The sequence below is a fragment of the Streptomyces sp. NPDC006339 genome (genome assembly GCF_040612775.1).
Lineage (GTDB): Bacteria > Actinomycetota > Actinomycetes > Streptomycetales > Streptomycetaceae > Streptomyces.
Map to the genome: position 1 here is coordinate 1 of NZ_JBEXQW010000003.1, position 114,602 is coordinate 114,602.

The window sequence follows — 114,602 nt, forward strand, 5'->3', positions numbered from 1 at the left end:
CGAGCGGTGGATGCGCTCGTACGACTCGGTGATGACGGCCTTGACGCCGAGGAGGGCCGTGCCCTTGGCCGCCCAGTCGCGGGACGAGCCGGAGCCGTACTCCTTGCCGCCCAGGATGACCAGCGGGACGCCGGCGGCCTGGTAGTTCTGCGAGGCGTCGTAGATGAAGGAGACCGGGCCGCCCTCCTGCGTGAAGTCGCGGGTGTAGCCGCCCTCGGTGCCCGGCGCGATCTGGTTGCGCAGGCGGATGTTGGCGAAGGTGCCGCGGATCATGACCTCGTGGTTGCCTCGGCGCGAGCCGTAGGAGTTGAAGTCACGACGCTCCACACCGTGCTCGGTGAGGTACTTGCCGGCGGGGGTGTCGGCCTTGATGGCACCGGCCGGGGAGATGTGGTCGGTGGTGACCGAGTCGCCGAGCTTCGCGAGCACGCGGGCGCCCGTGATGTCGGTGACCGGGGTGGTCTCCATCGTCATGCCCTCGAAGTACGGGGGCTTGCGGACGTAGGTGGACTCGGGGTCCCACTCGAAGGTGTTGCCGGTCGGGATCGACAGCGCCTGCCACTGGGCGTCGCCCGCGAAGACGTCGCTGTAGGACTTGGAGAACATGTCCTCGCCGATGGCGTTGGCGACGACGTCGTTGACCTCGGCCTCGGAGGGCCAGATGTCGGCCAGGTAGACCGGCTTGCCGTCCTGGTCCGTGCCGAGGGCGTCCTTGGTGATGTCCACCTTCATGGAGCCCGCGATGGCGTAGGCGACGACCAGCGGCGGGGAGGCCAGGTAGTTCATCTTGACGTCGGGGTTGATGCGGCCCTCGAAGTTCCGGTTGCCGGAGAGGACCGAGGTGACCGCGAGGTCGTGCTCGTTGACGGCCTTGGAGACCTCCTCCGGCAGCGGGCCGGAGTTGCCGATGCAGGTGGTGCAGCCGTAGCCGACGAGGTTGAAGCCGACCTTGTCGAGGTACGGGGTCAGGCCCGCCTTGTCGAAGTAGTCGGTGACGACCTTCGAGCCCGGGGCGAGGGTGGTCTTGACCCACGGCTTACGGGTCAGGCCCTTCTCCACGGCCTTCTTCGCGACGAGCGCGGCGGCGACCATGACGTACGGGTTCGAGGTGTTGGTGCAGGAGGTGATGGCCGCGACCGTCACCGCACCGTGGTCGAGCTCGTAGGTCGAGCCGTCGGGGGCGGTCACCTGGACCGGCTTCGACGGGGCGCCGTTGGGGTGGTTGGCCGGGGCGTCGGAGGCCGGGAAGGACTCCTTGCCCGCCTCGTCCACGTCGTCCACGTAGTTGCGGACGTCCTGGGCGAACTGCGCGGCGGCGTTGGCGAGGACGATGCGGTCCTGCGGGCGCTTCGGGCCGGCGATGGAGGGGACGACCGTGGAGAGGTCGAGCTCCAGCTTCTCGGAGAAGTCGGGCTCGGCGGCCGGGTCGAGCCAGAGGCCCTGCTCCTTGGCGTACGCCTCGACGAGCGCGACCTGCTGCTCGGAGCGGCCGGTGAGCTTGAGGTAGTTCAGGGTCTCGCCGTCGATCGGGAAGATCGCGGCGGTGGAGCCGAACTCCGGCGACATGTTGCCGATGGTGGCGCGGTTGGCGAGCGAGGTGGCGGCGACGCCCTCACCGTAGAACTCGACGAACTTGCCGACGACGCCGTGCTTGCGCAGCATCTCGGTGATCGTGAGGACCAGGTCGGTGGCGGTGGTGCCGGTGGGCAGCTCGCCGGTCAGCTTGAAGCCGACGACGCGCGGGATCAGCATGGAGACCGGCTGGCCGAGCATGGCGGCCTCGGCCTCGATGCCGCCGACGCCCCAGCCGAGGACGCCGAGGCCGTTCACCATGGTGGTGTGCGAGTCGGTGCCGACGAGGGTGTCGGGGTACGCCTGGCCGTTGCGGACCATGACCGTGCGGGCCAGGTGCTCGATGTTCACCTGGTGCACAATGCCGGTGCCGGGCGGGACGACCTTGAAGTCGTCGAAGGCGGTCTGGCCCCAGCGCAGGAACTGGTAGCGCTCCTTGTTGCGGCCGTACTCCAGCTCGACGTTCTGCGCGAACGCGTCGTTGGTGCCGAACTTGTCGGCGATGACGGAGTGGTCGATGACCATCTCGGCCGGGGAGAGCGGGTTGATCTTCGCCGGGTCGCCGCCGAGCGCCGCGACGGCCTCGCGCATGGTGGCGAGGTCGACGACACAGGGGACACCGGTGAAGTCCTGCATGATCACGCGCGCGGGCGTGAACTGGATCTCCTGGCTGGGCTGGGCCTGGGAGTCCCAGTTGCCGAGGGCCCGGATGTGGTCGGCGGTGATGTTCGCGCCGTCCTCGGTGCGGAGCAGGTTCTCCAGCAGAACCTTAAGGCTGTAGGGGAGCCGGGCCGAGCCCTCCACCTTGTCCAGGCGGAAGATCTCGTACGACTCGTCGCCCACGCGCAGCGTGCTGCGGGCGTCGAAGCTGTTCGCCGACACGACAGTCTCCTTCATATATGTGCGCGTTCCACCACATCCTGCCGCCACGTACACGTCGTCGATCCGCTAAGGTAAGGCTAAGTTAGGTAACCCTTACCGTGTGGCGGCAGCGGTGCGCCTCGGCAGATATCTCGATGTCGAGATAACTCTAGTACATCACCGGCGGTCGGTCATGCCCCGCCATGCGCGACGCCGGTCACGATCGGGCCGCGACCGGGCCTCGGCGGGGCCGACGGGAGCGCCGGCGCGGCCGCCGGGGGCGACGGGGGTGTGCCCGTCGGGGGTGAGGCGGGCGTGCCCGCCGCGGACCACGGGGGCGCGTCCGTCGAGCCGAGGAACGCGGTCAGGGTGGCCGTGAAGCGTTCCGGGTCGTCGAGCCAGGGATAGTGCCCGGCTCCGGGCTGGACGGCGAAGGCGGCCCCGGGGACCTCGGGGAAGAGGCCGGCGAACTCGGCCACCGCGCACGGCGGGCTGTTCAGGTCGTGCTCGCCGGCGAGCAGCAGGATGGGGACGCCGTCGAGGGCGGCGAGCGCCGCGCGGGTGGCGGCCGGAGTGAAGGCCCCCTCGGCGCCGAAGCGCGCGAGGACCTCGGGGGCGGCGGGGCGCCCCTCGGCGTGGTGACGCCGGGTCGCCTCGTCCCAGCGGCCGTAACGGAAGGGGGCGACGGCCTCCCAGCCGGCCCCGGTCCCCGTGCCCGCGTTGATCGCCTCCAGGGCGGTGAAGGCCGCCGGGAACCACGACTCCCCCGCGCGGAGCCGGGCGAGGGCCAGCCGGTCCTCGGCGGCGATGCCGATGCCGACGGCGCGGGTGCCGGGAGTGACGAGGGCGAGCCGGGCCACGCGGTGCGGGTGGCGGGCCGCGTACTGCGTGGCGATGTTCGCGCCCGCCGAGTGCCCGAGGAGATCGATCCGTTCGAGGCCGAGATGCACGCGCAGGGCCTCGACGTCGTCGACGAGACGGTCGCAGCGGTACGTGGCGGGGTCCCGGGGCGCGGCGGAGCGGCCGGTGCCGCGCAGGTCCGGGATCAGCAGGGTGCGGTGCGCGGACAGGCCGCCGAGGTCGCCGAGGTACGCGGAGTCGGCGGGGCCGCCGGGGACACAGAGGAGCGGGGCTCCGGATCCGAGGGCGCGGTGGGCGAGACGGGTGCCGTCGGGGCCGTGGAAGAAGTCCATAACCTGGTTCTACAACCTGGTTATAAGTCCTGTCCAGGGGTGTATAACCGAGGAGTGACAGGTGTGGACCGGGCAGGGATGACCGAGGAACAGGTCGAGCGGATGTTCGCCGGGATGAACGAGGTCATCCGGGCCGGCGAGGAGATGCGCGCCCTGCGCGCCGAGATGGTCCAGGTCTTCGCCGGTCTCGGCTGGACCCAGGAGCGGCTCGCCCGGCTCGCCGGGATGAGCCAGCCCGCCGTCTCCAAGCAGGTGGCCAAGGCCAGGGCGGAGACGGACAGGGCGGCGGACCTCTCGCTCGACCAGCGGGACACCTCCTGGCTCGAAGGGCGCCTGTGGGGCCTGGCCGAGGACATCACGGACCTCCTCGACGAGACCGGGGCCGAACCGGCCCACTGCGCCCGCCTGGTGCACGCGCTCGCCCGTGGCCGGAAACGGTTCACCCCGCGGAACGTGGACGCGCTGCGCCGCCTGGTGGAGGAGGACCTGCGGGCGCACCGTACGGAGTTGGCGCCCCGGCACCAGGAGGCGTACGACCGGATCGCCCGCGGCCTCGACGAGCTCGCCACCAGGGGCGAGGGCGGCGGCGGGACCGGTGGCGGGACGGCGGCCGGGTCGGCGGCGGCGCGTAGGGCGCTCGCCTGCCAGATCCAGCGGGTGCGGCTGCGGGAGGAGGCGTGACACCGCCCCACCCTCCCCGTACGGCCGCGGAGCGATTGCCGCACAGGGGGCGGGGGCGCACGATTGAGCCATGTTCAGCGGCGCGCATGTGATCCTCTACACCCGGGACGCGGAGGCGGACCGCGCCTTCCTCAAGGACGTGGTCGGCTTCGACCACGTCGACGCGGGAGGCGGCTGGCTCATCTTCGGGCTGCCGCCGGCCGAGATCGCGGTGCATCCCACCGACGGGGAGCCCAAGAACGAGGTCTATCTGATGTGCGACGACGTCGCCGAGAGCCTGAAGATGCTGGAGGACCGGGGCGCGGAGGTCTCACGCCCCATCAGCGACCAGGGCTGGGGCCTGGTGTGCGCCGTACGCCTGCCGAGCGGGACCGAACTGCCGCTCTACGAGCCGCGCCACCCCGTGGCCCACGGCTCGTCGCCCCACGCGTCACTCTGATGGCCTACCCCATGGCGAGTCACATCTCATATCTGAGATAACGTGACGCCATGGCAGACGACTACCTCGTACGCATCGGCAAGCTCATCCGTGACGCCCGTCAGCACCGGGGCTGGACCCAGACCCAACTGGCGGACGCGCTCGGTACCAGTCAGAGCGCCGTCAACCGGATCGAGCGCGGAAACCAGAACATCAGCCTTGAGATGATCGCTCGCATCGGCGAAGCGCTGGACAGCGAGATCGTCTCTCTGGGTTACGCCGGCCCCATGCACCTGCGGGTGGTCGGCCGCCGCCGCCTCTCCGGCTCCATCGACGTCAAGACCAGCAAGAACGCCTGTGTCGCGCTGCTGTGCGCCTCGCTTCTCAACAAGGGCCGTACGGTGCTGCGCCGGGTGGCCCGCATCGAGGAGGTCTTCCGCCTCCTGGAGGTGCTCAACTCGATCGGCGTGCGCACCCGTTGGATCAACGAGGGCGTCGACCTGGAGATCGTGCCGCCGGCCGAGCTGGACATGGAGGCCATCGACGCCGAGGCCGCCATCCGGACCCGCTCGATCATCATGTTCCTCGGCCCGCTGCTGCACCGCCTGGACCGCTTCAAGCTGCCGTACGCCGGCGGCTGCGACCTCGGCACCCGCACGATCGAGCCGCACATGATCGCGCTGCGCCGCTTCGGCCTGGACATCACCGCCACCGAGGGCCTCTACCACGCCCAGGTCGAGTCGTCCGTCGTCCCCGACCGCCCGATCGTCCTGACCGAGCGCGGCGACACGGTGACCGAGAACGCCCTGCTGGCCGCCGCCCGCCACGACGGCGTCACCGTCATCCGCAACGCCTCCTCCAACTACATGGTCCAGGACCTGTGCTTCTTCCTGGAGGCCCTGGGCGTACGGGTCGAGGGCATCGGCACCACCACGCTCACCGTGCACGGCATCCGGGACATCGACGTGGACGTCGACTACTCCCCCTCCGAGGACCCGGTCGAGGCGATGAGCCTGCTGGCCGCGGCCGTGGTCACCGAATCCGAACTGACCATCCGCCGGGTGCCGATCGAGTTCATGGAGATCGAGCTCGCGGTCCTGGAGGAGATGGGGCTCGACCACGACCGCTCCCCCGAATACCCGGCCGACAACGGCCGCACCCGCCTGGTCGACCTCACGGTCCGCCCCTCCAAGCTGGAGGCGCCGATCGACAAGATCCACCCGATGCCCTTCCCGGGCCTCAACATCGACAACGTCCCCTTCTTCGCGGCGATCGCGGCCACCGCCCAGGGCAAGACCCTGATCCACGACTGGGTCTACGACAACCGCGCCATCTACCTCACCGACCTCAACCGCCTCGGCGGCCGCCTCCAGCTCCTCGACCCCCACCGCGTCCTGGTCGAGGGCCCCACCCGCTGGCGCGCCGCCGAAATGATGTGCCCCCCGGCCCTCCGCCCGGCCGTGGTCGTCCTCCTGGCGATGATGGCGGCCGAGGGCACGTCGGTGCTGCGCAACGTGTACGTCATCAACCGGGGGTACGAGGACTTGGCGGAGCGGCTGAACTCGGTGGGGGCACAGATCGAGATCTTCCGGGACATCTGACCGGCCCGGTGAGGTGAGGCCCCGTCACCCTGCCTCTCCGGCAGGGTGACGGGGCCTCGGTGTGCGGAGGGATCGTCAGGAGCGCTGCCAGGTCACCGGGACCTTGACCTCGGGGCCGCCGTTGCCGCCGGTGCCGCCGAAGCGGAGGGTGCCGGCGAGGGCGGCGACGGTGTCGTTCCAGCAGGTGATGGCGGTGAGGCGGATCTCGGGCATCTTCAGGGTGGTGCCGTCCACGACCGGGCGGAAGGGCTTGACGGCGGTGGTGTCCAGCTCCAGCTTCGCCGGCCGGGCCGCCGTCCACGCGCCGCCGGTCGTCGCGAAGCGGGTGACGATCTCGTCGTCGGTGCGGATGCCCGTCCGCGGGTCCGTCCACGGGGTGAAGGTGAGCTCGACCAGGGTCGCCTTGTTGCCGCTCGGGAGGGTGCCGGCGGGGACCAGGGCGACGAAGGTGCCGGTGATCGGCTTCGAGTCCGCGGACCAGCAGGGGTGCGCGGTGTACGGGATGGGGCCGGTGCCCGGCTGCGTCGGCGGGGCGGTCGGGGTCGGGCTCGGGGTGGGGTCGCCGCCGCCGGAGGTCTCGCCCGAGGTCGTGCCCTCGCTGACGCCGACGGTGCCGCCGGTGCTCTCGCCGCCCGTGGTGTCACCCCCCGTGGTCTCGCCCGAGGTCGTGCCCTCGCTGACGCCGACCGTGCCGCCCGAGCTCTCGCCGCCCGTGGTGTCGCCGCCCGTGGTCTCGCCGGAGGTCGTGCCGCCGTCCGCCCCGCCGTCCGCCCCGCCGCTCGTCGTGCCGGTCGAGGACTCTCCGGCGGTCGTGCCCACGGTCACGCCGACGGTGTCCCCTCCGTCGGTCGGTTCGGCCGCCGCAGGAGCGGTCGGGCCGAGGTTCCCGGCGAGGCCGGTGCCGGACGTCAGGAACACGGCAGCGGCGGCGGCCGATGCCGCCGCCGCTGCCGTCAGGGATATCCGGCGGGCCCGGTGCTGTCTCGGGTGCTGTCTCACGGTGCCTGCTCTCGCTCGTCTTTCGGGTTCCGTCGAACACTGTCTCGAACGGGAGGCGTTCAAACGGATACGAGCGGTGATCCGGTCCTCAGGCACCCGGCAGCATCCCACCGCCCTTCAGGCGTTCGATGTCGGAGGGGCGGACCTTGATGACGAAGAGGGCGATGAGCGCGGAGACGGCGGCGAAGACGGCGGCCGTGATGAAGCCCGCGGAGACGCCGGAGGTCAGCACCTGGTCGGCGTAGGGCGGCGGGAGTTCGCCGGTCCTCGCGAACTGGGCCTTCTCCAGCGGTCCCGCCTGGGAGAGGAAGGCGGGCACCTGCTTCTCCGCCTCGTTGCGGCTGTAGGTGCCGAAGACCGTGACCAGGATGGACAGTCCCAGCGAACCGCCCACCTGCTGCATGGCGTTGAGCAGACCGGAGGCGGCACCCGACTCGCGCTGCGGGACGTTCGACAGGGCCATGATGGTCAGCGAGACGAAGATGAAGCCCATGCCGAAGCCGAAGACGAGGATCGGCCCGAGGATGCTGCCCGCGTACGTGGAGTGCACATCGGTCAGAGTCAGCCAGGCCAGTCCGAGCGCGGCCAGCACCGAACCCGTCACCATGAAGGGCTTCGGCCCGTACCTGGGCAGCAGGCTGGACGTGAGGCCGGCCGCCACCGCGATGATCGCGCTGACCGGCAGGAACGCGAAGCCCGTCGCCAAGGGGCTGAAGGCCAGCACCTGCTGCACGAAGAGCGTCAGGAAGAAGAACATGCCGAAGATCGCCGCGGCCAGGCACAGCATGATGGCGTAGGTGCCCGAGCGGTTGCGGTCGGCGAACATGTGCAGGGGTGTGATGGGCTGCTGGGAGCGGCGTTCGATCGCGATGAACGCGGCCAGCAGCACGACCGCCGCGGCGAACGAGCCGATCGTGTACGGGTCGCGCCAGCCCTCCTGCGAGGCCCGGATGAACCCGTACACCAGCGCCGCCATGCCGAGCGTCGACGTGAGCGCGCCGGCGAGGTCGAAGTGGCCGGGGTGCCGCTCGGACTCCCGGACGTGCCGGGGGGTGAGGAAGGCGATCAGCAGGGCGATCGGCACGTTGACGAAGAAGATCCAGCGCCAGTCGAGCCATTCGACCAGCATGCCGCCCGCGACCAGGCCGATCGCGCCGCCGCCCGCCGAGACGCCCGCGAACACGCCGAAGGCGCGGTTGCGTTCGGGGCCTTCCTCGAAGGTGCTGGTGATGAGGGACAGCGCGGTCGGGGAGGCGATGGCGCCGCCGACGCCCTGGAGGGCGCGCGCGGCCAGGAGTTGCCACTCGGCCTGCGCCAGCCCGCAGAACAGCGAGGCCAGTCCGAACAGCAGCACGCCGAAGACGAAGACCCGCCGTCGGCCGAGGATGTCGCCGAAGCGGCCCCCCAGGAGCAGCAGGCCGCCGAAGGTCAGCGTGTAGGCGTTGACCACCCACGACAGACTGGTGGTGGAGAAGTCGAGCGCTCTCTGGATGTCCGGGAGCGCGATGTTCACGATGGTGATGTCGAGGACGACCATCAACTGGCAGGAGGCGATCACGAAGAGCGCGATCCCCTTGCCGTCGCCTCCCGTCCGGGGTGCGGCGGTCTTCTGCGGGGTCGTCGGCTTGGGATTGCTCATGGCGCATCGCGCCCTCACCGGAGGGAGCCGTGGGCCGGTCGGTCCACCTTTCGACCCTAAGCCCGCCCTCCGGAGGTGACCAGTTGATCTTCCCGGGCGGGGTCAGTCCAGGACCGCGAACCCGTCCAGTTCGACCAGCGCCTGTTCGTCCCACAGCCGTACGACTCCGACGACCGCCATCGCCGGATAGTCACGGCCCGCCAACCGGCGCCAGATGCGGCCGAGTTCGTGGGCGTGGTGGCGGTAGTCGGCGACGTCCGTGGCGTAGACGGTGACGCGCGCGAGGTCGGCGGGCGAGCCGCCGGCGTGGCGCAGCGCGGCCAGGAGGTTGGCGAGGGCCGTCTCGAACTGCTCGGGCAGGCTCTCCCCCGTCACCTTCCCGTCCCGGTCGAGGCTGGTCTGACCGGCGAGGAAGACGAGCCGGGTGCCGGTGGCGGTGACGGCGTGGCTGAACCCGGTGGGCGGGGAGAGTTCTGCGGGGTTGTGCCGGTGCAGGCTCATGTCGCGGCTCCTGAGGTGACGCCCGGGGTGGCTCCGGAGGTGACGGCCGAGGTGGCTGCGGACGGGGGCGGGGGCGCGGGCGCGGGTTCGGCGGGGGTCGGGGGCGCGGGCGCGGGCGCGGAGGGCGCCGGGGGCGTGGACGGGGATTCGGCGGGCTGCCCGGCCCGCCGCCGCCCCTTGTAGAGCTCCTTCGCGATGATCGTGCGTTGCACCTCCGTCGCCCCCTCGTAGATACGGGGTGCCCGCACCTCCCGGTAGAGGTGTTCCAGCAGGTGGCCGCGCTGGAGGGCGCGGGCACCGTGCAGTTGGACGGCGGCGTCGACGACGTACTGCGCGGTCTCGGTGGCGAACAGTTTCGCCATGGCGGCCCGGCGCGGTACGTCCGGGTCGCCGCGGTCGTACGCCTCGGCCGCCGCGTAGACGAGGAGCCGGGCCGCCTCGGTGCGGGTGGCCATCTCGGCGACCTGGTGGGCGACGGCCTGGAGGTCGGCGAGGACGCCGCCGAAGGCGGGGCGCGCGGCGGTGTGGGCGAGGGTGGCGTCGAGCGCGGCCTGTGCCATGCCGACGGCGAAGGCGCCGACGCTGGGCCGGAAGAGGTTGAGGGTGTTCATGGCGACCCGGAAGCCCTGTCCCGGCTCGCCGAGCACGTCGTCGGGACCGACCGGAACCCCGTCGAAGACGAGGCTCCCGAGGGCGTGCGGGGCGAGCATGTCGAGGGCCTCCCCCGAAAGGCCCTCCCGCCCGGCCGGGACGAGGAAGGCGGTGACGCCCCGGGCACCGGAACGGCCCGCTCCGCCACCGGCCGCCCCCGTGCGGGCCTCGCCACCGCCACCGGCCTCGCCACCGCCACCGGCACCGCCACCGCCACCGGCACCGCCACCGCCCGCCGCATCACGCGCGCCGCCACCACCAGCCCCCGCCCCACCACGGCCGCCCCCGGCACCACCAGGTCCGTCCGCCTCCCCCGTCCGGGCGAACACCGTCATCACGTCCGCCTCGGGCGCGTTCGAGATCCAGCGCTTCTCGCCGTACAGGCGCCACCCGCCCGTCGCCGGGTCCGGGACGGCCTCCAGGGACAGGGCGGCGGCGTCGGAGCCCGCGCCGGGTTCGGAGAGGGCGAAGGCGGCCACCGCGCGGCCCGCGACGACCTCGGGGAGCCAGCGGGCGCGCTGCTCGGGCGTGCCGAAGGCGGCGACGGGGTGGGCCCCGAGGCCCTGGAGGGCGAGCGCGGTCTCGGCCTCCGTACAGGCGTGGGCGAGGGACTCGCGCATCAGGCACAGGTCGAGCGCGCCGGACTCAAAGAGGCGGGCCAGCAGGCCGTGCTCGCCGAGAGCGGCGACCAGGGGACGGTTGACGCGGCCCGGCGGGCCCTTGTCGGCGAGCGGGCGCAGGTGGTCGGCGGCGAGCTCCCGCAGCCGTGCGCACCAGGCGGTCTGTTCCGGATCGAGCGAGAATGCGGCCATCTGCGGCGGCCCTCTCTGGCGCCCCGCGGGCGCCGACGGTGGCTTCTATCGCGAACCGTTGACTGTCGTCACCATCACGATACGCTCGTTTGGCGACGCTCGACCCCGGCTCGACCCCACCGCGACGGTTCTCGACCGTCCCAGTCCGACGGTCCTCGACGATCCCACCCGACAGGGGGACGGACGTATGGAGCTGACACCCTCGGCCCATCTGGACACCTTCGCCCGCGACCATCTGCCGCCGCCGGACCAGTGGCCCCGGCTTCTCTTCGACCTGCCCTCCCTCGCCTACCCCGACCGGCTCAACTGCGGGGCCGAGCTGCTCGACCGCACGGTGGAACGGTTCGGCGCCGACCGCCCGGTGTTCCGTGACGGCGAGGGCGAGGTCTGGACGTACGGGGAGCTGCGCGAGCGCGTCGACCGGATCGCCCATGTCCTCGACACCGACCTCGGCGTCCGCCCCGGCAACCGGGTGCTGCTGCGCGGCCCCACCACCCCCTGGCTCGCCGCCTGCTGGCTCGCCGTGATGAAGGCCGGCGCGGTCGCCGTCACCGTCCTCGCGCAGCAGCGGGCGCGGGAGCTTGCCGTGATGGGCGAGATGGCCCGGTGCAGCCACGCCCTGTGCGACGTGCGCGCCCTCGACGAGCTGGAGAAGGCCGACGTGCCGGGGCTGCGCATCACCCCGTACGGCGGTGATGGGCCCGACGACCTGCTCAGCCTGGCCGCCGGCAAGCCGGACCGGTACGAGGCGGTGCCGACCGCCGCCGACGACGTGGCGCTGATCGCCTTCACCTCCGGCACCACCGGGCGCCCCAAGGGCTGTATGCACTTCCACCGGGACGTGCTGGCCGTGGCCGACACCTTCTCGGCGCACGTCCTGCGCCCGGAGCCGGACGACGTCTTCGCCGGTTCCCCGCCGCTCGGCTTCACCTTCGGCCTGGGCGGGCTGGTCGTCTTCCCGCTGCGGGCCGGGGCGTCCGCGGTCCTCCTGGAACAGGCGGGTCCGCAGCAGTTGCTCGCCGCGATCGAGCGGCACCGGGTGTCGGTGCTCTTCACCGCGCCGACCGCCTACCGGGTGATGCTGGAGGAGCTCGAGTCCCCCCAGCACGACAGCCGGCCCGGCCACGGCCCCGACCTCGGCTCGCTGCGCCGCTGCGTCTCGGCGGGCGAGCACCTTCCCGAGGCGACCTGGGAGGCATGGCACAAGCGCACCGGCCTGAAGCTGATCAACGGCATCGGGGCGACCGAACTGTTGCACATCTTCATCTCCGCCGCCGACGGCGAGATCCGGCCGGGCGCCACCGGCCGGCCGGTCCCCGGCTGGCAGGCGCGCGTCGTCGGCCGCGACGGGACGGGACTCGTCGAGGTCCCGGACGGCGAGGAGGGACTGCTCGCGGTCCGCGGCCCGGTCGGCTGCCGCTATCTGGCGGACCCGCGCCAGACGGACTACGTGCACGACGGCTGGAACCTCACCGGTGACACGTACGTCCGCGAACCCGACGGCTACTTCCGTTACGTCGCCCGCGCCGACGACATGATCATCTCGGCCGGCTACAACATCGCGGGCCCCCAGGTGGAGGAGGCGCTGCTGGCCCACCCGGACGTCGTCGAGGCGGCGGTGGTCGGCCGGCCCGACGAGCTGCGCGGCCAGATCGTGGTGGCCTACGCGGTGGTACGGGACGGAGTGCCGCGCGACCCCGGGACGGCGACGGCGCTGCGGTCCTTCGTCCGCGCCCGGCTCGCCCCGTACAAGGCGCCCCGCGAGATCGTCTTCCTGGACGCGCTGCCGCGCACGGCGACGGGGAAGCTCCAGCGGTTCCGGCTGCGGGACGCCGAGGCCGGACCTCCCCCGACGGCGTCCGGCGGCCTAAAGTGATCACGTGGCCGAGCAGCACACCCCTCGTTCCCTGATCGTCTCCCTGTACGGCGCGTACGGTCGGGCGCCGGACGGCGCGCCGCTTCCGGTGGCGGAGCTGATCCGGCTGCTCGGCGTGTTCGGCGTGGACGCGCCCTCCGTGCGCTCGTCCGTGTCCCGGCTGAAGCGCCGCGGGCTGCTGCTGCCCCGGCGCACGGCGGACGGCGCCGCGGGCTACGCGCTGTCGGACGACGCGCGGATGCTGCTCGACGACGGCGACCGCCGGATCTACGGCCGTACGCAGCCCGCCCTGTCGGACGGCTGGGTGCTCGCCGTCTTCTCGGTCCCGGAGGCCGAGCGCCACAAGCGCCACCTGCTGCGCTCGCGCCTGGCCCGGCTCGGTTTCGGCACGGCCGCGCCGGGCGTCTGGATCGCCCCGGCCCGCCTCCACGAGGAGACCCGCCACACCCTGGAGCGGCTGGAGCTGTCCTCGTACGTGGACCTGTTCCGCGGCGACCACCTGGGCTTCGCGCCCACGGCGGAGGCGGTGGCCCGCTGGTGGGACCTGCCGTCGATCGCCAAGCTGCACGAGGAGTTCCTGGACGCCCACGAGCCGGTGCTGCGCGCCTGGCCGGCCGGGCCCGGCACGCCCGAGGACGCCTACCGCGCGTATCTGCTCGCCCTCGACTCCTGGCGCCGGCTGCCGTACGCGGACCCGGTGCTGCCCCTGGAGCTGCTGCCGGAGAACTGGCCGGGCACGCGCTCGGCGGAGGTCTTCGCGGCGTTGCACGAGCTGCTGTACGCGCGGGGGGCGGAGTTCGTGGACCCGTACGGGACCGGCGGCCGTCCCGCCGCCTCGTGAGCGCCCCCGCGGTCTCCCGGTGGCAGCGGCTGTCCTGGTGGGCGACGCTGCCGGTGAGCCTCGGCGTCGCGTACGGCGCGAGCGCGCTGACCGCCCGGGCCCGCGCCTTCTGCGACGCGGCCTGGGAGCCGCCGCACCGGCTGGTCCACCTCGGCGAGCTGGTCCTGCTGGCGGGCGGCACGGTGACGGCCGCGCTGCTCGCCGCGGTGGCCGCCCGCCGGGTGACCGCCGGAGCCTCCCGCCCGGTCCGCGCCTCCGCCCAACTGGCCTCGGTGCTCGTGGTGTTGGGTCTGCTCGCGTGGTGGTACGTGAGCGCGCGGGCGACCCCGGGCGGCTATCCGGGCGACTCCGGGCTCTGCCCGGCGAGCAATGTGCCGCCGTGGTGGCCGGGCTGGCTGCCGTCCTGACGCCCGGGCCACGGGTTCACCCCGGGCCGCCGCCCTCCCGTCAGGCGTCCTTCCTGCCGGTCGGCGGGCGGCGGCTGCCGGCCCGGTAGGGCGCGGGCCAGGGGGCGGCGGGGCCCCGGTAGCCCTGTTCGGCGGCGGCGTGCAGGGTCCAGTGGGGGTCGTAGAGGTGGGGGCGGGCCAGGGCGCAGAGGTCGGCGCGGCCCGCGAGCAGCAGGGAGTTGACGTCGTCCCAGGAGGAGATGGCGCCCACCGCGATCACGGGCACGCCGAGGGCCGCGCGGATGCGGTCGGCGTAGGGCGTCTGGTAGGAGCGGCCGAACTCGGGGCGCTCGTCGGGCACGACCTGGCCGGTGGAGACGTCGAGGGCGTCGGCGCCGTGGGCGGCGAAGGCGCGGGCGATCTCGACGGCGTCGTCGGCGGTGGTGCCGCCCTCGGCCCAGTCGGTGGCGGAGATGCGGACGGTCATGGGCCGGTCGGCGGGCCACACCTCCCGTATCGCGTCGAAGACTTCGAGGGGGTAGCGCAGCCGGCCGGCGAGGTCGCCGCCGTAGGCGTCGGTGCGGTGGTTGGTCAGCGGGGAGAGGAAGCCGGAGAGCAGATAGCCATGGGCGCAGTGGAGTTCGAGCAGGTCGAATCCGGCCCGGGCGGCCCGGCGCGCGGCGGCGGTGAACTGCTCGCGTACGGCGGTGAGTCCGGCCCGGTCGAGGGCGTGCGGGACCTGGTTGACGCCGGGGCGGTAGGGCAGTGGTGAGGCGGCGACGAGCGGCCAGTTGCCGGCCGGCAGCGGCTCGTCGATGCCCTCCCACATGAGGCGGGTGGAGCCCTTGCGCCCGGAGTGGCCGAGCTGGACGCCGATCGCGGTGCCGGGGGCCTGGGCGTGGACGAAGTCGGTGATCCGGGTCCAGGCCGCCTGCTGGGTGTCGTTCCACAGGCCGGTGCAGCCGGGGGTGATCCGGCCCTGGGGGCTGACGCAGACCATCTCGGTCATGACCAGGCCGGCGCCGCCGAGCGCGCGGGCGCCGAGGTGGACGAGGTGGAAGTCGCCGGGGACGCCGTCCTCGGCGACGTACAGGTCCATGGGCGAGACGACGACCCGGTTGCGCAGGGTGAGGCCGCCGAGCCGGAAGGGGGTGAACATGGGCGGGGTGCCGGGCGGGCAGCCGAACTCGGCCTCGACGGCGGCGGTGAAGCCGGGGTCGCGCAGCCGCAGGTTGTCGTGGGTGACGCGGCGGCTGCGGGTGAGCAGGTTGAAGGCGAACTGGCGCGGGGGGCGGTCGAGTTGGCCGGCGAGTTCCTCGAACCAGCGCAGGCTGGCGGCGGCGGCCCGCTGGGTGGACTCGACGACGGGGCGGCGCTCGGCCTCGTAGGCGGTGAGCGCTTCGGCGAGGGTGGGGTGCGCGTCGACGTGGGCGGCGAGGGCGACGGCGTCCTCGACGGCGAGCTTGGTGCCGGAGCCGATGGAGAAGTGCGCGGTGTGGGCGGCGTCGCCGAGGAGGACGACGTTGTCGTGCGACCAGCGGGCGTTGACGACGGTACGGAAGGCGGTCCAGGCGGAGTTGTTGGAGCGCAGGGCGCGGCCGTGCAGCGCCTCCGCGAAGATCTTGGCGCAGCGGGCGGCGGACTCGGCCTCGTCGAGTTCGTCGAACCCGGCGGCCCGCCAGACCTCTTCGCGCATCTCGACGATGACGGTGGAGGAGCCTGCGGGGACGCCCTGCCGGGAGGGGCGGGCCGAGGGCGGGTGGGGCTCGGCGGCGGTGTGGGCGTAGGGGTAGGCGTGCAGTTGCATCACGCCGTACTCGGTCTCGGCGATCTCGAAGCGGAAGGCGTCGAGGGCGAAGTCGGTCGCAAGCCAGATGTAGCGGCAGCGGTGGGTGGTGAGCGTGGGCCGGAAGACCTCGGCGTGCGCCTCCCGGGTGCGGCTGTGCACGCCGTCGGCGGCGACAACGAGGTCGTGGGAGGCGGCGAGTTCGGCGGCGGGCGGGGCCTCGGCGCGGAAGCGGAGCCGTACGCCGAGGTCGGCGCAGCGCTCGTGCAGGACCTCCAGGAGCCGGCGGCGGCCGAGGGCGGCGAAGCCGTGGCCGGTGGAGGTGAGCAGCCGGCCGCGGTGGACGATGTGGACGTCGTCCCAGTGGACGAGTTCGCGGCGGAGCGCGGTGTGGACGACCGGGTCGGCGTCCTCGATGCCGCCGAGGGTCTCGTCGGACAGGACGACGCCGAAGCCGAAGGTGTCGGTGGGCGCGTTGCGCTCCCAGACGGTGACCTCGCGCTCGGGGTCGCCCCGCTTGAGGAGGGCCGCGGCGTAGAGCCCGCCGGGGCCGCCGCCGATGACGGCGATCCGCAGCGGCCGGCGGGCCGGTGCCGGGGGCCGCACGGTCACCGCCCCCGCCATTTCGCGGGGCGCTTCTCGGTGAAGGCGGCGTGGAACTCGGCGTAGTCCTCGCCGTGCATGAGGAGGGCCTGGGTGGCGGCGTCCATCTCGACGGAGGCGGCCAGCGGCATGTCGAGCTCGGCGGTGAGCAGGGCCTTGGTCTGGGCGTGCGCGAGGGCGGGCCCTTCGGCCAGCCGGCGGGCGAGGGCGGCGGCCCGCGTGCCGGCGGCGCCCTCCTCGGTGAGCTCGCTGATCAGTCCGATGCGCTCCGCCTCCGCGGCGCCGACCGGGTCGCCCAGCATCAGCAGCCGGGTGGCGTGGCCGAGGCCGACGACGCGGGGCAGCAGATAGGCGGCGCCCATGTCGCCGCCGGAGAGCCCGACCCGGGTGAAGAGGAAGGCGAAGCGGGCGGTGGGGTCGGCGACCCGGAAGTCCGCGGCGAGGGCCAGGACCGCGCCGGCGCCGGCGGCGACGCCGTGGACGGCGGCGATCACCGGGAACGGGCATTCGCGCAGGGCCCGGACGGTCTGGCCGGTCATCCGGTTGAAGTCGAGGAGCTGGGCGGTGTCCATCGACAGGGTGGCGCCGATGATCTCGTCGACGTCGCCGCCCGAGCAGAAGCCGCGCCCCTCGCCGCCGAGGACGAGCGCGCGCACGGCCCGTTCCCTGGACAGCTCGGCGAGCAGGTCGCGCAGGTCGGCGTAGGCGCCGAAGGTGAGGGCGTTCAGCTTCTCGGGGCGGGCGAGCGTGATCGTGGCGACTCCGTCGTCGACGGTGAGGCGCAGGTGCCGCCAGCGTTCGGTGCGGGTCGCGGAGCCGGTGAAGGGGCTCATCCGGGAGGACCTCCCTGTTGCGTGCACGTACGGGTACGGCATCACCACGAGGAGCGTATCACTCACCTGTGACTGTCGTCACGAGTACGCGATACGGGTTGCCGGGCCGCCGCGCATGGCAGGGCGGCCCGGGTTCAGCGGACCGGCGGTGCCGGTGAGGCGGGGGCGGGGGTGGGGGCGGGCTCCGGCGCGAGGGCGGGGGCGGTTTCCGGCTGGGCGTCCGGATCGGCGTCCAGCTCGGCGTCCGGGTGGGCGCCCTCCGCTCCGAGGCGCGAGTTGCGGCGCCCGTAGAACGTGTAGACGAGCGCCCCCACGGCCAGGAAGACGGCGAACTGCAGCCAGGTCGTCCAGCCGGTGCCCCAGATCAGGTAGAGGCAGAACCCGACGCCGAGCAGCGGGCTGAGCGGATAGAGCGGTACGCGGAAGGAGCGCGGCAGCTCCGGGTCGCGCCGGCGCAGGGCGATCACGGCGATGTTCACCACGGCCATGACGGCGAGCGTGCCGATCGTGGTCAGGCCGACGACGGCGTCCAGCGACGAGAACGCGGCCGGGACCGCGAAGACGGCGGCCACGATCCAGGTGTTGGCCACCGGCGTGGCGCTCTTCGGCGAGACCCGCTCGAAGACCCCGGGCACGAGCCCGTCGCGGGACATCGACAGGAGGATGCGGGTCTGCCCGTACATCACGGCGAGCACGACCGACGCGATCGCGACGACGGCGCCGAAGGCGATGATGCCGCCGCCGACGGCCGAGCCGGTCACCTGGTCGACGACGAGCGAGAGCGCGGCCGGCTGGTCGGCCACCGCGTCGCCGCCGAGCGCGCCGATCGCGGACAGCGCGACGGCGCCGTAGAGCAGGGTGGCCACGCCGATGCAGATGAGGATGGCGAGCGGGATGGTGCGCCGCGGGTTCTTCACCTCCTCGCCGGCGGTGGTGATGGCGTCGAAGCCGATGTACGAGAAGAAGGCGACGGAGGCGCCCGCGGTGACGCCCGCGACACCGTGGTCGGCGAACGGCGACAGGTTGCCGTCCCGGAACGCGCTGAAGCCGATGGCGCAGAAGACGACCAGGATCCCGAGCTTGAGCACCGCCATGGCGGCGGTCGCGCGGGCGCTCTCGCGCACCCCGCGTACGAGGAGGGCGGCGGCGAGCAGGATGACGACCACGGCGGGCAGGTTCACCACGCCGCCGTCGGCGGGACCGGCGGAGAGCGCGGCGGGCAGCCGCCATCCGACGAGGCTGTCGAGGAGCTCGTTCAGATACTGGCTCCAGCCGACCGCGACGGCGGACACGGACACGCCGTACTCCAGGAGCAGGCACCACCCGACCAGGAAGGCGACGCGCTCGCCGAGGCTCGCGTAGGCGAAGGAGTACGAGGAGCCGGAGACCGGGATCGCGCTGCCCAGCTCCGCGAAGGAGAAGGCGGTGAAGACGCAGGTGACCGCGGCGAGGACGAAGGAGAGCACCACGGCGGGGCCCGCCTCGGCGACGCTGTCGGAGAGCCCGACGAAGATGCCGGTGCCGACGATCGCGCCGATGCCGAAACACACGAGCTGGAAGAGGCCCATGGTGCGCTTGAGGCCGTGGCCTTCGAGGTCGGCGCCGGACTCGGCGATCAGCCGTTGCGGGGACTTGATCCGCGGGGCGGACGGGGACATGCGGAAGCTCGTCTCTGGTCGTGCATGCGAGAGGGGGGCCCGGGCGCGCGGAACGCACACCCGAACCCCCCTGAATCAGCCGATCGTAAGCCGCACCCCGCATATTCACCCAATCGGGCGTATCGCTATCGCGAGGAGGGGGTCGGGGCGGGGTCGGGAGCGGGACCGGGAACGGGACCGGGGGCGGGGGCGCTCCGGTGAGGGGTGGCGGTCCGGTGAGGGGTGGCGTACCGCGCGAACTCCCAGGGGTCGTGCGCGGAGAAGACCTCCACCCGGTCACCGTGGTCGCGGATCAGCTCGCGCAACCGGGCCTGGGTGCCGAGCCGCAGGTCGCGGTGGACCTCGGAGCGGGTCTGGACGAGGTCGAGGACCGGGTGCGGCTCCTTCGCGTCCTCCAGTTCGCGGTGGTAGTAGTACGCGTCGCCGCAGTGCAGGAGCCACCGGTCACCGTCACGCACGGCGACCCCGGTGTGGCCGGCGGTGTGGCCGCCGAGCGGGACCAGGCGGAAGTCGTCCGGCAGGCCGTACGGCCGTACGGCGGTGAAGCCGAACCAGTCGTCCTCGGCGGGGCTCGCGGAGGCTCCACCGGGGGCACCACCGGAGACATCGGGGGCACCGGGAGCGGCGCTCGTTTCTTGGGGCCCGTAGGTGACCCAGTCCGGGCCGTGCGCCCAGTGGGCGGCCCGGTAGCGGTCGCCGGCGGCATCGGCACGGGCGGCGGCCAGCTCGTCGGCGAGCACGTGCACCCGGGCGCCCGGGAAGTCGGGGAGGCCGCCGCAGTGGTCGACGTCCAGGTGGGTCAGCAGGATGTGGCGCACGTCGGCCGGGTCGTGGCCGAGCCGGGCGATCTGCCGGACGGCCGTCTCCTCCTCGTCGAGCGCGGGCGCGGCCATCGCGATCCAGTCGGCACCGAGGCTCGCCTCCGGATCGCGGACGTCGCCGAGACCGAGGCCGGTCTCGACCAGGACCAGGCCGTGGGCGTCGGTCTCCACGAGCAGACAGTGGTTGACGGCGGGCGCGGGGGTGGGTCCGTCGTAGGTGGCCTCGATGGTCCGGACGGAGCCGCAGTTCAGGTGATGGATCGTCATGACCGCTAGGCTGCGACTTGAACCGCGCTTCAAGTCAAGGAGCGCGCGTCGAGGAGGAGCAGTAGCAGGAGGACGAGGAGGAGGCCGGGATGCCCGAGCGGCGAACGGGGTCGGAGCCGTACCAGGGCGAGGTCGGGACGGGCGGGGCCGGGACAGGCGCCGCCGGGACGGACGAGACCAGGATGGGCGGCACCGGGACGGACGGAACCGGAGCGGGCGGCGCCGGGACGGGCGAGGCCGGGACAGACGAGACCAGGATGGACGAGCCGCTCCTCGACATCGGGGAGGTCGCACGGCGGTCCGGCCTCGCGCCCTCGGCGCTGCGCTTCTACGAGAAGAAGGGCCTGGTCGAGGCCGCCGGCCGCCACGGGCTGCGGCGCGCGTACCGCCCGGACGTACTGGAACGCCTGGCGCTGATCACCTGCGCGCGCGGCGCCGGGCTCTCGATCGCCGAGATCCACCGCTTCCTGGTGGCGCGGCCGTCCGACGCGGACCTGCGCGCCGGCATGACCGCACGGGCCGACGACCTCGACGCGCAGATCGACCGCCTCACCCGGCTGCGCGACAGCATGCGGCACGCGGCCGTGTGCACCCACGAACCGATCGTCGACTGCCCCGACTTCAAGCGGGCCGTCGGCGGCGTGCCGACGGCCACACCCAGACCGACATCGACATGAGCGGCGATCAGGCGACGGGGTCACCCAGGGTCGCGACCATGACCGCCTTGATCGTGTGCATGCGGTTCTCGGCCTCGTCGAAGACGACCGAGTGCGGCGACTCGAAGACCTCGTCGGAGACCTCCAGCTCGGTGAGCCCGTGCTGGGCGTGGATCTCGCGGCCGACCGCGGTGCCGAGGTCGTGGAAGGCCGGCAGGCAGTGCAGGAACTTCACGTCCGGGTTGCCGGTGGCCCGGAGGACGTCCATCGTCACCGCGTACGGCGCGAGGGCGGCGATCCGCTCGTCCCAGACCTCCTTGGGCTCGCCCATCGACACCCACACGTCCGTGGCGACGAAGTCCGCGCCCCGCACGCCCTCGGCGACGTCCTCGGTGAGGGTGATCGTCGCGCCGCTCGTCTCGGCGAGCCGGTGCGCCTCGGCGACGACGGCCTCGACCGGCCAGTACGCCTTCGGGGCCACGATCCGGACGTCCATGCCGAGCAGGGCGCCGGTGATCAGGTAGGAGTTGCCCATGTTGAAGCGGGCGTCGCCGAGGTAGGCGAAGGTCATCCCGTCGAGCGGCTTGTCGCAGTGCTCGGTCATGGTGAGCACGTCGGCGAGCATCTGGGTGGGGTGCCAGTCGTCGGTGAGCCCGTTGAAGACCGGCACGCCGGCGAAGGCGGCCAGTTCCTCGACGGCGGCCTGACTGTCACCCCGGTACTCGATGGCGTCGAACATCCGGCCGAGCACGCGTGCGGTGTCCTTGACGGACTCCTTGTGCCCCATCTGGGAGCCGGCGGGGTCGAGGTAGGTCGTGGAGGCGCCCTGGTCGGCGGCGGCGACCTCGAAGGCGCAGCGGGTGCGGGTCGAGGTCTTCTCGAAGATCAGGGCGATGTTCCGGCCCCGCAGCCGCCGTACCTCCGCGCCGGCCTTCTTGGCCGCCTTGAGCTCGGCGGCGAGCGCGATCAGGCCGCGGAACTCCTCGGCGGTGAAATCCAGCTCCTTGAGGAAGTGGCGGCCGATGAGGTCGGTGGCCATGGGCCCTCCTGGGTTACGGTCGGGTCGGGACGGGACGGGACGACGGACAGGGCCCCGCGAACAGGGGGCTTTGGAAGTCTATACGTAATCCAGCATTCTTATACAGCCCCTCCCTGTCCACCGCCCGGCGTCAGACCACCTCCCTCCGGCCTCGGACCGTCTCCGTCCGGCCTCGGACCGTCTCCCTCCGGCCTCGGACCGCCTCGTCCGGGGTCACACCGCGTCCCGCTCCACCGGGCAGCTCATGCAGCGCGGGCCACCCCTCCCCCGCCCCAGCTCGCTCCCGGGGATCTCGATCACCTCGATGCCCTGCTTGCGCAGATGCGTGTTCGTGGTGACGTTCCGCTCGTACGCGACGACCACCCCCGGCTCCACGGCGAGCACGTTGCAGCCGTCGTCCCACTGCTCCCGCTCCGCCGCGTGGACGTCCTGGGTGGCGGTCAGCACCCGGATGTCCTGGAGGCCGAGGGCCGCGGCGATCGCGCTGTGCATCTGCTCCGGCGGGTGGTCGGTCACCCGCAGGGACTGGCCCTCGTCGCCGGGTTCGATCGTGTACGAGCGGAGCATGCCGAGCCCCGCGTACTGGGTGAAGGTGTCCTGGTCCACCATCGTCATCACCGTGTCCAGGTGCATGAACGCCCGGCGCTTCGGCATGTCGAGCGCGATGATCGTACGGGCGGAACCGGCCGCGAACATGCCGCGGGCCAGCATCTCCACGGCCTGCGGGGTGGTGCGCTCGCTCATGCCGATGAGCACGGCGCCGTTGCCGATCACGAGGACGTCCCCGCCCTCGATCGTCGACGGGTAGTCGGACTGCCCCTCCGACCAGTGGTGGAAGGCGCCCGCCTGGGAGCCGGTGAAGAGCGGGTGGTGCTTGTAGATCGCCTCGAAGTGGACGGTCTCGCGCTGCCGGGCCGGCCAGCGCATCGCGTTGATCGACACCCCGTCGTAGATCCAGGCGGAGGTGTCCCGGGTGAAGAGATGGTTCGGCAGCGGGCCGAGGACGAACTCGTCCAGGTCCAGAGCGTGGAAGCGGACCGAGGTCGGCTCGCGGTGGGACGCGAGGAACTCCCGCTTCGTCATCCCGCCGACCAGCGCCTCCACCAGGGCGGCGGCGTCGAGCGAGTCGAACGCGGCGCGCAGGTGGTCGGCGGCGAGCGGACCGTACTCCTTCTCGCGGAAGACCCGGTCCAGCACCATCGCCCGCGCCGCCGGCACCTCCATGGCCTCGCGCAGGAGGTCCCCGAAGAGGTGGACCTCGACACCCCGGTCCCGCAGGACGTCCGCGAACCCGTCGTGCTCCTGGCGGGCCCGGCGCACCCACAGCACGTCGTCGAAGAGGAGGGCGTCCTTGTTGGACGGGGTGAGCCGCTTCAGCTCCAGATCGGGCCGGTGCAGGATGACGCGGCGAAGCCGCCCGGTCTCGGAATCGACATGGAATCCCATGCGCCCATCCTGGCGGAGCGACGCGGCTCGCGCGTGGTACTCGCACCGGGTATTCGCGCCGGACGGCGCGAGGCCGCTGCCCGTCAGGCCGTATCGAGCCCAGCGCACCCCGGCCGCGCACCCCGGCCCGCGCTCACCGGTCGGCGCTCACCGATCGGCGCTCACCGGTCGGCGCGCGGGGCCGCCCCCTCGTCCCGTCGGACGAAGGGTGGCCCGCGCGCCCTCTCGGCCCCGTGGGCCACCTCGGCCCAGCGCGCCACCCCGGACCCCGCCGGCCCCCGGGGCCGTCACAGCCGGGGGTCGACCGGCTCCGACTCCAGGGCGAGGACCGCGAACACGGCCTCGTGGACCCGCCACAACGGCTCCCCCGCCGCCAGCCGGTCGAGCGCCTCGAGGCCGAGCGCGTACTCCCGCAGCGCCAGCGACCGCTTGTGGCCGAGGAACCGGCCCCGCAGCCGCTCCAGGTTGTCCGGGCGGGTGTACTCGGGGCCGTAGATGATCCGCAGGTACTCCCGGCCGCGCACCTTCACGCCCGGCTGGACGGGGCGGCCGCGGCCGTCCCGGACCAGGGCCGCGAGCGGCTTGACGACCATGCCCTCGCCGCCCGCCGCGGTCAGCTCCAGCCACCAGTCGACTCCGGCCCGTACGGACGCCTCGTCGGCGGGGTCGACCACCAGCCGCCGGGTGACCTGGAGCAGCCCCGTCGGATCGTGCTCGACCAGCCGGTCCAGCCAGGCCAACTGCTCGTCGTGCGGTACGGCGGCCAGCGAGCGGCCGTGCGCCGCGAGCACCTGGAACGGCGCGAACCGCACGCCCTCCAGCCCCTCGGTGGTCCAGCAGTAGCGCCGGTAGGCGTCGGTGAAGGCCGCCGCGTCCGCCGCCCGCTCCCGCTGCCGGCCGAGGAGCCCGTCGAGCCCCGGCACGCCCCGCGCGACCGCCTGTTCGAGCGCCCCCAGAGCGCTGGGGAACACCGCGCGGGCGGCCGCTCCGACCGCCGCGTACTGCGAGCGCAGCAGACCGGTCGACTTGAGCGACCACGGCATCAGCTCGCCGTCGAGCAGCAGCCAGTCCGTGCCGAGCTCCTCCCACAGCCCGGCGGCGTCGATCGCCGCCCGCAGCCGTGCCAGGACCCGCTCGGTGGTCTCCCGGTCGTCGAAGAACGGGCGCCCGGTGCGGGTGTACAGGGCGCCGGTCACCCCGGCACCGGCACCGGCACCGGCACCGGTCTCGGTCTCGGTCTCGGGAATGCCGAATCGTTCCGCCACCACCCCCGCGTCCCGGCAGAGCAGCGCCACGGCCCGCGAACCCATGTGCTTCTCCTCGCACACGACCCGCTCGACCCCGTCGGCCGCGTACTGCGCGAACGCCTCGGCCGGGTGCTCCAGATAGCCCTCCACCTTCGAGGTCGCCGTCGGCGCCATCGTCGGCGGGAGGTAGGCGAGCAGTCGCGGATCGATCGCGAACCGGCTCATGACCTCGAGCGCCGCCGCCGCGTTCTCCTCGCGCACCGCCAGATTGCCCATCAGACGGGTCTCGACGACCCGCCGTCCGTGCACGTCGGCGAGATCGAGCGGGCGGCCCTGGTGCCCGCCCGGCGCCTCGGGCGCGAGGGGCCGGGCCGGCTCGTACCAGACCCGCTCGGCCGGTACGTCGACGAGCTCGCGCTCCGGCCAGCGCAGCGCGGTCATCTTCCCGCCGAACACCGCACCGGTGTCGAGGCAGATGGTGTTGTTGATCCAGGACGTGGTCGGCACCGGCGTGTGTCCGTAGACCACGGTCGCCCGGCCCCGGTAGTCCTCCGCCCACGGATAGCGCACCGGCAGCCCGAACTCGTCGGTCTCACCGGTCGTGTCCCCGTACAGCGCGTGCGAACGCACCCGTCCCGAGGTCCGGCCGTGGTACTTCTCCGGCAGACCGGCGTGACAGACCACCAGCCGGCCCTCGTCGAGCACATAGTGGCTGACCAGACCGTCGATGAACTCCGTCACCTGGGCGCGGAACTCCTCCGGCTCGCGCTCCAGTTGCTCGATCGTCTCGGCGAGACCGTGGGTCTGCTGCACCTTGCGGCCGCGCAGCCAGCGCCCCAGCTTGTTCTCGTGGTTGCCGGGCACGCACAGCGCGTCCCCGGCCGCCACCATGCTCATGACACGACGCAGCACTCCCGGACTGTCCGGCCCCCGGTCGACCAGGTCACCGACGAAGACGGCCGTGCGGCCCTCCGGGTGGTGCCCGTCGACGTAACCCAGCTTGCCGAGCAGCGTCTCCAGCTCGGAACGGCAGCCGTGGATGTCACCGATGATGTCGAAGGGGCCGGTGAGGTGGCGCAGGTCGTTGTACCGCTTCTCCAGGACGACCTCGGCCGCCTCCACCTCCGCCACTCCGCGCAGCACGTGCACCTTGCGGAAGCCCTCGCGCTCCAGGCCGCGCAGCGAGCTGCGCAGCTCGCGGCGGTGCCGCTGGATGACGTGGCGGGGCAGGTGGGCCCGGTCGGGCCGGGCCGCGTTGCGCTCGGCGCACACGTCCTCGGGCAGGTCGAGGACGATCGCGATGGGCAGCACGTCGTGCTCGCGGGCGAGCTGGACCAGCCCGCGGCGCGCCTCGCGCTGCACGCTGGTGGCGTCGACGACGGTCAGCCGGCCGGCGGCGAGCCGCTTGCCCACGATGTAGTGGAGGACGTCGAAGGCGTCCTTGCTGGCGCTCTGGTCGTTCTCGTCGTCGGCGACGAGCCCGCGGCAGAAGTCCGAGGAGACGATCTCGGTCGGCTTGAAGTGCCGCCGCGCGAAGGTGGACTTGCCGGACCCGGTCGCGCCGATCAGGACCACGAGGGAGAGGTCGGTGACGGGCAGCGTGCGGACGGGATTCCGGCCCGCCTCGGTGCGGTCGGTGCTGTCGGTGGTCTCGATGGTGCCGGTCATGCCGCGTCCTCCTTCGGGGTCTCGTCGGTACGGGCCTTGTCGGTACGGGACCGGTCGGCGGCGGTCCGGTCGGCGCCGGCCTTGTCTGCCCTGGCCTTGTATGCCCCGGTCTCGTCGGTACGGGTGAAGACGGCCATCTGCGTGGGCGGGCCGACCTCGGGGTCGTCCGGGCCGACGGGGCTGAACGCCACCCCGTAGCCGTACCGTCCGGCCAGGTCCGCGGCCCACGCCCGGAACTCCTCGCGGTTCCATTCGAAGCGGTGGTCGTGGTGCCGGACACGACCGGCCGGCAGCGACTCCCAGCGCACGTTGTACTCGACGTTCGGCGTCGTCACCACGACCGTCCGGGGCCGGGCCGAACCGAACACCGCGTACTCCAGCGCGGGCAGCCTCGGCAGGTCCAGATGCTCGATGACCTCGCTGAGCACGGCCGCGTCGTAGCCGGTCAGCCGCTTGTCGGTGTACGTGAGCGAGCCCTGGAGCAGGCTCACCCGGGCGGCCTGCCGCTCGCCCATGCGATCCAGCCGCAGCCGGCGGGCGGCCACCGACAGGGCACGGGCCGACACGTCGACGCCGACGATCTCGGTGAACCGCACGTCCTTGAGCAGTGCCTGCACCAACTGGCCCTGGCCGCAGCCGAGATCGAGCACCCGCGCCGCGTCGGCGGCGCGCAGCGCGGCGAGGATCGCCTCACGGCGCTGCTCGGCGAGCGGGACGGGCCGCTCCTCGGTGTCGGTCGTCTCGTCGACCGCGTTGTCGACGTCCTCGACGTCGAGCCCGTCCGCCTCGGCGAGCCGCACCAGCTCCAGACGCTCCGTCGCCTCGCGGGTCAGGCCCCAGCGGCGGGACAGATAGCGGCTGGTGATCAGCTTCTGCTCGGGGTGGTCGGCGAGCCAACCGTCACCGGCCCGCAGCAGCTTGTCGACCTCGTCCGGCGCGACCCAGTAGTGCTTGGCGTCGTCGAGCACCGGCAGCAGGACATAGAGCTGGTTGAGCGCGTCGGCGAGCCGCAGTTCGCCCTCCAGGACGAGCCGCACGTAGCGCGAGTCGCCCCACGCGGGGAACTCCGGGTCGAGCGCGACCGGTTCCGCCACCACGCTCGCCCAGCCCAGCGGGCCGAACAGCCGCCCCACCAGCTCCGCCCCGCCGCGCGCGGGCAGCACGGGGACCTCGATCCGCAGCGGCATCGCGGCGGCGGCCCGCTCGGGCATCGCCGCGCACGATCCCTGCAGCGCGCTCTTGAACACCCGGGCGAGCGCGACGGCGAGGAGCGAGGAGGCCGCGTAGGGCCGGTCGTTCACATACTGCGCGAGCGCCGCGTCCGGCGCCCCGCCGCGCCCCTTCCCCTTGCCCCGCCGCACGAGCGCCACGGGGTCCACCTCGAACAGCAGCGCGGCCGTGCACCGCTCCGCGCTCGCCTCGGGATAGAGGACATGCGCGGTGCCGTGCGAAGTCGAGAACGCCTGCGCCCTACCGGGATGCTTGTGCAGCAGAAAGCCCAGGTCGGTGGCGGGTTTCTCGGCATTGCCGGTGGTGCTGATCGTCAGGAACATGCGCTCCAGCATGACCTCCGCGCCGCCGCCCGTACAACGCATTTCAACGGCACCGCTCCCGCCTCTGCCAGCCCTGGGCCCCGTCCGACGGGTCGCGTGAGCTAGTCAGGGTGCTGTGGCCTAGTGTTCGCTGCCGAACGAAGGGGGTCGCTTGTCACGCGATACGGCCGAAGCAGCGGCGGGGATGAAGGGCATCACGTTTCCTGCCTGGCATGGAAAACACTACGTGACCCTGGCTGAGCTGCTGGTCCGCCTCGGCAGCTACGGCCTGGACCTGACGTGGCGCGTCACGTTCGACGAGATCGTCGATCCTCGCTGTGTCGAGATGGAGAGACTGTCTGCCGGCGCGGGCATGGACACGTTGACTCTCTTGTCCCTGACGACCCCCTTCCTCCAGCTCATCGACGCCGAAGCACGCGGGTTCGCCGAGGACAGGGTGGTGGTCGTCCTGACCGAATTCGACAGCTCGTGGTGGGACGTCAGGGTTGCCGACGAGGGCGTGCTCAGCGAACTTCGCCGCCACTATCCGCGTGCAACGGACCTCTGAGCGCGGCGTTTCACTCCTGGCGGAGCAACAGGCGGATCGAGACCGCGGTGGCCGTTCCGTGGAGACCCACCCGCGATGCGCGGGCAACTGCGGCTCCAGCGAAGTCTGCTCTTCATCCGAGATATCTCCCCGCGCCCTGTCCCACGGACCGAGTTCCCAGCCGTCGCGTTGCACGACCCACAGGACAGGGCCTGGCCCCCTACGCCTTCAGCGTTCCGGCCAGGGCCGCGATCGCGTCGGGGCCGACGCGGCAGCAGCCGCCGATCAGGCGGGCGCCGGCGGTGCGCCAGGTGGTGGTCGTGGTCGGGGCGAAGGTGGTGCCGCCGTGCCAGCCGCGGGCGGCGGCGTCCCACTGCTCGCCGCTGTTGGGGTAGACGACGACCGGCTTGCCGGTCACCGCGGCGGCGATCTCCGCGGCGGGCCCGGCGTCCGCAGGGTCGCAGCAGTTGACGCCGACCGCGACGACCTGGTCGACGCCCGCGGCGAGCCCGAAGGCGTCCTCCAGGCGCTGCCCGGCCCGGGTGTGCGGGCCGTCGACCGTGTACGAGAGCCAGACCGGCACCCCGCATCCGGCGACGGCCCGCAGCAGCCCTTCGGCCTCGTCGGCGTCGGGCACCGTCTCCAGGGCCAGGACGTCGGGGGCGGCCTCCGCGAGCACCTCGACCCGCGGGCGGTGGAACCGTTCCAGCTCGGCGACCGACAGCCCGTACCGGCCCCGGTACTCGCTGCCGTCCGCGAGCATCGCCCCGTACGGGCCGACGGAGGCCGCGACCCAGATCTCCCGGTCCGACCGCTCGCCCGCCGTCCGGGCGAGCTCGACGCTGCGGGCCAGCAGCCGCGCCGCCTCCGCCCGGTCCGTCCCGCGCCGGGCGAAGCCCTCGAAGGTGGCCTGGTAGCTGGAGGTGATCAGCACCTGGGCACCGGCCCGCGCGTAGGCCGCGTGGGCCGCCTCGATCTGTTCGGGCGCGTCGGCGAGCAGCCGGGCGGACCAGAGGGCGTCGGAGAGGTCGCAGCCCTGCGCCTCCAGTTGGTTGGAGAGCCCGCCGTCGAGGACGAGCACCTCCTCCGCGAGAGCGGCGGCGAGCGTGCGGTCGGGTTTCATCGGGTCACCCCATCTGCGTCTGGACCTGTGCGGAGATCAGCTCCAGGTGGTCCAGATCGTCCAGGTCGAGGACCTGGAGGTAGATCCGGGTGGAGCCCAGTGCACCGTACCTGCCGATCTTGTCCACGACCTCGGCGGGCGATCCCGCCAGCCCGTTGGCCTTGAGCTCGTCCACGTCCCGTCCGATGGCGGCCGCCCGGCGGGCGACCTCCGCGTCGTCTCGTCCCACGCACACCACGAGCGCGTTGGAGTACACCAGCGCGTCGGCCGGCCGCCCGGCCTCCGCCACCGCCTCCCGCACCCGGCCGAACTGCCGCTCGGTCTCCTCCAGCGACGCGAACGGGATGTTGAACTCGTCGGCGAAGCGCGCCGCCAGCCTCGGCGTCCGCTTCGCGCCGTGGCCGCCGACGAGCACCGGGATCCGCTCCTGGGCCGGCTTGGGCAGCGCGGGCGAATCGGCCAACTGGTAGTACCGCCCCTCGTACGAGAACGTCTTGCCGACCTCCGTGCCCCACAGCCCGGTGACGATCTCCAACTGCTCCTCCAGGCGCCCGAACTTCTCCTTGGGGAACGGGATCCCGTACGCCCGGTGCTCCTCCTCGAACCAGCCCGCGCCGAGGCCGAGTTCGATCCGCCCGCCCGACATCCGGTCGACCTGGGCGACCTGGATGGCCAGGACACCGGGCAGCCGGAAGGTGCCGGCCGTCATCAGCGTGCCGAGGCGGATCCGCCGAGTCTCCCGGGCGAGACCGGCCAGGGTGATCCACGCGTCCGTGGGGCCGGGCAGGCCGTCGGCGGATCCCATGCGCAAATAATGGTCAGACCGGAAAAAGGCGTCGAATCCGAGCTCCTCCGTGGCCTTGGCGACCTTGAGCAGGGTGTCGTAGTCCGCCCCTTGCTGGGGTTCCGTGAAGATTCGAAGATCCATGCCTCCATCCTGCACCTTCGGTGCGCGTCAACCGTTGCGTCAGCGGATGATCTCCACCGGCTCGGTCGGGTGAATATCCGCCCTCGCGACGGGCGGCCTGCCGACGGGCCAGTGACCGGCGCCGGTGACCCGTCGTTGGCTCGGGCGGAGCCGGACCGCCCGGCCCGCGCGCCGGCGGCCGCTGCCGGTGCGTCGCTCTTTCTTGTGGCCCTTCCCCCTCCGGAGGGCCCCCGGGCCGAGGAGGCCGCCATGTCCCAGGAAGCCGCGCCGGAGCGGGCCGTGCCCGAGCAGCCCGTCACCCCGGCGCCGCTCGCACCGCCGCCGGTACCGGCCGTGCCCGAGCAGCATCAGGGCGGCGGCGCCCCCAAGGGCCTGCTCCAGCAGATGGAGGAGCTGATGGCGGCTCTCACCGCCGACCTTTCCCAGCTCGACGCCGACCTCCAGTCCTCGGCGGACCGCCAGTCGCCCGCCCCCGCCCGCACGGCGCCGGACCACCCGGGCACGACCCCCTCCTGACACCCCGACCGCCACCCGGCGTCCGGCGTCCGGCGTCCGGCGTCCGGCGTCCGGCGTCCGGCGTCCGGCGTCCGGCGTCCGGCGTCCGGACACAACGATCCTCCGACACCTCTGCCACCGCTCCCGGCGCCGCACACTCGGCATGGTCGGCCCCGGGGGCACTGCCGGTTCCGGGCCGACCCGCTCCGGAACCGGCCCGTACCGCCCTGAGGTCTCAGCGCGGGCCCAGGGTCGGGCCCGCGCGGTCGCGGGCGGGGTCGGGCGGCCGGCCGCGCTCGCGCTCACGCTCTCGTACGGTGAGGCGGCGCAGCATCGCACGCACCCGGTCACCCGCCTCGTCGGCGGCGTCGATCGCCTCGATGCACTGCCAGTAGAGCCCCTCCTCGTCGGTGGCGCAGGCCACGCCGACCAGGGCGATGCCCACCTCGCCGAGGAGCGCGCCGAGCGCGGTCAGCGCCGCGCGCGCGTCGCCCACGGCGGTGAGCTGCACGGCCCGCAGCCCACCGGTGCGCAGGACGGGGTGGTCGACCACGCCCCGCCCGCCGCCTATCTCGCTCAACCCCCGCGCCTCACCCCGGAGCTCCTGCGGACCGCAGAGCGCGAGGTGACTTCCTATGGCCTGGGCGAGGGCCTGGGTCTGCCATGCCTCCGCCACGATGTCCTGTGCCGTGCGGCTCTCGGCCAGCGCATGCCGGCCGGTCGCGACGAGTCGCTCCGCTTCCATCAACGCCGCCCCCGTTCCCGTGATTTACCCGCTCATTCATTCCATTACCCAGCGTGAGACCGGCTGAGCCGCGACACCAGAGGAATTCGGAAATCTGTGGACAGGAAGCTCGATGGGGAAAACTCGATCACTCCGAAGAGTGACGCTCCGTGTTCGCGTCGGCCCGCTCGGGGGCCTCGGACGGGCGTCCGCGCACCGGAAAGCGGAGTTCGTTGCGGTCGATCTTCGCCGCGAGCGCCTTGAGCGGGTCGATGCCCAACACCGCGCAGAACTGGAGGAGATAGGCGAGGACGTCGGCGACCTCGTCCGTGACCCGGTGCGCCTGGTCCGGGTCCGCCATCACCCGTCCCGCTTCCTCGGGCGTCAACCACTGGAAGATCTCGAGGAGTTCGGCCGCCTCGACGCTCAGCGCCGAGGCGAGGTTCTTGGGCGTGTGGTAAGGCTGCCACGCGCGTGCCGCGGCGAAGTCCGCGAGGCGGCGCTGCAGGCCCGCCACGTCAAGTTCTGTCACGCCCCAGGTCTACCACCACCACGTTCGGCACGTGCCGCGCGTTCGCCCCGACCCTCGTGCCCGCCCCGTCCGCCCGGTCCGCCCCGCGCGGCCCGTCCACCCCTCGCGACCCGTCCGCCCCCTCCTCCCCGTCCGGCCCGTCCGGCCAGCCGGGAACGTCCGTCACACCCTCCCCGACCGTCGCGACGAGCCGGAGGTGGCCGGTCGCGCACACCTCCCCCGCCAGCGAAAGCAGGGCCCGCATCTGCCGCTTGTCGAGTCCCCGGTCGAGACCGTCGGCGAGGACGGTGAGCGTCTGCATGGCCTGCGGCACCTCGGTCGCCGGGTCGACCTCGAGCACCCCTGGCCCGGTGAGCAGGACGAGGCCGAGGGCCAGGTAGCGCAGTTCGCCATCGCCCAGCCGGCCCAGCGGTGTCACGGCACCGGCCGCACCAGCAGCACGTTCCAGCACGGCCTGGACCGTGTCGCCCTCCGCCGACTCCCGCAGTCCGAGGCCGGTGACCGGACCTGCGCAGCCCGCGGCGGCGAACGCGGCGAGGCGGGCGTGGCGCCGCGGACACTCCGTGGCCGTGCGGTGCAGCACCTCCGCGAGGTTGCGGCAGTCGCGCCGCAGGCGCCCCTCGCCCACCGGGACCGGTGCCCGCATGTGTCGCGGCTGCGGGTCGCACGGGAAGAGGGAGCGCAGCCCGACGACCACCTGTTCCGCCGCGGCCAGGACGTCCCGCTGCCCCTGGGTCTTCCCGGCGACGCGCAGCGGGAGCAGCGCGGTGGCGAGCAGGTCGTCGGGCAGCGGGGCGCGGGTGACGGGGGTGCTGCCGGCCGTGTGCCATTCGGCCTGCACGGTGCCGCGGCCGGGATCGCGCAGGGCGGTGGCGAGGAGGACGCGGCCCTGGGCGGTGAGGCGTTCGCCCACGATCCGCAGGGAGGGTTCGGCCTGGACGGCGACATCGAGGCGGACCGGCCCCACCGGTCCGTCGACCGTGCACCCGATCCTGAAGCCCCGCCTCCCCTGCGCGTCGGGGCGTGCCCACTCCGGCACGCGGTCCGCGGCGTCGGGCAGTGCCTCGGCGAGCCCGGCACCCGCGCCGAGCGCCGCGAGCACCTCGTACGCGCGCAGGGCGGTGGACTTGCCGCTTCCGCTCGGGCCGCGGAGCAGCGTCACGGGGCCGAGCGGCAGGACGGTGCCGCGATGGGTGCCGAAGGCCGAGAGCCGTAACTCCGTGACGGCGGGCCGGGCGGCCCCCGGCCCGCCGCCGCGCCGGGTGGTGGCGGCGACGGGGGCGGGGCCGGCGGCAGAACCGGGGACACGGCCGGGGGCCGGGATGACGACGGGACGGCGGGGACGTCCCTGCGCGGGGACGATCCCGCCCGCCGGTGCGTACGTACGGCCCCGGGCGGGCGCGCCGGTCGCATCCGGAGCCGCCGTGGGCGCCGTGGCGGAGCTGTGACCGGGGGCCCGGTCCGAGGTGCGGCCGGCGCTCCGGTCAGAGGCGGGGGTGGAGGGGGAGCTGGGGGAACGGTCAGAGGCGCGATCGGGGGTGCGATCGGGGGCGGTGCCGCCGGTGAGGGTCATGACCGGACCGTACGCAGAGGCCCGGACGACGAACCGTTACGGCGGAACGACCTTCCTACGAACGAGGGATCGCGCCCTCGTCGATGTCCTCCGCGCCGCCGTCCTCCGCGCCCTCCACCTCGGTGCCGGCCGGCGCCAGCAGGAAGACGTTGCGGTCGACGCGGTGCATGCCGCTGCCGAGCCCGAAGACGACACCGCTGCTGAAGTCGAGGATGCGCTTGGCGACTTCGGTGTCGGCGCTCGTGAGGTCGAGCAGCACGGGAATCCGGGCGATGAGGTACTCGGCGACCTCGCGGGCATCGGCGAAGACCTGGACGCGCAGCACGACCATGCGGCGCTGCTCGGCGGCCTCGTACTGCTCGGGCATCGTGCGGTGGTCGACCCTGGACGGCCATTCGTCCCGGCCCCGCAGGGGCACGACCTGTGCCAGGCCCTCCCACTGCTCGTCGGTGACGTCGTACCTCTCGTACCTACTCATGCGCCCATCCTCCCGTCCCTCACCCGTTCGGCCCAACACCGACACGAACCGACTCGCCACGACGAGTCGCGACTCGCTCCACCCTGCACGGCGGGCGGGCGCGTCGACGTCGAGGCGACCCGCTAGGTCGAGGGCGAGGGCACCGGAGGCGACGGGAGTCTGCGGCCCCGTCAGCGGCAGTCGTTGAGCCAGTCGCCCGGGATCAGGTCACGGAGGCGGTCGAGGGCTTCCGCCGTCCGGCCTCGGGCTAGGACGGCCGTGCCGTCGTCATCGCGCAGAAGGACGTCCTGCCCCAGGAACCACCGGGTGTCGGCGCCGTCAAGGTAGACCGGGAACGGCAGTCGGACGGAGTGCGCCTTCAACAGTTCGAGACTGTCGCCGTCCGGTGCGAGGAAGTCGCAGAGCTCTTCGTCCGCCTGGAGCGACTCCGACAGGATGATCTCGACGAAGCAAAGGGAAAGACGCTCCAGCCAGTCCTCCCACCGCTCGGCGCTCTTGTCGGCGAGGTCGGCCCGGATGAGCACCGCGGGGTCGTCGTCCTGGAGGCTGTCGAGAAGCATGCCCCAGGATGCGGCTCCCTGGTTCTCGTGACGGAATACCAGGGCCTCCTTGGCTTCATCGACGTACAACTCCGCGGGGCCGAGCAGCACATCGTGGTTGCTGGTGAGATCCTGCCGGCGTCCGAACAGCAGATACGCCTCACGCAGGACCGTCGGCAGCCGGACACCCAGCCTCTCCTCGGCAGCGTCGAGGGTCTCTTTTGTCGTCGGGTCTCTTTTGTTGCGGGTCTATTTTCCGGACGATCGCATCTGTGTCATCTCGGCGAACCACCAGGTGCCCGCCACCGCGCACGCCAGCAGCAATCCGTTCATCGTCGCTCGCGGCCAGGCGGCATCCTCCGCCCAGCGTTCCACGGCAGTCAGCGTCACCCAACTGGTCAGCAGGACGCATGCAACCCGTACCCGTCGATGTTTGAACATGCGTGCCCGGCTACCCGTGACGGTGGCGATCACACCGTGCCGTCGCCGGGCGGTGCCGGTCGGTCCGACATGCGGCGGAGGGCTGGTTGGGGCAGCGTGGGAAGTGGAGTAGAGCAAGCACCCTGACGAGTGACTGAGCGACTCCATTCCGTGGCCGAGACGGCCGCATGGCGGCTCCGGGCACCGGGCCGATCGTGGCGTGCCGGTCGGGGCGGGGGTGGTGGCTCGGTCGTGGCACCAGGGCTTTTCCCTCAGGGAAGAAGCGGTGCGCGGCTCGGATCGGGGTACGCGAGGGGTGCCAGACAACCGATTGCTTCGATTGACCAGGAGGAGCTTTGAGCGACTTCCAGGGCACGAGCCGCCCGGACCAGAGCAGGTCGGCGGCGGTAGCGAAGACGGCACAGGAGAAGGCAAGCGAAGGCGCCGGGCTGGTGGGCGACAAGGCCGCCGAGGTCGCCGGCACCGCGAAGGAACAGGCGGCGGGAGTGGCTCACGAGGCCACTGCCCAGGCGCGTGACCTGGTGGGCGAGCTGCGTGATCAGCTTCAGGGCCAGGCGCAGTCCCAGACGCAGCGCCTGGCCGAGAATGTGCGCCGACTGGCGGACGAACTGCGGGAGATGAGTGAGAGCGGAAAGCCCGATTCCAGCGCCGCGGGCGTGGTGCGGCAGATAGCCGACGGTGGCCATCAGGTGGCTTCGCGTCTGGAGGAGCGGGGGCCGGACGGCCTCGTCAGCGACCTGCAGGACTTCGCTCGGCGCCGGCCGGGTGTGTTCCTGGCGGGGGCCGCGCTCGCGGGCTTCGCCGTGGCGCGGGCCGGCAAGGGAGTGAGTGCGGCCGGCTCGTCCTCCCCGTCCGGTGCAGGTACGGGGAACCGACAGCAGCGGGTTTCCGCGAGCCCGGTCGGTTCGTCTCAGTCGCGGCTGGCGGGTGCCGGAGTCCCGCGGGTGGGGTACGAGGGCGCCTCGGAACCGCCTGGCCCGCCCCAGGCTCCGCCCGTCGCACCCGGCTACGGCCAGGCTCCCGCACCGACGAGGCCGGCTACGGCCACGCCGCCGCCTCCGCCCGCGGACCCGCCGTCCTACCCGGGCGCGGGCCCGCACACGCCGACCCAGGGGAGCTGAGCGGTGACCACCCAATTCTCCGGACGCGTCCGCACGGACGCCCAGCATCCGACGGCCCCGGCCCCGGCCCCGCCGCCGCGGCCCGCCGGGGCGGGCGATCCGTCGATCGGCGATCTGCTCAGCGAGATCAGCTCCGATGTGTCGCAGTTGGTCCGTGATGAGATCGAACTCGCCAAAGCGGAGATCAAGCAGGAGTCGACGAAGGCCGGCAAGGCCGTCGGGATGCTGGGCGGAGCCGGTTACGCCGGTCACCTGGTCCTGCTCCTGGGCAGCCTGACCGTGATCTTCGCCCTCGGCAACGTCATGGACATCGCCTGGGCGGCTCTGATCGTCACCGCCGTGTGGGCGGTGGTCGCCGCGGTGCTGTACACCACCGGCCGCAAACGTCTGCGCGCCGTGAACCTCAAGCCCGAACAGACCATGGAAACCCTGAAGGAGGATGCCCGATGGGCGCGACACCCGATGAGCTGAGGACCGACGTGGAGTACCGGCGCGCTCATCTCGCCCGCAACGTCGACCTCTTGGCGGAGAAGGTGACCCCCCGCAGGGTGGCCCAGCGCAAGGTCGGCGCGGCCCGTCATCGGCTCACCGGCATGAAGGAGCGTGTCATGGGTACGGCCCGCGAAACGACCGGCGGAGTGACGGACACCGCGCACAGTGTCGCGGACTCCGCCAGTCAGGCGGCAGGCAGCATCGCCGAGTCCGCCAAGGAGACGACCGGCCAGGTCGCCGAGACCATTCAGCAGGCGCCCTCCCGGGTCAAGCAGCAGACTCAGGGCAGTCCGCTCGCGGCCGGTCTGATCGCCTTCGGCGCCGGCATGCTGACCGCAGCGCTTCTCCCGACCACCGAGGCGGAGGAACGCGCGGGTCAGCAACTGCGCGAACACTCCGATCAGCTTCTCGAACCGGTGAAGCAGCAGGCCGTCCAGGCAGCGCAGGACATCAAGGAAGAGCTGCGTGAGCCGGCCGCCGAAGCGGTGGAGGCGGTGAAGTCCACGGCACAGGACGCGGCCCAGACCACCAAGGAGCACGCCTCCAGCGCCGGTCAGGACACGGCGCAGGGGCTGCGCGAGGTGGGCCAGGGAGCCACCGATGAGCTGCGCGAGCAGACTCGCCGCCCGGGACAGCCTCCTGCGTGACGCCGTGACGCTCCCCGCCGGCGGCGGATTCGGCGCGGCCTCGACGAGCCACCACAGCTCCGGCCCACCCCTCCCGTTCGGGGTGGGCCGGAGCTGTGGTGTCGGTCAGGAGCCGGAAGGTCAGTAGCCGTAGATCATCTTGTAGGCGACCTCGGGGAGGAACTGCCCGGCCGTGGAACCGGTTCCGACGCCGCAGTTGCCGTCGGATTCGCCGGGGGCCTTGATCCACAGCAGCATCTCGGCGCCGCCGCCCAGCCGGGTGGGCGTGCCGATGCGGCGGCCGGCCGCGTTGCACCACTCGCCGTTGGAGCCGTTGCCGTTGCGGCTGGTGTCGACGACGAACGGCTTGGTGTAGCCGTAGCGGGCCGCCAGTTCGCTGTTGACGGCGTTGCCGTAGGCGGTGTTCTGGGCGGTGGTGTAGTAGTTCGAGACGTTGAGCGAGAAGCCGTGGGCCTGGCGCAGGCCGGCTTCGTGGAGGCGCTGGGCCATCGCCGCCGCGCCGATCCAGCCGGGGTTGCCCGCGTCGAGGTAGACCCAGGTGTTCGGTGCCTGGCGGTTGAACTCGGCGAGGGCGCCGCTGATCATGCCCTGACGCTCGCGGATCTGGGTCTGGTTCAGGCACCCGTAGTCCGCGAGGGCGTCCGGTTCGAGGATGACGACGGCCGGGCGGTCGGCGATTCCGCCGGCGAACTGGGCGATCCAGGTCGCGTAGGCGGACGGGGAGGCGGCGCCGCCTCCGGAGTGTCCGCCGCAGGAGTCGCGGAGATAGATGTTGTACGCCACCAGGAGCGGGAGTTTGTCCGAGCGGTCGGCCGCTCCCACGTACGCACCCGTGGCGGTGCCGATGGTGCCGCTCCAGGCGCCGAACCAGCGGGCCATGGGCGTGTTGGCGAGGGACGCGCTGATCGCGGGGGCCCGGCCGTCGCCGGGGTGGGCGGCGACCCATTGCTTGGCGCCCGAGTTCGGGTCCACGTAGAACCCGCTGGTCATGGTGGTCGGGTCCGCCGCGTGGGCGGACGGCGCGAGGGCGAGCGCCAACGGCAGCGCGAGGACGGCTGCCGCGAGGGCACGGATGCTGCGGCGCATGGCGGTACCTCATTCCTGACGAGGGAGCGCCGCACGCTCTCGTCCCGAGCGGGCGGCGCACTGAGGAGGTGCGGTGGTACGGCACCCTGGGGCGTGGAAGCGCTCCCACTGGAAGCGATCCCAGCACGCCTTCCGGTGTCCTGGGGTGTGGCCGGTATCGTGTGATGCCCTGTACGCCCTGTCAAGTAGCCCCGCCTGACCGGCACTTCACATCCCCGAACGGCACTTCGCATCACCACCGGAAGGCTTTACAGTCTGGGAACTGGAAGCGCTCCCAGCCTTCCCTGCGTTCCGGAGGCGACAGGAGACGCGGTCATGGCCGAAGGCGTGCCCCGCCGGCAGTCGACACTCGACGAGGTGGCCGAACTGGCCGGAGTCTCACGGTCGGTGGCCTCCCGCGCGCTCAACAACGCCCCGCATGTCAGCCGCGCCAAGCGCGAGGCGGTCGAACGGGCCGTCCGCCGGCTCGGTTACGTACCCCATCCGACCGCCCGCGCGCTGGCGACCCGTCAGACGGGCGCGGCCGCTCTGGTCGTCTCGGGAGAGGATCCCTCGATCTTCGCGGATCCGTTCTTCGCCCAGGTGATCGCGGGGGCATCGGCCGCCCTGGACGACGCCGATCTCCACCTCATGCTCTGCCTGGCCGCCTCCGACCGGGGGCGCAGGCGCGTGGAGCGGCTCTTGAGGTCCAGGGGCGCCGACGGGGTGATGCTGATGGCGCTGCGCGAGGACGATCCGCTGGCCCGCATGGCCGAGGAGGCGGAGCTGCCCGTCGTGTTCGGCGGGCGACCGGTCGGCATGGATCCCCGGTGGTACGTGGACGTCGACAACGCCGGCGGAGCGCGCGCGGCGACCGAATACCTGATCGCGGCCGGCCGGACCAGGGTGGCGACGATCTGCGGGCGTCTGGACACCGAAGTCGGTCGAGCCCGGTACCGCGGCTACCGGGACGCCATGCTGGCGGCGGGGCTGGAACCGTACGCCTCGGAGGGCGGCGACTTCACCGAGCCCAGCGGGGCCGCCGCGATGGCCGCGCTCCTCGCGCACCGTCCCGACCTGGACGGGGTGTTCGCCGCCGGTGACAACATGGGGGTCGGGGCGCTGCGCACGCTGCGCGAGGCCGGCCGCCTGGTCCCCTCGGACGTCGCCGTGGTCGGCTTCGACGACGTGGCCGTGTCCCGGATCGCCGACCCGCCGCTCACCACGGTGCACCAGCCCATCGAGGGCCTCGGCCGGGAGATGGCGCGGATGCTCGTCGCGCTCATCGACGGCCAGGACCCCACCCCCCTGATCCTCCCGACGCGCCTGGTCCCCCGCGCCAGCGCCTGACGATCCGCCGACCTCGCCGCCCGCTCCTGCGGGGAGATCCCTCCGCCCCGGGGCGAGAGGCGCCGCCGCGACGCCCTCGCCCTCTCGGCCTCTCCGCCTGGCGTCTCAGGGGGTCTGCTGGGCCACGGCCGAGGCAGGGCGTCCCATCCACCAGTTGCCGGTGGCGTCGGGGTCCGGGCTGGTCCAGAACTCGATGACCGCGTGGGTGAACTCGGCAGGTGACAGGGTGCCGTCGCCGTCGGTGTCGAGGTGGCTGAACGCCTCGGCCGCGCTCTCTTCGGTGAGCTCCGGGAAGTGTCCGCGCTGGAAGGCGAGGAACTCGGCGGGGCTGATCCGGCCGTCCTGGTCGAGGTCCGCGATCTGCAAGTAGGTTTCGGCGATCCTGCCGAGGATGGCCTTGGCGGCCTGGGAGTCCTGGGCGAGCGTACGGGTCGAGGCGACGAACTGGTCCCTCGGGATCCCCTGGCTGCCGGCCGGGACGAACGGCAGGTGCACCTCCCGCCAGATGGCCGTGTAGGCGCCGATGATCCGCTCCGCCTCCGGGGAGTCCTCGGCGTGGCCGAGGGAGGACGCCACCCGGCGGCCCATCTCCACGTGGTCCTCCTCGGTCAGTACACCGTTGCCGTTCACGTCGAGCTGGTCGAAGCCCTGCTCGATCTTCGCTGTCAGGAAGTCCTGATCGGTCATCACCGCTCCTCGCAGGTCCGCACGCTGGGAACAGGACACGGAAGCACCCTGCCACGCGGGGCAACGAGGAACCGACCGGAAGGAAACGGGACCGCAGAAGCCGGGCCCGGGGTGGCTGCGCGGGGCTACCCCCACAGGCCCCGGGCTCGCAGCACGGGCAGGACGCCCTCGCCGAACCAGTACGCCTCCTCCAGGTGCGGGTAGCCGGAGAGCACGAACTCGTCGATGCCGAGGCGGTGGTACTCGGTGATCCGCTCGGCCACCTCGGCGTGGCTGCCGACCAGGGCCGTCCCCGCGCCGCCGCGTACGAGGCCGATCCCGGCCCACAGGTTGGGGTGGATCTCCAGGCCGTCCCGGCCGCCGCCGTGCAGGGCGCGCATGCGCCGCTGCCCTTCGGACTCGCTGCGTGCCAGACCGCTGTGGACGGCGCGTACGGTCTCGTCGTCGAAGCCGTCGAGCAGCCGGCTGGCCTCGGCCCATGCCTGTTCGGAGGTGTCGCGGCTGATGACGTGCAGGCGGATGCCGAAGCGGACACTCCGGCCCTCCTTCTCGGCCAGGGCGCGGATCCAGGCGATCTTCCCGGCGACGGCGTCGGGAGGTTCGCCCCAGGTGAGGTAGACGTCGGCGTGGGCCGCGGCGACCCGGCCGGCGGCAGGCGAGGAGCCGCCGAAGTAGACGGCCGGGCGCGGATCCGGTACGCGGGTCAGCCGAGCGTCCTCGACACGCAGGTGCTCGCCCGTCAGGTTCACGGTACGGCCGTCCCACAGGCCCCGCAGGATGTGCAGGAACTCGTCGGTGCGGGCGTACCGGGCGTCCTTGTCCAGGAAATCGCCGTAGGCGCGCTGTTCGCGGCTCTCGCCGCCCGTGACGACGTTGATCAGCAGCCGTCCTCCGGTCTGCCGCTGGAAGGTGGCGGCCATCTGCGCGGCCAGGGTCGGGGAGACGAAGCCGGGGCGGAAGGCGACGAGGAACTTCAGCCGCTCGGTGTGCCGGCTGACCATCGCGGTCGTCAGCCAGGCGTCCTCGCACCAGGCGCCGGTCGGTGTGAGAACGCCGGTGAAGCCCAGGTCCTCGGCGGCGCGGGCGATCTGGGTGAGGTAGCCGACGGTCGGCGGCCGGTCGCCGCCGGACGCGGTGACCGGGGTGCCGTGGCCACCGCCGACGACGTGCCGGCTGTCGCCGTTGGTGGGCAGGAACCAGTGGAAGGTGAGGCTCACGGGCGCGGCGCTTTCGCTGGGGGGGCGGGGGTGCCGCGGGGGCACGGCAGGACCGGCGTGCTCAGCCGACGGCGGACAGCGGGCCGGTGTGCTCAGCCGACGGCGGACAGCGGGGCCGGTGTGCTCAGCCGACGGCGGACAGCAGGGCCGTACGACCGCCGAGGGCGGCGGAGAACTGGCCTGTGACCTGGGCGAGTCCCTCGGCCGGGCCCGGCGCGACGGTCAGGGTGCCGTCGTCCCCCACGGTGAGGTCCTTGTCGAGCGTGAACCAGCCCTGGACGATGTGCGCGGCGCCCATGGAGCTCAGCACCGGGCGCAGCGCGTAGTCGATGGCCAGGACGTGGGCCGTGCTGCCGCCCGTGGCCAGCGGCAGCACCGTCTTGCCGGCCAGGGCGTACTGCGGGAGCAGGTCGAGCAGTGACTTGAGCAGGCCGGAGTAGGCGGCCTTGTAGACGGGCGTGCCGATCACGACGCCGTCCGCGCGGGCGAAGAGCGCGGTGGCCTCGGTGATCGCCGGGTGGCGCACGTCGGCGCCGAGCAGGGCCTCGGGAGGCAGCGTGCGCACGTCCAGCGGGATCACCTCGTGCCCCTCGGCGGTGAGACGGCGGTCCAGGTGGCGCAGGAGGCGTGCGGTGCGGGAGGTGGCGGAGGGGCTGCCGGAGACGGACAGGACGGTGGCCATGGGCGGACCTTTCGGTGGTGGGCGGGCACGTGCGGAGCGGGCTACGGCTGCCGCCACAGCGTGGTGGGAGCCTCGCGCCGCACGACCGGAGCGATCTCCTCGGCGAAGCGGCGCAGTTGGTCGATCTGCTCGGACGAGGTCAGACCGGAGCTGTCGACGGTGACGGACTGCAGGTCGTGGCGGTACGCCTGGTGGAAGTCGAGGATCTTGTCGATGATCTGCTGCGGGCTGCCGATGAGATGAGGGCCGTCCGCGACGGCCTCTTCGATGGTGCGGAAGGGCGTGTTGTAGCCGGGCCTGCCCTCCAGCCGCGGCCGGTGGGTCTGGCGGACGCGGGCCTCGTAGAAGTCCCTGAAGCGGGAGATCGCCTCCTGGGTGGTGTCGGCGATGAACAGTCCTCCCGATCCCGCACCGACGTGGGCGGTGCGCGGGTCGTGGCCGTATGCCTCGAAGCGTTCGCGGTAGTGCTCGATGAGCCGGGTGTACGCCGCGCGGGGCTGGATGGCGTTGGCGCTGAACAGCGGGTCGCCGTGCCTGGCGGCCAGTTCCGGGGAGTGGAGACTGGTGGCCGAGCCGTGCCAGACGCGCGGCGGGCGGTCTTCGTAGGGCCGGGGGACCGTGGTCGTGTCCGTCAGCGGCGGGCGGAACCTGCCCTGCCAGGTCACCTTCTCCTCGCGCCAGAGCCTGCGCAGCAGCTCGTACTTCTCGGTCTGGTAGTCCCACTGGAGGGCCTCGTCGAGGCCGAAGAGGTCGAAGTGGCCCGCCTCCGCGCCCTTGCCGATGACGAGTTCGAGCCGGCCGCGGGAGAGCTGGTGCAGCGTGGCGTAGTCCTCGGCGACGCGCACCGGGTCCGCGATGGCCAGGACCGTGACGCCGGTGAGCAGCCGGATGCGGGACGTGCGGGCGGCCAGGGCGCCGAGCAGCGCCGTGGGGCTGGACGACAGGAACGCTCCGGCGTGCCGTTCACCGACCGCGTACGCGTCGAAGCCGATCTCCTCGGCGGCGACGCCCGTCTCCACGACCTCCGCCAGCCGGTCCGCGGCGGAGCCGAGTTCGCCGGTCAGCGCGTGGGGGGCGTGGCCGACGATCGTGAGGACCTGGAACTTCATGCGCAACCTCCCTGGTGCCTACGCGTCGGTCTTGGGCAGGCCGGGCGGGTTGATCCGCGACGAGGTCACGGCCTCGTCGGACAGGCCCCACCGCTCGAGGACCTTGCCGTACGTGCCGTTCTCGATGACCTCGTTCAGGGCCTCGGCGAGCGGTTCGGCCAGGCCGTTGTCCTTCTTCGTGGTGGCCGCGATGAGGCCCTGGAGGGTGGCGCCGGCCCCGGAGTAGGTGCCGACGACCTCCGTCCTGCCGGTGGTGGCGGCGTGGTAGGCGGCGGTCGGGTGGGGCCCGAGGTAGAGGTCGATGCGGCCGGACTGGAGGGCGAGGTAGGTGTCGCTGTCGTTCTGGTAGTACGCGATGTCCACCGGCTCGCGGCCGGCCTTCTCGTTCTCCTCGCTCCACTCGACGAGCAGCTTCTCCTGGTTGGTGCCGCTGCTGACGGCGACGGTCCGGCCCGCCACGTCCTCGGGTCCGCGGACCGTGAGACCGCTCCCCTTCTTCGCCTCGAAGCCCAGGTTGTCCTCGCGGTAGGTGGCGAAGTCGTACTTCTCCTTGCGCTCCTCGGTGACGGTGATGTTGCTGAAGCCGACGTCGTACTTGCCGCTGTCGAGGCCGACGAAGATGTTCTCCCAGGAGACGGTGTGGATGTCCGGCTTCAGGCCCAGGACGTCGGCGACGAGGTGGGCGATGTCGGTCTCGACACCGATCACCGTCTTGTTGTCGGTGGCGCGGAAGGTGAGCGGTGCGGCGGAGCCGGAGGAGTCGACGATCTTCAGGGTGCCGCGCTCGCGGATCTTCGCCGGGACCCGGGCGGCGATGGAGTCGACCTTGGCGGTGGTGACGCGGTTCTGGTCCGGGCTGAGGTTGATCTTCGTGATGCCGCCCTGCGCGGCCGCGACCTCGGTCGTACCGCCGTCGGAGGGGTTGGCGCAGGCGGCGAGGAGCAGGGCCGAGGCGAGTCCGAGCGCGGCGGCGACGGCACGGCGGGGAAGCGGGGTGGACACGGTGGTTCTCCTTGCGTGGCGTGACGGTGGGCGGCCGTGCGTCGGGCTGGTCAGAGGACCTTGGAGAGGAAGGCGCGGGTACGTGCGTGCCGCGGGTCGTCCAGGACGGCCGCGGGCGGCCCCTGTTCCACGACGACTCCGGCGTCCATGAACACGACCGTGTCGGCGACCTCGCGGGCGAAGCCGATCTCGTGGGTGACGACGATCATGGTGGTGCCGGTGCGGGCCAGGTCCTTGATGACGTCGAGGACCTCGCCGACGAGTTCCGGGTCGAGTGCCGAGGTGGGCTCGTCGAAGAGCAGCACTTTGGGTTCAAGGGCGAGGGCGCGGGCGATGGCCACGCGCTGCTGCTGGCCGCCGGAGAGCTGCCGCGGGTAGGCGTCGGCCTTGTCGGCGAGGCCGACCCGCGCGAGGAGCCGGCGGGCGGTCTCCTCCGCCTCCTTGCGCGGGCGGCGCAGTGCGGAGACGGGGGCCTCGACCAGGTTGTCCAGCACGGTCAGGTGCGGGAAGAGGTGGAAGTTCTGGAAGACGAACCCGATGTGGGTGCGCTGCCTGAGGACGTCCTTCTCCTTCAGCTCGTACAGTCTGTCGCCGCGGCGCCGGTAGCCGATCAGCTCGCCGTCGACGCTGATCCAGCCCCGGTCGACCTTCTCCAGGTGGTTGACGGTGCGCAGCAGGGTGGACTTGCCGGAGCCGGACGGGCCGAGGATCACGGTGACCTCGCCGGCGCGGACCCGGAGGTCGACGCCGCGCAGCACCTCCAGCGGGCCGAAGCTCTTGTGGACGGCGCGGACGTCCACCATCACGTCGGTGGTCATCGGTTCTCCCCCCGGGACAGGGTGCGGACGAGGCTCCGGGCGCGCCGGAGCGGACGGGGCGGCGGGGTGCGGTCGGCGCCCCGGGCGTAGCGGCGCTCCACGAAGGACTGGGCGACCGAGAGCAGGGTGGTCAGGGCGATGTACCAGGCGGTGGCGACCAGCAGCAGCGGGATCACCCGGCCGTTGCGGCCGTAGACGACCTGGACCTGGTAGAACAGCTCGCCGATCGCCATCACGTAGACCACCGAGGTGCCTTTGAGCAGGCCGACGATCTCGTTGCCGGCGGTGGGCAGGATGGCGCGCATGGCCTGCGGCAGCACGATGCGGCGGATCTGCCGCAGCCGGGGGATGCCGAGTGCCGCCGCGGCTTCGAGCTGTCCGTGGTAGACGGCGAGGACGCCACCGCGGACGATCTCGGCCGCGTACGCGGCCTGATGCAGCGTCAGTCCGATGATCGCGGCACCGATGGTGCCGATGAGGGCGTTGCTGTCGACGGACCAGAACACCGGCCCGAACGGGATGCCGACGCCCAGCTCCTCGTACAGCGCACTGAGGTTGAACCAGAAGACGAGCTGGACGATCATCGGGATGGACCTGAAGATCCAGACGTATCCCCAGGCGACGGTCCTGAGCACCGGGCTGTGCGACAGCCTCATGAAGGCCAGGACGGTGCCCAGCAGGAAGCCCAGAACGGTGGCGTAGGCGGTGAGCTGGAGGGTCACCCCGACGGCCCGGACGATGGTCTCGGACAGCACGTAGGCGCGGAAGACGTGCCATTCCCAGACGGGATTGGTGGCCAGGCCGTGAGCGAACTGGGTGAGCAGCACGATCACGGCGACGGCCGCGGCCCAGCGGGCGTAGTGGCGGGCGGGCACCACCTTGAGGGTGGTCACCGGGTCTTCGGCCGCTCTGGCGGCCGGCGGGACGAGGGTGTCGCTGCTCATGGGTCACCTGTGCTCGGGCGGGTTGATCTTCGACGCGTCGATCGCGGAGTCGGTGGTTCCCCACTTCTTCAGGATCCGGGCGTAGGTGCCGTCCTCGATCAGCCGGTCGACCGCGGCCCGGAAGGCCGGGGTGAGCGGGGAGCCCTTCTTGAAGGCGAAGCCCACGTCGAGCCGGTGGTACTCGCCGAGGAAGACGGTCCGGGCGGCGGGCTGGGATGCCTGGTAGCGCAGGCCGTTGATGGTCGACATCACGACGTCGACGCGGCCCTGCTGGAGCGCGGTGAGGATGGCCCCGTTCTCCGAGTAGACCTTCACCTCGTAGGGCTTGCGGCCGGCCTCGGCGCAGATCCCTTTGCGCGCGGTGAGGGTGGCCTCGAACGTCGTACCGGCGCCCGTGCCGATCGTCAGCCCGCACAGCCGGGTGAGGTCGGTGACCTTCCCGCCGAGCGCCGCATCGCCCTTCCTCACGGCGAAGCCCTGGCCGTCGTTGACGTAGGTGACGAAGTCGATCGTCTTCAGGCGCTCGGTCGTGACTCCGAAGTTGCCGGTGCCGACGTCGTACTTTCCGCTGGCGAGGGCGGGCAGGATCGTCTCGAAGGAGGCGTCCTGGCGTTCCAGTCTCACGCCGAGGACCTTCGCCACCGCGTCGGCGAGGTCGATGTCCTGGCCGGCGGGCGCCTTGTCCGCGCCGTCGGGGTAGTACGCGCCGGGCGGGGTCCCGATCGAGCTGCCGACTCTCAGCGTGCCCGCCTTGCGGACGTCCGGGGGCAGCAGGGCGGCGACGGAGTCCACCTTCCGCACGCCGGCGACCGGGTCGCCGCCCGGTGCGGCGGATCCCTGGGCTCCCGCCGGCGCCGTGCCGTCGGGGCCGCCGGAGCCGCAGGCGGTCAGGGCCAGGAGCGGCAGCAGGGCGAGGGCGGCCATGCCGCGGAGACGGTCTCTGGTCGCGGTTTTCACAGGTCGACGGCCTTTCCTGTACGTGCCGGGGCGGGGAGGTGCTTCTCGAACGGCAACGGTCCGATGGACTCCGGGTCGGCATCGGTGGCGAACAGCGGTGTGTAGCCGGTGGCCAGATACAGGCCGCGGGCCTCCGGCTGGCGCGGGCCGGTGGTGAGGAAGATCCGCCGGTAGCCGCGCGTGGCCGCTTCGCGCTCCAGTTGGGCCACGACCCGCCGGGCGAGGCCGCGGCGGCGGTGCGCGGAGTGCGTCCAGATCCGCTTCAGCTCGGCCGTCGTCGGGTCGTAGCGCCGGAAGGCGCCGCCCGCGACGGCCCGGCCGTGCTCCAGGAGGAGGAGCAGGACTCCCCCGTACGGAGCGGTGAACTCCTCGTCGGGGTAGCGGGCGAGTTCGGCGTGGGCGTCCTTGCCGTAGCGGGTGGTGTACTCGTCGCCGAGCTCACGGAGCAGGGGCTCCACCCGCGGGTCGGAGACCCGGACGTGGACGACCGTCAGCTCGGGGAGCGGCGCCGCGGAGCTCACTCTCCCACCGCCGCGAGGGTCCGGGGCCCGCGTGCCGCCCCCTCGGCGTCGCGCTTGGCGACCTCCTCGCGGACCAGGGGGATCACGTACCGGCCGAAGTCGATCGCGTCGTCCAGCAGGTCGTAGCCGCGGGCGGAGAGGATGTCGACGCCGAGGTCGTAGTAGTCGAGGAGCGCCTGTGCGACCGTCTCGGGGGTTCCGACCAGGGCGTTGGAGTTGCCGGCCCCGCCGGTCGCGGCGGCGGTCGGGGTCCACAGGGCGCGGTCGTAGCGCTCCCCCGCCTCGGCGATGGCGAGCAACCGCTGCGATCCGGTGTTCTGCGGTGCCGCGGCCCCGGTTGCGCCGTCGCGGTGGTGCCGGACGAGCCCGCTCCCGCGCCGCTCCCGGATCGCGCCGACCGTGCGGCGGGCCTTCTCCCAGGCCAGCTCCTCGGTCGGGGCGATGATCGGGCGGAAGGCGACCTGGATGCGCGGCACGTCGGTCCGGCCGGCCGCCCGGGCCGCGTCCTTCACGGCGTCGATCTGCTCGGCCGTCTTCGCCAGGGGCTCTCCCCACAGGCAGTAGATGTCGGCCTCGGCCCCTCCGGCGGCGTACGCGGCGGGTGACGATCCCCCGAACGACACGCCGGGGCGGGGCTGTTGGGCGGGGAAGACGTCGCTGACGAAGTCGTGGAAGCGGAAGTGCTCGCCCTCGTGGTCGAAGGGTTCGCGGGTGGTCCAGATCTTCTTGACGAGCTGGATGTACTCGCGGGTGCGGGCGTACCGCTCGTCCTTGGTGAGCGTGTCGCCCTCGCGGCGCTGCTCGTGGTCGTTGCCGCCGGTGATGAAGTGCACGGTGAGCCGGCCCTCGCTGATCTGGTCGAGGGTGGCGAAGGTCTTCGCGGCGAAGGTCGGGTAGGAGACGTTGGGCCGGTGGGCGAGCAGGATCTGCAGCCGCTCGGTCCGGCTGGCGACGTACGCGGCGGCCGGAGCGGGGTCCGGGGAACCGGAGCCGTAGGCGAACAGCACCCGGTCCCAGCCGTGGTCCTCGTGCGCCCGGGCGAGCCGGAGCGTGTAGTCCTTGTCGAAGGCGGCGCCGGAGCGCGGGGTGGTTTCGGATCCGTCGTTGGTGGCGGCGATGCCGAGGAACTCCACGGGCATGACAGAGGGGCCTTTCGGAAGCGTTGCCGGACGCGGGCAGGGCGAAGCGGCCTGCCGCGAGGGAGAGATGAGGGGCCGTCAGAAGAACGGGGGGCGACGGTGGGTGGCGTGACGACGTCGGGCGTCGGGATCAGTGGAGCCGCGGCAGCGTGCGCGAAGGAGGAACCGGGCCCGCGACGGGGTGACCGAGGGAGGGAAGGGCCGGTCGGGCGGCCCGCTGCCGAGTCAGGCGGGACAGGAGGCGGACCACACCCGACCGAAGTCGATGTGGTCGCGCGAGACCAAGCGCTGCTGGGCGTCCATGCGATTACTTGAGCAGTACATCGTGCGGCTCGTCAACCATCGGCCGTACACCGGGCCGGAGTTCACAGGTTCGCCATACGCGGTTGACAGAGCCGTGAGCCGTCCACCCCTACGATCGACACAGGGCGGGCCCGCTGTGCGCGTGGCCCTCTCCGGCCGCGTTGAGGGACGCGGCGAGCGTGACGGCGACGGCCCCGGCGCACCGTACCCGCGTACGGATGCCACCGGCATGGTCACCCACGCCCACCCCTCCCTCCCCCGGAGCGCCTCACGATGGTCACGCCCGCCGATGTCACGTCCACCGTCACTCCCGCTCAGCGGCCTCCCGCTCAGCAGCCGCCCGCTCAGCAGCCGCCGAAGACCGCCGGCCCGCCCGGCACCGACCTGCCGCGGATCGTGCCGCGCCGGCGCGTGGGGCGCTGGGGCGCCGCCGCCGTGGCGCTGCTGGTCTTCGGCATGGTGCTCAACTCCGTCGTGCGCAACGACGCCTTCCAATGGGAGGTGGTCGGCCGGTACTTCACCACCGCCGCCGTGCTCGACGGACTCCTGCTGACGCTGTGGCTCACCGCCGTGGTGATGGTGCTCGGCTTTCTGCTGGGCGTCCCGCTCGCGGTGATGCGGCTGTCCGACAACGCGGTTCTGGGAGCGCTCGGTTGGGGCTACGTGTGGATCTTCCGGTCCACGCCGCTGCTGGTGCAACTGCTGTTCTGGTTCAACATCGGCGCCCTCTATCCGACGCTCGGTCTCGGCATCCCGTTCGGGCCGCAGTTCCTCACCGTCCAGACGGTGAACCTGCTCGGTCCCACCCTCACCGCCGTCATCGGCCTGACCCTGCACGAGGCCGCCTACGCCGCCGAGGTGGTGCGCGGCGGCATCCTCTCCGTGGACCCGGGCCAGACCGAGGCCGCCCAGGCGCTCGGCCTGAGCCGGCTCCGTACGCTGCGCCGGATCGTCATCCCGCAGGCCATGCGCTCCATCGTCCCCACCGCCGGGAACATGCTGATCGGCACGCTCAAGGGCACCAGCATCGTCAGCGTCCTGGCCGTGCACGACCTGCTGTACTCGGTGCAGTTGGTCTACAACCAGACGTACCAGGTGATCCCCCTGCTGATGGTCGCCACGCTCTGGTACGTCGCGGTGACCTCCGTGCTCGGCGTCGGCCAGTACTACGTGGAGCGGTACTACGCGCGGGGCTCGGCGCGCAGGCTTCCGCCCACGCCGCCGGAGCAACTGCGGGCCCGTCTGGCCGCCCTCCGCCGGCACGCGCGCCGAGCGACCGCCGGCGAGGCCCTGTCCGCTTCCGGCGGTGGCCGGTGAGCGCGAGGCCCGCGGCCGCGCTGGTCGTCGTCGGCGCGGGACCGCGCGCCACCGGGCTGCTGGAACGCATCGCCGCCAACGCCCCCGAGCTGTGGCGGGGCGACAAGGAGCTGCGCATCCATCTCGTCGACCCGCATCCCCCCGGCCCGGGGCGGATCTGGCGGCGCGAGCAGTCCCCGCTGCTGCGGATGAACTCCATGGCCGAGGACGTCACCATGTTCACCGACGAGACGTCCACCCTCGACGGCCCCGTCCGGCCGGGGCCCTCCCTGGCGGGGTGGGCCGCCCAGTTCGCCGACGGGGGCACCCCGCGCTTCGCGCCGTACGCGGAACCGGCCGACCCGCGGGTCCTGGCCGAGCTGCGCACGCTCACGGGGACCGACTTCCCCACCCGGCGGGCCCAGGGCGCCTACCTCGACTGGGTGTTCCGGCGCGTGCTGGCCGAACTCCCGGCGTCGGTCACCGTCGAGTGGCACCGCGCGACCGCCACCGCCGTCACCGGCCGCCCGGACGGCCCCCAGCAGGTGCACCTGGCGGACCGCGCCACGCCGCTGAGCGCGGACCTCGTGGTGCTCGCCCAGGGCCACCTGGCCTCCGAGCCCGGCCCCGCGCACCGGGCCCATGCGGCCTTCGCCCGCCGGCACGGCCTCTTCCATCTCCCGCCGGACTTCTCCGCCGACACCGACCTGTCCGCGCTGCGGCCCGGCGAGCACGTCGTCCTGCGCGGATTCGGTCTCGCCTTCGTCGACCTGATGGTCCTGCTCACCGAGGGCCGGGGCGGCGCCTACCGTACGGAGCCCGACGGCACACTGGTCTACCTCCCCTCCGGCCGCGAGCCGATCCTGCACGTCGGGTCACGGCGCGGCGTGCCGTACCACGCCAAGACCGGCTACCGGCTCCAGGGCCCGCGTCCTCCCCTGCCCCGGCACTTCGGCCCCGAGGCGATCGACGCCCTCGGCGCCGAAGGGCGCCCGCTGGACCTGCGCCGCGACGTGTGGCCCCTCATGGCCAAGGAGATCGGCTTCGGCCACTACCACGAACTGTTCCACGGGCACCCGGAGCGGACGGCGATGCCCTGGGACGCGTTCCTGACCGCGTACGACCGCCTCGACTGGTACGCCGACGCGATGACGGACCTGGTCGCCACCGCGGTCCCCGACCCGGCGGACCGCCTGGATCTCGAGGCCCTCGACCGCCCCCTGAACGGCCTCGCCTTCCCGACGACGGACGCCTTCCAGGCCCATCTGCGGGACCACATCGCCCGGGACGTCGCCCGCCGCGAGGACGCCGGCTTCAGCGCCGACCTCGGGGCCTTCCTCGCGCTGCTCTCGGTCTACGGGCAGGTGCCGCGGCTGGTCGCCACGGGCCGCCTCACGGCCCGCTCGCTCGGCGACGGCCTCGACGGCTGGTGGCACGGCTTCTTCAGCTTCCTCGCCTCCGGCCCGCCCGGCTTCCGGCTGCGCCAGCTCCTCGCCCTCTCCCGTGCGGGGATCGTCCGGTTCCTCGGCGCCGACGTCCGCGTCGACACCGACGAGACCACGGGCACGTTCTCCGCGACGAGCCCCACGGTGCCCGGCCACACGGTCCGTACGACAGCGCTGATCGAGGCGTACCTGCCCGGCCCGGACCTCGACGGCACCGAGGATCCGCTGCTTCGGCACCTCCATCGCGCGGGCGCGCTCGCGGAGGAGGTCGTCACCGACCCGGACCACACCCACCGCTCCGGCCGGTTCACCGTCGCCCCCGCGGACGCCCACATCATCGACCCCGCCCTCGGCGGCCGCCCCCACCCCCGCCGCCTCGCCCTCGGCACCCCCACCGACCACCGCGCCGTCGCCGCCTTCGCCCGCCCCCGCACCGACGCCCCCGCCTTCCGCCAGAACGACACGGTCGCCAGGGCACTGCTACGGGCGCTCGCCGCGAGCCCGACGCCCGACAGGACGGGACGCGGACCGGACGCGGCCCGGATGGAGAACGGCGACGGGGGCGGTCGCCGTCCGACTCGACACCGGGTGGGCTGAGTGCGCCAGGTCAGCGCTCCTTACTTCACCGGCTCCAGGATCGCGACGCACTCCACGTGGTGCGTCATCGGAAAGATGTCGGCTCGAGCGGGTCTCGGAAAAGGCCAGGTCAGAGGCCATTACTCGGCTCGCTGTCCCGCCTGCGGGAGACCAGAGCGTCAAACGAGCGTCATGACGCACGGCGCATCCCTCCTCTCCGGAACGGAACCGGCTGCCACGACCCAACGGCCCCGGCACGGCCCGTTGGCTCGGCAGGCACGCCTGTGGGCTTTCGGGCTGACCGGCCGGCGCACCCGATGAAGCCGTGCCTTCTGCACTCCATCGAGAACGCCAGGGCCTCGCTTCTTCCAGGCTGACGCTGCTCGCGGAGGGACGGGTGGTTTCAAGCGAGCCGAAGGCGTTGGTCCGGGGCGTCTCGGCGCAGAGGGTCGGGGGATTCGTTGATGCGCATCAGCCAGTCGTAGGTGCGTACGTGGATGTGGGAGCGCCGGGCATGCAGTTCCCGGATTTCGGCGGCTGCGTCGTCGTAAGTCTCGCGGGCCATGATGATCAAGCCTGGGACTTCAGCCGTGATACCCGGCAGGCCCAGCCCGTCGGCGTCGCGCGCGGAGCGGGCGTAGTGCAGATTGGTGGACAGCCACCTGCGCCAGTCCTCGATCTGGTCGACCGCGTGCCGCAGGGTGGCTGTCGCCCGCCTATTACCAGGGTTGGTCAGGCGACTGACCGGGCTCTCCAATTCGACCAGCGTCCACCGAACTCCGAGTGAGGTCTGACCGGCGATCATGAAGTCGGCCATGTAGTGGTTGCCGAGCTGGACCTGGGGCCGGATCCAGGTGTCGTGGGTGCCCACTACGGTGCCGGCCAGCAGCGCCGGATGCTTCTCCAAGAGCCGCTGCATCGCGGCCTCGTCGTCCGCTGTCTCCAGTGCGTTGCGCAGTGCCTCGATCGCCGCCGGGGTCGCTGGAAAGTTGATCCGCCAGCGTTCAAGCTGCGCCTCCTGGGCTCGGGTAATCCGAGCCGGGTTGCTCTGAACCGCAGCGGCGTATTCGCGGGCCAGATGGAGCTGATCGAGGTAGCCGTCCTCACCGGGGCGGGTGATGTGGGTGACCCGATGCGGGGCAGTGCCGAGCCCGTGGCCGCCCCGGAAGTGCAGTCGGCCATTGGCTCCGATTGATGAGATCTCGCCGTGCATATCCGGCCCCTTGCGCCGGTCGCGAGCGGTAACAACGTCATCGACCGCAGGCTCTAGCCGACGCAGGGCGGCGGCGGACTCGCGGTCACGGGCGACGCGCAGCCAGGCGTTAAGCACCTCCCGGCACCCGAGCTCGTCCATGTCGGGAACCTCCAGGTCCGTGCGGTTCGCGAGATCGAGGAGGACCTCGTACTCGTCGTCGCCGAAGTCACCGGCGAGCGTGAGTGCCAGAGGCACTCGAAGCAGGACGCGCAGCTCGGCGGCAGCGACCAGCGCGGGTGTGGCCTGTCCTAGGGGAAAGGCCAAGGCGCGGGCGATGGTAATCTGCTCGGCTGTCGGCGCCTTGCACTTAAGTTCGAGGCTCTCGGCCACGACCTGCCACCGTAGCTCGGGCACTTCCCCTCCTTCTGAAACGACGCGCCCACCGTAGCCGCAAGCTGCGACGTGGTGTGGTGGTTCTTCAGTGAGCTTCTTCAGCGTTGCCGCTCCAGGGTGAGGACGGACTTCGGCGATTGACGTCATGCGGTTCGGGCTGCAGCGGGCTCTGCGGAAGATCCGCCAGGACTTCAGGCGGGCGACACCGCGTTCGACCGGTGCCCGTGCCGCAGTCAGGGCCGGGTTGACGGTTTTCGCGGTGGAGGTGAGTTCCTGCAGGGGGCCTGTGTTTGATGCCCGTGGTCAACCAGGGGCCACCGCCCGGTTGGGCAAGATCCGCCAGGATGGTGACGCCCTGGCGCTCGCAGATGCGGATGATCCGGTGGGTGCGGGCGGCGGTCAGGTCATGAGACCGGCCTGGCAGCACAGGTGAGAGCCACAGCAACCGGCCGCCCGGATCGGTTACCACCTGCACGATCACACCGTGGCGCCGGTGTTTGTGCGATTAGTCGGCCCGGTCGTCGCCGACCCGGTCGCACTCGGCGAGGGTGTCGATGAGCAGGACGAAGTCGGGTTCGTGCTCGCGCAGCGTCTTCAACAGGCCCGGTGCATGTTCGGCGCACAGGTCGACAACCGCGCTGGTGTAGGCGTGGGCGGTGGACTCGCTGATCCCGAATCCGGCGGCGATCTTCGCGAGAGTGATGTGTTCACGCAGGTACACCAGTGCCACCGTCGCGCGCTGGGATGGGCGGAGCTTGCGGCGTCGGTCGCCCTCACGGGTGACGATGAGCATGGTGACCCACTCCGCGAGTGCATGCGGAAGGTCGAGTGCGGCAGGATGGATCACCAACGAGGCCCCGGAGCAGCGTGGTTGAGACGTCAGACATCTCGATCAACAGCCCGGGGGCCTCGCTCGTTGCGCTTCACGGCCCATCACCCGATCGGTGGCCAACTCGAAGAAGCTCACTGCCTGAACCCGCTCACTGGGAGTCTCGCCCCGTGGTCCGCGGCCATCGTTCGCGACGCGGGCGCCACCTACGTAGAGGTGTCCGCGGCCGGCGACGGCTTGCGCATCTGGGGCCGCGCTGACGTCCGGCAGGGACGGAAGATCCGGCGCCCCGACGGTACGTCCGTGGAGATCTACGGGACCGGGCGATACATCGGCTGGCGGGGCGTCGACATAGTAACGCCCCGTCAATCCCCGCCTACGAGTCCGTAGTCATTCGGGCTCTCGGCCTGTAGCGTCCAACTCCGGTTTGGGACTCCGAAGCTCCTGCTTGAGAGCGCGCACCGAACGCACCGCCTTGGCCGCCTTGCGGCAAATGACCGGCACCTGATCTAGCGCGTGCCCCGCGATCCACGTTGCCCCGCTGAGAACACCGACGATCGCGGCAGCCCACCCGACGGTTTCCATCCGGTCCCTCAACCCTTCTGTAGGGGTCGGACCGGGCACGGGCGCTCGATCCGACCCATGCAAAAACGCATGTCGTCGAACCGAGTTCGCCCCTGACGTGCAACGTCTTCCTTCAATGAAGGCGCGTCGCGGATCGAAACTCGAAGTGGATCTCGATACTCAGTGAGCTAACAGTTCGGTGACTGGCCGTCAGAACCCGCACCGATTACCGGGGAACTGTCCCGGACTGAGCACTCTCAGGATATCACCTCATCGACCATGCGGCTCCCCGCCCCTGAGCGAACTGGTCATTCCAACTGGGCGCGAGCGTAGACGACTCCGCGAGTAGCCCGGCATCAGGAAGTCTCCGCTCGCCACCGGCATTTGCAGCACGCCGCGAGGCGGGCGTGGCCTGCTTTCAAACGCCTCGACCCCCGTCCTGCACGGACAGGGGTGGAGGAACGTTCATGCAGCTACGGTGAGCGGGGCTTCCATTCGCTCCCAGGCTCCCAGGACTGCCTTGTGAGCGTCCGGTTGCAGGTGGGCGTAGCGCTGCGTGGTCTGGAAGCTTTCGTGGCCGAGGAGGTGCTGGACCTCGTAGAGCGAGACTCCCTGCTGCACCAACCACGAGGCGCAGGTGTGACGCATGGAGTGCGGCGGGTAGTGCGGGACGAGCTGCTGCTCACCGTCGCCGTCAAAGTAGTAGGCGCCTTCTACAGCCGGCCACCAGGTCTGCCTCCGCCAGTTGCCGTCATCGAGAAGTCGTCCGGCCCTGCCCTTAGTGATGGTGGTAAATACCACCGCGTCACGGTCTAGCCCGTAGATGTGGCGCTCAAGTGCCTCCAGGACATGGGATGGCAACGGTACTTCCCGGCGGCTCTTGGAACTCTTCGGGTACTCCTTGATGCCGCTCTTAGTATTGACCTCCACCACGAACAGTCGCGAGCGACGCTGGTCGATGCGGTGTCGGTGAAGGCCGGAAAGTTCACCCCATCGCAGTCCAGTGTAGAAGCCGAGCAGGCACATCGTCCGCCAGGGGGACGGCAGTTCGTCCAGGACGCTCTGCGCCTGATCGAGTGTGAACCACTGCGGCGGTTTAACTGCGATCTTGGGCAGGTCGATGCTGCGGCAAGGACTCACCGTGATCACGTCGTCGTCGACGGCCGCGCGCATGATCGAGGACGTCAGGTTGTAGGCCCGCTTGATCGCGGCAGCACCCGCGCCCTTTTCGACCAGGGAGCGGATCCAACTCTGGACGTCCATCCGGGTGATGGCGTGCATCTCCCAGTCCGCCCAGTAGGGCATGACGTGGTTCTTGATGCAGGAGGCGTCGCCTCGCATGGTGTGGCGCTCGACCACGCGCGCGCTCCACCAACGGTCGTGCCACTCACGGAACGCCATTTCGCCGGCCCTCGGATCGCGCATGCCTCCGCGGGCGAACTGGGTTTCCATCTCGATGCCCCAAGCTCGCGCCTGAGCCTTGAGAGGGAATGACTCACTGAACCGGTCTCCTGTCCGGTTGCGTACGGTCGCCTGCCACTTGCCGGACTTCAACTTGCGCAGGTACGCGGCACTACTCCTTTGTTCCAGGGACGGTGAGGACCAGGCTGACAGCGAAGGTCAGCGGCGGGCGCGCGGGGAAGGGACTGATCTGCTGGTAATGAATTCCTCCAAGCCGGATGCGGGGACACGGACGCGCGAGCGGCCCGTTCCGGTGCGCAGGTCGACGACCGGAAGTTCCCCGGCCGCAATGAAGCGGTAGACAGTGCGGCGATCGACGTCCAAGGCGGCGGCGACAGCGGGAATGGACAGCAGACGGGCAGGCATGGTGAGTCCTTGAGAGTGGGATGCGAAAGGAGCCGACGCATCGGTTCAGCTGGCCTGTTGAGCAGGAGGAGGCATTGCCACCCCTCAGCGACGGCTTGCTGTTGATGCCAGAAGGTCACAGGCCAGCGACGCTCTCGCTCTCCTCTCAGGCCCAAGCGCTGTCCTGCGTTCGCTGCGGCTCCACCGCCAAGCAAAGCCGACCGCGAACACCCTCAATGGTCGCCACGATCGCCGGTTTGGCTAACCGGCGATCGTGGTCTATGTTCCGGTCGTGCCGGGCAAGAAGCCGACCATCGGCTGTCACTCACGGCACCTACTGCACGTCTTGCAGATGTTCCTGCTCTCCTGGTCTTTGACCACTTGCTGTGTTCGCAGCGCCGCTGAACCTTGCCCAAACAACATGACCCTCGCCGCCGGCCTGAGCTGCGGTGACTCGGCCTGTCGATCCGAGATTCTTACCCAACGGCCGGAACTCAGAGGAAGAAGGCGATACTCGTGCTGCACTAGATCTTTCCCGAATTGGCCAGCTAGCTATCTCACCACACAAAGAGATGGCCGCTGAGACGCCCCGGCGCCGGGACCTCTTGGATGTAATCCAAGCGGTAGGCAACAAAAGGAGAGGTGGACGGGATGGTCAACCAAAATGACATGGGCTAGCACATCTGAGAAGAAGCTCCTCACCTCGTAACCGGTGGGCCATTCACCTGCCCACATGCTTTCGGGACTTGTAGATTGACATAGCCCCGCGTGGTGTTCCAGCCTTTGGGCGTGCTTTCGCGTCTGCCATGAGCGAATACTGAAAGCCGCAGGCCCCTTTATGCCCGGATGCACTTACCAGGTCGGGCTGCGGACTCTTTCTGGGGTGTTCTCGCCGCTGGCTACGATTTTCCCCAGTACAGGCAAAATGACCGACAGGCCGTAGATTGACCCGGCCGAGGGAGTAGGACCGTCGCAGCCCGTCTTGTCACCGACCTCATGCAAATAGTTTGCGTGTTAATCGGCGAAGCGATGCAGGGAGGCAACGGCACGCACTTCCTTGGTTACGGCCCGGATGCCGTAGGTCATGAAGGGGTGCACGGCGCTTAGCTCGTGCCCACCATCCCACACCCCAGATGCAGGCGTACGGAAGGGAACCACGCTTATCCCGTGAGCGGTGAAGGGGACCACACAGAGGTAGCGTGTACCGCCGGTACCGCAGATGTAGCTCCGGGCCTGGGTTACCGCTGCCAGGTCGGCGAGTCGCTGCGACCGCTCAGAGCGGGCGGGCAAACGACTGCTGTACAGGATGCGGCCTTTCCATCCCATCAGTCCGAGGAGCATCCGGGTGGATGCCTCGGCCACATCAGCAGTTTTGTCCGTTCGCCAGAACTCGTCGAGCACGGAGTCCAATTCCTGCCGGAAGAGCGGCCAGTCAGTGGAGCCGCCGTAGTGCTGCGCCAGCATGTGCATGACTCGTCGACGCGAGCGTTCCGGGTCGACCAGCAGAGCATCCCGGATGAGGGTCGACCGACCATGAGGAAGGTGGGTAGGGATCGAGAGCCATTGACGTCGGCATGGGTGGGACATGCTGGCCAGCCGGGCACGGTGCTGGTAGTCGCGGCGGGCAAACTGGACGTCGTCGAGCACGATCCAGTAATCCGCCGCGAACAGCTTGGCCAGAGTGTTCAGTCGCGGCAGGAAGTTCGGCTGATGGATGGCGCACAGCCCACCGGGCGCGGGGAGGTCATGCGGCGATGAGTCTGCTGGTGAATCCGGCGCGGATAAGGGACTCGTACGCGGCATGTACGTCCTCCGGGACATGCTGCTCGATGGCGAACCCGAGCTTCGGGTACTCGATAACGCGCTGGAGGTCGCCGACGAGCATGTCGATGACGAGCTTCTCGTCGCCGATGCTCTTGAGGTAGTCGTCGAACTCCATGGGCTCCGAGGCGCAGGTCACCTCGACCTGGGGCCAGAGTTTGCGGGCGGTGGCGAAGGAGCGGCGCTCCATGTAGGGCTTGGAGACAAGCAGCACGGACTTCGGCGTGATGCCGGCGGATGCGAGGACCTCGCGGGACAGGGTGATGTTCTGGCCGGTATTGCCGGCGTTCGGCTCCACGAGGATTGCGCTATCCGGCACACCGAGGGCGAGCGCGTGCTCGCGGAAGTGTACGGCTTCCCCACGGGGAAACACCTTGGCTGTGGTCGGGCTGTTGCCACCAGTGAAGACGAGAGTGGGGAACAGGCCGGCACGGTACAGCTCGGCGCTGAAGGCGGCCACGCCGAGATCGTGACTGCCGAGCCCGATCGCGACGTCGACGGGGCCCACGTCGTGATGCATCTGGTGGAAGTCCCAGACCAGCTTGGCCTTGCTGATCTGCTCCTCGGTGATGGCCGGCTGGTTGTCGGTCACTCGCTTGTCTCCCTGGTCACCGTCGTGTGGGGCGGGCTGCCCCGTCGGCCGTCCTCCGGATGTCCGTGATGCTGCGGAGCTGGTGGCTCAGCCCGTACTGGGCCGCCTCCGTGGCAGCGTCGTCGAGGACGTGTAGCCCATCATCCAGGGTGGCGGGATCGGAGAGCAGGATGTGGCCATATGCGGTGTCCAGGCGTACCCGCTGCATGGGCGATTCCGTGACGCCCGTACTGCGTGCAAGGTCGATGAGGCGTAGGGCGGCATCGAGGTTTCCGGAACCGCGGTGAGCGAGGGCCAGCTTCTGTTGCGCGACCGACCAGTCCTCCTGTTCGGCGAGGTCCTCGAAGACGTGGACCGCTGTTTCCATCACGCTGACCGCATAGTCGTGGTTGCCGTCCTTGCTCAGAGCCGTGCCCACCCACAGACGAGCGCGGGCACGGTCACGAGGGGACAGTCGATCGTCGGCTGCCAGGTCCTCGTACTGGCGCGCCGCTGCCTCAAGTTCGCCGACCATCTCCGTGACGACGGCTAGGGAGAGATCGAGCTGAGCTACGCGGCGCGGGATCTCCAACTGCGTATAGAGCGAACGAGCGTTGGCGTATGCGCGCTGGGCCGAGAGAGGGCCTACGACGGCCCCTTGGTCTCGCATCAGGTCTCCCTGCAGCGCGGTGGAACGTGCCAGCAAAGACAAGCCCCGTTCATCCAGTTCCGAGGCTTTGTAGCGAGAGGTCCAGCGGTGCAGAAGTGATTCTGCGAAGGAAAAGTTCTGGCGGGCAAGGGCCACTACTGCGCGTTCCAAGTCGTCGGCCCACGTCTCGTAGTCTCAGGCTCGTGGGCGGGGAATGGTGACGCGCCCGGTCGTTTCCGGAGGGGTGTCCCCCTCGGCAAGTTTCGCGAGCTCTGTTTCGAAACGCACGTGTGTCTGCGCGTTCGCCTGGGCCAGCGCTGTATCCAAGATGGCCTGGCTCTCCGTATTGGGTCGCCGCTTGGCCAGAAACTTCTCCCAGTTACTGACGGTATTGACCGAGACGCCCAGTCTTTCGGCGAAGGCGCGCACGCTCAAGCGGAGAGCCTTCCGGAGGGCAAGCGCCTCCAGACCGGTCCATTCATGAACGGTCGCCACGTGCCACTCCCTTCCGTTGCCATCGAAGCACGCTGTGTCGCGCCAGGTGGACGGAAGTGGGACAGAAGTGGGACGGCCGTGGATTCCCCGACCACCCGGCCGCCATCAGGCTCGAAGGGCCCCTCCAAAGACGACCTGATGGACGGTCATGATCTTGGAACCCCTCACCGAACAGCGGCACGTCACCGGTCCGCTCGTGTTCGGCTACCTGCGCCTGGTGCGGGTCTCGCGTGCTCGTCAGCTGGCTCTGACGATGGCGATCAGCGACTACTGCCGTCGTCACGAGCTGACACTGGCCGGCGTCTACATGGAGCGTTACTCTTCCACGCCGTCCGCGTTCGTGGGCATGCTCGATGCCCTCACGGCCACTCGGTCCTATGGGGTCGTACTTCCCACCCCATCGCACCTCGGCCCCAAGGCCATAGCGGCTGAACGGCGCAGTCAGCTGACCGAAACCGGCGCCCATCTACTGCTGATCCGTGGTGAGCAGGCGGCTCCACCAGGCGAAGGCACCCCATCCCTCACCGCCGGAGGCACCGAGTGATGAATGCCTGCCGGTCCAGCCGTGCGCGACCCTGGTTGGCGCCCGCTCGGACGGCTACGTCCCTGCCGGTCGCCAGCCTCGGTTGCGGAGGATGCCTCGAGTCAGCGCTCGGCGGCGTTCCTCCAGTAGTCCTTCAGCATCTCGCTTGGCCACGCGGGCTGGGTGACGGTGCCGCGCGGCAGGAACTCCTTGAAGACCGCCACCAGGTCCACCACCAGTGTGCCGTCGTCCGCATCGAGGTCAGCGACGTGCAGGTCTCGTCCATCGACGCGGAGCAACCGCGGGAACGAGGTAGCGAGGCGAGCCGGACGCCGGTGGTTGTGGTGCACGAAGGTTCCCGTCGCCGGCCAGTCCGGGTTGTCCCGTGGGCTGCGCGCGTGGAGGGCAACGTCTTCAGGAGAGCCGAAGTTGAAGAACCAGGTGACCTGGAGGTGAGAGAACTCCTCGATCCCCTGCAGGGTCTCCTCCGGGTACTCCGGGCGCAGCCGAATGATCGACTCCACACCGCCCTTGAAGTCGTCGAGGCGCCCCTTGTGGCCCCCGACCACCTCGGCGATCACCGGCACCTCGATGGACTTTGTGGACACGGGTTCCCCCTTCTCCGCTCGCGGCACGGCAAGGCGGTCCACCACAGCATGCCCGCCTTCACCACCATGGCGCCGTCAGGCTACTCGTTCGAGTACGGCCTTGGCGCGCTCGTCGATCTCCGCCGCCACGCTGATTCCCCGATTTCGGAAGGGGGACAGCACCCGGCGCATGTTCACGGCTGCCTCGCGCGCTCTGCCCGACTGCACGCCTTCCATCGCGTCCAGGGCCTGTGCCCACGTGTGGCACGCGGCCTCCACGTTCCCCTTGCGGGCCTGCACAGTGCCCATGTAGCCCAACGTCACCGCGTGGGTCCGGCTGAAGGTGTCGGCCTTCCTGGTCAGCACGCTGTTGTTGAACTCTCGGAGCGCTCCGTCGAGATCGCCGAGCGTCCACAGGGTGCGGGCGGTCTCGTGGGCCAGGGAAGCCCGCTGGAAGAACCACACCCGGCTCGGATCGTCGTCGTCGGCGTCCGCCGCGGCGAGGTCGTCCTCGGCGCGGAGAAGCGCTGCGATCGCCGCCCGCTTCTGTCCGTCGGCGGCAAGGCTGCGTGCCTGCACCACGCCGAGCAGTGCCCGCTCGCGAGGGGTCGCGAGGGTGTACCGCTTGCGCTCCACGGAAGCCGCGGCGAGGTCGACGGCAGCCCGTGGGTGACCGAGGTCCGTTGCCTGGTGAGCCATCGCTCGCAGGATGTGGCCGGCGAGAGGAGCGTCGTCGGCTTCCGCCGCAAGCTTGAGGGCCATCGTGAAGTAACGACGCGCCCCCTCGTGGTGGGAGGCGTCGAAGCTCATCCAGCCGGCGACGTAGACCGCCTCGGAGGCAGCGGCGAGGAGGGCGCGACGGGTGTCGTCGCTGGTGAACACCCCTCCGACGTACCTGGCCACGTCGTCGACGAGGTACTGGTAGAGGGCCGTGCGGCCGTCCATGCCGCCGTGGCGCTGGTCTCTTCGGGAGAAGAACTCTGTCATCTCACGCACAGCGCTGACTTCGGCGGCCCCGACCCTGCGGCTCGTCGCGGCGGAGCGGGACTTCGCCCGCTGGGGAGCCTCATCCCACCACTGCTGTCCAGGCAGAACCAGGCCACCCACCGAGTAGGCGGCGCCGGCCAGCAGTCGGCGGCGTTCGAGGTCCACGTCGCTTCTCCCAAGGTCTACCAGCGCAGTAAGCGTATCGACGTTCCACTCCGATGCTGCGGCTGCACCCGCGTCCGGCGCGGAGAGCCCGATCTCCGCTGGTGTGATGGGGCGTTGGAGTCGTCGGGACAACGTCTCGCACAAGATAAGGGGCGCTCTGCCCGAGGGCTGTGTTCCCGCCACCCACATGGCGATGTGCGAGCGGCTGGTGCCCAGCAGTTCCCTCGCTTCCACCTCGGCCGCGACCCTCACAAAGGCAGCCGCCACTTTCTGCTGCGACCAGCCTGTTTCCGCGATCGCGTCGGCCAGCTTCGCGTTCCGCTCGCGCGCCATCGTCTACCTCGGTTCACCAAAACGATCTTTGACGGGTTTGACGGCCCCGGCAGCCGCCGGGAGATACCGCCGCGATGTGATCCACGGTTCGCTCGTGGTCAACGAAACCACCAACTGCCTTTGTCCGGGAGGAAACCGGTGAAGACCAGCCACACGACTGGCACCGACACCCGGGCTGCGCTGGGCGACGGGCGCGCTCCCGCTCCGATGTCCGGAGTACGGCACCTCGACCATCCCCCGCCGGTGGCCGTGCTCGTGCAGAATCTCCGCCGCTTCGACCACTCCGACAAGACCGCCGATCGAGTCCTCCGCGGACTCAAGCACCAGTTGTGAGAAGGCGAGCATGGACCGAATCGAAAGTCTGGGGAGTGTGATCAGCGCTCCCGAACAGCAAAAGAGCCTGACGCTCGCCGCCAACGACAGGGCTCCGGGCAAGGCACGGTCCTTCACCCGGGAAGCGCTGACGGCGTGGGGGGTGGAAGACCTTCTGGACCAGGCTGTACTGATTGTCAGCGAGCTCACCACCAACGCCGAGCGGCACGGCCGACCTCCGGCCGTCGGCCTGAGCCTTCCGTCCGGAGAGGAAGGCGAGCCCGTCGAAGAGATCACGCTGACGTTAGCCCTGCAGGCCGGTGTTGTGGGGATCGAGGTCGAAGACAACTTCCCTGAGCCCCCGGTGCCTCAGATCGTCTCGCTCTATGCCACCAGCGGACGGGGCCTACACCTCGTGTCGGCAGCGGCCGACGCCTGGGCTGCCTGCCCCAAGGAAGACGGACGCGGCAAGAGAGTGATCGCTCTCGTAAGGCGCACCGAGTCGCCCTTCACCTCCTAACCCCTTCCCTTGGAGATCCCTGATGTCATCCCGGCTTACGTCCTTACCCGCGCCCACCTCCGGCGGAACGAGGCTGGGCCTCGACACCGAAGCCGTACGTGTGCTGCTGCTGGACCTGGATGGCGTGCTCGTCGATACCCGCCCGGTCATGGAGCGCGCGTGGCGCCAGGTCCGTGAGGACCACGGCCTCGACGTGCCGTTCGGGGAGTACGAACGGCACTTGGGCCGCCCTTTCTCCGACATCATGCAGCAGCTCGGGCTCGCTGACGCCGAGTCGATCCATCAGACCTACGCCAAGGCGTCAACGGCCGCTTCTCACCTCGCCCGACAGTTCGACGGCGTCGCGGAGGTCCTCCATGCCTTCGCCGCTGCCGACTGGCGGCTGGGGATTGTCACGTCCAAGCCGTTGGCGCGAGCCGCCCCTCTCCTGGCTCAGCTCGGCGTCCCTTTCGCCACGGTGCGCACGCCGAACGGGGTAGGGCGGGGCAAACCCGCGCCAGACCCGATCCTGCTCGCCCTGATCGACCTGGGCGCCGACCCGGCCGATGCCCTGTACGTCGGAGACATGGCGGTCGACCAGGAGGCAGCCCGTCGCGCCGGCGTCTCGTACGTGCACGCAGCCTGGGGCTACGGCACCCCGACCCCTCCGGTCCCCGTCGTCGCCAAATCGCCGAAGGACCTGCTGCGGCTGATGGACACCGGGCCGATCCTCGAAGGGAGCCTGGTATGACGCCGACCAAGCGCAGCGCCTTGGGCATCGCCCGCGTCGACTCCGATGGCAAGCCCCTCTGGGCGCTGGTCGGCGAGGGCGCGCTCGCGACCATGAAGTCCGACCGGATCACCACCTCCCAACTGGAGGCCCTGCCCATCGACCCGCGCGATGCTGAAGCGCGTGTCGACCATGTGATGGAGGCCCTCGAAGCGTACGGCGCTGACCTCGCGAGGACGCCGGGTGGCGCCGGGTGGCTGTACGTCCAGCACGTGCCGGCGCGGCGCCTGGTGGCACAGGTCGTACGTAAGCTGGCGGCGCTCAGCGCGTGGGAGCCGTTCGCGAAGGCCCCAGGTCGGGTGAGGCTCGCGCCTTACGAAGGACTCGTCGGGCTGCGGTCGAGCAGCTCCCGCGAGTACCAGGCGTACACCGTCACCTGGTCTGGCATCGCCTACCTGCTCGGAGCCCCAGCCCCTCACAACCCCCTCCGCTCCGCGCAGTTACGCAATCTCCCTCCTGCCCTGGCGGCCGCATCGATGCCGAGTCCGGCTCCCTCGGAGCTTCCAGTGAGCGAGGTGTTGGCGTTGTCGTGGTCGTCCCGTCACGCGGCCACTCTGCTACCAGTGTTGGAGGAGCTAGCCCGGAACGGGCGCCCCAGCCTCGTGGTGGACTTGGCGACCGACCCGGCGGAGCGGTGCCCGGCTTCGGGCGTCGCGGGGGTGAACCTGTGCTCGCCACCGACCGGTCTCTTCGACCTTTCCGGCGCCGTGGACAGGCTGAGGCTGCAGGACGATGGCCGCGTCGTTCGAGTCGGCGAGCACGACGTTCAACTGGCCCGACTGGTCCGCCTCGTGTCCGTTCTGCTGGAGACAAGCGGCGGGTGCACCCAGCCGTCGTGGCGATCGGTCGTGCGGGCGGAGACATGGTTGGACGGCGTCCTCACCGCCCTCCGGCCGCATACCGTCCTGGTCAGCAACGACACGAGCCCACTGGGTGCGCTGGCCGTACATGTGGCAGAGCGCCATGGGGTGAACACGGTGCACGTCCAGCACGGGGCCTGGACGGCGGAGTCGGTCGTATGGCCCGCGCTGCACAGCCGCCACATCGTGGTCATGGGCGAGCGGGATCTCCCCCTCGCAAAGGCGTGGGTGCGCCACCCTGACGCCGAAGTCCATGTCCTGGGCCAGCCCCGCTTCGATGCACTCGCTGGCCTCGGCCGCGAGACCCAGCGGCGCTACCTGGAACATCTGCTGGCCCACGGCCCGCGTCGCAGTCCTGCCCGTATCGCGGTGTGGGCCTGCCAGCCCTTCGGTCCTGACCGGCTCAAGGCCCAGGCCGACCTGCTGCTGGACGGTCTATGGCAGGCCGGCAGCGACTGGGGCCTCGTCATCGCGCCGCATCCGGCACAGAGTGTCGACGTCTTCGCCCCCCTGCTCAAACGGGACGGTCGGCCGCTCGTGGCCGTGGCAGATCCCCGGGTCGGCGCTCGTGGCTGCCTCGCCGGTGCCGACGCCCTGGCAAGCGCCTATTCGACGTGCGGCATCGAAGCCGCGCTGGTGGGCGTGCCAGTGCTCGAACTGGGTTCGCCCGGCGAGCGCACCCTCGGACTCTCCGACCACGGCCTTGCACAGAGGTGCAGCACCGCCGATGACATCGCCGACGCCCTCGTCGCACTGCGCGGTCCGCGCCCGCCTGCCGACCGAGCGGCAACGGACGCGGTGTGCCGGTGGCGCGGTGACAGCGCAGCCGACGCCGCATGCCTCATTACCCGCCGCTCGGGCGGCCACGTCATGCCCTCCCACCACATCAACCACGATGCCCGCGCCGCCGAGTCCGGACGGCCGCAGGGCGAAGGAGTACCTGTCCGATGACACACCTGACCGCCGACAGCGTCGCCGAACTCTTCGTCGGCGCTGTCGCCCTGGCCAAGAGCGGCGAGAGGGTCAGCCCTCGCGGCATGGCGACCCGTGAGGTGCGAGACGTCCACATGCGGCTGACGCAGCCGCGGGCTCGACTGCTGTACGCGCCGCCGGCACGCGTCATCAACCCCGCGTTCGCCGTGGCGGAGACCGTGTGGCACCTCTCCGGCTCGGACGCCCCGTGGATCTTCGATTACAACGCACGCCTGCGGCAGTACGCCGACGACGGTGTCCTGCGGGGCGCGTACGGGCCGCGGATGCGGAAGTGGGCCGGCAAAGTGGATCAGCTGAGCCGCGTCGTCGAGATCCTCAAAGAGGACCCCGACTCCCGCCGAGCCCTGATCCAGCTCTACGACCCAGCCCAGGACGCCGCCGGGCACAAGGACGTGCCCTGCACACTGGGCTTCGGCTTCCACCTGCGCACCGGCCGCCTGCACATGTCGACGACGATGCGTGGTCAGGACGTGTGGATCGGCATGCCGTACGACCTGTTCTTCTACACCGTGCTGCATGAGCTGGTCGCGGGCTGGCTCGGCGCCGAGCTGGGCGAGTTCCACCACCACGTGGGATCACTGCACATCTACGAGAACCATCTCGACCAGGCGGAAGAGTTGACCGCGGTGACCGCAAGCCCGGTCATGCCGGACCTCACCACACCGTGGCGGGGCTTCGACGATCTGCTCGACCAGGTCGAGGCCCGGGACGTGACCGGCCACCCGGGCTGGGACACGATGGCCGAGACACTGCGCAGCTACCGCCTGTGGAAGGACGGCGCGCGTGAGCAGGCATGGCGGGTCGCCGACAAGATCGACGGGCCGCTGGGCGAGGCGCTCATCGCCTGGTACGGCGTGCTGAACCGCCATGCCAGCGCCTCGACCGCGCGCGAGACGGCGGGGACACGGTGATGGCCACCATGGACCGCGCGCCCTCGGTCATCCTCGGACTGTGCTCCTTCACGCACGACTCCTCCGCTGCCCTCCTGGTAAACGGGGAGCTGATCGGCTTCGTGGAGGAGGAGCGCCTCTCTCAGCACAAGCACACCAAGGACTACCCCCACCACGCAGTCGAGTGGCTGCTCGGCGAGGCCCAGCTCACCGCAGCCGACATCGACGCCGTCGCCTACAACTTCCAGCCCGCCCACTACCTGGCCGAGTCCCCGGCAGCCCTGCGCCTGTCTCTGTCGCCGACGACGCGCGACCGGGCGCTGCCGAGGGCTCACGGCTTCGCCAAGGTGGCGCTGCGCACCCGTCTGCGCACCCGCGCCCTCGGCCGGCAATTCCCCTCCGCCCGCGTATCACCTGTCCTGCACCACCAGGCCCACCAGCTGACGGCCTTCGCCGCCTCCGGGTGGAACGAGTCCGCCGTTCTCGTCGTGGACAGCCTCGGCGAGCGGCAGACAACGACCATCGCCCGTGGACAGGACGCGCTCCACCCTTCCACCCGCACCCTGGAGGCGATCAACGACCCTGCCTCCCTGGGCTACATGTACGGCGCGGTCACCGAGCACCTCGGGTGGCGCCGTGGTGACGAGGAGGGCACCGTGATGGCGCTCGCCGCCCTAGGCGATCCGGAGCGGTTCCGCCACCTTTTTGCCCGGGCGGTGCGCACCACACCCACGGGCTTCTCGCTCGACCCCGCCTACTTCCCGCCGCGCGTGCTGATCTCTGGCTACCCGAGGACTTCTCGCCGCTTCATGGACGAGACGTGCCCCGAGCGTCACCCGAGCGAGCCGATCCAAGACGTCCACCGGGATCTGGCCGCCGCGCTCCAGGAGCGCACCGAGCAGGTGATGCTGTATCTGGCCCGCCGGGCGCGGACGATCACCAGATCGCGCCGCCTGTGTGTCGGTGGTGGAGTCGCCACGAACTGCGTGAGCATCGGGCGGATCATCGAGGCCGGAATTTTCGACGAAGTCTTCGTCCCGCCCGCCCCGGGCGACGCCGGCACCGCGATCGGGGCCGCCATCGCCGTGCACACCGGCAGCCGCAGCCGGCGGCCTGTGTCCGGCGTCGCACGGGCCTGCTATCTCGGCCCGTCGTACCAGCACCAGGCCCTTGACCTCACGCCGTGGCCCGGGCTCCAGCAGAAGACGCTGGGCGTGGAGTCCGCCGAGTTCCTCGCCGACCAGCTTGCCCACGGCGTGATCGTCGGGCTGTTCCAGGGACGAGTCGAAGCTGGCCCCCGCGCCCTTGGGAATCGCTCCATCCTCGCCTCTCCATTGGAACCCGGGGTCGTCGAGCGTCTGAACGCCACCGTGAAGTTCCGGGAGCCGTTCCGCCCCTTCGCTCCCATGGTCCTGGCCGAGCGCGCCGCGGAGTTCTTCACCCTCGGCCAAGAGGCGCCGTACATGTCGATGGCGTCCGGCGTAACCGACGAGGCGCGCGAGCGCGTGCCAGCCATCGTGCACGCCAACGGCACCTCACGCCTTCAGACCGTCACTCGGTCGCAGAACGCGTTCATGCACGACGTACTGAATGCCTTCGCCCGCCGCACCGGGGTGCCGGTGCTGATCAACACCTCCCTCAACGTCAAGGGCAAGCCGATCTGCGGGACACCGGAGATGGCCCTGGACTGCCTGGCCAACTCCGGACTGGACGCCCTGCTGCTGGAAGGCCGGTGGATCACAAAGTGAAGATCGGATACAGCTTCTGGGGATTCCTCGGCAACGGGATCACCGACACCCCGGACGGGGGCCGCAGCCACCGTCGCCCCCTGATCGACGCCCTCCTCGGCCGCGGCCACGAGATCGTCTTCCTGCAGGCCAACCGCGACCTGAACGAGGCCGGCGACGACCTCGGCAACGCCTACGCCTTCCACAGCGGCACCCCGGACATCGACGTCCTGTTCCTTGAGTGGCGCTGGGCGATCGACGGGCGCAACACCACGCCGTGCGCCACCGCGGGGCACACCTGCGACCTGCACCGTCAGACAGAGCTGGTCACCTGGTACACGGTTCGGCTTGGAACCCCGACCGTGATCTGGGATAAGGACCGCCAGCTCCGGTCGGACAGCGTGTGGCGGCGCATCCGCCAGACGACTGTGTGCGAGGCCGCTCTCGAGCCGACGCCGGGCGCCCACCGCCTGCTCTTCCCGGTCGACGACCGTCTTCTCGACGAGGCGGATCCGATCGTGCTCGCGAAGAAGCCCAGGGACCTCGTCCTCGGGTACGTCGGCAACCAGTACGACCGCGACGAGCATTTCGACCGCTTCTTCGCGCCAGCCGCCACCCGCTTCGATCACCTGGTCGGGGGCAAGTGGACCAAGACCGATCGCTGGCCGCACGTCCGGTTCCTCGGCAGGCTCCCCTTCGAGGCGGTCCACGCCGTGTACGGCAGGTCTCTGGCAACCGTGCTGATGCTGCCGGAGCGGTACGCCGTCGTCGGGCAGATGACGCAGCGGATCTTCGAGGCTGTCCTCGCCGGCTGCCTACCGCTCGCCCCTGCCGACATCCTGCACGCGGACCGCTTCGTGCCCAAGGATCTGATCGTCAGCTCCGGCAGCGAGGTGATCGAGCGGCTCGCCCATCTCCAGCGGATCGCCGGCACTCAGCAGCACGCGGACTTGATCGCGGCGTGCCTGGACCGCCTGGACCTGTTCCGCCTGAGTCGGCAGATCGGCGCGTTGGAAGCCGTCCTGGACACGACCGCCAGCCCCGTAGATGTGGAACGGGGAGCGGCGTGATGCGGCTGCCTTCCCAGGCCATGGCACCTGGATCATCCGAACGTGTCCGACCGGCCGGTCCGACCGGGCACCCGAGCGCCTCTACGCTGGAGCACCATGAAGAAGGTCGCCATCGTCGGCTGCGGGGGCAGCGGCAAGTCCTACCTGGCACGCGAGCTGGGCAGGATCCTCGACGCCCCGGTCACTCACCTGGACGCCGCGTTCTACGACGACGCGTGGAACGCGCTGCCCATGGAGAAGTTCGCCGCCCTGCAGCGGGACCTGGTCGCGCAGCCGAAGTGGGTGATCGACGGGAACTACAACTCCACCTTGCAGATCCGGCTCGAAGCCTGCGACACGGTGGTACTCATGGACGTCGCGACCGTGGCCGCGCTGTACGGGATCTTCTCCCGCCAGATCCGGCACGGGGCAGGGCACAAGGGCAACGGGGTGCACAACCGCATCCACTGGGGCGTGATCAAGTACGTGGCGACGTACCGCCGCAAGATGCGCCCGCGCGTCATGGCCAAGATCGAGGAATTCGCCTCGGGCCGTGCCGACGTGGTGCTGCTGCGCAACCGGCGACAGACGCGCCGCTGGCTGCGCAAGGTCGCCGCCGAGCACCGCTGAGCGCTCCGCACCCCCGAGGGGAGGGTGCGGCATGAGCGGCGCCAACCCCTTCCTGGACCCCGCTCGGCAAGCGGACCTGTACGGGCACGCCTCTCGGCTGGCCAGCCGGTCCAATGCCCTGATGCGGGCGAAAACCTCCGGATGCCCGGTACCGGACACGATCGTGCGCCTGGTGCGCGCCCACCACGAGCGGGCAGACGAGCTCGGCTTGGTCTTGGACGTCGGCTGTGGTCGCGGTACGAGCAGTCTGGCCCTGGCCCAGCAACTCCGGCCGCGGCGGGTACTCGGTCTCGACGCGGCTCCGGCCTTGATCGAGCAGGCCCTACGCCGCGCGCAACGGCTCCCCGACATCCCCGTCAGCTTCCTCATGGGCAGCTTCCACCAACTGCCGCTTCCTGCCCAGTCATTTGACGTCGCCGTCGCAGCCTTCTGCCTTTACCACTCACCGCAGCCACAGACCGTGGTCGCGGAGATGAGGCGGGTGCTGACCCCGGGAGGGCTGGCGGTGCTCGTCACGAAGGGGCTCGACAGCTACCGGGAGATGGACCAGCTGGTCGCTGCCGCTGGCCTCGACCCGCGGGCCGAGCAACACGAGAGCCTGTACAGCTCGGCGCACAGCGGCAACCTCGTCGACCTGGCCACCGCGTCACTCGACGTACTGGGTGTGGAGCACGAGGAACACAGCTTCACCTTCGACGGACACGACCACGTGGCGGAGTACCTGGCCACCAACCCGAAGTACGACCTCGCCCCGGGCCTTTACGGCAATCCGGGCGCGCTCGCGGCAACACTGCATGAGTTCCTGCCGGACCGGCCGCTCGCCACCAAGTCCCTCGTCACCTTCGTAGTGGCCCAGTCAGGGGGAGGACGGTCGTGAGCGTTCTCCAGTTCACCAAGCACTACGAGACCCCCGGCCGGGTGGCCTCGGCAGCCCGCCATCACGCCTGGCTCGCCGAGCATGCACCGCCGCTGCGGCTGCCGGCGCTGAGGGTGGTGGGGCCGACAAGCCTGACCTACGAGTGGATCGACGGCCGTCCTGCCCGGACCGAGGACCTGTCGGCCCTGGCTGGGTTACTGGGCGACGCCCACGGGGCCGCCTGGACCACCGACCTCCGGCCGGCCGCGCTCAACAGGCCCCACCGTTTCCGTGACGGCATCGCGTTCGGCGACTACATCAATCCCCGGCAGGCTGCCCTGCGAAGAAGGCTGGAACAGGGGTACCTGCCGGACCGCGCGGCCTTGCACGCATTGCTGACGCTGCTGGAGAAGACCGCCGAGGGGCCGACCGCCTTCTACAAGGACAGCAACGCGCGAAACTTCATCATCACCGAGGCCGACGAGATCTACACGGTCGACACCGACGATCTGACGCTGGCGCCGATGGGTTACGACCTGGCGAAGCTGATCGCGTCGCTGGTCCTGACGTACGGTCCTTTGCCGGCTCCAGCCATTGACTCCGCCCTGCGCGCCTACAACGAGGCCGCCGTACGCCACGACCCCCGGCTTGGCATTACAGATCGCGAGCGGCTCGACGACTTCCTCGCGCTGCACGCCGTGCTGACCGCTCCTTACGCCGGGCGCAACGGCTACCGCTACAGCTGGTCGCCCCGACCCTGCACCCAAGGATCCGCATGATCACCACCGAACTCGTCTTCGTCCGCCACGGCGAAGCCCAGTGCAACGTCGACGGCCTGGTCGGCGGCCCGCGCACCTGCACCGGGCTGACAAACCGCGGATACGCCCAGACCGAACGGGTCGCACTCCGCCTCACCGCCGAGCACCGCGACAAGCCGTTCGACGCGCTGTACGCCGGCCCGCGCCTCCGTCTGCGCCAGACCGGCGAAATCATCAGCCAGGCCCTCAACCTCCCCATGTCCACCGACGACCGCCTCGATGGTCCGATCCACGGTGCCGCCGACGGCAGACCCTGGGCCGAGGTGAAGACCGCCGCCGATGGCGGGCCTCACGCCCATCCGGACAGGCCCTGGGCTGCTGGATCCGACACGTGGAACGGCTATCTGGAGCGGGCCGGCCGCCTTCTACGGGAGCTCATCGACCATCACGAGGGTGAGCGCATCCTGTTCGCCGCGCACGGCGAGACCGTGATCGTCGCCCACACCCTGCTCCTGGGTATTCCTCTCGGATCGCCGGCCGGATTCACGGTCTCTCACGGGTCCATCACCCGGTGGCAACACCACCTCAACCGGCTCGGACAGAGACGGTGGATGCTCGACCGTCACAACGACACTGAGCACCTGGCCGAGTTAGCGCAGGAGGCTGTCGCGTGATCACGCTGTCCGATGATCCGCGCCTGAGCTTGGCACGCGGCGCGCTCGGAGCGGTCCGGATCGTGCACGATCCGACTCTCCCGCCCCGAGTCCTGCGTCTGGTCGACGCCGACGGCAATGAGTTCTTCGCCAAGCAGCACAGCGCACGCGACCGATACACCCGAGAACTCCATGCCTATCTCGCCTGGGGAGCTCACCTGATCGGGCACGTCCCCCGAGTGGTGGGCAAGCAGGACAGAACATGCACCCTGCTGCTCACCGCGGTGCGCGGCGTACGGGCGGATACGGTCGCGCCCGGGTCGCCGGAGGAGGAGCAGGCTCACTACGAGGCCGGGCGGGTGCTGGGCAAGCTGCATCACGCCACCTCGGTACCGCGTACCGGCGCCGTCGGCACGGAACTCGCCCAGCGGCTACGCGAGTGGATCGTCCGTGCAGACCGGGCCGGCCTCATCTCCACGGCCGAACGCGACCGCATGAGCCACAGCGCGGACGTCCTGGCGAACACGCTCATGGACAGCGCGGTGTGCCACCTCGACTACCAGCCGCGAAACTGGCTCCTTGGGGAGGTCTTCGGGATGTGCGACTTCGAGCACATGCGCCGGGACGCCCGCATCCGCGACTTCGCCCGGCTCGAATTCCGCCGCTGGCAGGCCGCCCCCTACCTCCGCACGGCCTTCTTCGCCGGATACGGAACGCCGCTGAACGACACCGAACAGCGACTGCTGGAGTCCTTCGGCGCGATCGAGGCCGTCACCGCCCTGGTCCGCGGACACGAGCAGGACGATCTCGCCCTCAGCGCCCACGGCCGCACCGTTCTCGCCCGGCTCGCCTGAACCACAACCCTCCTCGGATTCCTGGAGAACTCCGTGTCACAGCACGCATCCCACCTGACCACCACCGTCCCCCGCCGGGCCGTGGTGACCGGCGCCGCCGGCTTTATCGGCTCCCACCTCGCCCATGCCCTCGTCCAGGCCGGCGCCGTCGTCGTCGGCGTCGACCGCCGCGACCCGGCCACCGACCCCACGGCCGCAGCCAACCTTGCCGCCCTGCAGAGGCTCCCGGGGTACATGCACATCACCGCTGACCTCCTCAACTGCGCGATCGAGCCGCTTCTCGTGGACGCGAACGCCGTCTTTCACCTGGCCGGCATCCCCGGGGTACGCCCCTCCTGGGGGCCGAAGTTCAGCGAGTACGTCGCCTCCAACGTTCTCGCCACCCACCGCGTCATGGACGCCATCACCCGCATGGGCATTCCCCGGCTGGTGGTGGCCTCATCCTCCAGCGTCTACGGCCCCACCGAGGGCGGTCCGAGCGTCGAAACCGACCGGCCACAGCCGGCATCCCCGTACGCGGTCACGAAACTCGCCGAGGAGCAGCTCTGCCTCGCGCACTCCGCCCAGGCCCATTGCCCCACCAGCGTCGTCGCACTGCGGTACTTCACCGTTTACGGCCCCCGGCAGCGCCCCGACATGTTCACGCACCGCGCCCTCACGGCCGCCCTGACCGGCCAGGCACTACGTCTGTACGGAGACGGGCACCAGCGCAGGGACTTCACGTACATCGACGACGCGGTCGCCGCCACCATCGCCGCGGCCACGATCCCGACCGCCAGCGGAGTGATCAACGTGGGCGGTGGTTCGAGCGCCTCCCTGCTGGAAGTGATCAACATCGCGAACAGCCTCTCAGGCCGCGAGATCCAAATTCACCAGGAAAACCCCCGCAGGTAGAACAGCCCTTGGTTAATGACGCCGGCGTCGAGACCGCGCTTGTACTCCACAACGACGGGCGATCCGTTCTCGTCCAGACCGAGCGAATCAATCCTGCCCCCATGTACAGGTCCAGTGCTGTACTCGCTCGCCAGAAACTGGACGCCCAGAAGCGCCTCCATGTGTGTCTCGACCAGACCCTGCACATCTGCCTCGGTCTCAGCAAGACGCGGCGCGACCTCGGTCGCGCCGCTCGTCGTCGTGTGGAACAGCTTCAGGCCCGACACCTCCCCCTCCTCGGCTCGGTGATCCACAACGCCGGGCGGGCCCGGGATTGTTTCCGCGAGGGGCTTCGGCCTGTGAAGATGCTGTGAGACGTTACGTCCGGGCCCACCCGGCCCCTTACGGCCTTTGTTCCTCACAACACATGCCGACTGGAAAAATGTGAACGCGCAACCCACCATCCTCAGTGCGTGCCACGGCGTGTTAATGACTGGCGACTGACGTCTCGGTGCAAGCCGTCCCTGCGACGGTGTCCTGGTGACTTTCGCCGACATGAATGATGCCCCGCCCCAGACCTTCGTCGACAGCGCGGACGTACCAGTGCTCTTCCGCGGCGGACCTGCGAAACGGCCTTATCAGAAGTGGGGCACCGCCAACCACCAAGCGTGGTCCTCACCGGGCGCGTTCCCGGCGAAGGACGACGTCTGGTACCTGCCGACGACCACGTGGCGGGAGATAGTAAAGGCAGCCACCGAGGTGGGCAGGGACGTTGTGCCTTGGCTGCACCACGTGCCGCAGCTGGCCCGGGGTGAACTGGTGGCTCACGTCGCTCCCTTGTACGCCTACCTCGGCATGCATAACGTCGCCCTGGAAGCATCCCCTCCCACACAGCTCCGGCCGACGTCTGACCGTGAATGTCGTGTACGAGCACGGCGCCGAACGAACCGCCAAAAGCATGCTCGGAATCGCTTGGGCATGACCATGGCTGAGTGGGTCTGCCGATCGCTCATGGGTCTCGGGCAGACCTGGCACCTTGAGGACGGGGGTCCCATCCCCGCCCTGACCAACGACTTCAAGGACCCGACCCGCACGCTCCCGGACCTGTGGGGAGGCCGAGAACGCGTATTGGCTGATCGAGGCCAAGGGCGGCGATGTCCGCAAGAAGCGCCTCGTCGAGGGGTGGGAGCAGCTCGAAGAGGGCAGCAAAGTGCTGCGCGCCTACGCGCATCGCCGCATTCTGTGCGGTGCGTCCGTACAGCCCGAAGGGGATCTGTTCCTGACCATCGACCACGGCCATCACCATGGCCCGCCCGCACAATCGGCCGGCGGCCACAGCACCCCCACGGCGCCCAGTACACCCGAGGGCCACCTCGCCGAGAGCGACGACGCCCTCCTCATCGCTGCCCGCGCGCAGATGCTGACCTACCTTGTCCTGCGATCCATCCCTCCCTCGCGGCTGCGCACCGTTGGCCTTCCTGTGGACCGCTCCACCCGCCGACGCCCCCTCGTTGGTCTGACCACGCCCCTGGAACGCGATCCAGCCACGCATGAGCTACGGGCTCATGTACGCGCCGAGACCGCGCAAGAAGATCAAGAGACACTCCGCTTTCACGCACGGGGCGTCGGCCTGGACGACTTCCTCACTTGCCGCATTCCCGGCACCGAAGTGCAACTGGGCATGTCGCGCCGCCTGTTTGCCACCTGCGAGCAGCTCCACCGAGAGGACCAGCTGATCGCGGAGCGGACGCCGGGCCTACGTGCCGAGGACCAGCACATCGCGGACGAGCCAGCCGACGAAGAGGCCGAGGAGCAACGCCGCCGTACTCAAAGGCGTGTCTTTCGCGAAGCACAGGAGGAGGAGCGCGAGCTCGTCCGAGAACGCCTGCGCGACGCGTACGAAGCCGGTGCCGAGCGCCAGTGGCGCGACCTCCTACCCACCCACCAGGAACCCCGGCTCGACATCGATGAGCACCCTGGCCTACTCGAAGCAGCAACTCCCGAGACGTATCTGGCACTGTGGGCAGACGATCTCCCACATCAGCGACGCTGACTGGCAGTGGCATCAGCCAGGTAAAACTTACGGAAACGCGTATGCCCCCGCGGACGGGGATACCGCGGGGGCATACGCGTTGGGTAGCGCACACGGTGCTGCAGGGGCATCCGTTGGGCAGACCACTAAGACCCCGACCTGGCCAGCAGAACGGCGGGCAACGCACCGGGGAGAAGAGTTGGCTACCTACTCAGCGAGGGGCAGCCGTCGTGCCAGCTCATCAGCCGACACGGCGTAGCGCTCGTTCTTCACCGTCCGGTATGTACGGATAGCGCGGTCGATCTGTGCACGAGAAGCCGGGGCGAGATGGACGAGTAGCAATTCGTAAAGAGCCTGGTTGTTGTCCTTGGCCGGAATCATTTTTCCCTTCCGGCTTCCATCCGGAGTTTCCTGCCACACTGCCGAGAACGGCGCAGAGGTCATCTTCCAGTCCAATTCACTCAAGCGGCGCAGGAGCTCCGGCCAATCCAGGAGATTCTGCTCGATGATGTGACGGGCAGCTCGGACGATCTGGACCTGGACAGCGGGGCGCATGAAGGGATGCCCATCCCCATCTCGGCCCTTAGGCGCACGGAGATCCTTAGGCGCCGCGTGCGCCTCATAGCGCTCCCGCATGTTCCCGCAAGCAGCGAGCAGCTCATCAATGCGCTTGGCGAGTACCTCGTAACTTTCGTCAAGGATGTCGTCCGTTGCTCGCTGAGAGGTCTTGTTCATGCTCTCATGCAGACCGAAACCCAAGTCCGTGAGCAGATCGTACAGAACCCCGATCGTCGTCCACGCGGTGCCAGTTACACCCACCTGACGGGTAGCGAGCTTTAGTTCACCCTCGTTGCCCACTTTACTGAAGACTTGCACCACGCCCTTTCGTCCAAGAAACTCATGGTCGTCGAGCAGGCGGCGGGTCAGAATCGCAAAACCATCGTCCTCATCGAGGGCGATATTCTCTTGTGCGGTGGTCTTGACAGCGTTGCGGTTGATATTGGTGAAGAGACGTCGGGTCCTACGGCGTCCCGCTTCGTCATCGAAATGCGGAACCACAATCACACTGATGTCCTCGCGCCCCAACTCCGGGTTCCGCTTGACCGCGTCCTTGATGGCTTTCAAACGATGCTGGCCGTCCAGCGCGAAGAACTGGTGGGTGCCGTCAAAGGTTAGAACTCCAAAGTTGCGGTCCACGCCAGCGAGAACATCACCGTACTCAGAATTCTTCTCCATCTCCAGCGGGATGTACTCCGGAGCGCCTCCCCAGGCCGCGACAATAATGGCCCCGAGAAATCGGTTCTCGTTCGTCAATAGGTAGTCGGTGATTTCAGCCGTGCGCGCTCCAACGCCGCGCTGAATCATCGTCCCCAGGTCCTGGTTGCCACCTAGCTCGTGCGCGAAGCTAATTTCCCGTGCCACCGCCGCGTAGCTCATAAGGCACGAGTAGTACTTCCAGTTCCCCACTTTGGCTTCGAAGGCAGGAACGAACGTCTTGGAGGGCATAGATACCTCTTCTTATGCTGCGGCGGTCAGGACGTCCAGGCGGCTCGGGGAACACCGAGACGCCCACGCAGTTTGGGGCGATCAGAGTCGTTAAGAGGGGGGTTCCACAACCGGATGAGCCTTTTCTCCAGTCCCCGGATCCGGTTTCGGTCCGTCACCGTGGTGCACCAGAACTCCATGGGGCGCAGCGGAAGATAGCGACTCAACCGCTGCTCTCTGGTCTTTGGTTCACTGTCGGTCCACAAGCTCTCGGGATTGGCGCGCAAATACCTGCGGTACTCCTTGTAGCGCTGCCGAATGGTGTTACCGGAGTCGGACCTGGAGGCTCCCGCCTGCCCGACATAGAGGAGCTGCGGGAAGCTTCCGTAGGTAGGACGGCTATCGACCGCGAACTGGAATTGAGGCCGCCAGACGAACATGTACAAGCCCGGTTCGTCAGGGAGGGCGGGCGCGAGGGTATCAGTGGCCTGGTGAACTTCCCACGGCGAGGCGAACTCGCGGAGGTCTTGATCAAGTTGTCGGCAGCTCTCCCCGTCCAGCATCCGCAGCAGACCGACCTCGATGGGCAACCCCGGGCTGTCCTCCTCACGGTGCCTCTGCACCATGCGGGTCAGCGCGTCTCGACCGGTCATGCTCGAAACCGACATGCAGATAGCCCCCCCGTACACGACTCTGCGGCTCTGGCACATCTAGTGTGACAGGTAGGACTGACAGCCACTCAGAGAGCCATGGAAAAGGCCCGCCTCGCGGTACGTCCACAAGGCGGGCCTCTGCCCGGTCAAGTGACCGGGGGTCACCTGGCTAGAGGTGGCAAACGGAGCAGCCTGCCTCGTCGTCATCGGAGTCGAGGGCGTCGGTGAGGACTTCCAGGAGGGGCCGGTTGGGCTTGACGCGCTTGGCAGCGCGCTCCAAGGCCGCCTGGTGCTTGGCCTCGATCTCTTCCTTGCGCTCGATCAGCTCTTGAAGGGATTCACCTTGCGACCAGGTGTAGTTGCGCCCCTTCATGGCGGTGTGCCGGTACCGGACCTTCTCCTCGTACTCTATGGCCCGTTCGAACAGGTCGGGGTGGCGCTCCTTGAGGCCGACCCACTCGTGCTTGCGCTGGAAGAAGCAGAAGTAGCAGCCAGAGCGGGTGCGCCACTCGTAGTAGTCGGGCAGGCCGATGCCGGCCTCGTCCAGGATCCGCATGACGCCGTCCTTGTCGATGCCATCCTCTCGGAAGGGGAAGACGGCTTCGATGTTCGGCTTTGTGCTGACGTAGCCGAGGCGGTTTTCGTCGGCGCGGATGGCGACGTAGGAGATGACCTTGTCGTCGCCGACCCAGTCCTCCAGAGGCTTGATCTTGAGGTTCTTGGTGCACCAGCGCATCTGCGGGCTGGGAAGGGTGCCCTGGTAGACCTCCATCCAGTGGTCGAAGTCGCGGTCGGCGTTGAGCCGCACGATCGACTTGCCCAGCGCGGCCTCGAGCCGGTTGAGGTACTCGTAGGTCTCAGGCAGCTCGGCGCCGGTGTCGCAGAAGAAGTACTCCATCTCCGGGACTCGGTCACGCATGTAGACGGCGAGCGCAGACGAGTCCTTGCCACCGGAGATGCCGAGCACGTGCCGGACCTTCTTGGTGTCGGCTTCGTCGGTCATCCCTGTGCCTTCCTTTCACTCGCCGCTGTCGCGGCTTCGGTAACGCGCTGGGCGAGGGCAGCGAGAAGGATCCGTGCACCGTCCGGCCCCAGTGCCTTCTCCGCCCGCTTCAGGACGTCCGCAGCGAGCGTGTCGGCCTCGCCGCGTGCCTGCTCGGGTACGTAGATCAGCGTGCGCTGCTCCACGCCGGCGCTGTCGGTCAAGGTCAACAACTGGGCGTCGAGTTTCTCTTCCCGACTCCGGACCTCGCGTCCGGCGTGGTGCAGGTGTCCTACGCGATCCAGAGCTGCAGCCATCGCCCGGGCCTTCTGTGGGAAGACCTTGGCTTCGTGGTCGTCCCAGTCGCCGAGAGCGGAGTTGGTGAGGCGTACGACGATTGGTTCCAGCCAGTCGTCGTCTTCCAGGCTGTCACTGAGGACGAAGTCGACGAAGCCCCGCAGGTCTGGTGTCAGTACAGCGTCCGCGAAGCCTCGCAGCCGGGCCGCCAGCTGAGTGCGCAGCTCAGACAGTTCGGTCGGCAGGCGGAACTCCTTGGCCAGGACTCGGACGACCTCCGCGCGCAGCCGACTCTCGATCGCGACGAGCTCGTCCGCTGCCGCAGTGAGGCGTTCGACATAGGTGTTCGCCGCTTCTGCGTTGGTGCGCGTGCCTGCCGGGACCTCGGGCAGGCCAAGAGCCTTGGGCAGTGCGTGGAAGACCAGCTCGTCGGGGTCTACCGCCTTGGCGATGGTGGCGCGAACGGCGCGGGCATCGGCGGAGATGTTCTTGGTCGTGCGCGCGTACTTGTTGAGGTCGGCCACCCGGGTGATCAATGCGCTGGCGACCGCGAGCAGGTCGGGGTTGCGCAGAGCCTTGGAGCGTGGAGCTTCCACGCCGAGGGAGACCATCAGTTTCTTGATGATGCTGCCGCGCTGGCCATCTCCGGCCGGCGTGTACTTCACGGAGAAGCGTCCCGGGCCCTTGACGAGGCGCTCGACCACGTCAACGGTCAGTCGGGGCAGGTAGGTACCTTCCTCGAACAAGGCGACATCGTGCCGGCGGATGACGAGCGCTGGCACTAGGAACACCGGGATTACTCCGGCCTTGAGCCCGAAGGGCGGGCTCATCAGGGTCCGAATGACCTCCTCGATACTCAGTCGTTCGGTGGCGCCGGTGAGCACCTCGTTCAACGCGTTCCAGGCGGGCTGGGCGTGCTCGTGGCCCTCACCAGGCGACGAGAAGCCGTACGGAAGCAGGCTTTCCTGCTGGCTTTCGGCCTGGGCCACACCGTTTTCGCGGTGCAGTCCCAGGTAGGCGAGCGCGCCGCTGTACATGGCGCGCTCGGGCTTGTAACCGTCTTTGAAGCCAAGGTTCTTCTGCCCGGACGCCGAGAGCATGGCCGTCAGCAGTATGCCGCGGGCCTGGGCGGCCTGGCTGGTCAGGACGTGGCGACCGAGCATCTCGTTGCGAATGTGCGGCGTGTGCGGGTACACCGACTCGCAGGCCAGGGAGACCAGTCCGCTGAGGCTCCGGGCCGTCAGGTCGGAGGCTGCGGGTTCTTCGCCCGGGGCAATGCCGCTGTGCCACAGGCTCCACGATGCGTCGGAGGACGGCGGGTAAAAGGCGTCCTGCATCAGCTCCAGCAGCTCCGCCTCGGCCTGCACGATCCGCTCGGTTACTTCGCGCCGGGCGACGTGGTCGAGGCCCTGGTCGTTGCTCAGTTCCTTGAGCGCGACCAGGTAGGTGGCTGTCGTGAGCACCACATCGGGCTGCGGCGTGGTACCGACGAGCACGGGCAGGGGCGAATCGACGTTCGGCCGGTTGGCCTGGGTGCCGAGGTGGAAGACGACGAGACCGTCTGCAGGCTCCCTCAGCTCATCTGGGGCAGCGACTGTCTTGGTCTCCGAACCGCTGACCGCCGTGTAGAACACGCGCATCATGCCGGTGACCTGGCTGTGACGGCCGGCCACGAATGCCTGCGGGACGAGCCCGCCGAGTCGATCGATGACCGATGCGTCATCGAAGTGGCTGATGATTTCCTTGAGTCGGCCGTCGATGTCGACGTCCGTGCCCTGCCAGACCCGGTACTCGCCACTGAACTCGCGGTGAACCACGAAACCCCGGCGGACGAGGTCGGCGAGCCGTTCTTCGAGCGCCGTGAAGGCGTCGGGGTCGGCCACCTCGGTGGGGTCGTGGAGAGCAAAGTGGATCATCGGGGCGGTGGCGCTGAGGGCCCCGTCGGAGTCGATCAGGTTGAGGACACCGATGGTCTTCAGAATGTCCTGATCAGCGTCCGGGAGGCCGTTGGCGTCCCGGATACGCGCATCGACCTCGATCCACCGGCTCGCGTTGGCGGAAGCGAGCAGGGTAGTGCGTCCAGAATTCAGGAAGTAGTCGTACAGCTGTGGCAGCCGGACCGTGCTCGCATGGTCGGCTTCTTCGGTGCTGTGCCGCGCCAGCGAGTGGCGGACGGTATTGGGTTCGCCGCTGTTGAGGAAGCCTGAAAGGCTGCGGTCGTGTTGGCCGATCTGGGCAGCGAGAATCGGAGCGGCGAGGGCCGTGATCGGGTGCAGCGGATACAGGTCGGCGAAGTGTTCGGGACCAAGTTCAGCGAGGACCCCGAGACCATGCTCCGTCCAGATCTCCGCAGAGGCGTGGGCCGACGTGGCAATCAGGGCTTTGCCCACGGGGCTGACGGCTGAGTGGTCGAGGCGGCGACGCAGCAGGTGCAGGGAGTCACCGTGGTGGGGCACGAAGGTGATGTCTTCGAAGCGGCCCTGAATCTTGGCCCATTCGCGGGTCTTCAGTTCGCTGGACCGTGAGGCGTAGTCCATGAACGAAAGGTGCTGCAGGGTCATCACGTAGACGGGCAGCCCATTAGGGCCAGCCGACTTCTCGGCGAGTTCCTGCAGAAGGAACAGGTCATTCTGCGCGTCGGCGAACTCGTGGTGGCTAGCTAGGTGTTCAAGGGTCTTGCCGAACTCGTCGATGACGAGGAGCAGGGGCTGCTGCCCGTCCGCCGTCAGTGCCGTTACGGCGTCGAGGATGACCTTGGCGCCGGCGCTGTCCGGGTCGGCAGATGCAGCGAGAGCCGCTGCGATGGCCTTCGGGACGCGCTTGCCCCAGCGTCGCTCCGCCGCCGTGTGCAGGGCCCGGGCGAGCGTGGCGACGAGGGGTTCACGGCGTGCGGTGGCTACCCCGCCGAGGAACCCTTCGGGGGCGATGGCGTCGCGCGCTGCGGCCAGGCGCTGGGCGAGGGCAGGGCTGGCCTCGTCGAGGATGCGCTCGGCTTCGCTGCGTCGCTTGGCGTCCCGCCCAAGCAGGGCGTCGATGAAGTTGGAGAGAGTTGACTTGCCGGATCCATATGGGCCGGTGAAGGACCAGGCGCGAGTGCGGCGTTGGTCGGCAAGCGCGCTGGCGATGCGTTCCAGAACGTCGACTGCCCGGGCGCCGACGTAGGGGTCGTGCAGGGCGTCCGTGACGTCGCGTTCCAGATTCGTCGAGCGCATCTGGGAGCCGACGAGTTCGATGCCGGCGGGGAACTGCGGGGCGGAGTTCGCGGCGCTGCTAGAGGTCCGCGTGGGGGTTGCGGTGGTCACGCGGTCTCCTCAAAGAGTGGCTCGGTGGTTTCGGCGGTGTTGGTGGTGAGTTCCTTCTGCTCGGCCTCGGCGAGCTTGGGGAACTTGGCGGCCCACTCCTCGCGGGTCGGAAAGCCCGGGCGGCGAGTAACGAAGTCGTACTGCTCGTCAAGTACCTCCCAGGCCAGGCCGAAGGGGTCGGCCGTGAAGGCAAGGCTGCGCTGTCCCACGGCCTCGGTCAGGCTGAGCTGCGGGTGGTCCGCGGCGACCTTCTGCAGTGCCGTGACGATCTCGTTTTCGCGAACCCGGAAGGCGCGCCCCGGGGAGCCTGGCTCGTTGGCGAGGCGGGCGACAGAGATCGAGTTGGCCTGACGGGAGAACTTGGCGGCGTAATCGAGGCAGGCGTAGGCCAAGACTCGCGCGGGCAGCGTGGTGCGGTGTCCGCTGGTGAACTGCCACTCCGGCTTGCCACGGGTGCCGACGAAGGTCAGCAGGTCGAGCTCGCGGAAGGGGCAGGCGAGCAAATCCTCATAGCTGCCCGGGGAGCCAGCCTTCTCCGGAGCGCTGCGCGCGTACATCTTGGTCAAGCAGTCGATGTCGCGGACGATCGACGCTTCGACCGGGCTCTCCTTGTAGGAGAAGTTCACGTGCCGGGTAACGACCTGGGTCATGTCGGCCGCCGTGAACCGGGAGAACGGCGCGAGGTGGAAGGCGGTGTACCAGGTCGGCGCCCAGCACTTAGCCCCGGGACGGGAAGAGACCAGCCACCAGTGCAGCAGCCACAGGCTGCCGTTCTCCTCCAGGTAGGGGTCTGCTCCGTCCTCGTCGAGCAGCCAGCGGGCCTCCCACGTCGGGTAGGAGTACTTGGAGCGCGCGCCGGTCGCCGGGTAGTGCTCGCGGGTCAGTTTGAAGGCCCGCGACCAGTAACGCATGGCATTGACCATGTTCTTGCCCACACCGAACAGCACCGGGGCGTCATCCGCGAGGAAGGCACTCGGGTCGTCTTTGACCTGCATGTACGCCTTGTGCAGCCAGCCGAAGCGGGGCGCGAAGGTTTCGTGTCGCGCGAAAGAAAAATGGGCGGCTTCCCCAAGCCGGCTGTCTGACATCAGGGACCTCTCCGTGTCCTATGCGATTTCTCTAACGAGGTGTTAAACGGGGTAACGGTCACCGAGGACCATCGGCTGCGGCCAACGCGGAACCAACCTGTGTCACGGCCCGTACGACAGCTTGTGCCGCGTACTCAATTTCGGCGTCCGTAGTCGCGTAGCCCAGCGAGAAGCGGATCGTGCTGTCGGCGTCGTCCCGACTCAGCCCCATGGCCAGGAGCACGTGACTCGGCGTCGGGGCACCGGACGCACACGCGCTTCCCTCCGAAGCGGCGACGTCGGGCATGGCGGCCAGGACAGCATCGGCAGGCACGCCCGGAAATGTGATGCTGGTCACGCCAGGGAGTCGCTGATCCCTTCTGCCGTTAATACGGCACTCAGGCAGAGCGTCGGTCAGCAGGCGCTCAAGGCGATCACGCAGCGCTGCCACACGCTCGGCTTCTTCACCGAGGCGGCGTCGCGCGGCGTCGGCCGCAGCACCCAGACCGATGATCCCCGCCACATTCAAAGTGCCGGCGCGCCAGCCACGCTCCTGTCCGCCGCCCACCAGGAGCGGCCTGTGCGGCAGCGACGTCCCGCGCCGCACGTACAGCGCACCAACGCCCTGCGGGCCGCCGAACTTGTGGGCCGACAAGGACAGCAGGTCGACATCAAGCTCGGAAACGTCTACGGGCAGCCGGCCGATCATCTGCGTGGCGTCCGTGTGGAGGAGGGCACCGGCCTCGCGGGCCGCCTCCGCCGCAACCCGAAGGTCCGTCAGGACGCCGGTCTCATTGTTAGCCGCCATCAAGGAGACCAAGCCCCCTCTGCGGGCCGAGAAGACCTGCTCCAGAGCGTGCAGGTCCACCAGGCCGTCGGCACCAACCGGCAGCAGCACAAGATCCTCGGGCCGCTCGGCGGTCACCGTCCGGGCCGTCTCCAGCACAGCAGGATGCTCCAAGGGGCTCGTAACGAGCGAACTTCCAGCCGTATAGGCAGCACGGAGGGCCAGATTGTTCGCCTCCGTCGCCCCGGACGTGAAGATGATCTCGCCAGGTGAGCAGTTGAACAGGTCGGCTAGCTGTCGACGAGCAATGTCGACCCTGTGCGCCGCCTGCCGTCCCGGTTGATGCATGCTTGAGGCGTTTCCGACGGACTGCATGGCTTCTATGACGGCCGCAGCAGCCTCCGGCCGGATCGGAGCGGTGGCATTGTAGTCAAGATAGGACATAACCGACCCATCGGACTCGTTCACCATCTGCCACCCCGTCTCGCTCGTGTCGCACACCAATGTACTGCTGGTGGAAAGCTCCTCCCGCATCCGGGGTTCCACCAGGAGCACGAAGCGATCCTAGTCACGCAGCGAGATCCACTAGCCGAATCACTCAGAAGCGTGGTGTCGCAGACCGCTTACCGAACGAATGTTCTACATCATGCGAAGGGCCTGCAACTCGCTCACAGAAAGATCCCCCAAGGACCCGTAAGACCTGGCCGTGAGGAGACAAATCCCGGTCCTGGCCGGGCTTTTCGTCTGATGATGCACTGACTGTCAGTGCCCCCAATTAGGGTGTTCGCACGCTGCGACGTGGCAGTACCTGCCCGTTGGAGCGGTGCTTGGTGTGCTCGAACTGGGGGTGGGTTCATGACGACAGTGCTGACCGACGCGTGTGCGGGCTCTTGCCCGCAACGCATCGGGCAGGTGATGCCGTGACGACGTGGTCACCGGGGATGTCCTTCAGGGCTCTTCTTGCCGATGCGCCCATGTCGTACATCCGTGCACATCTGGGCGAGCAGCTGTGCGCCCTGCTCGATCTGATCGAGGGAGGTGCGGCGGCAGATGACCGTCTGCGTGCCGTGGCTCCGATCGCCATCGACGCCGAGCGTCTGGTCACTGACGAGGTCGAACGCTCCGCGCTCATAGCCATGATTCCGGGCCCCAAGCAGGCCGAGCTGGCGCAGCGGCTTGGCTCCGCAGGTGATGATCAGACCCCACTGGACTACCTGCGGAGCCTGAAGTGGACGGCGGACGAGCGGCGAGAGCTCCTGGAGTTCTTGGGCTTCACGATCGATCGAGTGCCGTCCCTCCCACCGGCGTTGAAGCAGGAGGCGGCACCTGAGTACGGGTTGTTCCCGCATCAGCGACACGCGGCAGCCCGGGTCAAGGAACTGCTGTACGACGGCACGCGGCGCACAGTGCTCCACCTGCCCACCGGCGTCGGCAAGACCCGGACGGGCATGAGCCTGATCTGTGATCACCTGCGGCAGCATGAACCCACCGTGGTGGTGTGGCTGGCGCACGGGCAGGAACTGCTGGAGCAGGCCGCCGCCGAGTTCGAGCGCGCCTGGGCCAAGGTTGGTGATCGTCCGCTCCCCGTCCTCAGAGCGTGGGGCAACGCCCCGGTGGAACTCGCAGGCATGACCGACGGTCTAGTCGTTCTCGGCTTGGAGAAGGCCGTCTCGACAGCCAAGTCGAACCCACAGTTTCTGGCCACCCTCGCGGCTCGCAGCACTCTGACCGTGTTCGACGAGGCACATCAGATCATCGCTCCCACCTTCCAGAGAGTCGTCGATGAGCTGACGATCCGTCACGACGCGAGTCTTCTTGGGCTGACGGCCACCCCTGGACGTACATGGGCCGACATCTCCAAGGACGAGGAGCTCTCCGACTACTTCTCCCGACAGAAAATCATGCTGGAGATCGAGGGCTACACCAACCCTGTGACGGCCTTGATCGAACAGGGGTACCTGGCAAAGCCGCTCATGCGGACCGTGGCCTCCGAGCCGGGCGTACACCTGTCGGCCCGCGATCAGCAGCTCCTTGCACGGTCGTTCGACATCCCGGCCGCCATGATGGCCGAGCTCGCGGGGGACGAGCAGTGGAACCTGAAGGTTGTCCAGACGATCATGGAGCTGCTGGAGCAGCACCGCCGGATTTTGGTGTTCGCCGCGTCCGTCGACCACTGCCGGTTGATCGCGGCCGTGCTGTCGGCGGCAGGCATCGATGCCGAGTTCGTGACCGGCGAGTCCTCCCCCCGGCACCGCAGCCAGGTCATCGCTCGATTCAAGGGGTCCGGTCGGCGCCCCATGGTTCTGTGTAATTTCGGCGTCCTGACGACCGGCTTCGACGCCCCAGCCGCCAGTGCGGCAGTGATCGCCCGTCCGACCAAGTCTCTGGTGCTCTATAGCCAGATGGTCGGTCGAGTCATCCGCGGCCCCAAGGCCGGCGGCACCCCCACTTGCGAGATCGTCACCGTCGTCAACCCGGAACTCCCCGGGTTCGGCGACGTAGCAGAGGCATTCACCAACTGGGAAGACGTATGGGAGACAGCGTGACCAGCGACGGCAGCAACTACCGGATCGTCAGCCCTTCGCTGACCGTCAAGGCCATGCGGGACAGCGGCTACAAGAACACCGCCTACGCCCTTGCCGAACTGATCGACAACAGCATCGACGCCAAGGCCACACTCGTGGAGGTCTTCGCCTGCGAGAAGCCGGTAAAGGTCGGCACCCGGACCAGCCATCGCGTCGAGACCATCGCCGTCCTCGACAACGGCCACGGCATGGAACCCCCACAGTTGCGGCGTGCCCTGAAGTACGGCGACGGCCAGGGCGCCGACCCCGGCCGCATCGGCCGTTTCGGCATGGGGCTGCCCAACTCCAGCATGTCCCAGTGCACCCGGCTGGACGTCTGGTCGTGGACCAACGGCCCGGGGAACGCAATGCACACTTATCTCGACCTCAAAGAGATCGAAGAGGGCTCGATCGATGACGTTCCCGAGCCCACGCACGACCCGCTGCCGGACGAGTGGCGGGATCTGAGCGAGGGACTCAGCGACGCCGGCACACTCGTCGTCTGGACCGACCTCGACAAGGTGAACTGGTACGGAGCCGCTGCCACCCTGAAGAACACCGCTGATCTGATTGGCCGCGTCTACCGGCACTACCTCCACGATGGACGCGTCGACATCCGGATGGCTCCCGTCCGAGATGGCAAGGTCACGGACGGCGAGTACTACGCGGTGCCCAACGACCCGCTCTACCTGATGGCTCACACCTCCACCCCGGAGCCGTTCTCGGACAAGCCGATGTTCATGCCCTTCTCCATGGGCAGCGAGTCCGAACCTGGCGTGACGCACTTCCCCGTGATCCACGAGGGCAAGAAGCACAACATCACGGTCCGAGCCTCCATCGCTCGCCCGGAAGCCCGCCGTGCCGACGTCGAAGGCCACCCGTGGCCTGACGGCATCAGCCGCACGTCCGACCCCGGCACCCTCCCGTGGGGCAAGCACGCCAGCCGCAACGTCGGCATCTCGCTCGTGCGGCAGGGCAGGGAGCTGGATCTCGACTCGTCCTGGGCGATCGGCTACAACCCGACGGAACGGTGGTGGGGCATCGAGGTGGAGTTTCCGCCGGAGCTCGACCCCATCTTCGGCGTGACGAACAACAAGCAGAGCGCCACCGTCTTCTCGTCCCTGGCCCACTTCGACTGGAAGGCCCACGCCGAGGCCGGCGAGTCCTTCAAGGGCTTCAAGGAGCGCCTCGCCGAACTCGGCGATCCGCGTCTTCCGCTCATCGACCTGGTGCTCTACCTGGAAGAGAAGCTCCTGCCGGCCATCCGGCGGCAGCTGAAGCAGCAGACGGTCGGTACCCGCAAGACCAAGAAGCGGCACGACGACGACGTCGCTTCCAAGGCCACGGACGCTGTCAAGCGCCGCAGTGAGGAGGGCTACACCGGCAAGACCGACGAGCTGGACGAAGGCGCTACCCCCGAGGCCAAGCGACAGGAACAGGTCGATGCCCTCACCCAGAGGCACCACCTGGACGAGGACACCGCGCAGTCCATGGTCGAGGAGGCCCTGGAGAAGGACCTCCGCGCCCGGTGGATCTCCAGCTTCCAGGACACCTCCGCCTTCTTCAGCATCGACCTCATGGCTGGCATGCTGCAGGTGATCTTCAACGAGAGGCACCCCCTGCACTCTCAGCTGATGACCGTCCTCGAAGACGTCCCGGAGGATGCGGACGTGGACGAACTGCGTGACCGGCTCAACCAAGCTGCCGAGACCTTCAAGCTGCTGCTCTTCTCCTGGGCGCGCATGGAGGACGAGACCTACCCCGATCGCGAGCGCGAACGCATCGCGGACGCGCGTCGGGACTGGGGCCGGTACGCACGTGGCTTCGTGGATGGAAAGGCCGGCGACGCGTGACCGAGCCCGCCCACATCTGGCGGCAGATCGAAGAACTGATGACGGCCGCCCATGGACGCGTAACCCTTGTGGCGCCCTTCATCAAGCGCGAAGTGCTGGCAGCCGCCCTCTCTGCCGTCCCCGACTCAGTGGAGACCATCGAGTGCATCACGCGGTGGACCCCCGAGGAGGTGGCGGCCGGGGTCTCGGACCCCGAGATCATTACCCTCGCGGAGGACGACAAGCGGCTGCACGTCGCCCTGTGCCCGAGCCTGCACGCCAAGCTCTACCTCACCGGCGAACGCTGCCTGATCGGGTCGGCCAACCTTACAGGCAAGGCCACCGGGCGGGTCCCGAACCCGAACATCGAGATCCTGGTCGAGGCGTCAGCAGCGCATCCCGAAGTCTCCCGAGTGCTCAGCGAGATCGAGGCTCGTGCGATCGAGGCGACGCCCCACATGGCCGCCCTGGTGAGACAACAAGCGGAGCTGCTGAAGGCCCATGGCCCTGCTGCCTCCGACCAGCCACGAGAGGAAGCACAGCAGGGCTGGTACCCGGTCACGCGACGTCCGGAGACTGTGTACCCGTACTACTGCGGCAGGGCTCAATTCGGGCGATCAGTGGAAGCCGCCATCCTCCGTGACCTTGCGTTCCTGGGCGTACCGGCGGGCTTGACCGAGGCCGAGTTCACGGACTGGGTCGAAGGCCGCCTGCGAGAGATTCCCGCCCTCCAAACGCTGGTGCAGGGTGATCGCCTGACCAACGTCGAGCTGCAGCACGCACTGCAGGAGCAGGCGGGCTTGACCAATGAGCAGGCCAAGAGAGCGACTGAAACCATCGCCGCGTGGCTTCGACACTTCGGCCGCTTCTACACCGACGTCGGAACATGGGAAATCAGGCACGGACAAGAACTGTCGTAACCGCTCGCCTGGTATGACGCCGGCCTCGGCACCGAGGCCGGCCCGCACCCGAATCTGATCGCCTGCGAGCTGCCGTCGGACCCGCCAACCTGAAGCGCGGACTCGCCTAGGATCTGTTCGGATAGCCAGCTGTGGCGGCAGCGCCCCACCTGGCGGTCTCAAGGCAGGAACTCAGGTGCGGGAAGGTTCTCATGGCTCAAGCGCGGGTCCCCTACCTGCTCGGGCATGCTGAGATCGCTTCTCTCTTCCAAATCGAACGCCAGACATCTCAGAAGTGGCGTGCGGAGGGCACGCTTCCCGAGCCCGACCTAGTTGCTTCTGGTAATCCGTACTGGTTGCTGACGACGGTATTGAGCTTGGGCGGTGGCGGAGACCGGCAGGTTGATGGGCGGCAGCTCGACGCCTACAAAGCCGCCATCTCCCACGGCTACGTCCCGCGGGTGGATGAACAACTACCTGTGATCATCGGCATCCAGGAGGTGGCTCGCGTCCTAGGTCGAGATGCCCAGGCCGTCTCCCGGTGGCGTAACCGTCGACGTATCGCCGAACCAGACCTCGTTCTCTCTGGCTCTCCGCTCTGGCTCTTGGAAACGCTCATCGCGGATGCGCATCAGCGGCAGCGATCCGTCGTCCCCGCCGAAATCGCACTGCTCCGCGCAGGACAGCGTGCCCCACAGAAGCCTCGCGGTCGCAGGTCAGGCAACCCCACCGTGCGCCCGCCAAAGGCGGTGGCGCCAGCAGCACGAACCTTCACGAGCGACGAACAGGCTACCGCCGTGGAGTTCCTGGAATCGGTACTGACCCAGGGCTACGCCGTCGTGATCAAGCCGCAGACCTGACTCAACTGACCCTCTCCACTAACGATCTCGAACGGCCAACGCCACTTTTCTGCACCAACGTTCGCCGACAGCTATGAGAGAAACACTTGATAGCCGGCCACATCATCCATACTGTCTCTCATATGTCGATCTTGCAGTGCACCCGCGGCCCCCATAACGCCGACTCAACCGACACCGACCCACAGGCCGCCTTCTGCCAGCCGAACCACAACCGGATGAAGGTCGTCTCCTACGGAGGCGGCGTGCAATCAACGGCGCTGCTAGTGCTGGCCGCCCTTGGAGAGATCGACTTCCGCACCTTCCTCTTCGCCAACGTCGGTGACGACAGCGAGCACCCGGCAACGCTCACCTACGTTCGCGAGATCGCCATCCCGTACGCTGCACGTGCGGGACTAGATGTCCACGAGCTCAGGCGGCGTCGACGCGACGGGGCCACGGAAACGCTCATGCAGCGGCTGAACCGGCCGGACACCCGGTCGATCCCCATCCCGGTCCGCATGGCCAACGGTGCTCCTGGCCGCCGCAACTGCACAGCCGACTTCAAGATCAAGGTGGTCGGACGGTGGCTCCGGGAGCATGGCGCCACCGCCGAGGCCCCGGCTGCGGTCGGCATCGGCATATCGCTCGACGAAATCCATCGCGCCAACCGCCGGCGGAGGGAAGCCTACGAGATCATCGAGTACCCACTGCTCGACCTCGGGCTGCGCCGGGACGACTGCGAGCGCATCATCGTCGAGGCCGGCCTGCCGGTTCCGCCCAAGAGCTCCTGCTTCTTCTGCCCCTTCCGCACCGTCGACGCCTGGCGCCACCAGCGCCGGCACGAGCCCGAGTTGTTCGCTCAGTCGGTCCGGCTGGAGGAGACGATCAACCGTCGACGGGCCGCACTGGGGCGGGATGCCGTGTATCTCACGAGGTACGGCGTCCCGCTCACCCAAGCCATCCCCGACCAGAGCCCGGGGGTAGGTGACGTCGATGAGGATGAGGGGGCTTGCGACTCCGGCTGGTGCATGACCTGATACGTGCCGAGCAGGCCGCGATGGGTGGAGCCCGAAAGTCATGGCTTCGGGCTCCACCCATCGTTTGTCCCTGTCGTGCCGACGTGGCCGCCGCAGGGCTCGGCCGGTGACAGATCAGAGCTCGGGCGGCTCACCGGGCTGCAGGTGGAGGACGGCCAGGTACTCGCTGTAGGGCATCTCTTCGTCCACCCAGCGGCTGCCCGAGGGGGCGGGAATCCACATGCCGTCGAGAAGGTACTTGTCATCGAAGACGGCGACGCGGTCCTCTTGCACCGCTGCCGCCATCAGTAGTTGGACTCCCAGCAGCAGCACCGTGGAGGCTTCCCTCAGCGCGCAGACCTCGGCGTGCCCGGTGGGGAAGACGTTCCCGTCCGCGTCACTGTCCGGCTCAGGGATGGCGGCACGACCCCGGACGACCATCTCGTGCAGCGCAATCGCCTGGTCCACCGCTTCCGCCACCGGCGTGCTGGCACCCGGCACGCCGTCCGGGGCATGCGTCCGCAGATGGTCGGCGACCGCGCGAGCATGGACGGGCCATTCCCCGGCGTAGTGATGCAGCCGCCGTTCGGCGGCCTCGACGGCCATCCCGGGCTCCGTGGCGTCCGGGTGCAGCAGCCGAACAAATCCTTCAAGTGCCGCGCGCAGATAGCCGAGACGGACCTGGTGCTGCTGCCACTCCTCCATCATCCCGGTCCAGACGGCGTCGAAGTCGAGGCCCGCCGAGCACATGCCGCCGTCGTCGTACGACATGTCGAACGTCACCGAGCGCAGGCCCTGGGCGAGCCGCAGCCACTTGTAGGCCGTATCCCAGACGTCCTGCGCCCCGGAGACTCCGGTGACGGCGGAGGCGTGCTCCACCCAGTCGGTGAGTTCACGGACGTGGTCCTCGGGCTCGGACAATGCGAGCGTTGACAAGGTGCGGTACGAGGGCAGGCAGGAACCCTCCATCCGGGTAATCGTCATGGGGTGGAGCGTGGCACACAGCACTGACAATCGCTCCGGCGCCGGGCGCCAGTGCGACGCTCAGGTGCCAGTGGTGCGGCGTACGAGTCGGTGGCCGCGCAACTCCCGCCCGCAGCGTACGAGTTCCCGCTCCCAGCCCTCTTCGGTGCCGATCAGGTGCGGGCTCTCGTAGAGGCCGGCGCGAACCTCGGCCTCCGTGAGCCTCCGGTACTTGGGTGCGTCGGGATCATCCTCGGCAAGAAATTCGTGCTTACGGTGGAGAAGGGGACGGTTGGTGGAGTCCGCGTACGAGGTGAAGGAGGACTTGAGGGTCTTCAGGTCGACGGCGTACGAGGCCGCGATACGCGGGTGGGGATCCGTGTCGAACTCGGGGTAATCGAGCCAGCTAACACCGCGGCCCTGGTGACGGAGCTTGACGACGGACCACTCGCCAGGGCGGCCGGCAGCGATGCTCGCGCACTGCTCGTACAGGCGCAGCACAGCCGGGATCCGGTGGAGTGCCCGGCGGTGCACGTACAGGGCGGTCGCGGTGAATTTACCGGCGATCGATCCGTTCATCGCGCGACGGACGTAGGCGTCGTCGCGCAGCTTGAACAGCAACCGATCGGCTCGCTGGCACGCCTCGGTGTATGAGGGAAAGAAAGCACGGATGTCCAGTTGAACCGGCAGGGGCAGACTGCTTACGGGGCCCCGGCCATGGAACAACTCCAGCGCGAGGAACAGCAGCGTGTCTAGGGCTCCGCGTTCGGCGCTCCGCTCCACCTTCACCGGGTCGGCTTCCTGCTCGGCAAGGCGCTTCAATTCACCGGGGCGCAGGTGGCCGAGTAGGCTGATGATGGACTGCGGCATTTCCTCAAGCTGCGGCATCCGACCTCGCTGCTCGAGATGAGCGACAACCGAGGTGATCGCCGAGGCGGTGTCCTCAGAAGCCAGCCATCCCCCGTCAGGGGCGACCTGGCGGGCGAGATAGCTCAGGCGGGCCGCATCGTCCTTGAAGGCGTAGACGATGCCCGGCGCCGCCGAGACGCAGCGGACGCCGGTTGCTTCCTCTACGTAGTCGCGCAGCTCGCCGGCGGCGTAGAGGTGCTGGAATGTGCGGCGCTGAGTGAGGATGCCGTCGCCGTACTCCGTGCCTTTGATCTGGTTGCGCTCCCACCTCAACCGTGCGGACACCACAAGCACGGACTTGGTAAGTGCCCAGGCACGCAGGAGCGTCTCTCGTCGTTCGTCGGGATTCTCGATGACGTTCAGGACATAGGTGAGAAAGACTACCTCGGCAGCCTCGCGCCGCCCATCCGGGAAATGCACCGGGTCCCACCCTGCGGCATCAAGCCCGAGGTGCTGCAGAGCCCGTACATCGCCGCCACGTCCACACCCGTAGTCCAGCACTACCGTGTCTGGTTCCAGCTGGAGATCGCCGACTGCACGGCGGGCCGGTAGTGAGAGGCCGACACGACCGATGGCGGTCCGATGCCGCTGACTGCTCCAAAGCTGCTGTGTCATCGGTGTCCCCTGAGTCCACGGACAGGCCAGCATGCGACAGCACCGAACTTTACCTGATACCCGATACGATGACCCGGTTATGCGGAGCCGCACCTCACAAAATTACTAAGGAACCGGCTGGACAATATCCGCATAACGCCGCAGAACTTGCGGATTACGTCGCAGGCGCTGCTCGATCTCCGTCCTTCCCCACCAGCCGGTGAAGTAGTCACCACGCTGAGCAATTTCGTCCAGCAGATCGATGGTAGCTACTGCTGGCTGACTTGACGTGGCAAGGAAATAACCCTCAGCTTTATACATGAATAGCGTGTCCAAGATCCCGCCACCCAGATCAGATCGACCAACGCTGCGCTTGCGGGCCTTGCATTGGATGATGACGCGGCGTTCTCTTGCCACCGCCTCACCTTCCATGACTGCCGCGCCGGTAGTCGGTGGCGTTATCCATGATGCAACGATGTCTCGGCCACCATCGCGTTCACGTGAAGCACCGATCGCGCGGACCTCACGCACACCCGGTTCACACTCGAGCAAGTCGTAGATCAGTCGCTCGAATCTTCCGCCGTCGATTTCCTCGGACCAAGTAAACTCGCTGGGCGGGAAAAGTCGCTCCTGTTCAATTCGATTCCGCTCCAGAACCAGAGAGCGTTCTCGCGAGAATCCCGAAAGTCCGCTCTCATGACGCAGCAAGACAGCACGATTTCCACTGGATAGGACAACACTATCCTCTAAGGGAACAATGGTCACACTGGCGGCTGGGCTAGCACTTTCAAGCAATACCCCTTCCAATCCAAGAACGCGATCCGCGACGTGGAGAAGTTCTCGAGACACGTAGTGGTGGAAGTGATCCCCCGCATAGAGGAACCCATTAATGCCCGCAATCTCTTCACTTGGATCGACACGCACCGCCTTTAGGAAATGGGCAACTTCTGCGGACTCGACGACGGCAACCGACCCGTCGTAGGTCCGATAGTAGAGCCAGTCAGTGCTATCCCTTTGAAAAAAGAGATCCTCTTCCGACGCCTCCGTCCTCAACTGTTCAGCGACACCCCTCGCCCAGATTTGATCAGTTTGACGAGTGGGGTCATAACCGTCACCCATGGGCGATGAATGCTGGGGGTGCCAAAAAGTGATTACCCTATGAGCTAGACGTTCAAACAAAGCTAGATGCCCGAACACCTCTTTCGCGGAATCGAGCCCCACATCATCCGGAGGCAACAAGTAGCCTGCCCCTTGTTCCGGGACAAGGTAACGGCCGGAGAGCTCACCTGGAATCATCGTGGCTGGATGTTCAATATCGACCAGCATCGCGGAAAAGGCGCCTGTGTGACGAAAAACGGAAGCCGCCAGCAGTGAGTAAACGTCGTGTAGGTCGGTCCGATCTCCGTCGAAGATTCGGGAGGCGCTGCAGTGCAGGGCTGTGAAAACATCTCCGCCAGGAGTCTGCTCAAAGATCAGTGACAGAGGAGAGCACGGCAGACCTATCCGCAACCAATCCGGACGTTCACGGATCTCGAAGCCAATGTCGTCCGCCCCCAACAGGGAATCCTTGATCCTCTCAAGCACGGCGCGCGCCTCCCCTCCCGATGAACGCACTTCGCGTCCAACAGGAGCTGAGTCTATGAGGTCTTTCAGGGTGGCCACCGATCGGGTGACAGGCACCGTGGCCAAAACGCCAAAGGCTCCCGTCCCGTTGAGGGAGGTGTTCGAAGTCTCAGCCCATCGGCACAGAAGCCTTGCTGGCCCCTCATCCTGTCGCACTCGACCTGCCTCATGCGCTCATCGAGTGGGGTCACGATGCTCATCGTCACCCGCGAGGGTGACCGCCGCTGCAAGCTCCCGCCGCACCAGCGTGCCCTGGTCGCTCTGGTGTGCCTGTGCAAGCACGAGCCCTTCGACCAGCGCGCCAAGACCGGCCGCGCACTCGCACCATTTGCGGGCGACGCGCCGGAACGGATCGGCGTCCGAGCCGGGCCAGCGGAAAGCGAATCGCCCGGTCCGCTGACTACATGTAGTGGGCGTAGCGGGTGGCGACGGCCTGGTCGGGCGGGCAGAAGCGCAGGACGGATTTGACCTGGTTGGCCGTGCGCAGGGTGACGGGGAGGCGCCCGTCGAGGCGGGTCTGGTTCCAGTTCATCTTGGTCAGGGCGAGGACTTCGGCTGCCAGTTCGCGGGGGTTGCGGGTGTGAGTCACTGGCCTGATGCCGATCGGGCGCGGAATGTACATGCCGGGGTAGGTTCGGTAGAACTCGATGCTGCCGGTGGCGTACAGCGCGAGTTCGCGTTCGCCGAGGGTGACGAGGGTGCCGCGCAGGGGCGGTGCATCTCCGGGACGGAAGGCTGCGGCTCCTTCGCTGCTGGTGATCCAGCTCATCTCCAGCGTGTCGATGAACCGTTCGTCCGCGGCGTCTTGGAAGCCGCCTGCCTCGTCATCGGTGAAGGCCGAGGTCTTGTGCAGCACGATGCGCGCGGGTGCGGTGTGGTGCTCGCGCCGGTAGGCGTCCAGGGCATGGACCAGGAGGGCGTGCGCGTCGGCGCGGGCCAGGTGGGGCTGGCGGTCGGTGCGGCTGATCCTCGCCGGCCCTCCGCGCACGATCACGCCGTCCCCGCGTTCGTTGAATACCTGCGCGACGGAGGTGCTCAGAGAGCTCCCGTCGTCGCTGCGGTAGAAGGCGACACCGACATAGCAGGTCGTGAGGTCAGCGGGACTGCGCAGGAGGCGCCACGGGACTCCACCGGCCTTGTAGTAAAGAGCGACGTGCAGGTTCCAGGCCCGGCTGGCCTCGTCCTGGCGACTGTGGCCTTCGGGAGGCCGGGTGGCTTCGTCCCAGGTGCTGCGTCGGATGATCTGGATGGGCTGGCGCAGGTGCAGCAGCCGGGCTTTGAGCAGGTCGTGGAAGTTGGCGAACTGGGCCGGGGGCGGCCCGTCGAGCGTGTCCCGGGCTGGAAGCTCGTCGGCCTCCTTCGGGCCGCGGGCTGATCGGCTGGTGGTGTCGATGAGCTGCTCGGGTCTGGCGACCAGGAGGACGTCGACACGGTTCTCGTCAGCCAGGGTCCTGATCTCATCCGCGTAAATGCTCACGGCCTTGGTCAGGGCTGCCGGCCCGCCTGCGGTCTCGATGGCCCGCAGGTCGCGGCTGCTGATCGCCCGCGTGTTGCGGTCGCTGAAGACGAGGGCGGTGTGCAGACCGCGGTCGGTGTCGCAGCCTGGGAATTCCGGGAAGAGATGTGGGTACTTCTCGTCCTTGGCCGGGATGGGTTCCCGGCAGCGCTCCAGCCATCGGCGCAGCCCATCGAGTTGGTCCGCAGGACCGACCAGGCCGACGCGGATCGCCCTGGGCGCGTCGGCCGCGCCGAGATCGGCGGGACCGTAGTTCGTGATCCCGAACCGTGGATCAATGTGCCGGGCCGCTCCGCCGAATTCCAGTTCCGGTTCGTCAAGGATCACCGAGCTGATCACCGGCCTCGCCTCGCACTGTTCGCCCGTCCCTGACGGGGCGCCCGCAGCCCTGCAGACCTGGCTTTGCTTCCATGGCTTCTTCGCCGAGGAGCGCCCTCGTCGCTCTCGCCGTCCTGGAGCAGGCTGAGAAGATCCTGGGTGTCCGCATCCGCGTCACCCAGTACAGCGTCCAGACCTTCCTGGCCTCCGGCGGACGGGTCCTGGTCGTCCTCGGGTGCGGCCCCGGACGGCGCCGGCCCCCACAACAGGTCGTCGATACCCCGCTTGACCGTCATGGTGGCCAGCTCGCCGAACTGGACGGGCCGTGCTTCCGTGAACAAGTCGGCGTCCTGACGGAGGTAGTTGGCCCACATGCGGGTCCAGCCTCGGACCGCCGGATGCCGGTCGAGACGTTTGATCCCCGCCAGGAGCCGGTCGGCGAAGGGGTATTCGGTGTACCCGTCGGTGGTGAAGCAGTAATCCGGTTCCAGCTGGCAGTACCAGACACCGTCCAGTCGCCGGAATCTCGTGCGCAGTGCAGCGTGGTGGTAGTAGCCGACGCGCTGTGGGTCGGACTTGGAGGTGTGCGGACCAAAGACGGTCCTGCCGCGTGATCCGGGTCCCTTGCCCGCCTTGCGGGGTCCCATGTGCGAGGTCGCGCGAAAGTGCATGTGCTTGCGGTCCTTGTGCCACCGCAGTTCCGGATAGGAGCCCTGAACGGTTCGGGAGAGCAGGTCAGCGAAACGGTGCTGGGTGTCGAGGTCGTCGCTGTCCGCCCACTCTCTGGTCTCGTGCCGCTCGGGATCTCCGTCACAGAGCACCCGCAGAGGCGAGTTCCGCAGGTCGTGGAACGACAGGACCAGGTTGTCCCTCAGGATCCAGCCGGACTCACGCCGGCCCTGCGTCTCCAGTGCGCCACCGGCCGCACGGTAGTCAGTGAAGGCCGTCGGGGCCAGATGCACGGTCGGCGGCATTTCGATGACGGGCAGCAGGTTCGTGGTCAGCACTTCGGTGATCGGCGCGGGCCGCAGGTACAGGCCCGTTGTCCGCGGCATCGCCAAGCGCAGCAGTGCCTGGGCGGCGTCCCGGTCGAAGCGCTGGGTGTGCTTGTCGATGTCCACGCGGCGAGCAGCACGGCTGACCGCGTCAGGGAACGCCGCCTTGACCTCCACCCACCACGCCTCATGACTCTCGGGGTGGGAAAAGACCAGGATGACCGGCGAGTTGCCGGACAGCCAGTGATCAAGATCGCGCGGGTCGCAGATGTAGTGGAAGCCGTCGTCCGTCTCGCCGGAGAAGGGGCGATCCTGCGCTTTGCTCTGCACCAGCAGGGTTAGGTTCAGCACAGCACGGCTATCGGGGTCGACCAGATCGATGTGTCCATCGATGCCGTGATCGACGCGCCGGGGATGGAAGAGGTGGCCCATCTCCAGGCAGCGTCGTTCGATCAGGGCGATGCCCTTCTCACCAATGAATGTCTGGCGCGTCACCGTCTTGCGATCAGCCATCGCCTCATCCTCCTTGCTGGGCACGACCGTCGGCAAGTAGCTGGCCGAGGTGCTCATTCAGGCTATGCGGCACCACTGACAGTCGGACTCACGCGCCGCCCCACCCCTGTAGTCACCCCCGCCGTCCTGCACCGCAGTTGCGACCCATTCTGGGAAGCCGTGCACGACCGACAGCCCCTGGTTTGTCCTTCGTGAAGACGTCCGGCCTGGCCTGAGAGGAGTTCCGAACCGGCGAAAGCTGTCCCCGCCACGACCTCAGCCAGGCGCAGCAATGTGCATCGCGGAATGCGCGACGAGAGCTGCGATCTATGAGGCTGGGCGACGTGCCCCAAGGAGGTGATCTCCATCTGGTTGTGTACGAAGGTGGCCGACGTCGTGCCGCGGAGCACTGTGCGCGCGAGTCGAGGCCATGCCGCCGGGGCAGGCCAGAATCGACACTGAAGCGCGATTCAGCTGGACAGGGGCCACCGTCGAGCCCCTCGCCCCGCTGAGCTCACCACCCGCTTGTCCGACGTCCACGAACCGCGAGACGACGACCTGAAGCCCTTCCTGGGGCACTGGAACCCCTACGGACCGACCTACGAGCACCCACTCAGCCAACGTCCGGCCCGCCGAACTACATGCACGAATCCGGCTTAGTTCCCCTTCGCGTTCCTGCAAAGACAGTCTGCGGGAACGCGTCCTCCACCTGGCACGATGCGCACACTCGGTCAGATGACATCCCGTCAGAACGAGCGTCATTTGAGCGTCACGAGCGTCATTTCAGCGTCAAGATATCGCCCGTAACGCCCACACCGCACATAATGCGCACGCAAGAAACCGCAGGTCAGGAGCCCTTCGCGGCCGGTTCGAGGATCGCGACACACTCAACGTGGTGCGTCATCGGGAACAGGTCGAACGCCCGCAGGGTCCGGACGCGGTAGCCGCCCTCGCGGAAGTAGGCCAGGTCGCGGGCCAGGGCGGCCGGGTCGCAGGCGACGTAGGCGATGCGGCGGGCGCCGAGGGCGGTGAGGTGGTGGACGGTCTGCTTGCCGGCGCCGGCGCGCGGGGGGTCGAGGACGATGAGGTCGACATCGGTGATGCCCGTGCGCGGGAGGACCGATTCGACCTTGCCCTGCTCGATGCGGACGCGCGGGAAGTCGGCCAGGTTGTGGCGGGCGTCCTCCACCGCGCGCTTGCCGGATTCGATGCCCAGGACGGCGCCCTGGTCGCCGAGGCGGTCGGCGAGGGCGCCCGCGAAGAGGCCGACGCCGCAGTAGAGGTCGAGGGCCATCTCGCCCTTGCGCGGGAGGAGGCCCTGCATCACGGCGCGGACCAGGGTGTCGGCGGCCTTCGGGTGGACCTGCCAGAAGCCGCCGTTGCCCACGCGGTAGGTGCGGTCGTCGGCGCGCTCGCGGACGAAGGGGCGGCCGTGGACGCGGTGGACGGAGCCGTCGCGCTCGTGGACCCGGAGGATCGACACCGGCTTGTCCAGCTCCACGATGGGCAACTGGGCCCCCGGTCGCGGGGTCAGCACGACCTGGCGGTCCTGCGAGCCGGTCGCCGCGATGGCCTCGATCGACGCCATGCCCTCCCAGGAGCGGGCCTCGATGCCGAGCTCCGAGACGCCCTGCGCCGCGATCATGCAGTGGTCGATGACCTCGACCTCGTGCGAGCGGTGCTTGCGCAGGCCCGCCCGGCCCTCGGCGTCGACCGCGTACTGGACGCGGGTGCGCCACTGCGGGACCTCGCCCGCGGGCAGCTTGTCGCCCTCGGCCGGCACGACGGTGCCGTCCCAGCCGGCCTCCTCCGGGGTGAGGCCCGCGAGCCGCTTGAGCTGCTCGGCGATGACCTCGGCCTTCAGGCGGCGCTGGGCGCCCGGCTTGGCGTGCTGCCAGTCGCAGCCGCCGCACTTGCCGGGACCGGCGAAGGGGCACGGCGCCTCGATCCGGTCCTTGGACGCCTCCAGGACCTCGACGGCGTCGGCGCGCAGGAACCGCGAGGTCTCCTCGCCCTCGGTCACCCGGACCCGGACCCGCTCGCCCGGCAGGGCGTGGCGGACGAAGAGGACCCGGCCGCCCTCCGTACGGGCGATGCAGTGGCCGCCGTGAGCCACCGGGCCGACCTCGACCTCGTACTCCTCCCCGACCAGGGACGAAACAGGGGTGTTCTGCATGATCGGGGGCTCCAGAGGAAAGAAGAGGCGGGCTGCCGTTCCGACAGCAGCCCACCAGTCTAGTTCGCTTTTCGCCGTCGCTCTCTCAGGCCACTCTCAGCCGCTCGCCGCGGCCTCAGTCGCTCGCCGCGGCCTCGGCCGCTCTCGGCGGCCTCAGTCGCTCTTCCCGGCCGCTTCCCGCTGCCCCTTCTCGACCGGTCCGCGGCGCACCGAGCCCGGCGCGTTCCACTCCTGGCGCTTGCGCTCCCGCTTCTTCGCGGCCTCGGAGGACTGGAGCTGGTACGGCACGGAGGTCACCATCACGCCCGGCGTGAACAGCAGCCGGCCCTTGAGGCGCAGGGCGCTCTGGTTGTGCAGCAGGTGCTCGTACCAGTGGCCGACCACGTACTCGGGGATGTAGACCGAGACGGCGTCGCGCGGGCTCTCCTTGCGGAGGTTCTTCACGTACTCGATGACCGGCCGGGTGATCTCGCGGTACGGCGAGTCGAGGATCTTCAGCGGCACGTTGATGCCGCGCCGCTCCCACTCCTCCCTGAGCGCCTTCGTCTCGGCCGGGTCGACGTTGACGGTGAGCGCCTCCAGCTCGTGGGCGTGCAGCAGCTTGGCGTACGCGAGGGCGCGCAGGGTCGGCTTGTGCAACTTGGAGACCAGGACGACCGAGCGGACCCGGGAGGGGCGGACGTACTCGTCGGGGCGCTCCTCGGCCGCGGCGATCTCCGCCGCCACGGAGTCGTAGTGCCGGCGGATCGCGGTCATCGTCACGTAGAAGATCACCATGCCGAGCAGCGCGACCCAGGCGCCGTGGGTGAACTTGGTGGCGAGGACGACGACCAGGACGAGGCCGGTGAAGAAGGCGCCGAAGGTGTTGATCGCGCGGGAGCGGATCATGTGGCGGCGCTTGGCCGGGTCCCGCTCGGTCGTCAGGTGCCGGTTCCAGTGCCGGACCATGCCGATCTGGCTCAGGGTGAAGGAGACGAAGACGCCGACGATGTAGAGCTGGATCAGCCGGGTCGAGTCGGCGTCGTAGAGCCAGACGAGCAGGGCGGCGGCGCCGGCGAGCAGCACGATGCCGTTGGAGAAGGCGAGCCGGTCGCCGCGGGTGTGCAACTGGCGGGGCAGGTAGCGGTCCTGGGCGAGGATCGAGCCGAGGAGCGGGAAGCCGTTGTACGCCGTGTTGGCGGCCAGGAAGAGGACGAGCGCGGTGGCGGCGGCCAGCAGCACGAAGAAGAAGGTGTGCTCGCCGAAGACGGCGGCGGCGACCTGCGAGATGACCGGGTCCTGGACGTAGTCCTCGCCGACCGGCCTGCCGTCGACCAGCAGGTCGTGGGCCGGCTTCTCGGCCATCCGGACGTCGGTGGCCATGGCCAGGAAGATGATGCCGCAGAACATGGTGACGGCGAGGCCGCCCATGAGCGCGAGGGTGGTGGCGGCGTTCTTCGACTTGGGCTTGCGGAAGGCGGGCACGCCGTTGGAGATGGCCTCGACGCCGGTGAGCGCCGCACAGCCGGAGGAGAAGGCGCGCAGCAGCAGGAAGAGCAGCGCGAAGCCGGCCAGGCCCTGGTGTTCGGGCTTGATCTCGAAGTCGGCGGTGGGGGCGCGCATGGTCTCGTCGAGGACGATGCCGCGCCAGGCGCCCCAGATGATCATGGCGAAGACGCCGAAGACGAAGACGTACGTCGGGATGGCGAAGAGGCCGCCGGACTCCTTCACGCCGCGCAGGTTCATGAGGGTCAGCAGCACGATCACCGCGATGGCCGACAGGACCTTGTGCTCGACGACGAACGGCACGGCGGAGCCGAGGTTCTCGATGCCGGAGGAGATCGAGACGGCCACGGTGAGGACGTAGTCCACGAGCAGGGCGCTGGCGACGGTGAGTCCGGCCTTGGGGCCGAGGTTGGTGGTGGCGACCTCGTAGTCGCCGCCGCCGCTCGGGTAGGCGTGGACGTTCTGCCGGTACGACGCGACGACCGTGAACATCAGGACCACGACGGCCAGCGCGATCCACGGGCTGAAGTGGTAGGCCGACAGGCCCGCGACGGAGAGGACGAGGAGGACCTCGCCCGGGGCGTACGCCACCGAGGACAGCGGGTCGGAGGCGAAGACGGGGAGGGCGATCCGCTTGGGCAGCAGGGTCTCGCCCAGCTTGTCGCTGCGCAGGGCCCGCCCGATCAGGATCCGTTTGGGCACGTCGGTCAGTTTGGACACAACAGAGGATCGTAAGCGTTCGAAAAGAGCCACGCCGACCGGCACCCCCGATCCGCACGGAATCTCCCTGGGCCACCACCTCGGATGAGGTCCCGGCCACCGTTGACGCATAAGCTCGGACCGGGCAGCGCGGCGATGTGCTGCCCGCCGCGGCCCGGGCGAGTCGGGCGAGTCGGGCGAGGAAAAGTTGTGAGCAGGGTGTTTTCGCAGGTCAGCAAGACGATCAGGAGTGCGGGGTAAGGGGACGTGCACATCGTCATCATGGGCTGCGGGCGAGTGGGAGCCGCTCTCGCGCAGACCCTGGAACAGCAGGGGCACACGGTCGCGGTCGTGGACCAGGACCCGACGGCTTTCCGCCGCCTGGGCTCGGGTTTCGGCGGACGCCGGGTCACGGGCGTGGGCTTCGACCAGGACACGCTGCGTGAGGCGGGCATCGAGGAGGCCGGCGCCTTCGCCGCCGTGAGCAGCGGCGACAACTCCAACATCATCGCGGCGCGGGTCGCGCGCGAGATGTTCGGCATCGAGAACGTCGCCGCCCGCATCTACGACCCCCGGCGGGCCGAGGTCTATCAGCGCCTGGGCATTCCGACGGTCGCGACGGTGCGCTGGACCGCCGACCAGATGCTGCGCCGGCTGCTGCCCTCGGGCGCGGAGCCGCTGTGGCGTGACCCGAGCGGCGGAGTGCAGCTCGCCGAGGTGCACACCTCCCCCGCCTGGATCGGTCACAAGATCAGCCGGCTCCAGGAGGAGACGGGGGTGCGCGTGGCGTTTCTCACCCGACTGGGTGAAGCGGTCCTGCCGACCTCGCAGACGGTGCTTCAGGAAGGCGACCTCGTCCACGTGATGATGCGGACGGACGAGATCGCCAAGGTCGAGGCGGCCTTCGCCGAGGGTCCCGAGGAGGGCGGTCACTGATGCGTGTCGCTATTGCCGGCGCCGGCGCGGTGGGCCGTTCCATCGCGGGCGAGCTCCTGGAGAACGGGCACGAGGTCCTCCTCGTGGACAAGGCCCCGACCGCCATCTCGGTGGAGCGGGTGCCGCAGGCGGAGTGGCTGCTCGCCGACGCCTGCGAGATCACGTCCCTCGACGAGGCGGCGCTGCAGCGCTGCAACGTCGTCATCGCGGCGACCGGCGACGACAAGGTGAACCTGGTCGTGTCGCTGCTCGCCAAGACCGAGTACGGCGTGCCGCGCGTGGTCGCCCGGGTGAACAACCCGAAGAACGAGTGGCTGTTCAACGAGGCGTGGGGCGTGGACGTGGCCGTCTCGACGCCGCGCCTGATGTCGGCCCTGGTGGAGGAGGCGGTGAGCGTCGGCGACCTGGTCCGGCTGCTGCGCTTCAGCCACGGCGACGCCAACCTGGTGGAGCTGACGCTGCCGCCGGAGTCGGCGATCGCGGGCACCCGGGTGGGCGAGGTGGCCTGGCCGCAGGACACCTCCCTGGTCACCATCATCCGCGGCTCGCGGGTCCTGACGCCGAACGCGGAGGAGACCCTGGAGGCGGGCGACGAGCTGCTGTTCGTGGCCACCCAGGCGCGCGAGGAGCAGTTGGAGGACCTTCTGTCGGTCCGCCGGGAGAGCACCGACTCCTGACCCGTACGCCCGTAGGGATACGCCCGTAGGGATAGACCCGTAGGGCACGGTACGACGAAGGGGCCCGGGACCTGTCACAGGTCCCGGGCCCCTCGCGCGTACCGCTGCGTGTGTGCGGGACTACGCCTCCGAACCGCCCCGGGCCGCCTCGGCCTTGCGGGCCTGCTCGGCCTGCTTCTGGGCCTGCTCCTCGGCCTCCATCTCCGCGAACACGTCGATAGGCGGCGGCGCCTTGGCGAGGAACACCCAGGTCAGGTAGACCGCGAGCAGGAACGGCGGGATCTTCAGGGCGACCAGGACCCAGCCGAGCTGCGTGGTGTCGGCCCACCAGTACAGCGGGAAGAGGATCGCGCACTTGCCGAGCAGGATCAGACCCCAGGCCCAGCTCGCCTTCGCGTACGCCTTCTTGCGGCCCGGGTTGCGGGTGCGCCAGGAGAGGTTCTCCTTGAAGACCGGGCCGAGGATCAGGCCGATCAGAGGCACGCCGGCGAGGGTGGTGACGATGTACGCGAGGCCGAGGCCGAGCGTGTAGAGCATGCCCGGCAGATAGAAGTCCTTGGCGTTGCCGGTCATCATCGCGAAGACGACACCGAAGGCGACGCCGAAGACGCCGCTGAAGGCGTGCTTGACGGTGTCGCGGCGGACCAGCCGGACGGCCACGAGGACGAGCGAGACCCCGAGCGCGGCGATGGCCGAGAAGTGCAGGTTCTTGTTGATCGTGTAGATCGTGACGAACAGCAGGCCCGGCAGGACCGTCTCCACCATGCCGCGCACTCCGCCGAACGCCTCGAAGAGCGCGGCCTCGGTCACCGCCTTGTCGGCGACGGCGCCGGTCTCGGCGCCCTGATCGGTGGTCGGCTTGTCGACTGACGTCACCGGCTACTCCTGTCCGAGCGGTCGGAGCTCGTATTTGGGGTTGAAGAGGACCCGCCGGCCGTGGCTCATCGAGATGCGGCCGGAGGCGATCAGCTTGCGGCCCGGCTCGATGCCCACGATGGACCGGCGGCCCAGCCAGACGACGTCCAGCGGTGCCGTGCCGTCGAACAGCTCGGCCTCCAGCGCGGGCACGCCCGCCCGGGGACGCAGGGTGACCGTGCGCAACGTACCAGTCACCTTGACTATCTGGCGGTCGGCACAGTCGGAGATGCGGGTGCACCCCGATGCCGCGGAGTCCTCCCGGAGCTCCACCGACTCCAGCTCCGCCTGGGAGGTGGAAAGGCGGTCGAGCATACGGCGAAAGCGCCCGGCCGGCTTCTCAGTACGCGGTGCAGCACTCATACAGAAAGCGTACCGGCCCCCGCCCGGACCGAACCCGGCCCGGAACCCGGCACCGGAGCCGGTGCGGAAGCCACGCCCGGAACCCGGACCGGACTCAGTGTTCGAAGCGGTAGCCCATGCCCGGTTCGGTGACGAAGTGGCGCGGGTGGGAGGGGTCCTGCTCCAGCTTCCGCCGCAACTGCGCCATGTACACGCGCAGGTAGTTGGTCTCGGTGCCGTACGAGGGGCCCCAGACCTCCTGGAGGAGCTGCTTCTGGCTCACCAGGCGGCCGCTGTTGCGGACCAGGACCTCCAGGAGGTGCCACTCGGTGGGGGTGAGCCGGACGTCCTTGCCGGCCCGGTGCACCTTCTTGGCGGCCAGGTCGACCGTGAAGCCCTCGGTCTCGACGACCACGACGCCGTCCTCGGCGCCGCCGACCGGCTCGGCCCGGCGGACGGCGGCGCGCAGCCGGGCCATGAGCTCGTCCATGCCGAAGGGCTTGGTGACGTAGTCGTCGGCGCCGGCGTCGAGCGCCTCGACCTTCTCGTCGGAGGTCTGCCGGGCGGACAGGACGAGGATCGGCACCCGGGTCCAGCCGCGCAGGCCCCTGATCACCTCGACGCCGTCCATGTCGGGCAGACCGAGGTCGAGGACGACGACATCGGGATGGCGCTCGGCGGCGAGCCGGAGGGCGGTGGCGCCGTCGGGCGCCGCGTCGACCTCGTACTTCCGTGCCTTGAGGTTGATCACCAGGGCGCGGACGATCTGTGGCTCGTCGTCGACCACGAGGACCCGGGTCATGGAGGGGACCTTCCTTTGTGTCGGTACGGGGGCGGGTGCGGGGGCGTCGGTACGGGGCGGGGAGCGGGGTTACGGGGCGGGGAGCGGGTTACGGGGTGGCGCGGGCGGTCACGGCGGGCGGGCGGGCGGAGGGCAGGGCACGGGCGCCGGTCACGTGAAGGTGGGCACCGCCGGCGTGGCGTCGCCGGCGTCCGCGTCGGGCGGCCGGGCGGTGCCCTGCGCGGCGGTGGGGAGGGTCAGCACCATGGTGAGTCCACCGCCGGGGGTGTCCTCGGCGGTGATGGTGCCGCCCATGGCCTCGACGAAGCCGCGGGCGACCGCGAGGCCCAGACCGACGCCGGCGCCGCGCGGGGCGTCGCCGAAGCGCTGGAAGGGCTCGAAGATGCCGTCCTTGCCCGCGTCGGGCACGCCGGGGCCGCGGTCGGTCACCCGCAGTTCGAGGCGCGAGCCCAGGACGCTGGCGCCGACGGCGACCAGGACGCCCTCGGGGCTGTACTTCACGGCGTTCTCGACGATGTTGGCGACGGCCCGCTCCAGCAGGCCGCGGTCGACGGCGACCATGGGCAGGGTCTCGGGGATGTCGAGCTCGACGCTGCCGTCGGGGACGCCGCCGAGCGCCATCGGCACGACCTCGTCGAGGTCGGTCGGACGGATGAGCGGGGTGACCGTGCCGGTCTGGAGGCGGGACATGTCGAGGAGGTTCCCGACGAGGTGGTCGAGCCGGTCGGCACCCTCCTCGATGCCTTCGAGGAGGAGGGCCCGGTCCTCCTCGGACCATTCGACGTCGTCCGAGCGCAGCGAGGAGACGGACGCCTTGATGCCGGCCAGCGGGGTGCGCAGATCGTGGCTGACGGCGGCGAGCAGCGAGGTGCGGATCTTGTTGCCCTCGGCGAGCTTGCGGGCCTCCTCGGCCTGGTCGACGAGCCGCTGGCGGTCGAGGACGACGGCGGCCTGGGCGGCGAAGGCGCCGAGCACCCGCCGGTCCTCGGCGGGCAGCACCCGGCCGCTCAGGGCGAGCGCGAGGTGGTCGCCGACGGGCATGTCGACGTCGGCGTCCTCGGGCCGGGCCACGGGCCGGGCGCCGACGCTCGCCGCGCAGGTCCAGGGCTCCACGTCGCCGGCCCGCTCCAGGAGCGCGACCGACTCCATCGAGAAGGTCTCGCGGACCCGTTCGAGCAGGGCCTCCAGGCTGGACTCCCCGCGCAGGACACTGCCGGCGAGATGGGACAGGACCTCGGACTCGGCGCGCAGCCGGGCGGCCTGGTGGGTGCGGCGGGCGGCCAGGTCGACGACGGAGGCGACGGACACGCCGACGCCGAAGAAGACGGCGATGGCCACGATGTTCTTGGGGTCGGCGATGGTCAGGCGGTGCAGCGGCGGGGTGAAGAACCAGTTCAGGAGCAGGGAGCCGAAGGCCGCCGACGCCAGGGCCGGGAGCAGTCCGCCCAGGAGGGCGGCGGCGACGGTCAGGGCGAGGAAGAGCAGCATGTCGTTGGCGAGGCCGAGGTCCGCGTCGACATGGGTGAAGAGCAGGCTGAGCAGCACGGGGCCGCCGACGCCGACGGCCCAGCCCCAGAGGATCCGGGCCCGGCCGAGCCGGGCGCCGCGGGCGACGGGCAGGCCGCGGCCCTTGGCGGCCTCCTCGTGGGTGACGATGTGGACGTCCAGGTCGGGTCCGGAGTCGCGGGCGACGGTCTGCCCGACGCCGGGGCCGAGGACGTACTGCCAGGAGCGGCGGCGGCTGGAGCCGAGGACGATCTGGGTGGCGTTGACGCCCCGGGCGAACTCCAGGAGGGCCGAGGGGATGTCGTCGCCGATGACGTGGTGAAAGGTTCCGCCGAGGTCCTCCACGAGGGTGCGCTGGTCGGCGAGCTCCTTCGGGGAGGCGGCGGTGAGGCCGTCGCTGCGGGAGACGTAGACGGCGAGCACCTCGCCGCCGGCGCCCTTCTCGGCGAGCCGGGCGGCGCGCCGGATCAGGGTGCGGCCCTCGGGGCCGCCGGTGAGTCCGACGACGATCCGCTCCCGCGCCTGCCAGGTGGAGCGGATGTTGTGCTCCCCGCGGTACTGGCGCAGATAGGCGTCGACCCGGTCGGCGGTCCACAGCAGCGCCAGCTCGCGCAGCGCCGTCAGGTTCCCGGGCCGGAAGTAGTTGGACAGGGCCGCGTCGACCTTGTCGGGCTGGTAGATGTTGCCGTGCGCCATGCGCCGCCGCAGGGCCTGCGGCGACATGTCGACCAGCTCGATCTGGTCGGCCCGCCGGACGACCTCGTCGGGGACGGTCTCCCGCTGCCGTACGCCCGTGATCGCCTCGACCACGTCGCCCAGGGACTCCAGGTGCTGGATGTTGACGGTCGATATGACGTCGATGCCGGCGGCGAGCAGCTCCTCGACGTCCTGCCAGCGCTTGGCGTTGCGCGAGCCGGGGACGTTGGTGTGGGCGAGCTCGTCGACGAGGGCGACGGCGGGCCGGCGGGCCAGGACGGCGTCGATGTCCATCTCGGGGAAGGCGGCGCCCCGGTACTCGATCCGGCGCCGGGGTATCTGCTCCAGGCCGTGCAGCATCACCTCGGTACGCGGCCGGCCGTGGTGCTCGACGAACGCGACGACGCAGTCCGTACCGCGCTCGACCCGCCGATGCGCCTCGGACAGCATGGCGTACGTCTTGCCGACGCCCGGCGCCGCGCCGAGATAGATCCGAAGTGTGCCGCGTCCCATGGCTCGACCTTACGTCCAGCGAAACGGACATTCCGCGCGGGTGCGGGCGGCCGGAGCCGTCTTGACGTGATCCTGATGTCCTCCTCCGCAGCGGTGGTCAGTGCTCGATGATCTCCCCGTCGCGCAGCTCCAGCACCCGGTCCGCGAGGCCGAGGAGCTGGTGGTCGTGGGTGGCGACCAGGGCCGTGCAGCCCTCGCTGCGGACCACGGCCCGCAGCAGCTCCATGACCGCGAGGCCGGTCTCGGCGTCGAGCTGTCCGGTGGGCTCGTCGGCGATCAGCAGCGCGGGCCGGTTGGCGAGGGCGCGGGCGATGGCGACCCGCTGCTGCTGACCACCGGAGAGCTCGCCCGGGCGCTGGGCGGCGTGGTCGGCGAGGCCGACCAGGGCGAGCAGCAGGGCGACCCGCTCCTCGCGCTCCCTGGGGTCGGCCTTGCGCAGCCGCATCGGCACGCCCACGTTCTCGGCGGCGGTGAGGATCGGTATCAGCCCGAAGGACTGGAAGATGAAGCCGATCCGGTCGCGGCGCAGCTCCAGGAGGCCGTCCTCCCCCAGCTCGGCGAGGTCGGTGCCGTCGATGACGATGCGGCCCCGGTCGGCGGTGTCGAGGCCGCCCACGAGGTTGAGCAGCGTGGTCTTGCCGGAGCCGGAGCGGCCCTTGAGGGCGACCAGTTCGCCGCGCGGGATGTCGAAGGAGACACCGCGCAGGGCGTGGACGGCGGCGGCCCCCGTTCCGTACGAGCGGTGCAGGTCCTCGACCCGGACCATCGGCGCGCCGGCCGGGTCCTCGACGACGGCCGTGCCGGTCCGCGCGTTGCTCTCACTCACCGTGTACCCCCCTGGTGCGAACGTGTGCGCCGTCAGTATGGGCCGACGGCGGCGGCCGGTGCCAGGTCTGTGGAAAACCGCCTGTGGACAACCGGCGGGGCGGGCGCGGCGCACGGGAGGGCCCGTCGGTGCGGCGCGGGAAAGCCCGTCGGTGCGGCACACGGGAAAGCCCGTCGGGCCGCTCCCGGGAGGGGCGGCCCGACGGGCTGTGATCACGGACGGTCCGAGGGATCCGGCGGGCTGCGGCGGAATCCCGGGGACCGTTCTAGCGGATCTCGGAGATCTCCGGTCCGCGCTGCAACTGGCCCATGCCGCCGGAGAAGCGGGAGCCGGCCTGCTCCTCCTGCTGCACGCCGTCCGGCACCATCTGGGCGTCGTTGGGCAGCTTGAGGACGATCGGGTCGCGCGGGGCCATGGGGCCCTCGCCGCGGACGACCACGGTGTCCCGGACGATCTGCTCCAGCAGACCGGCGGCCTCGGGCTGCACCGCGCCCTGGCCGGAGATCACACCGCGCAGGAACCAGCGCGGGCCGTCGACGCCGACGAAGCGCACCAGTTGAACGCCCCGGTTGCCGTCCGGAAGCTGCACGGGCACCTGGGCCCGCAGCTCCCAGCCCAGCGGGCCCTCGACCTCTTCGATGACACCGCCCTGCTGGGTGATGCCGGTGGCGATCTCCTCGCGGACCTCGCCCCAGATGCCTTCCTTCTTCGGCGCGGCGAACGCCTGGAGCTGCACGGCGCTGTCGCGCAGCACGACGGTGGCCGCGACGATCGCGTCGCCCGCCACCTCCACGCGCAGCTCCATGCCCTCGACGCCGGGCACGAAGAGACCGCCGAGGTCGACCCGGCCCTCCTCGGGCTTGCCGACCTCGGAGATGTCCCAGGGACCGTCGGGGCGAGGCGCCGGCGGAAGGTTCACCCGGCGCGACCCCCCGGCCGTCTCGGCCGCGTCCTCGGAGTCCACCGCCTCGACGACCTGCTCGGCATCGACCGCTGCGTCAGCGGCACCGCTCTTCTTGCGACGTCCGAACACGTCACTGTCCTTCCCGGTCGGATACGACCGAAGCGTATCGATTCCCACCCGTAGTGCCGTCCACGGCGGCATGACCGCCGGTGGACCCGAAGCCCCCCTCGGCCCGCGCGGAGCCGGGAAGCTCCGCGACCTCGTGGAAGCGCACCTTCTCGACCTGCTGGACGACAAGCTGGGCGATCCGGTCGAACCGTTCGAACCGCACGCTCTCGCGCGGGTCGAGATTGACCACGATCACCTTGATCTCTCCACGGTACCCGGCATCGACCGTCCCCGGGGCATTCACGAGCGCGACGCCGCAGCGGGCCGCGAGACCGGAGCGCGGGTGCACGAAGGCGGCGTAGCCGTCGGGCAGGGCGATGGAGACGCCGGTGGGCAGCACGGCCCGCTCCCCCGGGGCGAGCTCGGCGGCCTCGGTGGTCACCAGATCGGCGCCGGCGTCGCCGGGGTGTCCGTAGGCCGGGATCGGCACGTCGGGGTCCAGGCGGCGGATGAGTACGTCGACGGGATTGCGCATCAGGGGTTCACCTCGAAGGCGCGGGCGCGCCTGACCTGGTCGGGGTCGGACATGGCGGCCTGGATCTCCTCCGGGCGGCCGTTGTCGATGAAGTGGTCGACCTTCACCTCGATGAAGAGGGCGTCGGCGCGGACGGCGACGGGGCCCTCGGGCCCGCCGATCCGTCCGACGGCGGTCGAGAAGATCTTGCGGCCGTGGACGGCGGTGACCTCGGCCTCCAGGTGGAGCACGGTGCCGACCGGGACGGGCCGCCGGAAGTCGGTCTCCAGGCGTCCGGTCACGGCGATGACCCGCAGCAGCCAGTTCAGGGAGCCGAGGGTCTCGTCGAGCGCGGTGGCGAGGACGCCTCCGTGCGCGAGGCCGGGGGCGCCCTGGTGGTCGGGGGTCACGGTGAACTCGGCGGTGACGGTCACGCCCTCGCCCGCCCGCGCCTCCAGGTGCAGCCCGTGGGGCTGCCCGCCGCCGCACCCGAAGCAGTACTCGTAGTGCGCACCGAGCGGCTCGCCGGGGGCGGGCGCGTCCGGGTGGCGTACCGGCGGTATGGCGTCGGCCGGCGGTGTGAGAGCGGCAGATGTTCCAGTCACAGGCGCAGACCTTACCCGCGCGGGTGGGCGCGGGTCGCGCCGTGCCAAGCTTGGACGCATGCAGCAGCCTTCCGTGCCCCCGACCGCGCCGAGCTTCGACGAACGCCTGACCGCACCCCGCTCCTGGTGGGTGATCGTGGTGCTGCTGGGCCTGTCCGGCGGTCTGATCATGTTTCCGCTGGGGACGGTGCCGACGCTCGTCGGTCTGATCGCGGCGGCGGCGCTCGCCGCGGTGGCGGTCTCCTCGTACGGTTCCGTCCGGATCCGGGTGGTGGCGGGCTCGCTGGTCGCGTCGGACGCGCGGATTCCGGTCTCGGCGCTGGGGGCGTCCGAGGCCCTGGACGCCGAGGAGGCGCGCGCCTGGCGCACGCACAAGGCCGATCCGCGCGCCTTCCTGGTGATGCGCAGCTATGTGCCGACGGCCGTACGGGTCGAGGTGACGGACCCGGCGGACCCGACGCCGTACGTCTACCTGTCCACCCGGGACCCGGAGGGGCTCGTGGCGGCCCTGGAGGCGGCCCGGAGCGAGGCCCGGGCGGCCTAGGGCGGCCTCGCGGCCGTGTCCCGGGGGGACGCGGCCGGGAAGCGGCCTAGAAGTCGATCTCCTTGGGGTTCGGCGGCTGCTCCAGCGGGGGCTGGGCGGGAAGGGCGTCCCAGGGGATCTGGCGGGCGCGCAGGTCCTTGCGGACGTGCTCGGCGAGCTTCTTGGTGTCGCGGCGGTTCATGACGGCGC

The 114,602-nt window shown here is 69.9% G+C and carries 99 protein-coding genes and 5 pseudogenes (1 of these 104 running past the window's edge); 39 read left to right on the forward strand and 65 right to left on the reverse strand.

The features are described from left to right. Both acnA and ABZ135_RS02855 read right to left on the reverse strand, forming a co-directional pair. On the reverse strand, nt 1-2,454 hold a 2,454-nt coding region (gene acnA / locus ABZ135_RS02850), incomplete at its 3' end, for an aconitate hydratase AcnA (RefSeq protein WP_356691105.1). A 344-nt stretch (nt 2,455-2,798) separates the two neighbouring features. Then, nucleotides 2,799-3,626, reverse strand: a pseudogene (locus ABZ135_RS02855) (alpha/beta hydrolase); the annotation flags it as partial. Nucleotides 3,627-3,689: 63 nt separating this feature from the next. Here ABZ135_RS02855 and ABZ135_RS02860 point away from each other — a divergent pair. The 3 genes from ABZ135_RS02860 (at nt 3,690) to ABZ135_RS02870 (ending at nt 6,326) form a co-directional block, all read left to right on the forward strand. Beyond that, nucleotides 3,690-4,307, forward strand: coding sequence for a sigma-70 family RNA polymerase sigma factor (locus tag ABZ135_RS02860; RefSeq protein ID WP_356691107.1), 618 nt, complete (start codon nt 3,690-3,692; stop codon nt 4,305-4,307). A gap of 70 nt (nt 4,308-4,377) precedes the next feature. Next, entirely contained in the window at nt 4,378-4,746 is a 369-nt protein-coding gene (locus tag ABZ135_RS02865) for an extradiol dioxygenase (RefSeq protein WP_356691109.1), read from the forward strand. 50 nt (nt 4,747-4,796) lie between these two features. Then, nucleotides 4,797-6,326, forward strand: a complete 1,530-nt coding sequence (locus ABZ135_RS02870) for a UDP-N-acetylglucosamine 1-carboxyvinyltransferase (protein WP_356691111.1) — start codon at nt 4,797-4,799, stop codon at nt 6,324-6,326. 75 nt (nt 6,327-6,401) lie between these two features. Here ABZ135_RS02870 and ABZ135_RS02875 read toward each other — a convergent pair whose 3' ends face one another. The 4 genes from ABZ135_RS02875 to ABZ135_RS02890 all read right to left on the reverse strand — a co-directional run bounded on the left by ABZ135_RS02875 (nt 6,402) and on the right by ABZ135_RS02890 (nt 10,928). Further along, the gene (locus ABZ135_RS02875; protein ID WP_356691113.1) at nt 6,402-7,325 is read right to left on the reverse strand and encodes a hypothetical protein; all 924 of its coding nucleotides are present in this window, start codon (nt 7,323-7,325) and stop codon (nt 6,402-6,404) included. Nucleotides 7,326-7,413: 88 nt separating this feature from the next. After that, a complete protein-coding gene (locus ABZ135_RS02880; protein WP_356691115.1) occupies nt 7,414-8,964 on the reverse strand; it encodes an MFS transporter in 1,551 nt (516 codons plus the stop codon). A 102-nt stretch (nt 8,965-9,066) separates the two neighbouring features. Continuing rightward, nucleotides 9,067-9,465 carry a RidA family protein gene (locus tag ABZ135_RS02885; RefSeq protein WP_356691117.1) on the reverse strand — a complete coding sequence of 133 codons (399 nt, stop codon included), beginning with the start codon at nt 9,463-9,465 and terminating at the stop codon, nt 9,067-9,069. Continuing rightward, entirely contained in the window at nt 9,462-10,928 is a 1,467-nt protein-coding gene (locus tag ABZ135_RS02890) for an acyl-CoA dehydrogenase (protein ID WP_356691119.1), read from the reverse strand. The genes ABZ135_RS02885 and ABZ135_RS02890 overlap by 4 nt, the downstream gene beginning before the upstream one ends. Nucleotides 10,929-11,115: 187 nt before the next feature. Here ABZ135_RS02890 and ABZ135_RS02895 point away from each other — a divergent pair, with 187 nt between their 5' ends. The 3 genes from ABZ135_RS02895 to ABZ135_RS02905 are packed head-to-tail and all read left to right on the forward strand — an operon-like array spanning nt 11,116 to nt 14,052. Further along, nucleotides 11,116-12,804, forward strand: a complete 1,689-nt coding sequence (locus ABZ135_RS02895; RefSeq protein ID WP_356691121.1) for an AMP-binding protein — start codon at nt 11,116-11,118, stop codon at nt 12,802-12,804. Nucleotides 12,805-12,808: 4 nt separating this feature from the next. Next, nucleotides 12,809-13,645 carry a PaaX family transcriptional regulator C-terminal domain-containing protein gene (locus ABZ135_RS02900; protein ID WP_356691123.1) on the forward strand — a complete coding sequence of 279 codons (837 nt, stop codon included), beginning with the start codon at nt 12,809-12,811 and terminating at the stop codon, nt 13,643-13,645. Continuing rightward, nucleotides 13,642-14,052: a hypothetical protein gene (locus ABZ135_RS02905; RefSeq protein ID WP_356691125.1), complete on the forward strand. Its 411-nt coding sequence runs from the start codon at nt 13,642-13,644 to the stop codon at nt 14,050-14,052. Before ABZ135_RS02900 ends, ABZ135_RS02905 begins: the two co-directional genes overlap by 4 nt. A 40-nt stretch (nt 14,053-14,092) precedes the next feature. Here the strand turns inward: ABZ135_RS02905 and ABZ135_RS02910 are convergent, their stop codons facing one another. The 4 genes from ABZ135_RS02910 to ABZ135_RS02925 form a co-directional block, all read right to left on the reverse strand. Beyond that, nucleotides 14,093-16,429, reverse strand: coding sequence for a bifunctional salicylyl-CoA 5-hydroxylase/oxidoreductase (locus tag ABZ135_RS02910; RefSeq protein ID WP_356691127.1), 2,337 nt, complete (start codon nt 16,427-16,429; stop codon nt 14,093-14,095). Further along, nucleotides 16,426-17,253 carry an enoyl-CoA hydratase family protein gene (locus ABZ135_RS02915; RefSeq protein WP_356691129.1) on the reverse strand — a complete coding sequence of 276 codons (828 nt, stop codon included), beginning with the start codon at nt 17,251-17,253 and terminating at the stop codon, nt 16,426-16,428. Before ABZ135_RS02915 ends, ABZ135_RS02910 begins: the two co-directional genes overlap by 4 nt. Before the next feature lie 134 nt (nt 17,254-17,387). Then, entirely contained in the window at nt 17,388-18,911 is a 1,524-nt protein-coding gene (locus tag ABZ135_RS02920; RefSeq protein WP_356691131.1) for an amino acid permease, read from the reverse strand. A gap of 125 nt (nt 18,912-19,036) precedes the next feature. Then, nucleotides 19,037-19,999, reverse strand: a complete 963-nt coding sequence (locus ABZ135_RS02925) for an MBL fold metallo-hydrolase (protein WP_356691133.1) — start codon at nt 19,997-19,999, stop codon at nt 19,037-19,039. A gap of 89 nt (nt 20,000-20,088) precedes the next feature. Between ABZ135_RS02925 and ABZ135_RS02930 the strand changes: the two genes are divergently transcribed. Then, the gene (locus ABZ135_RS02930; RefSeq protein WP_356691135.1) at nt 20,089-20,676 is read left to right on the forward strand and encodes a MerR family transcriptional regulator; all 588 of its coding nucleotides are present in this window, start codon (nt 20,089-20,091) and stop codon (nt 20,674-20,676) included. 7 nt (nt 20,677-20,683) lie between these two features. On the opposite strand, the gene argF is transcribed toward ABZ135_RS02930, so the two are convergent. The 4 genes from argF to ABZ135_RS02950 form a co-directional block, all read right to left on the reverse strand. Beyond that, nucleotides 20,684-21,694, reverse strand: coding sequence for an ornithine carbamoyltransferase (gene argF, locus ABZ135_RS02935; RefSeq protein ID WP_356691137.1), 1,011 nt, complete (start codon nt 21,692-21,694; stop codon nt 20,684-20,686). 213 nt (nt 21,695-21,907) lie between these two features. After that, nucleotides 21,908-23,140 carry an arginine deiminase gene (locus ABZ135_RS02940; protein ID WP_356691139.1) on the reverse strand — a complete coding sequence of 411 codons (1,233 nt, stop codon included), beginning with the start codon at nt 23,138-23,140 and terminating at the stop codon, nt 21,908-21,910. Between the two features lie 287 nt (nt 23,141-23,427). After that, nucleotides 23,428-26,055: a polynucleotide kinase-phosphatase gene (locus ABZ135_RS02945; protein ID WP_356691141.1), complete on the reverse strand. Its 2,628-nt coding sequence runs from the start codon at nt 26,053-26,055 to the stop codon at nt 23,428-23,430. After that, on the reverse strand, nt 26,052-27,608 hold the full coding sequence (locus tag ABZ135_RS02950; protein WP_356691143.1) for a 3' terminal RNA ribose 2'-O-methyltransferase Hen1: 1,557 nt from the start codon (nt 27,606-27,608) through the stop codon (nt 26,052-26,054). Before ABZ135_RS02950 ends, ABZ135_RS02945 begins: the two co-directional genes overlap by 4 nt. Before the next feature lie 151 nt (nt 27,609-27,759). Here ABZ135_RS02950 and ABZ135_RS02955 point away from each other — a divergent pair, with 151 nt between their 5' ends. After that, nucleotides 27,760-28,155 carry a hypothetical protein gene (locus tag ABZ135_RS02955; RefSeq protein ID WP_356691145.1) on the forward strand — a complete coding sequence of 132 codons (396 nt, stop codon included), beginning with the start codon at nt 27,760-27,762 and terminating at the stop codon, nt 28,153-28,155. 199 nt (nt 28,156-28,354) lie between these two features. Here the strand turns inward: ABZ135_RS02955 and mmuM are convergent, their stop codons facing one another. Together mmuM and ABZ135_RS02965 are read right to left on the reverse strand one after the other, a co-directional pair. Beyond that, nucleotides 28,355-29,257 (reverse strand): homocysteine S-methyltransferase, encoded by a 903-nt coding sequence (gene mmuM / locus ABZ135_RS02960; RefSeq protein WP_356691147.1) that lies wholly within the window; start codon nt 29,255-29,257, stop codon nt 28,355-28,357. A gap of 4 nt (nt 29,258-29,261) precedes the next feature. Beyond that, nucleotides 29,262-30,185, reverse strand: a complete 924-nt coding sequence (locus tag ABZ135_RS02965) for an LLM class F420-dependent oxidoreductase (protein ID WP_356691149.1) — start codon at nt 30,183-30,185, stop codon at nt 29,262-29,264. A 333-nt stretch (nt 30,186-30,518) separates the two neighbouring features. Between ABZ135_RS02965 and ABZ135_RS02970 the strand changes: the two genes are divergently transcribed. Next, nucleotides 30,519-30,701, forward strand: coding sequence for a hypothetical protein (locus ABZ135_RS02970; protein WP_356691461.1), 183 nt, complete (start codon nt 30,519-30,521; stop codon nt 30,699-30,701). A 214-nt stretch (nt 30,702-30,915) separates the two neighbouring features. Here ABZ135_RS02970 and ABZ135_RS02975 read toward each other — a convergent pair whose 3' ends face one another. From ABZ135_RS02975 to ABZ135_RS03000, 6 genes are all read right to left on the reverse strand, one after another. Next, the gene (locus ABZ135_RS02975; RefSeq protein ID WP_356691151.1) at nt 30,916-31,425 is read right to left on the reverse strand and encodes a DUF6099 family protein; all 510 of its coding nucleotides are present in this window, start codon (nt 31,423-31,425) and stop codon (nt 30,916-30,918) included. Between the two features lie 127 nt (nt 31,426-31,552). After that, nucleotides 31,553-31,936, reverse strand: coding sequence for a nucleotide pyrophosphohydrolase (locus tag ABZ135_RS02980; protein WP_356691153.1), 384 nt, complete (start codon nt 31,934-31,936; stop codon nt 31,553-31,555). Beyond that, on the reverse strand, nt 31,923-33,509 hold the full coding sequence (locus ABZ135_RS02985; RefSeq protein WP_356691155.1) for an ATP-binding protein: 1,587 nt from the start codon (nt 33,507-33,509) through the stop codon (nt 31,923-31,925). Before ABZ135_RS02985 ends, ABZ135_RS02980 begins: the two co-directional genes overlap by 14 nt. Nucleotides 33,510-33,564: 55 nt before the next feature. Then, nucleotides 33,565-33,987 (reverse strand): cell division protein SepF, encoded by a 423-nt coding sequence (locus tag ABZ135_RS02990; protein ID WP_356691157.1) that lies wholly within the window; start codon nt 33,985-33,987, stop codon nt 33,565-33,567. Nucleotides 33,988-34,157: 170 nt separating this feature from the next. Continuing rightward, on the reverse strand, nt 34,158-34,547 hold the full coding sequence (locus ABZ135_RS02995; RefSeq protein WP_356691159.1) for a hypothetical protein: 390 nt from the start codon (nt 34,545-34,547) through the stop codon (nt 34,158-34,160). Nucleotides 34,548-34,775: 228 nt separating this feature from the next. Then, entirely contained in the window at nt 34,776-35,000 is a 225-nt protein-coding gene (locus ABZ135_RS03000; RefSeq protein WP_356691161.1) for a hypothetical protein, read from the reverse strand. A gap of 302 nt (nt 35,001-35,302) precedes the next feature. On the opposite strand from ABZ135_RS03000, the gene ABZ135_RS03005 reads away from it, so the two are divergent. From ABZ135_RS03005 to ABZ135_RS03015, 3 genes are read left to right on the forward strand one after another with little or no spacing between them, the layout of a single operon-like run. After that, nucleotides 35,303-36,088, forward strand: coding sequence for a hypothetical protein (locus ABZ135_RS03005; protein WP_356691163.1), 786 nt, complete (start codon nt 35,303-35,305; stop codon nt 36,086-36,088). Nucleotides 36,089-36,091: 3 nt separating this feature from the next. Then, nucleotides 36,092-36,559 carry a phage holin family protein gene (locus ABZ135_RS03010; RefSeq protein WP_356691165.1) on the forward strand — a complete coding sequence of 156 codons (468 nt, stop codon included), beginning with the start codon at nt 36,092-36,094 and terminating at the stop codon, nt 36,557-36,559. Next, nucleotides 36,535-37,227, forward strand: a complete 693-nt coding sequence (locus ABZ135_RS03015; protein WP_356691167.1) for a DUF3618 domain-containing protein — start codon at nt 36,535-36,537, stop codon at nt 37,225-37,227. Before ABZ135_RS03010 ends, ABZ135_RS03015 begins: the two co-directional genes overlap by 25 nt. 120 nt (nt 37,228-37,347) lie before the next feature. Here ABZ135_RS03015 and ABZ135_RS03020 read toward each other — a convergent pair whose 3' ends face one another. Then, entirely contained in the window at nt 37,348-38,313 is a 966-nt protein-coding gene (locus tag ABZ135_RS03020; RefSeq protein WP_356691169.1) for a glycoside hydrolase family 6 protein, read from the reverse strand. Nucleotides 38,314-38,628: 315 nt separating this feature from the next. On the opposite strand from ABZ135_RS03020, the gene ABZ135_RS03025 reads away from it, so the two are divergent. After that, nucleotides 38,629-39,642: a LacI family DNA-binding transcriptional regulator gene (locus ABZ135_RS03025; protein ID WP_356691171.1), complete on the forward strand. Its 1,014-nt coding sequence runs from the start codon at nt 38,629-38,631 to the stop codon at nt 39,640-39,642. A 105-nt stretch (nt 39,643-39,747) separates the two neighbouring features. Here the strand turns inward: ABZ135_RS03025 and ABZ135_RS03030 are convergent, their stop codons facing one another. From ABZ135_RS03030 to ABZ135_RS03075, 10 genes are all read right to left on the reverse strand, one after another. Beyond that, on the reverse strand, nt 39,748-40,329 hold the full coding sequence (locus ABZ135_RS03030) for an EF-hand domain-containing protein (protein WP_356691173.1): 582 nt from the start codon (nt 40,327-40,329) through the stop codon (nt 39,748-39,750). A 125-nt stretch (nt 40,330-40,454) separates the two neighbouring features. Continuing rightward, nucleotides 40,455-41,546 carry an LLM class flavin-dependent oxidoreductase gene (locus ABZ135_RS03035; RefSeq protein ID WP_356691175.1) on the reverse strand — a complete coding sequence of 364 codons (1,092 nt, stop codon included), beginning with the start codon at nt 41,544-41,546 and terminating at the stop codon, nt 40,455-40,457. A gap of 124 nt (nt 41,547-41,670) precedes the next feature. After that, nucleotides 41,671-42,228 carry an NADPH-dependent FMN reductase gene (gene ssuE, locus ABZ135_RS03040; RefSeq protein ID WP_356691177.1) on the reverse strand — a complete coding sequence of 186 codons (558 nt, stop codon included), beginning with the start codon at nt 42,226-42,228 and terminating at the stop codon, nt 41,671-41,673. 41 nt (nt 42,229-42,269) lie between these two features. Next, a complete protein-coding gene (locus tag ABZ135_RS03045; protein WP_356691179.1) occupies nt 42,270-43,337 on the reverse strand; it encodes an LLM class flavin-dependent oxidoreductase in 1,068 nt (355 codons plus the stop codon). An 18-nt stretch (nt 43,338-43,355) separates the two neighbouring features. Further along, on the reverse strand, nt 43,356-44,339 hold the full coding sequence (locus ABZ135_RS03050) for an ABC transporter substrate-binding protein (RefSeq protein ID WP_356691181.1): 984 nt from the start codon (nt 44,337-44,339) through the stop codon (nt 43,356-43,358). A 50-nt stretch (nt 44,340-44,389) separates the two neighbouring features. Continuing rightward, nucleotides 44,390-45,157 (reverse strand): amino acid ABC transporter ATP-binding protein, encoded by a 768-nt coding sequence (locus ABZ135_RS03055; RefSeq protein ID WP_356691183.1) that lies wholly within the window; start codon nt 45,155-45,157, stop codon nt 44,390-44,392. Continuing rightward, the gene (locus ABZ135_RS03060; protein WP_356691185.1) at nt 45,154-46,101 is read right to left on the reverse strand and encodes an amino acid ABC transporter permease; all 948 of its coding nucleotides are present in this window, start codon (nt 46,099-46,101) and stop codon (nt 45,154-45,156) included. The genes ABZ135_RS03055 and ABZ135_RS03060 overlap by 4 nt, the downstream gene beginning before the upstream one ends. 3 nt (nt 46,102-46,104) lie before the next feature. Beyond that, nucleotides 46,105-47,025 carry an ABC transporter substrate-binding protein gene (locus ABZ135_RS03065; RefSeq protein ID WP_356691186.1) on the reverse strand — a complete coding sequence of 307 codons (921 nt, stop codon included), beginning with the start codon at nt 47,023-47,025 and terminating at the stop codon, nt 46,105-46,107. Between the two features lie 29 nt (nt 47,026-47,054). Further along, on the reverse strand, nt 47,055-47,579 hold the full coding sequence (locus ABZ135_RS03070; RefSeq protein ID WP_356691187.1) for a GNAT family N-acetyltransferase: 525 nt from the start codon (nt 47,577-47,579) through the stop codon (nt 47,055-47,057). Continuing rightward, nucleotides 47,576-48,718 carry an LLM class flavin-dependent oxidoreductase gene (locus ABZ135_RS03075; RefSeq protein ID WP_356691189.1) on the reverse strand — a complete coding sequence of 381 codons (1,143 nt, stop codon included), beginning with the start codon at nt 48,716-48,718 and terminating at the stop codon, nt 47,576-47,578. The genes ABZ135_RS03070 and ABZ135_RS03075 overlap by 4 nt, the downstream gene beginning before the upstream one ends. A 576-nt stretch (nt 48,719-49,294) precedes the next feature. Here ABZ135_RS03075 and ABZ135_RS03080 point away from each other — a divergent pair. Together ABZ135_RS03080 and ABZ135_RS03085 are read left to right on the forward strand one after the other, a co-directional pair. Further along, the gene (locus ABZ135_RS03080) at nt 49,295-50,338 is read left to right on the forward strand and encodes an amino acid ABC transporter permease (protein ID WP_356691191.1); all 1,044 of its coding nucleotides are present in this window, start codon (nt 49,295-49,297) and stop codon (nt 50,336-50,338) included. Then, nucleotides 50,335-52,359, forward strand: coding sequence for an FAD/NAD(P)-binding protein (locus tag ABZ135_RS03085; protein ID WP_356691192.1), 2,025 nt, complete (start codon nt 50,335-50,337; stop codon nt 52,357-52,359). The genes ABZ135_RS03080 and ABZ135_RS03085 overlap by 4 nt, the downstream gene beginning before the upstream one ends. Nucleotides 52,360-52,741: 382 nt before the next feature. Here the strand turns inward: ABZ135_RS03085 and ABZ135_RS03090 are convergent, their stop codons facing one another. The 7 genes and pseudogenes from ABZ135_RS03090 to ABZ135_RS03120 form a co-directional block, all read right to left on the reverse strand. Further along, nucleotides 52,742-53,923, reverse strand: coding sequence for a Shedu anti-phage system protein SduA domain-containing protein (locus ABZ135_RS03090; RefSeq protein ID WP_356691194.1), 1,182 nt, complete (start codon nt 53,921-53,923; stop codon nt 52,742-52,744). Nucleotides 53,924-54,024: 101 nt separating this feature from the next. Further along, nucleotides 54,025-54,776 (reverse strand): annotated as a pseudogene (locus ABZ135_RS03095) (transposase family protein). A 1,008-nt stretch (nt 54,777-55,784) separates the two neighbouring features. After that, nucleotides 55,785-56,771: a site-specific integrase gene (locus tag ABZ135_RS03100; protein ID WP_356691196.1), complete on the reverse strand. Its 987-nt coding sequence runs from the start codon at nt 56,769-56,771 to the stop codon at nt 55,785-55,787. 168 nt (nt 56,772-56,939) lie between these two features. Beyond that, entirely contained in the window at nt 56,940-57,146 is a 207-nt protein-coding gene (locus ABZ135_RS03105) for a helix-turn-helix domain-containing protein (RefSeq protein WP_215176221.1), read from the reverse strand. 993 nt (nt 57,147-58,139) lie between these two features. Further along, nucleotides 58,140-58,928, reverse strand: coding sequence for a WbqC family protein (locus tag ABZ135_RS03110; RefSeq protein WP_356691198.1), 789 nt, complete (start codon nt 58,926-58,928; stop codon nt 58,140-58,142). Continuing rightward, a complete protein-coding gene (locus ABZ135_RS03115; RefSeq protein WP_356691200.1) occupies nt 58,870-59,538 on the reverse strand; it encodes a YdcF family protein in 669 nt (222 codons plus the stop codon). Before ABZ135_RS03115 ends, ABZ135_RS03110 begins: the two co-directional genes overlap by 59 nt. A gap of 16 nt (nt 59,539-59,554) precedes the next feature. Then, nucleotides 59,555-60,661 (reverse strand): annotated as a pseudogene (locus ABZ135_RS03120) (helix-turn-helix domain-containing protein). 154 nt (nt 60,662-60,815) lie between these two features. Here ABZ135_RS03120 and ABZ135_RS03125 point away from each other — a divergent pair. Further along, nucleotides 60,816-61,205, forward strand: coding sequence for a hypothetical protein (locus ABZ135_RS03125; protein WP_356691201.1), 390 nt, complete (start codon nt 60,816-60,818; stop codon nt 61,203-61,205). 101 nt (nt 61,206-61,306) lie between these two features. Here ABZ135_RS03125 and ABZ135_RS03130 read toward each other — a convergent pair whose 3' ends face one another. Then, nucleotides 61,307-61,792, reverse strand: coding sequence for a TrmO family methyltransferase (locus ABZ135_RS03130; protein WP_356691202.1), 486 nt, complete (start codon nt 61,790-61,792; stop codon nt 61,307-61,309). 75 nt (nt 61,793-61,867) lie between these two features. Then, complete coding sequence (locus ABZ135_RS03135; RefSeq protein ID WP_356691204.1) at nt 61,868-63,256, reverse strand: Tat pathway signal protein; 1,389 nt, start codon at nt 63,254-63,256, stop codon at nt 61,868-61,870. A 138-nt stretch (nt 63,257-63,394) separates the two neighbouring features. Between ABZ135_RS03135 and ABZ135_RS03140 the strand changes: the two genes are divergently transcribed. The 13 genes from ABZ135_RS03140 to ABZ135_RS03200 all read left to right on the forward strand — a co-directional run bounded on the left by ABZ135_RS03140 (nt 63,395) and on the right by ABZ135_RS03200 (nt 75,021). Then, on the forward strand, nt 63,395-63,589 hold the full coding sequence (locus tag ABZ135_RS03140) for a hypothetical protein (RefSeq protein ID WP_356691206.1): 195 nt from the start codon (nt 63,395-63,397) through the stop codon (nt 63,587-63,589). Between the two features lie 10 nt (nt 63,590-63,599). Next, nucleotides 63,600-64,088, forward strand: coding sequence for an ATP-binding protein (locus tag ABZ135_RS03145; protein ID WP_356691208.1), 489 nt, complete (start codon nt 63,600-63,602; stop codon nt 64,086-64,088). Between the two features lie 100 nt (nt 64,089-64,188). Next, nucleotides 64,189-64,818, forward strand: coding sequence for an HAD family hydrolase (locus ABZ135_RS03150; protein ID WP_356691210.1), 630 nt, complete (start codon nt 64,189-64,191; stop codon nt 64,816-64,818). Continuing rightward, nucleotides 64,815-66,668 (forward strand): hypothetical protein, encoded by a 1,854-nt coding sequence (locus ABZ135_RS03155; RefSeq protein ID WP_356691212.1) that lies wholly within the window; start codon nt 64,815-64,817, stop codon nt 66,666-66,668. Before ABZ135_RS03150 ends, ABZ135_RS03155 begins: the two co-directional genes overlap by 4 nt. Beyond that, nucleotides 66,665-67,621 carry a thymidylate synthase gene (locus ABZ135_RS03160; RefSeq protein WP_356691214.1) on the forward strand — a complete coding sequence of 319 codons (957 nt, stop codon included), beginning with the start codon at nt 66,665-66,667 and terminating at the stop codon, nt 67,619-67,621. Before ABZ135_RS03155 ends, ABZ135_RS03160 begins: the two co-directional genes overlap by 4 nt. 8 nt (nt 67,622-67,629) lie before the next feature. After that, nucleotides 67,630-69,348 (forward strand): carbamoyltransferase C-terminal domain-containing protein, encoded by a 1,719-nt coding sequence (locus ABZ135_RS03165; protein ID WP_356691463.1) that lies wholly within the window; start codon nt 67,630-67,632, stop codon nt 69,346-69,348. After that, on the forward strand, nt 69,345-70,397 hold the full coding sequence (locus ABZ135_RS03170) for a hypothetical protein (protein WP_356691216.1): 1,053 nt from the start codon (nt 69,345-69,347) through the stop codon (nt 70,395-70,397). The genes ABZ135_RS03165 and ABZ135_RS03170 overlap by 4 nt, the downstream gene beginning before the upstream one ends. A gap of 96 nt (nt 70,398-70,493) precedes the next feature. Beyond that, a complete protein-coding gene (locus ABZ135_RS03175; RefSeq protein WP_356691217.1) occupies nt 70,494-71,006 on the forward strand; it encodes a topology modulation protein in 513 nt (170 codons plus the stop codon). A gap of 31 nt (nt 71,007-71,037) precedes the next feature. Continuing rightward, nucleotides 71,038-71,883 carry a class I SAM-dependent methyltransferase gene (locus ABZ135_RS03180; RefSeq protein WP_356691219.1) on the forward strand — a complete coding sequence of 282 codons (846 nt, stop codon included), beginning with the start codon at nt 71,038-71,040 and terminating at the stop codon, nt 71,881-71,883. Then, nucleotides 71,880-72,641: a phosphotransferase gene (locus ABZ135_RS03185; protein ID WP_356691220.1), complete on the forward strand. Its 762-nt coding sequence runs from the start codon at nt 71,880-71,882 to the stop codon at nt 72,639-72,641. The genes ABZ135_RS03180 and ABZ135_RS03185 overlap by 4 nt, the downstream gene beginning before the upstream one ends. Further along, nucleotides 72,638-73,294 carry a histidine phosphatase family protein gene (locus ABZ135_RS03190; RefSeq protein ID WP_356691222.1) on the forward strand — a complete coding sequence of 219 codons (657 nt, stop codon included), beginning with the start codon at nt 72,638-72,640 and terminating at the stop codon, nt 73,292-73,294. The genes ABZ135_RS03185 and ABZ135_RS03190 overlap by 4 nt, the downstream gene beginning before the upstream one ends. Beyond that, a complete protein-coding gene (locus ABZ135_RS03195) occupies nt 73,291-74,127 on the forward strand; it encodes an aminoglycoside phosphotransferase (protein ID WP_356691223.1) in 837 nt (278 codons plus the stop codon). Before ABZ135_RS03190 ends, ABZ135_RS03195 begins: the two co-directional genes overlap by 4 nt. Before the next feature lie 33 nt (nt 74,128-74,160). Then, entirely contained in the window at nt 74,161-75,021 is an 861-nt protein-coding gene (locus ABZ135_RS03200; RefSeq protein ID WP_356691224.1) for an NAD-dependent epimerase/dehydratase family protein, read from the forward strand. Here ABZ135_RS03200 and ABZ135_RS03205 read toward each other — a convergent pair. Beyond that, a pseudogene (locus ABZ135_RS03205) lies at nt 75,015-75,287 on the reverse strand (transporter); the annotation flags it as partial. The gene ABZ135_RS03200 and the pseudogene ABZ135_RS03205 overlap by 7 nt on opposite strands. A gap of 923 nt (nt 75,288-76,210) precedes the next feature. Here ABZ135_RS03205 and ABZ135_RS03210 point away from each other — a divergent pair. Next, complete coding sequence (locus ABZ135_RS03210; protein ID WP_356691225.1) at nt 76,211-77,053, forward strand: hypothetical protein; 843 nt, start codon at nt 76,211-76,213, stop codon at nt 77,051-77,053. A 186-nt stretch (nt 77,054-77,239) separates the two neighbouring features. Here the strand turns inward: ABZ135_RS03210 and ABZ135_RS03215 are convergent, their stop codons facing one another. The 6 genes from ABZ135_RS03215 to ABZ135_RS03240 all read right to left on the reverse strand — a co-directional run bounded on the left by ABZ135_RS03215 (nt 77,240) and on the right by ABZ135_RS03240 (nt 86,160). Continuing rightward, a complete protein-coding gene (locus ABZ135_RS03215; protein ID WP_356691227.1) occupies nt 77,240-78,538 on the reverse strand; it encodes a DNA sulfur modification protein DndB in 1,299 nt (432 codons plus the stop codon). A 26-nt stretch (nt 78,539-78,564) separates the two neighbouring features. Beyond that, nucleotides 78,565-79,170: a hypothetical protein gene (locus ABZ135_RS03220; RefSeq protein ID WP_356691229.1), complete on the reverse strand. Its 606-nt coding sequence runs from the start codon at nt 79,168-79,170 to the stop codon at nt 78,565-78,567. Nucleotides 79,171-79,339: 169 nt separating this feature from the next. Further along, nucleotides 79,340-80,173: a phosphoadenosine phosphosulfate reductase family protein gene (locus ABZ135_RS03225; protein ID WP_208898294.1), complete on the reverse strand. Its 834-nt coding sequence runs from the start codon at nt 80,171-80,173 to the stop codon at nt 79,340-79,342. Next, on the reverse strand, nt 80,170-83,751 hold the full coding sequence (locus tag ABZ135_RS03230) for an ATP-binding protein (protein WP_356691231.1): 3,582 nt from the start codon (nt 83,749-83,751) through the stop codon (nt 80,170-80,172). The genes ABZ135_RS03225 and ABZ135_RS03230 overlap by 4 nt, the downstream gene beginning before the upstream one ends. After that, a complete protein-coding gene (locus ABZ135_RS03235; protein WP_356691233.1) occupies nt 83,748-84,839 on the reverse strand; it encodes a DUF4007 family protein in 1,092 nt (363 codons plus the stop codon). Before ABZ135_RS03235 ends, ABZ135_RS03230 begins: the two co-directional genes overlap by 4 nt. A 58-nt stretch (nt 84,840-84,897) precedes the next feature. Continuing rightward, nucleotides 84,898-86,160, reverse strand: coding sequence for a cysteine desulfurase family protein (locus ABZ135_RS03240; protein WP_356691235.1), 1,263 nt, complete (start codon nt 86,158-86,160; stop codon nt 84,898-84,900). A 365-nt stretch (nt 86,161-86,525) separates the two neighbouring features. On the opposite strand from ABZ135_RS03240, the gene ABZ135_RS03245 reads away from it, so the two are divergent. From ABZ135_RS03245 to ABZ135_RS03265, 5 genes are all read left to right on the forward strand, one after another. Then, nucleotides 86,526-88,151 carry a DEAD/DEAH box helicase family protein gene (locus ABZ135_RS03245; protein WP_356691237.1) on the forward strand — a complete coding sequence of 542 codons (1,626 nt, stop codon included), beginning with the start codon at nt 86,526-86,528 and terminating at the stop codon, nt 88,149-88,151. Beyond that, entirely contained in the window at nt 88,136-90,022 is a 1,887-nt protein-coding gene (locus ABZ135_RS03250; RefSeq protein WP_356691238.1) for an ATP-binding protein, read from the forward strand. The genes ABZ135_RS03245 and ABZ135_RS03250 overlap by 16 nt, the downstream gene beginning before the upstream one ends. Next, nucleotides 90,019-90,921, forward strand: a complete 903-nt coding sequence (locus tag ABZ135_RS03255) for a phospholipase D family protein (RefSeq protein ID WP_356691240.1) — start codon at nt 90,019-90,021, stop codon at nt 90,919-90,921. The genes ABZ135_RS03250 and ABZ135_RS03255 overlap by 4 nt, the downstream gene beginning before the upstream one ends. 191 nt (nt 90,922-91,112) lie before the next feature. Beyond that, complete coding sequence (locus ABZ135_RS03260; protein WP_356691241.1) at nt 91,113-91,760, forward strand: hypothetical protein; 648 nt, start codon at nt 91,113-91,115, stop codon at nt 91,758-91,760. 215 nt (nt 91,761-91,975) lie between these two features. Then, nucleotides 91,976-92,776 (forward strand): phosphoadenosine phosphosulfate reductase, encoded by an 801-nt coding sequence (locus tag ABZ135_RS03265; protein ID WP_356691465.1) that lies wholly within the window; start codon nt 91,976-91,978, stop codon nt 92,774-92,776. Between the two features lie 114 nt (nt 92,777-92,890). On the opposite strand, the gene ABZ135_RS03270 is transcribed toward ABZ135_RS03265, so the two are convergent. The 3 genes from ABZ135_RS03270 to ABZ135_RS03280 form a co-directional block, all read right to left on the reverse strand. Then, the gene (locus tag ABZ135_RS03270) at nt 92,891-93,739 is read right to left on the reverse strand and encodes a hypothetical protein (RefSeq protein ID WP_356691242.1); all 849 of its coding nucleotides are present in this window, start codon (nt 93,737-93,739) and stop codon (nt 92,891-92,893) included. A 60-nt stretch (nt 93,740-93,799) separates the two neighbouring features. Continuing rightward, complete coding sequence (locus tag ABZ135_RS03275; RefSeq protein ID WP_356691244.1) at nt 93,800-95,242, reverse strand: DNA phosphorothioation-associated putative methyltransferase; 1,443 nt, start codon at nt 95,240-95,242, stop codon at nt 93,800-93,802. Nucleotides 95,243-95,347: 105 nt separating this feature from the next. Next, entirely contained in the window at nt 95,348-96,805 is a 1,458-nt protein-coding gene (locus ABZ135_RS03280) for a restriction endonuclease (RefSeq protein WP_356691246.1), read from the reverse strand. 173 nt (nt 96,806-96,978) lie between these two features. Between ABZ135_RS03280 and ABZ135_RS03285 the strand changes: the two are divergent. Then, nucleotides 96,979-97,129 (forward strand): annotated as a pseudogene (locus ABZ135_RS03285) (IS5/IS1182 family transposase); the annotation flags it as partial. A gap of 115 nt (nt 97,130-97,244) precedes the next feature. Here ABZ135_RS03285 and ABZ135_RS03290 read toward each other — a convergent pair. From ABZ135_RS03290 to ABZ135_RS03305, 4 genes are all read right to left on the reverse strand, one after another. Next, nucleotides 97,245-98,699 carry a hypothetical protein gene (locus ABZ135_RS03290; protein WP_356691248.1) on the reverse strand — a complete coding sequence of 485 codons (1,455 nt, stop codon included), beginning with the start codon at nt 98,697-98,699 and terminating at the stop codon, nt 97,245-97,247. Continuing rightward, nucleotides 98,696-100,186: a DUF4365 domain-containing protein gene (locus ABZ135_RS03295; RefSeq protein ID WP_356691250.1), complete on the reverse strand. Its 1,491-nt coding sequence runs from the start codon at nt 100,184-100,186 to the stop codon at nt 98,696-98,698. The genes ABZ135_RS03290 and ABZ135_RS03295 overlap by 4 nt, the downstream gene beginning before the upstream one ends. An 826-nt stretch (nt 100,187-101,012) precedes the next feature. Continuing rightward, nucleotides 101,013-102,341: a class I SAM-dependent RNA methyltransferase gene (locus ABZ135_RS03300; RefSeq protein WP_356691252.1), complete on the reverse strand. Its 1,329-nt coding sequence runs from the start codon at nt 102,339-102,341 to the stop codon at nt 101,013-101,015. Between the two features lie 153 nt (nt 102,342-102,494). Next, the gene (locus ABZ135_RS03305; protein WP_356691254.1) at nt 102,495-104,546 is read right to left on the reverse strand and encodes an APC family permease; all 2,052 of its coding nucleotides are present in this window, start codon (nt 104,544-104,546) and stop codon (nt 102,495-102,497) included. A gap of 246 nt (nt 104,547-104,792) precedes the next feature. Here ABZ135_RS03305 and ABZ135_RS03310 point away from each other — a divergent pair, with 246 nt between their 5' ends. Together ABZ135_RS03310 and ABZ135_RS03315 are read left to right on the forward strand one after the other, a co-directional pair. Beyond that, on the forward strand, nt 104,793-105,461 hold the full coding sequence (locus tag ABZ135_RS03310) for a TrkA family potassium uptake protein (protein ID WP_356691256.1): 669 nt from the start codon (nt 104,793-104,795) through the stop codon (nt 105,459-105,461). Continuing rightward, nucleotides 105,461-106,138, forward strand: coding sequence for a TrkA family potassium uptake protein (locus ABZ135_RS03315; protein WP_356691258.1), 678 nt, complete (start codon nt 105,461-105,463; stop codon nt 106,136-106,138). The genes ABZ135_RS03310 and ABZ135_RS03315 overlap by 1 nt, the downstream gene beginning before the upstream one ends. Nucleotides 106,139-106,258: 120 nt before the next feature. Here the strand turns inward: ABZ135_RS03315 and ABZ135_RS03320 are convergent, their stop codons facing one another. The 8 genes from ABZ135_RS03320 to ABZ135_RS03355 all read right to left on the reverse strand — a co-directional run bounded on the left by ABZ135_RS03320 (nt 106,259) and on the right by ABZ135_RS03355 (nt 113,869). After that, nucleotides 106,259-107,014 carry a DUF3159 domain-containing protein gene (locus tag ABZ135_RS03320; protein ID WP_356691260.1) on the reverse strand — a complete coding sequence of 252 codons (756 nt, stop codon included), beginning with the start codon at nt 107,012-107,014 and terminating at the stop codon, nt 106,259-106,261. 3 nt (nt 107,015-107,017) lie between these two features. Continuing rightward, nucleotides 107,018-107,416, reverse strand: coding sequence for an OB-fold nucleic acid binding domain-containing protein (locus tag ABZ135_RS03325; protein ID WP_356691261.1), 399 nt, complete (start codon nt 107,414-107,416; stop codon nt 107,018-107,020). A gap of 94 nt (nt 107,417-107,510) precedes the next feature. After that, a complete protein-coding gene (locus ABZ135_RS03330; protein ID WP_356691263.1) occupies nt 107,511-108,197 on the reverse strand; it encodes a response regulator in 687 nt (228 codons plus the stop codon). Nucleotides 108,198-108,347: 150 nt separating this feature from the next. Continuing rightward, nucleotides 108,348-110,912, reverse strand: a complete 2,565-nt coding sequence (locus tag ABZ135_RS03335) for a sensor histidine kinase KdpD (RefSeq protein ID WP_356691265.1) — start codon at nt 110,910-110,912, stop codon at nt 108,348-108,350. Nucleotides 110,913-111,009: 97 nt separating this feature from the next. Continuing rightward, complete coding sequence (locus ABZ135_RS03340; RefSeq protein ID WP_356691467.1) at nt 111,010-111,678, reverse strand: ABC transporter ATP-binding protein; 669 nt, start codon at nt 111,676-111,678, stop codon at nt 111,010-111,012. A 325-nt stretch (nt 111,679-112,003) separates the two neighbouring features. Beyond that, nucleotides 112,004-112,771 carry a DUF3710 domain-containing protein gene (locus tag ABZ135_RS03345; protein WP_356691267.1) on the reverse strand — a complete coding sequence of 256 codons (768 nt, stop codon included), beginning with the start codon at nt 112,769-112,771 and terminating at the stop codon, nt 112,004-112,006. A gap of 1 nt (nt 112,772) precedes the next feature. After that, the gene (gene dut / locus ABZ135_RS03350; protein WP_356691268.1) at nt 112,773-113,285 is read right to left on the reverse strand and encodes a dUTP diphosphatase; all 513 of its coding nucleotides are present in this window, start codon (nt 113,283-113,285) and stop codon (nt 112,773-112,775) included. After that, nucleotides 113,285-113,869 (reverse strand): PaaI family thioesterase, encoded by a 585-nt coding sequence (locus tag ABZ135_RS03355; protein ID WP_356691270.1) that lies wholly within the window; start codon nt 113,867-113,869, stop codon nt 113,285-113,287. Before ABZ135_RS03355 ends, dut begins: the two co-directional genes overlap by 1 nt. Before the next feature lie 58 nt (nt 113,870-113,927). Here ABZ135_RS03355 and ABZ135_RS03360 point away from each other — a divergent pair, with 58 nt between their 5' ends. After that, entirely contained in the window at nt 113,928-114,413 is a 486-nt protein-coding gene (locus ABZ135_RS03360) for a DUF3093 domain-containing protein (RefSeq protein ID WP_356691271.1), read from the forward strand. Nucleotides 114,414-114,459: 46 nt separating this feature from the next. On the opposite strand, the gene ABZ135_RS03365 is transcribed toward ABZ135_RS03360, so the two are convergent. Beyond that, nucleotides 114,460-114,602 carry the 3' end of a hypothetical protein gene (locus ABZ135_RS03365; RefSeq protein ID WP_356691273.1) on the reverse strand. It continues 880 nt past the right edge of the window, so 143 of the gene's 1,023 nt are visible here — the last part of the coding sequence; its start codon lies beyond the right edge, outside the window — the gene reads right to left on this strand; its stop codon occupies nt 114,460-114,462.

What these genes read in the sequence shown, in the direction of transcription:
- ABZ135_RS02865 (WP_356691109.1), top strand. Translation starts at nt 4,378, where the DNA reads ATGTTCAGCGGCGCGCATGTGATCCTCTACACCCGGGACGCGGAGGCG.
- ABZ135_RS02870 (WP_356691111.1), top strand. Translation starts at nt 4,797, where the DNA reads ATGGCAGACGACTACCTCGTACGCATCGGCAAGCTCATCCGTGACGCC.
- ABZ135_RS02880 (WP_356691115.1), bottom strand. Translation starts at nt 8,964, where the DNA reads ATGAGCAATCCCAAGCCGACGACCCCGCAGAAGACCGCCGCACCCCGG.
- ABZ135_RS02885 (WP_356691117.1), bottom strand. Translation starts at nt 9,465, where the DNA reads ATGAGCCTGCACCGGCACAACCCCGCAGAACTCTCCCCGCCCACCGGG.
- ABZ135_RS02890 (WP_356691119.1), bottom strand. Translation starts at nt 10,928, where the DNA reads ATGGCCGCATTCTCGCTCGATCCGGAACAGACCGCCTGGTGCGCACGG.
- ABZ135_RS02895 (WP_356691121.1), top strand. Translation starts at nt 11,116, where the DNA reads ATGGAGCTGACACCCTCGGCCCATCTGGACACCTTCGCCCGCGACCAT.
- ABZ135_RS02915 (WP_356691129.1), bottom strand. Translation starts at nt 17,253, where the DNA reads ATGAGCCCCTTCACCGGCTCCGCGACCCGCACCGAACGCTGGCGGCAC.
- ABZ135_RS02920 (WP_356691131.1), bottom strand. Translation starts at nt 18,911, where the DNA reads ATGTCCCCGTCCGCCCCGCGGATCAAGTCCCCGCAACGGCTGATCGCC.
- ABZ135_RS02925 (WP_356691133.1), bottom strand. Translation starts at nt 19,999, where the DNA reads ATGACGATCCATCACCTGAACTGCGGCTCCGTCCGGACCATCGAGGCC.
- ABZ135_RS02930 (WP_356691135.1), top strand. Translation starts at nt 20,089, where the DNA reads ATGCCCGAGCGGCGAACGGGGTCGGAGCCGTACCAGGGCGAGGTCGGG.
- argF (WP_356691137.1), bottom strand. Translation starts at nt 21,694, where the DNA reads ATGGCCACCGACCTCATCGGCCGCCACTTCCTCAAGGAGCTGGATTTC.
- ABZ135_RS02940 (WP_356691139.1), bottom strand. Translation starts at nt 23,140, where the DNA reads ATGGGATTCCATGTCGATTCCGAGACCGGGCGGCTTCGCCGCGTCATC.
- ABZ135_RS02945 (WP_356691141.1), bottom strand. Translation starts at nt 26,055, where the DNA reads ATGACCGGCACCATCGAGACCACCGACAGCACCGACCGCACCGAGGCG.
- ABZ135_RS02950 (WP_356691143.1), bottom strand. Translation starts at nt 27,608, where the DNA reads ATGTTCCTGACGATCAGCACCACCGGCAATGCCGAGAAACCCGCCACC.
- mmuM (WP_356691147.1), bottom strand. Translation starts at nt 29,257, where the DNA reads ATGAAACCCGACCGCACGCTCGCCGCCGCTCTCGCGGAGGAGGTGCTC.
- ABZ135_RS02965 (WP_356691149.1), bottom strand. Translation starts at nt 30,185, where the DNA reads ATGGATCTTCGAATCTTCACGGAACCCCAGCAAGGGGCGGACTACGAC.
- ABZ135_RS02975 (WP_356691151.1), bottom strand. Translation starts at nt 31,425, where the DNA reads ATGGAAGCGGAGCGACTCGTCGCGACCGGCCGGCATGCGCTGGCCGAG.
- ABZ135_RS02985 (WP_356691155.1), bottom strand. Translation starts at nt 33,509, where the DNA reads ATGACCCTCACCGGCGGCACCGCCCCCGATCGCACCCCCGATCGCGCC.
- ABZ135_RS02990 (WP_356691157.1), bottom strand. Translation starts at nt 33,987, where the DNA reads ATGAGTAGGTACGAGAGGTACGACGTCACCGACGAGCAGTGGGAGGGC.
- ABZ135_RS02995 (WP_356691159.1), bottom strand. Translation starts at nt 34,547, where the DNA reads ATGCTTCTCGACAGCCTCCAGGACGACGACCCCGCGGTGCTCATCCGG.
- ABZ135_RS03015 (WP_356691167.1), top strand. Translation starts at nt 36,535, where the DNA reads ATGGGCGCGACACCCGATGAGCTGAGGACCGACGTGGAGTACCGGCGC.
- ABZ135_RS03020 (WP_356691169.1), bottom strand. Translation starts at nt 38,313, where the DNA reads ATGCGCCGCAGCATCCGTGCCCTCGCGGCAGCCGTCCTCGCGCTGCCG.
- ABZ135_RS03025 (WP_356691171.1), top strand. Translation starts at nt 38,629, where the DNA reads ATGGCCGAAGGCGTGCCCCGCCGGCAGTCGACACTCGACGAGGTGGCC.
- ABZ135_RS03030 (WP_356691173.1), bottom strand. Translation starts at nt 40,329, where the DNA reads ATGACCGATCAGGACTTCCTGACAGCGAAGATCGAGCAGGGCTTCGAC.
- ssuE (WP_356691177.1), bottom strand. Translation starts at nt 42,228, where the DNA reads ATGGCCACCGTCCTGTCCGTCTCCGGCAGCCCCTCCGCCACCTCCCGC.
- ABZ135_RS03045 (WP_356691179.1), bottom strand. Translation starts at nt 43,337, where the DNA reads ATGAAGTTCCAGGTCCTCACGATCGTCGGCCACGCCCCCCACGCGCTG.
- ABZ135_RS03055 (WP_356691183.1), bottom strand. Translation starts at nt 45,157, where the DNA reads ATGACCACCGACGTGATGGTGGACGTCCGCGCCGTCCACAAGAGCTTC.
- ABZ135_RS03060 (WP_356691185.1), bottom strand. Translation starts at nt 46,101, where the DNA reads ATGAGCAGCGACACCCTCGTCCCGCCGGCCGCCAGAGCGGCCGAAGAC.
- ABZ135_RS03065 (WP_356691186.1), bottom strand. Translation starts at nt 47,025, where the DNA reads ATGGCCGCCCTCGCCCTGCTGCCGCTCCTGGCCCTGACCGCCTGCGGC.
- ABZ135_RS03075 (WP_356691189.1), bottom strand. Translation starts at nt 48,718, where the DNA reads ATGCCCGTGGAGTTCCTCGGCATCGCCGCCACCAACGACGGATCCGAA.
- ABZ135_RS03080 (WP_356691191.1), top strand. Translation starts at nt 49,295, where the DNA reads ATGGTCACGCCCGCCGATGTCACGTCCACCGTCACTCCCGCTCAGCGG.
- ABZ135_RS03100 (WP_356691196.1), bottom strand. Translation starts at nt 56,771, where the DNA reads ATGGAAACCCAGTTCGCCCGCGGAGGCATGCGCGATCCGAGGGCCGGC.
- ABZ135_RS03105 (WP_215176221.1), bottom strand. Translation starts at nt 57,146, where the DNA reads ATGCCTGCCCGTCTGCTGTCCATTCCCGCTGTCGCCGCCGCCTTGGAC.
- ABZ135_RS03110 (WP_356691198.1), bottom strand. Translation starts at nt 58,928, where the DNA reads ATGCCGCGTACGAGTCCCTTATCCGCGCCGGATTCACCAGCAGACTCA.
- ABZ135_RS03135 (WP_356691204.1), bottom strand. Translation starts at nt 63,256, where the DNA reads ATGGCGCGCGAGCGGAACGCGAAGCTGGCCGACGCGATCGCGGAAACA.
- ABZ135_RS03145 (WP_356691208.1), top strand. Translation starts at nt 63,600, where the DNA reads ATGGACCGAATCGAAAGTCTGGGGAGTGTGATCAGCGCTCCCGAACAG.
- ABZ135_RS03155 (WP_356691212.1), top strand. Translation starts at nt 64,815, where the DNA reads ATGACGCCGACCAAGCGCAGCGCCTTGGGCATCGCCCGCGTCGACTCC.
- ABZ135_RS03160 (WP_356691214.1), top strand. Translation starts at nt 66,665, where the DNA reads ATGACACACCTGACCGCCGACAGCGTCGCCGAACTCTTCGTCGGCGCT.
- ABZ135_RS03165 (WP_356691463.1), top strand. Translation starts at nt 67,630, where the DNA reads ATGGACCGCGCGCCCTCGGTCATCCTCGGACTGTGCTCCTTCACGCAC.
- ABZ135_RS03175 (WP_356691217.1), top strand. Translation starts at nt 70,494, where the DNA reads ATGAAGAAGGTCGCCATCGTCGGCTGCGGGGGCAGCGGCAAGTCCTAC.
- ABZ135_RS03180 (WP_356691219.1), top strand. Translation starts at nt 71,038, where the DNA reads ATGAGCGGCGCCAACCCCTTCCTGGACCCCGCTCGGCAAGCGGACCTG.
- ABZ135_RS03190 (WP_356691222.1), top strand. Translation starts at nt 72,638, where the DNA reads ATGATCACCACCGAACTCGTCTTCGTCCGCCACGGCGAAGCCCAGTGC.
- ABZ135_RS03215 (WP_356691227.1), bottom strand. Translation starts at nt 78,538, where the DNA reads ATGCCCTCCAAGACGTTCGTTCCTGCCTTCGAAGCCAAAGTGGGGAAC.
- ABZ135_RS03220 (WP_356691229.1), bottom strand. Translation starts at nt 79,170, where the DNA reads ATGACCGGTCGAGACGCGCTGACCCGCATGGTGCAGAGGCACCGTGAG.
- ABZ135_RS03225 (WP_208898294.1), bottom strand. Translation starts at nt 80,173, where the DNA reads ATGACCGACGAAGCCGACACCAAGAAGGTCCGGCACGTGCTCGGCATC.
- ABZ135_RS03235 (WP_356691233.1), bottom strand. Translation starts at nt 84,839, where the DNA reads ATGTCAGACAGCCGGCTTGGGGAAGCCGCCCATTTTTCTTTCGCGCGA.
- ABZ135_RS03250 (WP_356691238.1), top strand. Translation starts at nt 88,136, where the DNA reads ATGGGAGACAGCGTGACCAGCGACGGCAGCAACTACCGGATCGTCAGC.
- ABZ135_RS03260 (WP_356691241.1), top strand. Translation starts at nt 91,113, where the DNA reads ATGGCTCAAGCGCGGGTCCCCTACCTGCTCGGGCATGCTGAGATCGCT.
- ABZ135_RS03265 (WP_356691465.1), top strand. Translation starts at nt 91,976, where the DNA reads ATGAAGGTCGTCTCCTACGGAGGCGGCGTGCAATCAACGGCGCTGCTA.
- ABZ135_RS03270 (WP_356691242.1), bottom strand. Translation starts at nt 93,739, where the DNA reads ATGACGATTACCCGGATGGAGGGTTCCTGCCTGCCCTCGTACCGCACC.
- ABZ135_RS03275 (WP_356691244.1), bottom strand. Translation starts at nt 95,242, where the DNA reads ATGACACAGCAGCTTTGGAGCAGTCAGCGGCATCGGACCGCCATCGGT.
- ABZ135_RS03295 (WP_356691250.1), bottom strand. Translation starts at nt 100,186, where the DNA reads ATGGCTGATCGCAAGACGGTGACGCGCCAGACATTCATTGGTGAGAAG.
- ABZ135_RS03300 (WP_356691252.1), bottom strand. Translation starts at nt 102,341, where the DNA reads ATGCAGAACACCCCTGTTTCGTCCCTGGTCGGGGAGGAGTACGAGGTC.
- ABZ135_RS03315 (WP_356691258.1), top strand. Translation starts at nt 105,461, where the DNA reads ATGCGTGTCGCTATTGCCGGCGCCGGCGCGGTGGGCCGTTCCATCGCG.
- ABZ135_RS03325 (WP_356691261.1), bottom strand. Translation starts at nt 107,416, where the DNA reads ATGAGTGCTGCACCGCGTACTGAGAAGCCGGCCGGGCGCTTTCGCCGT.
- ABZ135_RS03330 (WP_356691263.1), bottom strand. Translation starts at nt 108,197, where the DNA reads ATGACCCGGGTCCTCGTGGTCGACGACGAGCCACAGATCGTCCGCGCC.
- ABZ135_RS03335 (WP_356691265.1), bottom strand. Translation starts at nt 110,912, where the DNA reads ATGGGACGCGGCACACTTCGGATCTATCTCGGCGCGGCGCCGGGCGTC.
- ABZ135_RS03340 (WP_356691467.1), bottom strand. Translation starts at nt 111,678, where the DNA reads ATGGTCCGGGTCGAGGACCTGCACCGCTCGTACGGAACGGGGGCCGCC.
- dut (WP_356691268.1), bottom strand. Translation starts at nt 113,285, where the DNA reads ATGCGCAATCCCGTCGACGTACTCATCCGCCGCCTGGACCCCGACGTG.
- ABZ135_RS03360 (WP_356691271.1), top strand. Translation starts at nt 113,928, where the DNA reads ATGCAGCAGCCTTCCGTGCCCCCGACCGCGCCGAGCTTCGACGAACGC.